A 115,343-nucleotide genomic window follows, 5' to 3' on the forward strand; every position below is an offset into this window, starting at 1 on the left:
GCGAATGGGGGAGCGGCCGGGGTCGACGGCGAGTCGATCGAGCAGTTCGAGGCTGACCTGCAGGGCAACCTCCACAAACTGTGGAATCGGATGTCATCGGGCAGCTACTTCCCGCCGCCGGTGCGGATGGTGGAGATCCCCAAGCCCGGGGGAGCGGGCAAGATCAGGGTTCTCGGAGTGCCGACGGTCGCGGACAGAATCGCGCAGACAGCGGCGGCCATGGTCCTGGAACCGGAGGTGGAACCGCTGTTCCACCCTGATTCCTATGGATACCGGCCCCGCCGAAGCGCGCTGGACGCGGTCGCGGCCTGCCGGGAACGGTGCTGGAGGACCGACTGGACGGTCGACATCGATATCCAGGGATTCTTCGACAACCTCGATCATGACCTGGTCCTCAAGGCGGTGGCCCATCACACCGACCAGCGGTGGATTCTGCTGTATGTGGAGCGCTGGCTGAAGGCCCCGCTGCAGCACAGGAGTGGCGAGTTGGCCGTGAGAGAGCGCGGGAGTCCCCAAGGCTCCGCGATCTCGCCCCCGTTGGCGAACCTGTTCATGCACTACGCGTTCGACATCTGGATGGACCGGGTCTTCCCGGGCACCGGGTTCGAGCGCTCCTGCGATGACATGGTGGTTCACTGCCGCTCCGAGGCCGAGGCGCACCAGGTGCGTCAGGCGATCGGCCAGCGGCTGGCCGAGTGCGGGGCTTGCGGCTGCACCCCGACAAGACCCGCATCGTGTACTGCAAGGACGGCAAGAGGCGTGGTTCGTACGAGCACGTCTCGTTCACCTTCCTCGGATACACGTTCCGCTCGCGGAAAGTCCGGTCGAAGACGGGGAGCTACTTCTTCGGCTTCAACCCGGCGATCAGCGACGAGGCGGCCAAGCGCAGCCGGGCGCAGATCCGCCGATGGCGGCTGCACCAGCGCAGTGGATCGTCCCTGGCAGACCTCGCACGGGAGATCAGTCCCATCGTGCGGGGATATCGGCCGCACTTGAGCCATGGCACAAGCCGCGGGCGGTGCATGATCCGGGCAAGATCCTGCTGGATGTGGCGATCGCGGTAGCGCTCGGCGGCGACTGCCTCACAGACGTGGGCATGCTGCGGGCCGAGCTGGCGGTGTTCGGGCCGGTGGCCTCCGACCCGACGGTGTCCCGGCTGATCGGCGTACTGGCAGCGGGCGGGATGCGTGCGCTGACCGCACTGCGGCAGGGCCGCGCTCACGTCCGTGAACATGTATGGAGGTTGGCCGGTGACGCGGCACCGGACGCGGCCGGCCAGGTGGTTGTGGCCTGGACGGGGTGCTGGTAATAGCGCATTCCGAGAAACGGGACGCGGCCGCGACCTGGAAGAAGACCTACGGGCACCATCCGCTGATGGGGTTTGTCGACCACGGCCGGGGCGGTTCCGGGGAGCCGGTGGCCGGGCTGCTGCGGCCCGGGAACGCGGGCAGCAACATCGCCGCCGACCACATCGAAGCCGCCCGGTTCGCGTTGGCGCAGCTGCCGAAGAAGTACCGGCGCGGACGGCAGACGCTGATCCGCACCGACTCGGGCGGCGGCACCCACGAGTTCATCGACTGGCCTTCCGCCCGCGGCCGGTGGTTGTCCTACTCGGTCGGCATGACCATCGCCGATGCGATCCACCAGGCAGTCCTGAAGGTCCCGGCATCGGCCTGGACACTGGCCGTCGAGCCCGGCGGCGAGATCCGCGACGGCGCCCGGGCCGCCGAGCTCGACGGCGACTGCCTCAAGGGCTGGCCCAAGGGAATGCGGCTGATCGTACGGAAGGAACGCCCGTACCCCGGCACGCAGTTGCGCTTCACCGACGCCGACGCCGACGGCCTGCGCCTGACCTAATCCGGTATTAGCGGTGCTCGGTGGCCGGGCAACGTCGGGTTAAGACACCTGTCCCCAACACGGTCCTACAGGCCTTCTGTGAGAGCGGTGCTTCACGGCACATCCTGGTCACCGCAGTGCCGCCGAGCGTTGGCGGTCACGTGGGCGCCGGGCGGATGCCTTCGTCTGACCAGGCGTTGATGCCTCGAAGCAGATCGGTGGCGTTCTGCGTCCTCGTGACCGTCAACACTGCCGCCTTGATCACTCGTTGGTGTTGGTGGTGCGAGCCCGTCGCACGGTGACCTCTCGATACGCCCGAGCTGTCTGAGTTCTCGCATAGACCGAGGCCCGTGGGACGAGCTGGTGCCACGAACGGCTACTGAGGTGGCGGACCGGCCTTCGTGCCGAGTCCTGGGATTAGGTCGCTGCGTGGCCCACATGTGCTCGTGACCAGCACGAACATCTGCGCCATGGGGAGAAATATCTTGATTCACTGCGGTATCGACTGGGCGGAACGCACACATGACGTCGCTCTGGTCGACGACAGCGGCCAGTTACTGGCCAAGCGCCACATCACCGATGACGCGGCCGGCTACAAGATCCTGCTGGACCTGCTCGCCGAGTATGGCGACACCGACGAGACCCCGATCCCGGTCGCGATCGAGACCTCCCGCGGCCTGCTGGTCGCGGTGCTCAGGACGGGCAAGCGCAAGGTGTTCGCGATCAATCCGACGGCCGCCGCCCGCTACCGCGACCGGCACAGCGTCTCGCGCAAGAAATCCGACCCCGGCGACGCCCTCGTGCTGGCGAACATCCTGCGCACCGACATGCACGCCCACCGGCCGCTGCCACAGGACAGCGACCTGGCCCGCGCCATCACCGTCCTGGCCCGCGCCCAGCAGGACGCCACCTGGAACCGCCAGCAGATCTCCAACCAGCTCAGGTCTCTGCTGCGCGAGTACTACCCGGCCGCGCCGGCGGCCTTCGAGCCCTGGAAGAACGGCCTCTGCCGCCCGGAGGCCCTTGAGGTCCTCAAAGCGGCTCCGACACCATCCCGCGCCGCTTCCCTGACGCGCACGCAGCTGCAGGCCGCGCTCAAGCGAGCCGGCCGCCAACGCGGCATCGCAACCGAAGCCGACCGGCTTCGCGACGTGTTCCGCGCTGAGTGGGCCCACCAGCCACCCACAGTCGAAGACGCGCTCGGCCAGCAGATGCTCGCCCTCGTGATCCAGCTTGAAGCCGCCTGCACAGCCACCGACAACCTGGCCAAGGCGGTGGAGGAGACGTTCCCTCAGCACCCGGATGCTGAGATCATCCTCAGTTTCCCCGGCCTCGGCGTCCAGCTCGGCGCCCGGGTGCTGGCCGAGATCGGCGACGACCGCACCCGGTTCGCCGACTCCCGCGGTCTCAAGGCATACGCTGGCTCCTCGCCCATCACCAGGGCCTCCGGCAAGAAGTCGAGCATCACTCGGCGATGGGTGAAGAACGACCGGCTCAACCACGCCGGCTACCTCTGGGCCTTCTCCGCCATCACCGCCTCACTCGGTGCCAAAGCCCACTACCGAAGACGTCGCGACGACCACGGAGACTGGCACGCTGCCGCCCAGAGAAACCTCTTCAACCGCATGCTCGGCCAGCTCTACCACTGCCTCCAGCACCGCAAGCTGTTCGACGAACAAACCGCCTTCCTCGTCGAACTCGCCGCCGCTTGACGAGTTAGAACCCTGAGGTGTCTGCTTCGCCACCAGCACCCAGCACACCCCGATCGCCGAGCTGGAGCTGCGGCACCGCAGCGGGCCCGCGCCGAGGACCGCATCCGCGCCGCCCGCTCCACCGGCCTGCGCAACCTCCCCCTGTCACGAAGCCGCACAGAACGAGGTCTGGCTGGAGATCATCCAGATCGCCCTCGACGTGCTGGCCTGGATGCCCCTGCTCGCCCTCGCCGGCCAAGTCCGCCTGTGGGAGCCCCGCCGCCCGCAACTTCACCTTTTCTCCGCCGCCGCGCAACTCGTCACCACCGGACGACGCCGCATCCTCCGCTTCGCGAAGCACTGGCCCGGACCCTCACGCAAGATCGAGGCTAAATAGTTCCCAAAATGGGGCTTCACCCATGTCTACAAATGAGGGGGTCGTAGCAGGCTGGACGGCCTGTCATCATGATGTCCAAGATCAGCTCTCATGCTAAGGAGATGCAAGTGAGCGCGGTTTATGAGCGGCTCGTTGTTCTGCTTACCACAAAGTTGGGTGTGTCTCCTGACGATGTGAGTCCGGATGCCACGTTCGAGAACCTTGACATAGACTCGCTCGCCCTGGTGGAGCTGACAGATATCCTCGACTCCGAGTATGGCATATCCATCGAAGAAGGCGCTGTGCGCAAGGAGTCCGCCCTCGCCGATGTAGCCAAGGTCCTCGAACGCTATCTGGTGTCCTGAACCTAAAATTCGCCAGGCAAATTGGCCCCTGTGGCGGGGATGGGTCGGCCGAAGGCCTGATAGTGACCGACGATGAGCGGACGACGCCGACCGGGTGGCGCGTCGGGTGAAGTCATCACAGGCTCTGGCGTTGCGGTGCAAGATCGCGCCGGTGTGCGCCGACGGCAAGTCAAACGCCGCTGCTGCCGGGTGGCTGGGATGCTCTGGACACCTCGAGCTCTCCATCGTCCCGTTGTTCGTCGAGAAGGTCGTGGATGTCGTCGACCTGCCATCACCCGCCTGAGAAGGCGGTGGTCCTCTGTGTCACTGAGAGGTCCCGGGTCCAGGCGCTGGATCGGTCGTAGCCGGTTCTGCCGATGATGCCCGGGATGCCCGAGCGGCGCATCCACGACTACGTCCGGCACGGCACCCGCACCTTGTTTGCCGCCTTCAACATCGCCGACAGGGGGCGAGGCGGACCGCCGGCACCGCGCCACGGAGTTCAAGAAGTTCCTGGCCGCCGTCGTCACTACCGTGCCCGAATGCCTCGACGTCCATGTGGTCTGCTACAACCACGGCACCCACGAGACACCGGCGATCAAGGCATGGCTCGCCAGGCACCCCGGGTTCCACCTGCGCTTCACCCCGGCCGGCAGCTCAAGGATCAACCAAGTATGGCGGTCGTTCGGCTTCCTGACCGACCAGCGGCGGCAGCTGGTCCTTCGCGCCTCCCCGCTTCCTCTCCATCAGGCCCTCAGACCGTGCTTGTTGTACCGGACTTGGTCCGGCACACCGTCCGCGGGGACACCCCGGCCAGTTCCGCGATGTCCTTACGGAGACAGCCCTTGCCAGCCCACAACACGATCCAGGCCCGCAAGGCCGCATCCGAGGCACATGCCGTTCTGTCGTCAACGCCTGTAATTCCGCTACCGGTTCCCAAGAGAGGTTCACGCACCACCCAACAAGTCGAGGAGCTACGGGTGACACCAACTGAATCCCGAGACACCATCAGTCCCAGAGCGAGCCGCACAGTTGCGGTCACGGGCCAGGGGCTCGTGACCCCAGCCGGTATTGGGACCGGTGTGAACTGGGAACGTATCTGCAACGGCGGCGGAACAGCGGCAAAGGACACTGAACTCGCGGGCGGGCCTGTTGAGTACTCCTGCCGCGTGCCCTACTTCGACCCGGCAGAGGCTGTGGGCGCCCGCGACGCATGGCGCACCGACCGCTTCGTCCAGCTCGCCCTGATGGCGGCGAGGGAGGCGGTCGCCGATGCGGGGCTGGATCCCGCCTGCTGGGACGGGGACCGGGTGGCCATCGTCATTGGTTCGGCCGCCGGTGGGGTCTCCACGTCGGAAGCCCAACATGAACGCTTCCTGGACAAGGGAAGCAAAGGTGTCTCCGCCCTCTTCCACCCGATGGCACTGGGCAATATGGTGGCAGGGCGTCTCGCAATCGACTACGGGGCCACCGGGCCCAACCTGGTGACCTCCACAGCCTGCGCTTCGGGCGCGACGGCTATCGGGGTCGCAAGAGACCTCCTGCTCTCCGGCGCGTGTGACATCGCCATCGCCGGCGGTACGGAGGCGGCGATCACTCCCACCTTTGTGGCGGGCTTCGCCCGAATGGGCGCGCTGTACACCGGAGATCTCCCGCCCGAGCAGGCGTCCCGTCCCTTCGACAGGGCGCGGGGCGGCTTTGTGATAGGCGAAGGCGCAGGCATCTTGATCCTCGAACGCCTGGAGGACGCTCGAGCGCGCCGCGCACGGGTCCACGCCCGACTGCTGGGCTACGGAGCATCATCCGATGCCAACCACGTCACTGCTCCTCACCCCGACGGGCGTGGAATCGAGCAAGCCATGCGCCGCGCCTGTGATGATGCCCGGATACCTCCGCAGCGGATACAGCTTGTGAACGCCCATGGCACCTCCACCCCGCTCAATGATCTGACCGAAGCGCGCGCCATCGCCCGCCTCGGCTCGGAGGCGGTTGCGGTCACGTCGACGAAGGGTGTCACGGGGCACACCTTGGGCGCAGCCGGAGCGATCGAAGCCGCGTACACGGTACTGAGCCTTGCTCACCAGAGGATTCCCCCCACCGTGAACCTCGTCGAGCTGGATCCGCAGATCCGGCTCGACGTCGTCGCCGGATCCCCGCGACAAGTGGAGCTCACCTATGCGCTCAGCAACAGCGCTGGTTTCGGCGGCCACAACGTCAGCCTGCTGTTCGCCACCTGACGTCCGCGTGCGGACATCTGAAAGGACCCATGAGATGGAACGACATCTCGAACAGAGTCTTGCCCTTCCTTTCGGTGAGAAAGAGCTCGAGGAAATCGTCAACCTGGTGTTCGACGGCGACTTCGACACTGTCCATCGCCCGATCCGCGAGACGGTCGCCGACCCACTCTTCGACCGGCGCGACGGCCTGACGATGACAGAGCAGGGCCGCCTCGCCTATGAGCGCATACGGCTGATACACCAGCACGCCGGATGCGCCCAGGAAGTCATCCGCGACGCGCGACGGCTGTTCGCGCTGAGCGAATGGCCGGCACTCATGGACACAACCACGTTGCCGCTGCTGACGGTGCACTACAACCTCTGCCTGGCCACCATCCTTGAGCATGGCCGAGGACGGGACGACCTTCAGGACTACATTGACGAACTGTCCTCGATGCGAACAATCGGCATGTTCATGGTCACCGAGTTGGGCTGGGGCAACAACGCGGCAGCACTGCAGACGCGAGCCGAGTACGACCGCGCCACCGATGAGTTCGTTATAAACACGCCTCACCCCCAAGCGCAGAAGTTCATGCCGTTCACAGGTATTCCAAACATCCCCAAGCTGGCCGTGGTGATGGCCCGCCTCATGATCGATGGCACCGATCAGGGGATCTTCCCTTTTATCATTCGCATCAGCGACGAACACGGACTGCTCCCTCAGGTGCGGGCGTCCGCCCTGCCAGAGAAGTCTGGTCTCGCGTTGGACAACGGCGTCACCTGGTTCGACCACGTCCGAGTGCCCAGGCGCAACTTCCTCGGTGGAACCATGGGCCACCTCACCCCCAAGGGGGAGTTCGTCAGCAGCATGCGCGGGCGGCGCCGACGGCTCTTCGCGGCCCTCGAACGCGTGCACGCCGGCCGCCTGTGCCTGTCCAGTGCTCTGGTCGCGGCTGGCCGGGCGAGCGTGTACACAGCCGTGGAGCACGGCTTCCGCCGGCACACCTTCGCCCCCGCCCGGGACGATGTGCCTGTCCTGGCCTACCGCAGCCAGCAGACCGCGCTCTTTCGCGCGCTCGCCCACGTCTACGCCATGACGTTCCTCATCAACCACACGAAGCGTGCCTTCTTGCGGTCGCCGGAAGACGAGCAGACCAAACAACTCATCGCGATCGCAAAAGCGGTCACCAGTTGGACCATCACCGATGTCCTCACCACATGCCGCGAGCGCATCGGCGCGCAGGGCATGTTCGCCGCCAATCACATCGCCGAGTACATCGCCATGGCTCAGGGCGTGGTCACCGCCGAGGGCGACAACCTTCCCCTGCTCGCCAAGGCGGGCGGCAAACTCATGGCCGATCCGGGGCCTCATCCCCGTCCCGCACCACCCACTGGTCACTCCGGCCTGACCGACCCGTATTACCACCTCGCGCTGCTGCGCCACCGAGACGCCGTGGTCGGCCAACGCGCCACCCACTCCATGCGCCGCGAGATACGCAACGGGGCCACCGTCTTCTCAGCCTGGAACGCGCATATCAACGTCGCGGTGGACCTGGCGCATGATCACGGCAAATCGGTTGCACTCCAGTCCTTCGCCGAGGTCCTCCCGCACATCCGCGCTCCCCGTGTGAGGTGGGCGCTGCGACTGCTCGCGTCGATCTACGCGCTCGATGTCACCCGTCAGCATGCGGCCTGGTACCTCACCCACGGCCTGATCACTCCTGACCAGGCCGACCGCATCCCTGCACTGATCGAGCGCCTGTGCAGCCTGCTCCTCCCCGACGCGCAACTCCTCGTCAGCGGATTCGGCCTCACGGATGAATTCCTCCGCGCACCAGTACTCAGCCCTGCGCTCTCAGCATTCCGCGCGACCCCGCGAGTAGACCATGAATGATCGCATCCAACACATCGCCCCGGCGGTCCTGCAGCGGCACGTGACTGTGCAGCCGGGAATGTGCGGTCCCACCCAGGCGATTATCGGACGCATCGGCGACTGGACCTGGCAGAGCGTGAGCGACGCCTGTGGGCTCGATGTATCCAACGCACGCGATGCCAAGGGGAGGCCAGCGTATCTCTCCTTCTACTACTTCCGGCTGACCTCGAGCGGCGACTTCCACCCCAAGCAGCTCACCTTCGGTGACCGACTCGAGGTCCAGACCCGGGTCTTCGGTGCCGGCCGCCGATCCGTCCTGACCATCCACCGCCTGCGGCGCGTCGCCGACTTCTCGGAGCCTCTTGCCACCGAGCCCTTCGACCTGGAGGAGGCGTACACGCGGCCCAGAGACGACTCCATCTATGTCGAGAACCTCAATCTCTGGGTCACCCGCGGTGGCGACCATACCAACGTTGGTCTCATGCGTTCCGTGCCGCTGGGTTTCGACCACACCCTGCTCCCTCCTTTCCCTGAGGCCCATTCGCCGCGCATGCTGTGCAAGGGAGCGCGCCAGGACGAGGAATTCTTCGACCCGGACACCGGCTACTGGCCACTCCTCGCCCCCGAGCTCGTCGTCGACCACACTGTCGACGTCACGCATGATGTGAACGGCGTCGGCTTGCTCTACTTTGCGTCGTTCTTCTCCATCGCGGAACGTGCGATGCTGAAGCAGTGGTCTTCGCTGGGACGCAGTGGGAAGTCCTTCATCAAGCGGACCATCCGGGACGCCCGCATCTGCTACCTCGGCAACGCCGATCTCGATGCGAGACTCCGCGTTCGCCTGCGCACCGTGCATAATCCTGACGATCCGATGGAGGAGAAAACAAATCTGGTCATCCGCGACATCACCACCGACCGCACCATCGCTGTCGGATCCTTCCGCCACAGATATGCCCATGAGCGCGACCTCAACGGGCGTCAACGCCACAGCGGCGTAGCTGCTGGGACTGTACGGTCATCGGGTCTTACAAGATTTTCGTAGCAGGTGATCGCGCTGGGCTCTGGGTCGGCTGAGGAGAATGCGCTGGCGTAGGAGGCGGTGTCCGGCGCGACCGTAGGTCTGCCGCTTGAGCAGCTTGATCTTGTTGTTGGCGCCCTCGGTGCGACCGTGGGGCCAGGGCAGGGTGAGAGCCGCGTCGACGCCGGTGCGGTCGCGCTCGAGTCCGGTGGCGTAGGCGGGTGGGAACGGCAGGTCAGCTGCCCCGACCCTGGTAATCCAGTCGGCCAGCGCCTCGGCGTTGGCCGGTGCCGGGGTGAGCAGAGCGGCGAAGTCGCCCACCGCGTCTGCCAGGGTCGTCATCTCCGGGCAGGGTCCGGCGAGCTGGTCACGCAGCACTTGCTGGTCCTTGCGCAAGCGGGCGGGATCGATCAGTAGAAGGCGGGCGGCCTTGCGCGGGGAGAGGCTGACGTGGTCGGCCTCGGCCCGGCCCTGGTTGATGTACCGGACCAGGAGGTTCGCGCTGCCGGCGTAGCCCATTTCCTTGATCTCGCGCAGGAGATGGGTGACGGGCACCGCGGGGTCCTCGGCCCGGCGTTGGCGCAGATGGTCGCGACAGGGGTCGACCAGGGTGGGCCGGCAGAGGGGTGCCCTCACCATGTGCTCGGGCTCGGTGGGGCGGGCGCAGCGCTTGACGGTATTCAATGCGAGACCCAGGCGGCGGGAGCGTTCCAGCAGGCCGACACCGGCATCGAGGAGCTGGTGGACCTGTTGCCAGCGCTCCGGGCGGCGAGCTTCGAGGCGGCCTGTTCGACACGCCTGCGCTGGTCACAGGGGGAAGCAGCGGGGACAGGTCCCTTCGGACCAGCCGCTGCGCGGTGCGGAAGGAGATCCGGTCGGGATCCAGGGGAGGCGTGGTGCCGGTCGCGGCGTGATGCATCAGATCCGCGGGTCAGGTCATGCACTGTCGGCGACGGCTGAAAAGTGGACCGGTAGCGGGCGCTTGGGTTCTAAGAGCGTGGTGGTGAACCGGTCTGCAGCTCGATGACCAGCGGCTTTCGGGTGGTCGCGGTGTCGGGGTGGCCGACTGCGGGCAGCCAGCCTGCGGTGAGTCGCCGCGCCTGCCCGATGGCGGGTCAGGCGCCGGTGGCTGGCAGTCGAACTTCGAGCAGGGCGCCGCCGGCGGGGCCCGGGTCGGCGGCGGCGACGGTGCCGCCGTGGGCGGTGGCGATGTCGCGGACCAGGGACAGTCCGAGCCCCGCGCCGGAGTCCTGACCGGTGCGGGTCCGGGATGCCTGGAGCCGGACGAATCGGTCGAAGACGCGTTCGCGGTCCGCGGGCGGGATGCCGGGGCCGTCGTCGCGGACCTGCACCAGCGCGGTCGTCTGCTCTGCGCGCCTGATCGTGACCTCGACGCGGCCGACGGCGTAGCGGGTGGCGTTGTCGATGAGGTTGCCCAGCAGGCGCGCGAGCTGGTCCGGATCACCGGTCACCACGACGGGCTCGGCGCCGTGGACGTCCACCGGGACGCGCCCGTCGAATGTGGCGGCGAGCCCCAGGGCGAGGGTGGCCAGGTCAACCTGCTCCTGACGGGCGACGAGGGTGTTCGCGTCGGAGCGGGCCAGGAGCAGAAGCTGCTCGACCAGGCGTTGCATGCGCGTGGTCTCGGTGACGGCGCGCGCTGCCAGCTCCGGCCACGGGGCCCGGTCGGGATGGGCCAGGCCCACTTCGAGGGAGGTGCGCACCGCGGTCAGCGGGGTGCGCAGTTCATGGGAGGCGTCGGCGACGAACCGGCGTTGCCGGTCGGCGGAGGCCTCCAGCCGGTCGAGCATCGTGTTCAGGGTGCGCGCGAGGCGCGCGATCTCGTCGTCACTCTCCGGTTCGGGGATGCGTCGGTGCAGGTCGCTGCCGGTGATCTCGGCGGCTTCGGCGCGCATGCGCTCGACCGGTCGCAGGGTGCGGCCGATCACGAGCCAGGAGACGCCGACGGCGGCGATCAGGACCAGCGGGAGGACGTAGAGCAGGTGCCCTTGGATGTCGCTGGTGAGCAGGGACAGCAGTTCGGTGGAGCCGCCGACGTAGATGACGACGGGAGTGGCGCCCTCGACGTAGCGCTGCGCGATGACGCGTTCGTCTGCGGCCGGCAGGCCGGGGGAGGGCACAGGGGTGGTGCTGCCGGCGGGGAGGGTGTAGCGGGCGCCTTGACCTGCCACGTTGGCGGTGGAGGCGATCACGTGCCCGTGCTGGTCCACGACCTGGGCCCAGGCGTTGAAGCCGCCGGGGGGCGGTGGCAACGGCGTGGGCCAGATGCCGCTGACGTCGCTGCGGGCGACGGTGTCGGCGTAGGCGGACAGGGTCGTCTGCACGTTGGTGCGCACGGCCTGCACGACCGTGGCGGCCAGGACGGCCACGGCCAGCGCCACGGTGATGGTGATCGCCGCTGCGGCCAGCGCGGTCAGCCGAAGTCGCAGCGAGGAGCGCTCAGCTCTGAACCGGTTCAATGCGGTACCCCGCCCCTCTGACGGTTGCGATGGTGCGGGTGCCGAACGGCTGGTCGATCTTGCGGCGCAGGTGGTGGATCCGGACCTCGACGACGCCCGGGTCGGTCTTGCCGAAGTCGTCCCAGCAGTGTTGCAGCAGTTCGGTCTTGGACACCGCTCGGCCGTCGGCGCGCAGCAGGTACTCCAGCACGGCGGCCTCGCCGGCGGTGAGGGCGATGTCCGTGTCCGCGCGTCGGACGCGGCGGGTGGCCGGGTCCATCACCAGGTCGCCCGCGCGCAGTTCGGCGGGGCGCTGCTGGGCGCGGCCGCGCAGCAGGGCCCGCATGTTGGCGAGCAGGACCGGGTACTCGAACGGCTTGGTGAGGTAGACATCCGCGCCGAGGTCGAGGCCCTCGGCCTGGTCGAGGGCGGCGTCCATGGCGGTGAGCATGAGGATCGGCGTCCAGTTGCCCGCCTCACGCAAACGGGTGGTGATCTGGTAGCCGTCCAGGCCGGGAAGCATGACGTCGAGGATGATCAGGTCGAAAGGGTGCTCGGTGGCCTGCCACAGGCCTTCGTTCCCGTCGGCGACCAGCACGACCGTGTAGCCCTCGGCCTGCAGCCCCCAGGTCAGGGACGCGCCGATGGTTTTGTCGTCTTCGACCACGAGGATCCGCATGGCTACACCTTCGCACTAGCGGCGCAGCCCGGGCCGGACGCACCGCTTCGGCTCTTACCGGAGCCTTGTCCGCTGACGCCGGTGAGGTGGCCGGTCGCGGGGATGGCGAGTTGGAGGGCCAGGCCTGTCTGGTCGGGGTGGGCCGTCGTCAGCTGAGCTCCGGCCGGCAGACCGGGCAGATGCACGGTGTAGGGCTTGAGGCTGCCGGCCAGGCCGGAGCCGCCGGGCATCGAGGTGAGGGCGCTGACGGGGAGCTGCTGTCCGAGGACGGTCACGGAGGTGGGGGTGATGGTGATCGTGTCGCCGGTGGTGGTGACGGTGGTGGCGACGTTCACGGGCAGTCCGAGGCCTCCGAGGGTGCCGGCCAGGACCAGGTCGGTTCCGTCGGTGCCGAAGGTGACGAACGTGGAGGCGCTGCCCAGGTGTTGGCGCAGCGCCGGGTAGGGGATCGTGGCGGTCGCGGTGCCGCCGGTGGTGGCGCCGCCGGTGGTGACACCGTGCAGGACCGCGTCGATGTTCATGTCGGTGCCGGCCTTGCGGACCCCGTTGGCGGTGACGTGGACGGTGCCGAGGGTACCGCTCAGGGTGTCCAGGCCGGCGAAGGTGTCGCTCAGCTGGGCGGTGACGGGCCCGGTGGGGTTGAGGCCACACTGGATGGCGCGGCTGATGCGCTGCTCGGCGGTGTGGGCGACGACGGCGTCGGTCGCGAAGGCGGCGGCGAGGCCGGCGAGGGTGACGCCGACGGCGGTGAGTTGCAGGGTGCGGCGCAGGTTCATCTCACGTTCTTGGCCTTGGGGAGCGGCGCTGAGCTGGGCGGACCGCTGGCTGGAGCTGCAGGGAGCGGCGGGGCGGGCCCCCAGGGGGGTGCCGGGGGGTTCGGCGCCTGGGGGCCCTGCCTGATCTGTCAGGGGCGCACGGCCCGCAGGGAGGCGGTGGTGAGCTGCTCGTCGGTGCCGTCGCCGTCCTCGCCGTCGGTGTCGCGGTGGTCGGCGGCGGTGGAGGGCTGGACCCGTAGCAGGCGGGCGGCCCAGGTGGGCAGGTACCAGTTGGCCTTGCCGAACAGGACCACCAGTGCCGGGGTGAGCAGGGTGCGTACGACCAGGGCGTCGATCAGCACGCCGGCGGCCATGCCGGTGGCCATCATCTTGATCGTGACGTCGGGCGCGGAGGACAGGGACGCCAGGGCCAGGAAGAGGATGAGAGCCGCGCTGGTGACCAGGCGTCCGGTGCGGGCGATCCCCTCGACGACGGCGCCGTTGGTGTCGCCGGTGCGGTCGAAGGCCTCGCGGACGCGGGCGAGGATGAACACCTCGTAGTCCATGGAGACCCCGAAGAGGAAGCCGAACAGGAGCATCGGGACGAGTGGGTTGATCGATCCGGTGGCGGGGATTCCCCACAGGCTCTTGGAGCCGTAGCCGAGCTGCCAGATCAGCACCAGGACGCCGTAGGCGGCACCGACGGAGAGGATGTTGAGGGCGACGGCCTTGGCGGGCAGCAGCAGCGAGCGCATGCCGCGGGCCAGCAGCAGGAAGGTGACCAGCGCGACCACGACGAACAGCAGCGGGAACCACTGCATGAGGATGTGGGTCAGGTCGGTGTTCTGGGTCTGCTCGCCGCCGATGAGGGCGTTGTGCGGGGCCGCGGCGCGCAGGTCGGCCACCGTGGTTCCGGCGTGGGCGGTGCCGACCTGGGCGTTGGGCAACCCCATGATCACCGAGGTGCCGCCCCGGTTCCACTGCGGGGAACCTGAGGCCAGGACGCCGTGCATGGTGGGCAGCGAACGCAGAGTGGCGGCGGTCGCGGCCGGGTCGGTGCCGGCGGGAAGCTCGATCGGCACCGAGGTGAGGACCCCGGTCGGGAAGCCGTCGTGCTGGAGCTGGACCAGGGCCTGTTCGGCGGGTCCGTTGGGAGCGAGCGATGTGACGGCGGGCTGGTTCATGTTGATGGTGGCGCCGAAGGCGCAGAGCACGCCGAGGATGGCGGCACCGACGGCGGCGGCGGTCTTGGGCCGCTTGACGATCTGCTGCGCACTGCGGGTCCACCTGCGGCTGGGGGCGCCGACGTTCTTGCGCTTGCGCAGTCGGATCTTGTCCAGGCGGGGGCCGATGGCGGAGAGCAGGAGCGGGACGGTGGTGAGGGCGACGAGGGCGGCGATGGAGGGGATGAACAGCCCGGACAGGCCGACGCCCTGGATGAAGGAGACGGGGATGACGGTGAGGGCGAACAGGCCGAGGGAGGCGATCAGGGCGCTGAAGGCGACGGAGTGGCCGGCCTTCTTCAGCGAGGCGATGACGGCGTCCTTGTTGTCGGCGCCGTTGTCGCGTTCCTCGCGCCAGCGGTTGACCAGCAGGAGGGCGTAGTCGACGGACAGGCCCAGGCCCAGCAGGGCGACGATGAACTGGACCGAGGGGTTGATCGCGATGCTGGTGGCGTAGGTGAGGCCGTAGATCGCGAGCTGCATGGTGAGCACGGAGACGATCGCGGAGATGAGCGGCAGGATCGCGAGCGCGGAGCCGAAGACCCAGGCGAGCACGATGAGGGCGAGGCCGATGCCGACGAGGATCTCGCTCAGTACGCTGCCGCTGGAGCTGGTGCCGCCGTTGCCGAGCTGTTCGATGCCCGTGGTCTGGGTGTGCGCGCCGGGCACCGCCTTGGTGATGGCCGCGCCCATGGCGTCCGTGACCTGCTGCGGGACGGGGTTGCCCATGGCGGGCGGGTAGACCATGACCAGGGTCGAGGTGCCGCCCGTGCCAACTAGGGCCTTGTCGCCGGTGTTGGCGTAGGACAGGTCGCTCACGCCCGGAACGCTCGCGGCGACTTTGTCGGCGGCGGCGAGACCGGCCCTGGCCGCCGGGCTGTCGACGGTGGTGCCGGCGGGCAGGTCCACCACTAGGACGCTCGGATTGGCCGCGACGCCGCCGTAGTGCTGCGCCAGGGACTTGTTGGCGGTGTAGCTGGCCGCGCTGATGGTCGTGCCGCTCTTGAGCCGGCCGGACACCTGCGGCGCCATCAGGACGCCGACGACCGTGATGGCGACCCAGACGAGCGCCACCCAGATGCGGTGCCGCATCACGAATGCGGCGAAGCGTTCCATGACTTCCTACCTCCAAGGCGGCGGGGGTCCGCGACCGCAGACCACTCACGGTGCCGAAGCTAGGAGGCCGTACCTTTCGATCTGCTTAACCTGCCCCCCTCGCGCAATCGCCCACATTTCGAGAACGTTGGTGGACGGTGACGGGCAGGTTTCCCCAGCCTTGACACTCCAGAACCACCGATGCTGAGATTTGCCATAGCAACCACCTCCCCCTCCCATCTCGCACTTCTTGCCATGTCACCCATATTGCTATAGCAAATAGAATCCACGAGAGGTTGTCGTCATGCGCACCAAGCCCAACCGCTCCACCGCCAGAGCGGCGCTCGCCGCACTCGCCGTGGGAACCGTCCTGGCCGGCTGCTCCTCCACGGGCTCTACCACCACGGGAAGCGCCACCGCTCCCGCCGCGTCCGCGACTGCCGCCCCGGCCGCGGTGGCCGACCTGGTGACCAAGTCCCACAGCGAGCAGGGGCTGACGATCTACGGCAACACTCCGACCGCGGTGATGCAGCCGCTGCTGGACACGTTCACCAAGGCCTATCCGTGGATCAAGCCGGCCTACTCGCAGCTGTCGGACAACCAGGTGTACAGCAAGTACACCTCCGAGCACGCCCAGGGCGCCCGCAGCGCCGACCTGCTGATCTCCGACTCGATCCCGCAGGTGCTGCAGGGCGAGCAGAACGGCCTGTTCGCCAACGTCACCCCGCAGGGCCTCGCCCAGTTCCCGTCCTTCACCAACCAAGGCCACGGCGTCTACGTGATGTCCCCGGACCCGGTGCTGGTCACCTGGAACACCAAGCTGGTCCCGGACGCGAAGGCCCCCACCAGCTACGCCTCGCTCGACGCGGCGGTCAAGGCCGACCCCACCCACTACCCGCTGGTCAGCTACTCACCCAACAACCCGCTCGGCTACGAGGCCGTCTACGGACTCGTCCACGTCCTCGGCGCCAACACCGCCTACGGGCACCTGAACACATTCAGCCCGCACACCAAAACCCTCGACGAGGGCCTGGACGGCCTGAACTACCTGGTCCAGGGCGGCGCATCGGTCGGCTGGCTGTCCAGCGGCCTGATCCAGGGCATCGCCCCGCAGTACAAGGGCCTGCTCAAGTACGGATACATGACCGACGCCACCGTGCTCACCCCGCGTCTGATCTCCCAGACCGCCGGCGCGGCCTCTCCCGCCTCCGCGCAGCTGTTCATGGACTTCCTGTTCTCCAACCCCGGCCAGCAGGTGATGTGCGCGGCCGGCATCGAGGCCTCCATGAACAACTTCCAGCCCGCGACCGGCTGCACCGCCGACCTGACCGACCTGGCCAAGCACGTCCCCGCGGCCGCCACCTACCTGGTGCCGGTCGCCCAGGACGTCGTCGACCAGCAGCCAGCCATCACCGGCCACTGGAACAAGGCCCTCGGCCACTGATCCGCGATGACTCCCGACACCATCGACAGGCCGGTCGCGTCCCCGCGGCGCGACCGGCGCCGGGCCTTCCCGGCAGCGCCCGGTCAGTACCTGGTCTGGCTGCTGGTCGCGGTCCTGGCGCTCGCGCCGCTGGCCCCGCTGCTCTACACGTCGTTCCTGTCCAAGCCCTACTACCTGCCCGGCGGGGTGTTCTCCACCGACGCCTACCGGCAGCTCTTCGCCGACCCGGCCTTCCGTACCGCGGCCCTGAACACCGTGGTCTTCGCCGCCACCGCGACCGTCACCGCGGTCGTCCTGGGCGCGGCGTTCGCGGTGCTGGTCACCCGCACCGACCTGCCCGGTCGCCGCCTGCTCGGCCCCGCCCTGCTCGCGCCGCTGCTCATCCCGCCGCTCGGTCTGATCGTCGGCTGGGAGTCGCTGTACGGGCCGTCCGGCTACCTGACCCAGCTGTGGCACAAGAACCTGCACCTGCCCGCCTGGAATCTCACCTCCCTGCCGGGCATGACCGCGCTCGGGGCCGTCACCACCCTCCCGATCGCCTACCTGACCTGCAAAGCCGTCCTGGAGGGCGCCGACGGCAGCCTTGAGGACGCCGTCCGGGCTTCTGGCGGAGGCACCTGGCGGACGCTCACCACCGTCACCGTCCCCATGCTGCGCACCGCCCTGCTGGACAGCGCCATGCTGATCTTCACGCTCTGCCTGGAGGTGCTGGGCATCCCGCTGTTCCTGGGCCGGCCCGCGAACATCCAGTTCGTCGCCAGCTACCTCTACGACACCTGGTCCAACAGCATGGTCCCGGACCCGCCGACCGTATCCGCGGGCGCGATGCTGCTGCTGGTCGTCGCCTCCGCGACCCTGCTGCTGCGCTCCCGACTGCTGCGCAACGGCAACCGCTACACCGCCGGCACCCGCGCCACACCGCCGGCGAAACCCATCGCGCTGGCCCGCTGGCGCTGGCCCGTCACCACCGGCACCGCCGCCTTCGTGGCCCTCACCTCCGTCATCCCGCTGCTCGGCCTGGCGCTGATGTCGTCGGTGACCGCGCTGACCACCCTGGTCGCCCCCTGGCACCTGTTCACCGCCGACAACTGGCGGCAGATCTGGAACGACCCCAGCCTGCACCGCGCCATCACCGACAGCCTCACCGTCGCCGCCATCGGCTCGGTCGCCACCGTCGCTCTCGTCGCGCTCGCCACCGTCATCGCCGAGCGCTCCGGGTTCCGCCTGCGCCGAACCCTCCCGGCACTGCTCGTCTACCCGAGGGCCACCCCCGGCATCGTGTTCGGCGTCGGCTTCTTCTGGCTCTTCCTCATCGTCGACTGGCCAGGCGCCATGCTCCGCAACAGCCTGTGGGGCGAACTGATCGCCCTGTGCGTCCGCAACATGACGCTCGCCTACATCATTCTTGCCCCCGCCCTGTCCCGGCTCAGCCCGGAGCTGGCCAAGGCCGCGGCCAGCGTCGGCGCGGGCTGGTGGACCACCACCCGACGCATCACTCTGCCGCTGCTGCGCCCCGCACTGATCAGCGCCGTGGTGCTGATGTTCGTGACCCTGGTCAGCGACTACGACCCCGTGGTGTTCCTGACAAAGCCCGGCACCGAACTGCTCGGCACCTCCATGCTCCAGACCTGGTCCAAGGGACTGCCCGGGCCCGTCGCCGCCCTCGCCCTGGTCCAGGTCCTCCTCGTCGCCCTCGCCCTGGGACTCGGACTGGGCTGGACACTGCGCAAGAAGGACCGCCGCCATGCCTGAGATCACCGTCCGCCAGCTCTCCCAGACCTTCGGCGCCAACAAGGTCCTCGACCAGGTCGACTTCACCGTCCCCCAGGGAGCGTTCGTCACGCTGCTCGGCCCCAGCGGCTGCGGCAAGACCACCACGCTCATGTCGATCGCCGGATTCCAGACCCCCGACCACGGCGCCATCGCCCATGGAGACCGCACCCTGTTCGAGTCCACCAGCCGCACCAACCTGCCGGCCGAGCACCGCGGGCTCGGCGTCGTCTTCCAGTCCTACGCCCTGTGGCCGCACCTAACGGTCGCTCAGAACGTCGGCTTCCCCCTCAAGATCCGCAAGGCCGACAAGAAGCAGATCGCCGGCCGGGTCCGCGCCGTCCTCGAACTGGTCGAACTCGCCCACCGCGCCGACGCCTACCCGCACGAACTGTCCGGCGGCCAGCAGCAGCGCGTCGCCCTCGCCCGGGCGCTGGCCCACGGCCCCAGCGCCCTGCTGCTGGACGAACCCTTCTCCAACCTGGACGCGAAACTGCGCGACCGCGCCCGCGAGTGGCTCCGGGACCTGCAGCGCGCCCTCGGCATCACCACCGTCTTCGTCACCCACGACCAGAACGAGGCACTCGCCATGAGCGACCGCATCCTGGTCATGAACGGCGGACGGATCATCCGCGCCGGTACCCCCGAGGACGTCTACCAGCGCCCCGGCAGCCGTTTCGTCGCCGAGTTCCTCGGCCGCTGCAACTTCGTCCAGGGCGCCACCCGCCACCTGGAGGGCTCCACCTGGCTCCTGGAAGCCCCCCACCTGCCAGGCGGCATCCCCTTCCGTCACGAAGGAGACCCGGGCCCCGATCCGGTCACCCTCTCCCTGCGGCCCGAGCACCTCCTCCTCGCCGATTCCGACGAAGCCGGCCCGGCGACGATTGCGGCGGGCTGGCACGCCGAGGTCACCCACACCACCTTCCTCGGCGACCACTACCTCTACAACCTCCGGCTGGGCCCACACGACCTGCAGGCACTCAGCCCCCGTCGCCTGCACGCCGCCACCGTGCGCGTGACCGTTGTTCCCGGCACCGCCACCCCGGTCACCGACGAGCCCCTGCCCGACCACCTCGAATCCGCGTCCACGCCCGAAGCCGACACGCTGTTTGACAATGTGCTGTAGCAGATATCGAATACGACCATGACGCTCCCCTCGCTCAGCTCCCAGTCCCTGTCCGACCAGGCCTACAAGGCCTTGCGGACAGCGATCATCCAGGGCGACCTCCGGTGGGGCGAGAAGATCACCGAGCGCGGCCTGGCCGAGCGCCTCGGCGTCAGCCCCACCCCGGTTCGCGAAGCCCTGAGGCGACTGGAGCAGGAACAACTGGTCGAACGCACCGGGCTGCGCTCGCTGCGTGTCGCCAGCGTCTCCCCGCTCGCTCGCAGCGAGTCCGGCGCCATCGAGGCCGCACTGGAAGGCGTCGCCGCCCGCTTCGCCGCCCAGAAGGCCACCACCGACCAACTGACCGCCTTGGAAGAACTCCTGGACGCGGCCGACCAGGCCGCCACGCGTCTGCGCGGCGACCGCGACGCCGGCCGCCCCCTGGATCCGCAGGACGTCGAGTACGTCTTCGACGCCCTGCGCGAGTTCCACCTCCGGGTCGAGGCCGCGGCCGACAACGCCCAGCTGACCCGAACTCTCGACCAGGTCCGCGCCTTCAGCCGCTCCGAACGCCTCAGGGTCGCCTCCGCCCAACTGGGCGTCGGGGAGGTCTCCAGGCCAGAACAGCGCTACCCCCAGCACCGCGAACTGCTCGACGCGCTGCGCGAGCACGACGCAGATCGGGCCGAGGACATCGCCCGCCGTCACGCCGTGTCCTCCCTCGGCGAGCTTGCCGGCTGGGACCGCACCTAGGCAGGAACCCGGCCGCTCTCCCCGGCTGGCCCATCCCTCTATTGCTATAGCAAATAGATTCTACTTCAGTAGAGAGGAGCACCCGTCATGGAGATCAGGATCCTGGCGCCGACCGGCGCACTCGGGGCCGGCTTCCCGGCCCAGTCCCTCGAACGCGGCGTCGCCCTGAAGCCCCACGTCATCGCCTGCGACGCGGGCTCGACCGACTCCGGCCCCTTCCATCTGGGCACCGGCGAGCCGAAGCTGTCCCGTCAGGCGGTACGCCGCGACCTCAGACTGCTGCTCAAGGCGCGCGACGCCCTCGGCGTCCCCCTCGTCATCGGGTCGTGCGGGACGAGCGGCCGCGACGAAGGCGTCGACCTCGTCGCGGAGCTCGCGCGCGAGATCGCAGCAGAGGAGCAACTGACGTTCAAGCTCGCCAGGATCTACTCCGACCAGAACCAGGCCACCCTCGTACAGCGGTACACCAGCGGCGCCATCCGCCCCCTGGACCCGGCGCCGCCGATCGACCTGGAGACGCTGACCAGCAGTCACGTGGTCGGCATGATGGGCGTCGAGCCCATCCAGCAGGCCATCGCCGACGGGGCCGACGTCGTGCTCGCCGGACGCGCCAGCGACACCGCACTGTTCGCCGCACTGCCGCACATGCTCGGCGCGCACCCCGGGCTGACCTGGCACATGGCCAAGACCGTCGAGTGCGGCGCCGCGTGCGCGATCCCCCCGGCCGCGGACGGCCTGTTCGTGTGGATGCGCGACGACCACTTCGACATAGAACCGCTGAACCCGACGTCCCGACTCACCCCGCACTCGGTCGCCGCGCACACCCTGTACGAGAACGCGAACCCCTACCTGATCACCGAGCCGTCCGGCGTCCTCGACACCACCCGCTCGACCTACACCGCACTCGACGAGCGCCGCGTGCGGGTGGCGGGCGCCGAATACCACGAGACGGACACCTACACGATCAAGCTGGAGGGCTCACGCCTGGTCGGCTACCAGACCATCGCGGTCGGCGGGATCCGCGACCGCGTCGTCATCGAGCACCTGCCCAAGCTCCTGCCAATGGCGAAGGGGTTCTTCCGAGCCAAGATCCTCGACGTCTTCGAGGGCGCGGTGAACCCCGACGACGTGGACATCGACTACCGCCTCTACGGCCAGGACGCGGTCCTCGGCCCGCTCGACCCGCAGCGCTTCGACGACGTCCACGAACTCGGGATCCTCATCACCGTCACCGCCCCCACCCAGGAGATAGCGCACGCCGTTTCGACGTTCGTCGCGCACGTCTCCTCCCACCTGCCCATCCCCGGCTACGACGGGCTCGCCAGCACCATCGCCTACCCGTTCTCGCCACCCGAGACCGACCGGGGCCCCGTCTACCAGTTCACGCTCAACCACGTCGCCGTGCCCGCCGACCCGTTCGAGATGTTCCGCGCCGTCCACGAGGAGGTGGCGCCGTGACCCGGCTGCTCGACCTGTGCTCCCTGATCCGCTCCAAGAACGCCGGCCCGTTCACCTTGACCTTCGACTTCATGTGCCACGACCGGGCCGCATACGAGCAGGTGTGCGCCTCTGGCGTGCTGAATCCGCAGCTCTTCGCCGAGCTGTACGGCGCCGAACCGGAAAGCGTTCTGATCGTTCACCACGACCTGGCACAGGCCGTGAAGGTGTCCTTCCCCCGCCCGATCCGCCAGGGCGACGTCCACGACCGCGACTGCTACGGCGGCCAGCAGTACGCGCCACTGATCGACCTACCCGTTCAGGCCATCGGCGACTGAGCTCCAGCGCGCCCCAAATCGGTCCGAGTGCGAACTCCTCTGTCGTGGAGTCAGTCGGGTGGCTTCCTCGCGGTGGTGTTCGGTGGGGTCGGGCTGGATGCCTCGAACATTCATGCTGGCCGCTGGCTGGGGATAGACGAACGGGCCTCTTGGTAGGAGTGCGGTTGTCGAGACCAACCCTCCGGCCCAGGAGACCCGTTGCCGCATGAGTTCACCACCGCGGAGGCCTGCGGTGCCACTTCGGCCACTCCGGCGTGTGACTGCTACGTTCACCAGTACGGGGCGATCGCGGCGGGGCGGCGTGCACCGCGCTACCCGTCCGACATGACGGACGCGGAATGGGTCCAGGTCAGGGCCTCGATGCCGGTGCCGGCCTGGCTGGAGGGGCGAGGCGGGCGCCCCGAGGCCTATTGTCATCGTGAGATGTTCGATGCGGTGCGCTACCTCGTCGACAACGGCGCGAAGTGGCGGGCGATGCCCGTCGACCTGCCTGCCCCACGCAAGGTGTACGACTTCTTCCGCCGCTGGTCACGTCACGGGTATGCACGTGAGCTCTACCAGCGCCTGCGGCGCCTGCAGCGTCGGCGGGAGGGGCGGGCGGCCGAGCCGAGCGCGGGGGTGATGGACTCGCAGTCGGTGGACGGCTCGGAGACCTGCCCTGCCGCGACCCGCGGGATGGACGGCAACAAGCTCCGTGACGGGCGCAAGCGCCACATCCTGACCGACACCGGCGGTCTGCTGCTGGAGGTCACCGTCACGTCGGCGAACGTGCACGACTCGGTCGCCGCACCGGAACTGCTCGACGCGTTCATGGCCGAACCCGGACGTCTGCTGAAACTGGTCTGGGCCGACACCGCCTACCAGGGCCCGGCGCTGGCGACCGCGTTCGCCGCCCACGGCGTCACGGTCGAGGTCGTCAAACGCCCGGACGGGGCCAGGGGATTCGTGGTCCTGGCACGCAGGTGGACGGTTGAACGCACGCTGGGGTGGCTTGCCCGGGCCCGACGGCTGAACCGCGACCACGAGCGCCGCCCCGACCACCACACGCAGATGGTGTGGTGGGCCGGCCTGATCACCCTGACGCGGAAACTGGCGAGAGAGCGCCTGCACTGGCCGGAGTTCCGCCCCGAGCGCCTGGACCCTCGGCCGGCCTGAACACGCCCCGCTCACGAACCAGCCAGCCACGTGCCTCCAGCGCGTAGGCACGGTGACGCACCTTCTCCACCTCGTTCAACCGCGAGGCGTCCCGCCCCAGTGCCCGGGTCAGCTCCTGCACCGTGACCGGCCCCGACGCGGCCAGCGCGGTCTCGAAGACCTGCCGGTAGGCCCCGCACAACGAGCCGGCGTCCAGACCGGCCCGCCATTGCGGCGGCCGGGCGTCATAGCCCTCCCGCAGGAGCGGACCGACGGGTGCCGCCTGGGCCCCGCGCGCGGGATCAGGTTCCCGCGGCGCAACCGACGCAGGTGACCGCTCGTCACCTTCATGGGCCGGCACCGGTCCCTCGGCGAACATGAGCGCCACCTCCGACCGGGCGATCCGCGCGTGCTCCAGACGCTGCCGGGCTGCTTCCGCCTGAACCTCGGCCTCGCGCAGCACCTCCAGCCAGGACTCCAGGTCCTCCTGGGCCCGCGCCTCCCGGACCTCCAGCAACGCGATCACCGACGGCATACCGCACCTCCACGACCAGGCCACTCCTCCGGGCTGGCTGCCCGCAGTCGGCCACCCCGACACCGCGACCACCCGAAAGCTGCAGGTCATCGAGCTGCAGACCGGTTCACCACCACGCTCTAACGCTTGTCGCAACACTCCTTGATCATTTCGGGGTGTGGTGATCAGCGTGGAGGATTGGGCGGAGATCCGTCGGCTTCACCGGGCCGAGTAGATGCCGGTGAGGGTGATCGCGAGGAAGCTGGGGATCTCGAGGAACACCGTCCGCAGGGCAATTGCGGACGACGCGGCGCCGAAGTATCAGCGGGCGCCGAAGGGCTCGATAGTGGACGCGGTCGACCGCAGATCCGCGAACTGCTCGAGCAGTGGCCCGCGATGCCGGCGACGGTGATCGCCGTCGGCGTACAAGTGGACGTGGCCCTGGCAAGATTTCCGAGCGGGGGTGTGCCACCGTGCGCCGGTGACGCTCCGTCACGGGTAGCGGCGTCGGAGCAGGGCCATGAGGATGACGCGGTGGCGGAGCAGCGGGACCCCCGCGCGTCCGGCCATGATCCGCTTCTGGAGCTTCAGATCGGTGATGCGGCCTTCATTGACGCCGAAGTTGAACGGGGTGGAGATGCCCTGCACGATTGCGGACTGATCCTCGCGGATGGCTTTGGCCAGGCTGGCCAGGGCCGGGAGGCACGCGGTCGTGAGTTGCTCGAGCCAGTCCGGCAGCGGGGCGGCCTCGCGGGCGTCGAGCATGGCAGCGAACTGACGCACCAGATCGTGGGCACGGTCCAGTTCCGGGCAGTGCTCAAACAGCCGCCTGAGTTGCTCGGCGGCGTGCAGGCCGTGCCGGGATGGCGCGGTGGTGATCCAACGGGCGACTTCCCGGGGAGAGGGCGGCCGCTCGCGCGGCGAGTTGATCGGTAGGCCGCGACGCAGCGGCGCGACGGCCATCTTGATCCGCTGGTAGTGGCCACGGTAGCCCTTGGCGACGAGTTCCTGGTGCAGCACCGTTGCCGCGTGCTCGCCTTCCTCCCAGCGTTGCCGCAGGTACTCCAGGTATGGATCGAGACTTGTGGGCCGGCAGGGCCGGGTGGTTCGTACACATTCCTGCCAGGTGGCTGCTCGGGCGTATTTGCGCACGGTGCGCCGGTTCAAGCCCAGCTCGCGGGCTGCGGCGTTGAGCGAGCGACCGGTGTCAGTCACCGCGTGCAGTGCCTCGAACAACCGCTTCGTGTGGTGGCGGGCGGGGGTGTCGGCCTGGTCGGACGGTCCCGCCGGGTTCGCTGGTGGAAGTGCCGGTTCGGGCTCGGTACTGCGGCGGGGAGGCGGCCGCGGTGGATGGCGGCGATATCCCGATCCGCTTCGACAGACCCTGCCACAAGTGGAAGCGGCTGCTGACCTGCACCGCGTCCGGGGCGCCGTCGGTGATGCCTTGACGGTAAACCAGCGAGCCGTCCCGGCGGACCACCTCAATACCGGGGTGCGTACGCAGCCAGGCGGCCAACTGCTCCGCGTCGCGCCCGGCCCACAGCTCGATCGGCAACCGGGTGTCGGCATCCACCAGCAGAGTTCCGTAAACGTCCGTGTACAGCGCGGAACCTGTCCGTACTCCACCTGGTACTTGGCGATCGTGGAGGACAGGAACTGCTCGGCCAGTTCTTGTTCTCCGAGGTGGCGAGCATCCAGCCGACGGTGTAGCGGCTGTAGATGTCGATGATCGTGTAGAGGCAGTAGTAGCTGCCCTTGACGGGGCCCTTCAGCTTGGTGATGTCCCACGACCACGCCCGGTTCTGGCCCTCGGCCACGAGTTTGGGCTTCTTGCACGGCGGTTGGGTGGCCTGCCGACGCCGCTCGCGGACCTCTCCGTGACGGCGCAGCAGCCGGTACATGGTCGACTCCGAACACAAGTGGCTGCCACGGTCCAGCAGGACCGCGTACAGGCCGGGCCTTGTCCCTGAGGAGTGGACACCCATTCGTACTCTTATGCGGCGAGTGTCAGGGTGGCTGATTGCTGTTCGTGGGGGATCGGTGCCTGCTGTCCGTTCGCTGAATGCCGTCGGCGGGTGTTGTAGCGCGTGGTCCAGCGGAAGACCGCCAGGCGGCTGGCGCGAGCTTCGTCGAAACCGCGGTCACCACGAAGCGTCTCGCGTTGGAGGCGGGCGTTGAACGACTCGGCGAGTGCGTTGTCCGCGCTCGTGCCGACCGATCCCATGGCTGCCGTACCCGCAACTCGGCGTGGATATAAGCGAATTCACGAGAGGTGTACTGCGCTCCGTGATCGCTGTGGAAGACGACTCCGGCCAGGCTGTCGCGGGTGGCGGCGGCTGCCCTCAGCGCGTCGGCGACCAGGGAGGTGCGCAGGTGGTCGGCGATCGACCAGCCCGCCAGACGACGCGAGAAACAGTTGATCACCGTCGCCAGATACAGGAACTCTCCGTCGCCCACCGGCAAGTACGTGATGTCCCCGACGTACTTGGTGTTCGGCGCGCTCGCGGTGAAGTCGCGCCGAAACAGGTCCGGCACGGGTGTGGCGGACGGTTCGGGCACGGTGGTGACCTGGCGCTTGCGCAGCCGCAGCCCGACGATGCCGAACTTCCGCATGACCCGTCCGACACGTTTGTGGTTCACGCGCTCGCCCTCGTCGTGCAGCTCGGCGGTGATCCGGGGGCGGCCATAGGTGCCGTCCCATGCGCTGTGCACGGCCCTGATCCGCTCGGTGAGAGCGGCATCGGCCCGCTCACGGGCAGCGCAGGCTGCGCGGCCGGCCCGCCATTTGTAGAAGCTGGAGCGGGCGACCTCCAGCGCAGCACACAACCGCTTCACGCCCCAGGCGCGGTGGTGGTCCTCGGTGAAGCGGCAGCGGTCCACCATTCATCTCGGCGGCGAAAAACTTCGTCGCCTTGCGCAGGATGTCCCGTTCGGTGGCCAGTATCTGGTTCTCCTTACGCACGGCCTTCAGCTCCGCGCGCAGGGCCGCTATCTCGGCCTCCAGATTCTGACTCGTGGCCTCGCTCACCGGGACGTCCTTCGTGTTCGTGCTCGTCGTGCCGCGCTCACCGCGGCGGCCCCGCTCGGCCCGCACCCAGTTGCGCAGGGTCTCCCGGCTGATCCCCAGATCCTTGCCGATGCCCTCGAAGGTGTGACTTGGATCCGACAGGTACAGCGCAACCGCATCCGCCTTGAACTCGGGCGAGTAGACCTTCATCACCATAAGAGATCCCTCCTCCCCGGCCCCTGGTGGGGCCGGGCTCAGAGGTGTCCACCACTCGGGGACAGGTTCCGACCACGTGATCATCAGCACCTACGGGTCGGAGGTACGCGGCATCGTCCAGTACTACCTGATGGCCGGCGATGTCTTCCGACTCGCCCGGCTGCAATGGGTCATGGAGACCTCGATGCTGATGACGCTCGCCAACAAGTACCGCTCGTCGGTGTCGAAGATGGTCCGCGCCTACGCGGCCACCATCGAGACGCCGCACGGGCTGCGCGCAAGTACTTCGAGGCTCGCGTCGAACGCACTGTCAGAAAGCCACTGGTCGGACGGTTCGGCAGGATCCCGCTGCGACGAGACGAAAGGACGGTCATCAACGACCGTCGGCTGGCTCCGGTCAACACCAAACGCAAGGAGCTGGTCACCCGGCTCCTGGCCGGACGGTGCGAGGCATGCAGGCGGATCGACGAGGTGGAAGTCCACCACGTCGCCAAGCTCGCCGACCTCGGGCGACCAGGTGATCGGCCGCCGTGGGCAGATCTCATGGCCGCGCGACACCGCAAAACCCTTGTGGTCTGCAGCACTTGTCATGCGGACATCCACGGCAGGAAACCTGTCGCAGCACTCACGGAGTGGTCACTGGAGAGCGACGTGCGGTAACAAGTCGCATGCGTCGTTCGGGCTGGGGGCTGTGGGAAAAGGGCCTGCTCAGCAGGCACCTCGCTGACGGCCCACCCGTACCCTCCGGCGCAACCTGCACAAAGTCCTGCTCGAGGTCCGCGCGCACGCCGGCAGCTGGGCCACCATCAACCCGCCTCGCCCCGGCGGAGTACGCGAGCAGACCACCCGCGAACGCTGGAACAAGATCCACGATCTCCTCGGCCAGGGCGTCGGCCTGCACCTCGGGCTCGGTTTCGGCCTGCACAGTTACTTGGGCATCAACCTTGTCCGGCTGGAGCTCGAAATCTGGCTGAACAGATGCCTGGACAAGTTTGGCGACTACACGGTCGTCGGCGAGCCCGAGTACGGAACGAACTGGATCCTCCGCGGAGCGGAAACCGTTCACATCACCTGCGGCGGATAGAGATCAATCGGCTGAGTCCGTCGGGACCCGAAGACCGTCCACCACGGCCGACTTCGCCGAAGCCCCCGGTGCCCATCGCCTCTGCCACGCCTTCAGACGCCGGCTGTCCGCAGCACAGCCCGCAAAATGGTCGGTCGAGGCGCACGCTGTCGCGGGCCATGCCAGAATGGCAGCGATCGACGTGGGGGTCCGAATGGTACCTGGACGAGTGACTATGAACAGCTCAGTCTCCTCGCCTGGCCGAACAGCCGGGCCGGGCGATGCGTGCTTTCTCGCCATGGCCGTGGTGGATGCCGATCGAGTTCTCACATACTGGTCGCCGGGGGCTGTACGGCTGCTGGGCTGTCGTCCGCATGAAGTGGTCGGCCGCAGTGCGGCCGACCTACTGGCGGTCGATCTGCCGAAAGCCGCACTGCGCAGCATCGGCCGGCAGCAGGAGTGGAGGGGCCGGGGGGCTTTGCGGCACCAGGACGGTCACACCGTTGAGGTCGGCTTTCACGCTTCCCCAGCCCTCGGCATGCGGCACGCATGGGCCGGGCTGGGTTGTCGCGGTCGTCGGGCCCAGCCCAGCAGAGGATCCGATGGCAGACCTGAAGGGAATGGCATATGACCAGTGGGCCCAGCCCAGCAGAGGATCTGATGGCAGACCTGAGGGGACTGGCATATGACCAGTTGCCGATCGCTCTCGGGTTCTACGACGAGAACATCCGCCTGGTCGGCGCCAACGCGGCTGGCGAGCGTTCGCAAGGCAGAACCAAGCAGGAGATGCGTGGCCTACGGCTGACCGACTTCTACGACAGTGCCGAAAGCCGCCAGATCGAACAGGCCATGGAGCAGGCACTGCTAACCAGCCGGCAGGTGACCGTCGAGACATTCGCTCAGACACCGGGAGAGAGCCTCCCCCATGCCTGGACGGTCGTGCTCTATCCGCTGAAGGACCAGAGTGAACGGGTGCAGGGGGTGGCTATGGCTGCCATGGACACCACCGTTCAGTTCCTGGCGAGACGGCGTCTGGCCAACGTCAACGCGGCCGGTGCCCGCATTGGGACCACGCTGGACACGGAGCAGACGGTCCAGACGCTGGCGGACTTCGCCACCGAGCAGTTCGCCGACTACGCCTCCGTCGACCTGCTCACCGGAGCTGGCCACATCGAGCTGGATGGGCGATGTGTGCATCTTGGCGCTTCGGGCGCTGGGCGGGCGGAGAGTATCACTTCGCGTACGCTGACCGGTGCACGCAGCATTCCTGCACGCTTGTCCGGCAGCCTGGGACCACACGCTTGGGGCGATGAGCACGCTGCTGTACGCAAAGCTATTGCAATCATGCAGGACCGCTTGGCCGAGACGCTCACCCTGGCCGACATCGCCGCTGAAGTGCACTTGAGCGTGTACCACTTCCTGCGCGTCTTCCGCCTCGCCACGGGCGAGACGCCGTATCGATATCTTACGCGCCTTCGCATCGCGCTGGCACAGCGACTGCTGTCAGGCACCACCCTCACCATGCAGCAAATCGCTGAACGATGCGGCTTCTCCGGACCCGGGCCCCTGTCTGCCGCATTTCTGCGTCAACTGGGTATCCGGCCATCAGTCTACCGAAGAAACTCGGCATCAAACAGGTGAGTTCAAGGGGCGCCGGTACGTGCTGGTCGGATTGTGCCCCGGAGGCTCCGGGTACCAGCGGCACGGCTCTCCCGCGACGTCACGCTGTGGAGCCTGCCACTATCCTGACAGAACTACGGAACACGTGGGTCGTCACTACGTTATCCGGTTGTTCCACTCGTCTTGTCTGAAGAATCATGAACTGTGGAGCTCAGTAAAGGCTGTACCCGCGTCTACCGCGTGAACTGATATTCCCAACGGGGCGACTCACTCACGTTCGGGCAGCTTCCTTTATGGGCTCGTCCCGGGATGAAGATCTGGAGCCGGAGCCGACGGCCCATATTGACAGCCATGATGAGTAGGTTATTTGCCTTTGGGATAGCGAGACCCCGAGATGTCTCTCCCTGAGGTACATCGAAACGGTGAGGCTGATCCTTTGGAGTGGACACCCTGACAATGGATCTTGATGGTCCGGGGAGGGCTGTCCAGGTGGGACGTAAGTCTCCGTATCCGGAGGAGTTCCGGAAGGACGCTGTCGCGCTCTACCACGCCGCGGCCGGGAAGCGGACGTACGCGGCGGGGGCCGCGGATCTCGGGATAACGGCGGGGTCGCTGCGGACGTGGGTCCGCAAGGACGACTTGCGTGCCGTGCCCGGACGTCGTGACGCGGGCGGGAGTGAGGCGGAGGAGCTGGCCCGGCTGCAGGCGGAGAATGCCCAGCTGCTTAAGGCGGAGAAAGAAGGGCAGCTGGGGCGCGAGATCCTGCGCCGGGCAGCCGCCTATTTCGCCCGGGAGGTGAAGTGGGCCCTCGCCGCCGGGACTTCACCTCCGACAACCGCGCCAGGTTCGGCGTCAAGCGGATCTGCCGCGTGCTCGGAGTCTCCCGCTCGGGCTACTACCGGCACCTGGCCACCGCGCAGGCCCGCGCCGAGCGCCAGGCCGAAGAGAAGCCGACCGTGAGCGAGATCCGTGCCATCCACGCCGAGCATCATGGCGCCTACGGCGCTGCGCGCGTCCATGCCGAGCCGCGTGCGAGGGGACGGAGGATCAATCGCAAACGCGTCACCCGACTGATGCGAACCAACCACATCGTCGGCCGGCACATGCGGAAGAAGAAGCGGACGACGATCGCGGACCACACAGCGCCGCCCGCGCCGGACCTGGTGATGCGGGACTTCACCGCAAACACGCCAGCTCCTGCAGCATGCGCTCGGCGACGTTGCGGACGAGCTCGATCCCGTCCGCCGTGCGTAGTGACTCCAGCAGGCGTTGTACGTCAGACCGGGACAAGGCCATCGGGCACATCCCGGGTTGAACTGGCCGTGCACCAGGGAGATTTGCACGGTGGCCTGCCTTGTGCGCAGGGAGCGGAGACCGTCACCGGATGCACGCCCCGGGCACCCGCCCACGCACCCCGCACGGTGATTGCCTACACCACACGCGGGACGCCATCGGCAGCAGAGACACCTCCGAGTCGTCCGGGGGACCTCATGCGTCGTCCGTGATCCGTCGTCCGTGATCCGGACCTGCATCCCGTCACCGGTCGTGCTGACCGCCCGTATGCCGTCGCGCGACAAGCGGTCAGCTCGCTTCGCGCCAGGCGGCCAACGGGTGGTACTCGACGGGAATCCGTCCGGTATGCATCCGCATGGCCACTTCCCTGACGATCTGGGGAGTCTTGGCGCTGCGGTTGAAGAAGTGATCCCCTGCCACCGCACGCAGGGTGAAGCCGGCCGGCGCGTAGTCCGCCCAGTGGCTGACAGCGTGCAGGGGAGCAATGGTGTCCCCGCGTGCGGCCAGGGCCAGCATCGGGGCCTGCAGCGCAGTGCGTTCGGCGGTGCAGAGTGCGTGAGCGAGCCGCAGATCGTCGCGGACCACGGGCAGGACCCACTCCTGCCACACCCGGCCGCCTTGGGCGGCTTGCGGCGGCAGGGTCCCATGGCAGACCAGCAGCTGCAGCAACTCCCGGTCCGGCAGCTCGATCCCGGCCGCAAGCGGTGAGTCCAGGTGGGGAGGCTGAGCGGCCCCTACCACGACGAGCTCGGGCCCGGGAAGGCCGGCCTTCTCCCGGGCACGCGCGTAGTTGTAAGCCACCAGACCGCCCAGGCTATGCCCGTACAGAATGTAGGGGTGATCATTGAGGGTGTCGCCGAGCTGTGCCTCGAGCTCGGTGATGAGTCGGTCAGGATTCGTGATTCTCTGTTCGTTGCTGCGTTCGTCGCGTCCTGGCAGGGTTACGGGGATCACGTCGGCGGAGTCACCGATGGTCTCCTGCCAGGCGGAGAAGGACGAGGAGCCTGCGCCGGCGTGGTGGAAACAGACCAGCTTGGGGCGCTGCACCGCGCCCCGCAGGAGCCGGACGGTGGCGAAGTCCGCCGTTTGTGTGTCGTTTGCCGGTCGCATGGCGTTCTCCCAGTGCTCGCAGTGTTGCGCACGAGTTCGTGCGGTTCCTCTAACAGAAACTACGGATGGAGCGACCACAAACCATCCGCAACGTGTCACAGCCCTGTGACAGGAGTCGGGAGTCGGGGCACGTCCCCCTGGGTGGGCTCGGCCGGGATCGAACAGCCGCCGGGCCCGCAGCCTGGGCGTCCGGGGCCGGCCTGGCGTGCCGCCGGTTCCGGGGGCGGGGACGTCCCTCGCCGGCGCGTCGACCATGCAACGACTCTGCCGCGCAATTCGCTGCGGGGGTGAGGGCGGGTCGGTGGTGATCGTTCCTGAGGCCGCTTCTTCTGTTGTGCGGTCATGGAAGCGGTGGACATGTCGATGCGGCCGGTGGGGCTGCCGGAGGTCCTGGAACAGACCGTGATGGTGGCCCGAGCGGCGTTCCCGAAGGGCAGCCTGGCGATGCGGGTGCGGGACCGTCTCGCGGAGGTCTTCGCCGATGAGCCGTTCGCGGAGGCGTTCGGGGTGCGCCGGGACTGTCTCCGGGGACGTTGTCGCTGGTGACGGTGTTGCAGTTGGCGGGGGACCCGACGGGCCGACAGGCAGCGGCGATGGCGGTGTGGGCGAACGACTGGAAGTACACGCTCGGGCTGGAACTGACGGACATCGGCTTTGACGCCAGCGTGCTGTGCCGGTTCCGGGCACGGCTCGCGAACAACGGCATGGAACGGGCGGTCTTCGACCGGCTCCTGGAGCACTGCAAGGACGCCGGCCTGGTGGCGGCCGGGGGCAAGCAGCGAACCGACTCCACCCATGTGATCAGCGCGGTGCGGGACTTGAACCGCCTGGAGTTGGCCGGCGAGAGTGTGCGGGCGGCTCTCGGTCGGCCGCAGAGCCGTGTGGTCGCGCACGGCCCGGTGTCCGATGGCTTCGCTGTGGGTGCCGTGGACCTTCGCTCGCCGAAGTGGCACCCAGGCGGCGAAGGCGGTGTTCATCTCTTCGATGGAGGAGAAGGCCCGGCCTGCCAGCACGTGGTCACGGACGATGCCGACCTGCCGCTCGACCCGGCCTTTGCCCTGGGGCCGGTAGGCGGCCAGCACGTCGATGTCGAAGTCGTAGTGCCCGGCGAAGGCGACGGCTTCCGGGTGCAGCGGGACCGCCTCGCCCGGAGCGACATGCCGGCGCACGACCGTCTTGGTCCGGACGTAGACGATGCTCTTCGGCACCGCCGGAGTGCGCGAATGCCTGCCGGTGGCAGTCGTAGAACGTCGCCAGGTCCTGACCGGTGGTGAAGCAGCGGAACGGGTCGCGCGAATACGACAGCGTCATGTGGAAGGAGTAGACCTTCGGGATGCCGACATGGGCGAGGACCTTGCCCTCATCACCCCAGTCCACCTGGGCCTGAGCCTCCGGGACGACCTCGAACCGCCGGTGCAGACCCGCCAGTTCGCGGGGGCTGATGCCCAGTTCCTCTGCGATGCGGGGGCGGGCTTCCTGAAGGTAGAGCTTCACTCGCTGGTAGTTGATCGCGACCCCGTAGTCCTGGACCAGGCGCTCGTGGATCACTTTTCCCTTGAGCAGGATCTCGGACCTGAGCATCGCGTCGATCAACGGAGTCACCTCGTCCGCCACCCGCCGAGGCCGCTGACCCGCCACTTCTCTCTTCGGCGGTGCGACCGAAGCGGGATCCTTGAGGTACTTGCTCACCGTCCGGCGATTCAGCCCAGTCTCCTTGGCGACCTCTAGCAGGCTCATCGCGCCGGACTCGTACAGCGAACGGAAACGCCTCTGCCCAGACCATCCGCACCTGGGCCACCCAGGACCGGGTGGACGCCGGGGAACGCCGGGGAACGCCGGGGGCTGACCCGCGACGAGAAGGAGGAACTCGCCCAGCTGCGCCGTGAGGTGAAGCAGTTGCGCGAGGAGAAGGAGACCCTCCGCAAGGCCACGGTTTCTTCGTCCGGGAGACCAGCCGGTGATCTGCTACCGGCTGATCGACGAGAACAGGGCACACCACGACGTCTCCCTCATGGCCCGGCTGCCGGGTGTGTCGCGGCAGGGCCACTACGCCTGGAAGGGCCGCTGCCCGTCCCGCCGGCAGCGGGAGGACGCCGAGCCGACCGAGAAGACCCGCGGGCACCACGAGCGGTCCCACGGGACCTACGGCGCCCCGCGCATCCTCGCGGACCTGCGCGTCTGCGGGGATGGGGACCCCAGGGCTCGTCCGTGGCATCCAGTGCCCGGCGCAGGGGCGATGGTTGGCGGGTGCGGCGATGCGAGCAGGCAGGCGGGGTGTGCCGTCCTCGCCCTGGACAACAACTGTGATCACTTATTGCTGTTGATAACGGCCTGCATTACTGCTTTGGCGATCGGTGCCGCCAAGCCGCCGCCGGAGATGTCGTTACGGTTGGCTGAGCCGTCCTCGACGACGACCGCCACAGCCACCGGGCTTGAATTGCTGACTTTCGCATAGCTCACGAACCAGGCGTACGGCAGACCGCTGTTGTTCTCGCCGTGCTGGGCCGTACCCGTCTTGCCGCCGACCGTCACACCCGAAATCTGGGCCATAGCCCCGGTGCCCTTCTGGACAACTGACTCCATCATCGACTGGAGCTCCTGCGCGTGCTCGGGGGTGAGCGGCTGGCTCATCTCCTTGGGCTGCGTCTTGTCGATGACGTCGAGGTTGGGGGCACGCAGCTCGTCGACCATGTACGGATGCATCAGCTTGCCGTCATTGGCGATGGCGGCCCCGACCATGGCCATCTGCAGTGGGGTCGCCGCCGTATCGAACTGGCCGATGGAGGACAGCGCCGTCTGGGAGGTATTGATGCCGGTCGGGAAGACCGACGCCACAGCCCGCACCGGAGTGTCGACGTAATTGTTGAAGCCGAACTTCTCGGCCTCGCTCGCCATGCTCTTCACACCCATGTCGGCGCCGAGCTTGCCGAAGACGCTGTTGCAGGAGACTTCGAGCGCCACCCGGAGTGTGGCGTTCTCGCAGGGCAAGTTCCCCTCGTTGTTCAGCGGCGTCGTGGTGCCCGGCATGATGTACGGTAGCGGCGAGTTGGTCGGCGCGTCGACGTCCGTGACCTTGCCGGACTCCAGCGCGGCGGACGCGGTGACGAGCTTGAACGTGGACCCAGGCGGATAGGTTTCCTTTAGCGCCCGGTTAAGCATGGGCCGATCCTTGCCATGCTTCAGCGCGTTGTAGGCCTTGCCATCCGCGTTGCTCATGCCGGCGAAGGAGCTCGGGTCGTAGCTCGGCGTGGAGGCAAGCGCCAGAATCTTGCCGGTCGTCGGGTCGATCGCGGCGACGGCGCCCTTCTTCTTGCCGAGGCCCTCGAAAGCGGCCTTTTGCGCGGCCGCATTCAGCGTGGTAACGATGCTGCCACCTTCCTGCTGCTCGCCCGTGAACATCGACAGCGTCCGGTCCCGGAAGAGCCGGTCGTCGCTGCCGGTGAGGATGTCGTCGTCGACGTTCTCCAGTCCGGTGCTGCCGAAAGCCTGGGAGGCGTAGCCCGTGACGGGCGCCCACTCGGCGCCGTCGGTCCACGTGGTCTTGTACTTGAGATCCAGGTCGTCCGTCTTCACCGAGCCGGTGATGGGTTTGCCGTTGACGATGATGTCGCCGCGCTTGTGACTGTAGCGCTCGATCGCCACCCGCCGGTTGAGGCTGCTGGAGTCGAGCTGGTCGGCCTTGACGTACTGCAGCCAGTTATCGCGCAGCAGTAGTGCGAGGAATAGGATTCCGCAGAATATTGATATATGGCGCAGCTGCCTGTTCACGATCGAACCACTTCGGTTATCTCTCCTCGGGTGAGGGGGCGGGCGCGCGAGTCGGGGACGGGCGGCGCACGGTTTCGCCAATCTTGATGAGGATTCCAGTCGGGGCCCAGTTGGCGAGGACGGACGAATCCCCGTACGCGGCGAAGAGTTGCCTCATGCTGGTCAGCGGTTATGTCACCCATCACGCCGCCAGCGACCGCGAAGACCTGGACCCCGAAGGGGCCGCTGTAACCAACAGCCAGCAGCCTGCAGAACACATCAAACGCGGCGAGTACTGCCGCGCTCCATGATCATCCCTTACAGCAGGAGGCCGTCCTGCCAGGCCGACAATGAATGGCAATCACATGGTCCAGGCAGGGCCGGAACCTGCGGCCTCCACCGGGAAGTGCAGCTTCCCAAGAGGCGCTTCGCGTCGTCACTTCGGTGGAGACCGCCAAAGGTCGGCGACTGGCCGTGTACCTGTATGTGCGAACCCCTGAAGCGTTCTTTCTCCCGCTCGTGGTCGAAGCACCAGAAGCGGGGCCCGGTTCCGGGGATCGTGTCCTTGAAACTGGGCGGACGGGACATCGACTCGCCGACGGCACCCTTACGGGTAGTTTGAGCGCTATCGTTGCTGGCCGCGATTCTTATACCTCAATCGCGGCGGCAACTTGTTGTAGAGTGGAATGGTGATCTCGGTGCAGCTCCTAGTCGTACTCCTGATCACCTACTGGATGTAGATGCCTTCCCACTTCACCCCGCCGGGATGGTTAGGAAATTGGAAGTAAGTGTATTTTGCGACGGGGCTGGCGGATTGCCAAGTGCCGTCCGACTTGAGCTGTACGCGGTTGTTCCCCGTCGAAAATGCATCAAGTCAATCGTTACTATCTCATTCGAACCTTCTGGCAGTGGCGTAGCGGCTCTCCTGAGTCTTGGAAGGAAAGCTGTAATGCGCCACCAGATCTGCAGGTAATCAATATGATTGCAGGGAACGCGGCTGATGTTCGTTGTGGCGGTTGCTGCTGACGCACTTTCGGCGGGAATGAGTATTGTCAGTCCGATGGTTGTCAGGGTGGCGACGAGGACGGTCGTGAATTTGTTCTTCGTGTATGCCGCAGCGTTCTTCTTCCAGTCCAGCTCGCGCGCATGGTAGCTGGGTGCGTCCGCATCGCAGTGGAATGTTGCATTGCTGGGCAGCTTATGCCGCCCGTATCGATGTGTGTAGTGGCGACCATGTGCCCAATATTGGCCGTCTAGCCTCCCTTTTTAGGGACGTGGCTGGGATATGGGTGGGGGTTTAGGGGTGGTTTATAGCTGATCGGCGTTGATGTCGCCGAGTCCTATCCTTAAATTTCTTCTTGTCAATAGGTCGGGAGTGCTCACTCGCGCTCTCACCATCCAGGGCCGCGCTCCAGGAGGCAGGGATGCGCTTGATGAATCGGGCGGCGACCGTGGGGGCTCGCGGAGCATGAGTGTCACGGCGAGTCGGAAACTGCGAATCGCCTATCGCCACGATGCGCCTGTCGGCGTTCCCTTACCGTGTCGTTGACTGGCATTTGGTCCACCGTAAGACCTCGTCGCTGCGCAGGCAATCTTGAGCGTGGCCTCGCGCAGGTGGGGGTCCTAGCCTCAATACCGGTAACTTAGCCTCCACTCTTCAGCGGTCGCGATTGCCTGCCGAGGTTGATGGTTCGCCCTTTTTGTCCCGCGTGATCGGGAGCTGGGCCTTCGCGTGTCGCCGCGGCTGCGCCACCGCCGCGTGCGAGCGGTGCGGGATATCCAGGAACTGGCTATGGCCCGAGCCGGCGATGCCCCACATGTGGCGAATGCTGGTCGCGGTGATGCAGTAGCGCCATCCGGTCTTCTGCTCGAACGCGGTCAGCTTCTTCAGATGCCGCCGGGGCGGGCGGACACGGCGCACGAGACGCGGACGGCCCCGGCAGTGGTGTTTACCGGCCGGGGCTCCGTCTCTGTCGCGGTGGACCCGGGCCGTTCAGCTCGCCTCGGGCGGTGTGAAGGTCACCTCCGCCGTGGCCACCGTGCCGCCGCGGCGGCCGGGGGCGGTCTGCCACTTCCAGTACAGGTTGGTGTGGGCGATCACCTGGGCCGGGGGCGGTGCGCCGTACGCGGTGAGGTCCTCCGTGGTGTGTGCGTCGGTCACGAGTGTCGCGTCGTACCCGCGCACGATGGCGCCGTGCAGGGTCGAGCGGACGCATGCGTCGGTCTGGGCTCCCGTGACGACGAGGCGGCCCACCCCGCGCTCGGCGAGCAGCGCCCCCAGATCGGTGTCCTCGAACGAGTCGCCGTACCGCTTGTGGACGAGCGGTTCCGAGTCGTGGCGCTCCAGCTCCGGCACGTACTGCCAGCTCGCACTGTCCGGCACGAGGTTGTCGTCGGAGTGCTGCACCCAGATCACCGGCACGTCCTCCGCGCGGGCCTTGCCGATCAGGGTGTTGATGTTCGCGATCACGCTGTCGCGGTGGTGAGCGGTGGCCACCACCCCGTTCTGGACGTCGATGACGAGCAGCGCGGTGTTCGGCCGGTTCGGCAGGGTTGTCATGGAGACTCCCGGGGTTCCTTGCGAGGGGCCAGGTCGCATCACACCGTAGCGACGGCCACTGACAACCGGGCGCGGGAGCCTCAGCGCAGCAGCTCGGCCAGGCGGCGCCAGGCGGCACGGGGGAGGGCGTCGCGCGGCCCGCCGTCGACCACCTGGACGGCCACATGGTCCGCGCCCGCCGCGTGGAAGGATTCGAGCCGTGCCCGTACGCGGTCGTCGTCGCCCCAGGCGAACAACGCGTCGACCAGCCGGTCGCTGCCTCCGTCGGCGAAGTCGTCCTCGGTGAAGCCGAACTGTTGCAGCGCCTTGGTGTAGTTCGGCAGTGCGAGATAGCGGGAGAGAGTGTCGCGCGCCGTCGCCCGGGCGCTGTCCGGGTCCGTGTCCAGCACGACCTTCGCCTCCGGTGCGAGGAGCGGCGCGTCCCCCAGGATCTCGCGGGCCCGGGCGGTGTGTTCGGGGGTCACCAGGTACGGGTGGGAGCCGGCCGCACGGTCGCGGGACAGCTCCAGCATCTTCGGACCGAGCGCGGCGAGGACGCGCCGCCCGGCGGGCACGCCCGCGGTGTCGAGGGCGTCCAGATAGCCGACCATCGCCGAGTACGGGCGGTGGTACCGCTCTGTCAGTCCGGCGTGACTGACGCCGAGTCCGAGGAGGAAGCGTCCCGGGTGGGCCTTCTCCAGGTGGGCGAAGTGCGCCGCGGTCTCCGTCGCCTCGTGCTGCCAGATGCTCTGGATGCCGGTCGCCACGATGATGTGCGAGCTCGCCTCGATCAGCGGCACCGCGTGACGCGTCTCGCTGCTGCCGCCCAGCCAGAGCGCCCCGAATCCGAGCTGCTCCAACTCGGCGGCGGAGTCGGCGAGTTCGCTGCGGTCGGCCGAGTCATCCGAACGCAGCCCCACACTCCAGATGCCGTACCGTCCGACGGCTTCCTTCGGGGAACCTGCCCGGTCCGTGTCCGTGACGTCGCTCATGGGTCCAATACCTCCGTACTCGGTGCCGCGTCATGTCCGGGGCCCTGCTGTGACCCACTGCGATCACAGCAGGGCCCAACCGCCCGGAAGTCCGGCGTATTCCACGGCGGGCGCACGCCCGGGAAGGCCCCGGACGGTCCCGCCCCGCATGCCCCTTGACTTCGAGGGACCCCGGCGTCACATTCCCTGACACTGCGTCAGATATGACTGTCCGTACGCCTCACCGTCCCTCGTCATCCCGGGAGCGATCTGCCATGGCCACCAGCGCGGACCCCGCGAGACCCACCGCATCCCCCGCGGCGGCCGGACCGTCGCGCCGACAGGTGCTCGGCGCGACCGGTGCCGGACTCGCCCTCGCGGCCGGGCTGCCGTGGGCCGCCGGCACGGCCCACGCGGCCGACCTGCCCTCGCTCGGCACGTACGACGTCGTCGTGATCGGTTCCGGCGCGGCGGGCATGACCGCCGCGCTGACGGCCGCCCACCAGGGGCTGAGCTGTGTGGTCGTGGAGAAGGCGGCCACCTTCGGCGGCTCGGCGGCGCGCTCCGGCGCCGGCGTCTGGATCCCGAACAACCCCGTCCTCCTCGCGGCGGGCGTCCCCGACACCCCGGCGAAGGCAGCCGCCTATCTCGCGGCGGTCGTCGGCCCGGACGTCCCCGAGGAGCGGCAGCGGGCCTTCCTCGACCACGGCCCCGCCATGATCTCCTTCGTCATGGCCCACAGCCCGCTGCGCTTCCGCTGGATGGAGGGCTACAGCGACTACTACCCCGAGCTGCCCGGCGGTCTGCCGAACGGCCGCTCCATCGAGCCCGACCAGCTCGACGGGAACATCCTCGGCGCCGAACTGGCCCGTCTGAACCCGCCGTACATGGCCGTGCCGGCCGGCATGGTCGTCTTCAGCGCCGACTACAAGTGGCTGACACTCGCCGCCGTCAGCCTCAAGGGAGCCGCCGTCGCCGCCGAATGCCTCGCCCGCGGCACCAAGGCGGCCCTCCTCGGCCAGAAGCCCCTGACCATGGGGCAGTCGCTGGCCGCCGGTCTGCGTGCCGGGCTGCTCGCCGCGGGCGTACCCGTATGGCTGAACACCCCGCTCACCGATCTGGGTGTGGAGGGCGGGACGGTCACGGGAGCCGTGGTGACGCGCGACGGTACGCCGGGGCTGCTGCGGGCCCGGCGCGGCGTCATCGTCGGTTCCGGCGGCTTCGAGCACAACGCGGCCATGCGCGCGCAGTACCAGCGAGCGCCCATCGGCACCGACTGGACCGTGGGCGCCCGGGAGAACACCGGCGACGGCATCCGGGCCGGCGAGCGGGCCGGCGCCGCCCTGGACCTGATGGACGACGCCTGGTGGGGGCCGGCCATCCCGCTGCCGGACGACCCGTACTTCTGTCTCGCCGAACGCACCCTGCCCGGCGGGCTGTTGGTGAACTCCGCCGGTGCCCGTTTCGTCAACGAGGCCGCCCCGTACAGCGACGTGGTGCACACGATGTACGACCGGAACACCAGCGACCCGGACATCCCGGCCTGGCTGATCGTCGACCAGAACTACCGCGACCGCTATCTCTTCAAGGACGTCGCGCCCCTCCTCGCCCTCCCCGGCGCCTGGTACGACTCGGGTGCCGCGCACAAGGCCTGGACGCTGGACGCGCTCGCCGGGCAGATCGGCGTGGCCGCCGCCGCGCTACGGGCCACCGTGAGCCGCTTCAACTCCCTCGCCCGGAGCGGCGAGGACCCCGACTTCCATCGTGGGGACAGCGCCTACGACCACTACTACACCGACCCCGCTGTCGCCCCCAACTCCTGTCTGGCGCCCCTGTGGCTGCCGCCGTACTACGCTTTCAAGATCGTTCCGGGTGATCTGGGCACCAAGGGCGGACTGCGCACCGACGCGCGGGCTCGGGTGTTGCGTGCGGACGGCTCCGTGATCCCGGGTCTGTACGCGGCGGGCAACGCCAGCGCCGCCGTCATGGGGCACAGCTACGCGGGCGCGGGCTCGACGATCGGCCCCGCCATGACCTTCGGGTACATCGCTGCGCTCGACCTCGCGGGCGGGGCGTGACCAGGTACGGCACGGCTCAAGGAGGGGGAGTGCGAGGAGCGGGGCGCAAACCCATGGCAACGGGTTCATATAGGCTGCTCGCTTCGGCCCCCACAGTCCGCGAGCACCCGGGAGAGTCCCAGTGACCGTAGCGATCCCTCCGTCCGACACGGCCGGTTCGCCCGACGACCGGCCCGTCCCCGCGACGCCGGCCGACGACGCTGCGGCTGCCGTACCGGCCCCCGTCGGCGAAGGGTTCTGGGTGGAGCCCGGGGCGGCCGACGACGCGGCCCCGGACCCGGCCGAGCCCGAGGTGGCCGAGACGGTCATCCGTGACGCCCGCGAGTTCGGGGTGTACGCCCGGACCGGCGGCTGGGCGTTCGCGCTGAAGGTGGCGCGCAGCGTACGGCCCGGCGGCGAGCCGGCGGGCGAGACGCCCAAGGTCTCCGCCAAGCGGTTCGCCGACCTGGCGGGGTGCTCGCCGGAGCGGATCATGCGCTACTACAAGGCGTGGGACAAGGCCGCCGACGACGGACTGGTGCCGCACTTCGAGATCCTGGTCCCCGGCCAGGACATCGAGCTGCCGGACTCCGATGCGTGGCTCTCGTACTACACCGCCCGCTCCAGCGCGACCTCCGAGCGGGGTACCGCGATCGCCGCGGCGGCCGAGGCCGAGGGCATCCGGCCGACCAAGGCGCTGGAGGTCGCCGAGAACCCCACCGCGCTGCGCGCTGCCATCCTCGCCGACCCCGCGACCGCCCGGACCGCGCGGGCCGCGCTGCTCGACCGGCTCCGGGAGGATCCGGTCCTGCAGACCGAGCTGGCCCGTGACGTCGCCCGCACCGACGAGCTGAAGAAGGCGGTCGCCACCGAGAGCCGGGCCGCGGACCGTATCGGCTATGTGCGGCAGATCGTGGAGAACGGGCAGGTCAGGACGCCCGCCGGGCAGACGATCGAGGCGCCCGCCGAACTCCGCGCGGAGGCCGAACGCCATCTGTCCCTCATCGACGAACTGGACGACGGGGAAGACACCGGACAGTGGGCCACGGAGGCCTACGACACGGTGAAGGAACTCGTGGTCCAGACCGTCGAGGCCGACCCGGAACTGCGCCGCGAGGAACGCCGTACGAAGTTCTACGGCAGCCTGCAGCGGGCGACGAAGGTCTTCGAGGAACTGACCCTGGACGACGCGGAGGATCTCGACGACCTGTACGAGGACGACATGCTCCAGCGTCTGGAGGAGCTGCAGACGGCCATCGGCACGTGCATCGCGGCCCTGCGCAGGGCCGCCCCGGAGCGGCCCTGACGCCGGCCTTGCCGGACGGCAGCCGGCTACGCGGGAACGACGGCCGGTCGCGGGCGCGGTTGCCCCTGCGGTCGCGGTACGACGGCGCTCAGCCGGTGGACCACGGCCGGCAGGAACGGTGAGACGGCCGTCGCCCCGGTCGCCGCGGACAGGGCGATGGCCCAGGCGGCCGGGCCGAGGGGGGTACAGCCGAAGAACTGGCTGAGCACCGGGGTCTGGACGACGGCCGCCAGCGCCGCGAGGGAGCCCACGGAGGAGACGACGATCGATCTGCTCCGGCCGCCGGCCAGCAGCGTCTGGCCGAGCTGGGAGCCCACCAGCGCGACCAGGGCGACGGTACGGGCACGGGCGCGGCGCCCGGTGAACCGCGCGGCGAGCCAACCGGCCGTCGCGCCGAGGGTGGTGGCCACGGCGCGGCACATGGTCTCCTCGGTCAGCGCCGTACCGAGCGAGACCTCGGGGCCTTCGTGGAGCATGCGGTCGGTGGCCTCGGGAGGGGGCGGGCGCAGCGCCACGGCCATGGCCGGCGCGAGGTCCGTGAACAGGTTGACCAACAGCAGTTGACGGGCGGTCAGCGGCGAGGTGCCGGTGGCGGCCGCACCGAGCAGGGTGAAGGCGATCTCCCCGAGGTTGCCGCCCACCAGGATCGCCAGCGCCTGGCGCACCGAGGCCCACATGGCGCGCCCCTCCACCAGGGCGGCGAGGACCGTCTCCAGCCGGTCGTCGGTGACCACCAGGTCGGCCGCCGCACGCGCGGCCGGGGTGGCTCGGGTGCCGAAGGCGATCCCGATATCGGCGAGCCGGATGGCGGGCGCGTCGTTGGCGCCGTCGCCGGTCATCGCGACCGTGCTGCCGAGGCGTTGGAACGCCTGCACGATACGGACCTTGTGCACGGGGGTGCCTCGCGCGACCACGCCGATCTCGGGCAGCAGCGCGTCGAGGGCGTGGTCGTCGAGGTCGTCGAGTTCGGCACCGGTCACCACGCGTCTGCCGTTCAGGACGCCCAGTTCGGCGGCGGTCGAGCCGGCGGTGGCCGGGTGGTCGCCGGTGATCATCACGATGTGCACGCCGGCCTCCGCGAGTTGGCGCACGGCGGCCGCCGCGGTCTTGCGCACGCGGTCGGCGAACGCCAGGAACCCGGCGAAGTCGAGCCCCCGCACGGTCTCGTCCGTGAGGTCGCCCTCGGACGCGTCGCGGAGTTCGGCGACGGCGAGGACGCGGTGGCCCTCGGCCGCGAGCCTCTCCCCGGCGGCGAGGATGTCCGCGCGGCCCGCCGCGTCCAGCGGCCGGCCGCCGCGGGTGGCACAGCGTCCGACGACCTCCTCGGGAGCTCCCTTCACCGACAGGATGCGGCGGCCCTCGGACCGGCACAGGGTGGCGTGGAAGCCGCGGCTCGGCTCGAACGGCAGTCCGGACAGGCGCTGCCAGCCGGGCGCGCCCGTCGTCCGGCGCACCCCTGCCTCCTGCGCCCCCGCGGTGACCGCGCCGTCGGTGGCGTGTGCGAGCCCGCCCTCGCCGTGCGGGCGCGGTGTGGCCCGCAGCGCGACGGCGAGTACGGAGCGCTGTGCCTCGCCGAGTGACTCAAGGCGCCGGCTGTCGCCGTCCGCCGCGACGGAGACGAGGGAGATACGTCCGTGGGTGAGGGTTCCGGTCTTGTCGAAGCACAGCACGTCGGTGCGGCCGGCCGCCTCAATGGTACGAGGATCCCGGACCAGGGCGCCCCGGGTGGAGAGCCTTCTGGCGGAGGCGAGTTGGGCCGCCGACACCAGAAAAGGCAGCCCCTCGGGAACGCTGGCCACGGCGAGCCCCACGCCGGCGCCGACGGTGTCCCGGGCCGGGCGTCCGCGCAGGGTGCCGGCCGCCATCACCGCCGCGGCCGAACCGAGCGCCACCGGCAGGGTGCCGCGGGTGATCCGGGCGAGCCTGCGCTCCACCCCGACGGCGGGGGCGGCGCCCCGGCCGACCGCCGCGGCCCGGCTCGCCTCGGTCGCCGGGCCGGTCGCGACCACGACCGCGCGGCCACGGCCCGCCGCGACCGTGGTGCCCTCGTAGACCATCGACGTACGGTCCCCGAGGCCCGAGGCCAGGACCGGCGCGACGTCCTTGGCCACCGGGAGCGACTCCCCGGTGAGCGCCGACTCGTCGGTCTCCAGGTGGTGTGCCTCCAGCAGGCGGGCGTCGGCCGGTACGACGTCACCGGCGTCCAGCCGCACCACATCGCCCACGGTCAGGTTCCGCGCGGGGACGGTGGTGTCCGTGCCGTTGCGCACCGCCTTCGCCATGACGGCCGACTCGCGCCGCAGCCGGGCCACCGCCCGGTCGGTCCGATGGCGCTGGAAACCGCCGAAGAGCCCGGACAGCGCGGTGACGGCCACGATGACGACGGCGTCGAGGACGGCTCCCACGGATGCGGACATGGCCGCGCCGGCCCCCAGCACGGGCGTGAGGGGATTGGCCATCTCGGTCACGTAGGCCCGGCCGAGCGAGGTCGTTCGCACCTCTTCGCCCCGGGCGATGCCCCGCTCCCGTACCTCTTCCGTGGTCAGCCCGGCGTCCCTGCTCCCGGTCCGGGCGAGCACGGTGGCCGGGTCCATCGCGTGCCAGGGGTGCCGGGACACATCGGTCAGCGGCAGAGGCTGCCGCAGCAGCCGCGCCGCCGACCAGACACCGGCGGCCGTGCCCAGGGCGGCCGCCGCGTTGAACGCCGTCGTGCTGTGGGTCGTGGCCCGCCGCGCCTGCCCGGCCACCGCCGCCGTCGCGCCGACCGCGGCGGAGGCCTGCGCGAGCCGTACTCCGCGATGCGCGCTGTCCCGTGCGCCGCGACACGCGTGCACGAGGACGACGGCCGCGGTCGGATCGCCGTCCACGTACAGGTCCGCGCCCCAGGGCGGTCCGCTGTCGGGGCCGGCCACGCCGACCCCCACGTCGGCGGCCCGCAGCGCGGTCCGGTCGCGGGAGACCAGCAGCACGCCGGTGCCGTCGCGCTGGAGGTCCCGTACGACGTCGAGCACCTGCTCGCCCGCGCCCCGCACCGCGTCTGCCTCCCGCACGGCCGGTTCCTGGGTGTACCCGCCCGTGACCACGATGCTCAGCCCGGCGGCGTGGGCGGCGGGCACGAAGGCCCCGGCGGCGTCGTGCAGCCTCGGCACCACGCTGACCACGGCGTGCAGGCGCCGTCCCCGCGCCAGGCCGAGCACGAGCCGCGCGCCGTCGCGTGCCAGCCGTTCCCGGGCCTCCGCGCCCGAGTCCGTGTCTGTGTCCCCGTCCAGCGGGAGGTCCTCGACGGGCCCGAGCGTCCAGTCGTCGTCCACGGACAGCCGCTCGGGCGCGGATCCGTCGAAGAGCCGGTGGGCCCGCGCGGCGAGTTCTCCCGCGGGTGCGTCGTCGAGGGGCACCAGATCGGCCAGCACATGGGAGCCCGTGGCCAGCACATCCGTGTCGAGGAGCACCGTGCCGATCCGGTCCAGCCGGCGCAGCGCGCGGGGCTCGGCCACCAGCACCCCCTGGCGTGCCAGGCCCCGGCCCAGGGTGCAGGCGAATCCTTCACGGGCGAGCAGCGGAGCCTTGGGGATCGCGGCCAGCGCGCCGCCGGCGGCCTTCGAGGGGCGCCGGGTGACGAGGAGGGAGCCGGCGAAGGACGCCGCAGCCACGAGAGGCACCTGATCGGCGTAACGCTCGACGGGGCCGTGCCGGAGCGGGGTCTCGCGGGGGAGCGGGGGCGCCGCGCGGTCGGCTCCGGCCTCGGCGCTGCCCGTGAGGCGCGGCTCGGCCGCGGCCCAGGCCGCGCACTCGGCGTTCGCCTCCAGGATCCGCAGGGCGTGCCGGAGAGTGTCCACACCGGTGCCGAGGAGCCCCCCGGAGCCGGCCTGGCCCAGGGCCGTGAGTCCGGCCATGAGCAGTCCGACGGACTCGGTGCCGACTGCCCGCTCCACCAGGGACCGCAGCCGGGGCATCGTGTCGACGAGCGGGGCGAGCGCGGCCATCGAGGACGGCAGGGGAGCCCTGCGCACCAGGACCGCCGCCGCGGCCAGCGGCGCCGCGACCAGGTGCAGTGCCATGGCGGAACCCGCGCGCCGGGCCGGCCGGCCGGAGAGCGGGTGGTCGGGCAGGGGGAGGTCGATGTCGTGGGCCTCTTCGACCGTCTCGACCGCCTCGGTCAGGGCCTCGACGATGTCCTCGGCGTCGTACCCGCTCACAGTGGCGAGGACGACATGCCCGAGCACCGTGTTGGCCACCGCCCAGGCCACCCCCGGCACCTCGGCGAGCCGCCGTTCGACCTCCTCGGCGAGCTCCTTGGTCCTGGCGGGGGGCAGCTGGCCCTGCCGCAGACCTCGCACGGCCACGTGGGCGCGCCCGTCGAAGTGCCGTATGCGTCGGCAGGTGTCGCCCTGCAGCACGGCGGCGGCACAGGACACGACGGTCCGCAGCAGCGTGCCTCCCGGCAGTGCCACCACGCATCACCTGCTCCCGGGCCCGGTGGGTTGACTCCGGTTGCACGAGTAGCCACCGGACGTAGGTTTCAATCCGGCGAAAGCCCCAGACTGCCCCAAGCGGGTCAAAATGGAATCAAGGGATGTAACGCTCTGAGAGGAGGGCAGTGGGATGGCCAAGACAGTAGGCACCGCACCGCAGCGGGAGACGTCCCAGAGACAGCCCGTGGAGACACACGCCCATGAAGGTGCCGGACTGCACCTGCATACGCTCACGCTGCACCCGTCGCTGAAGCTTCCCTACATCACCAGGGACGACGTGACGAGTACGGCGAGGGCGGCGACGTCACGGGTCCCGGGCATGCCGACGACCAAGGACATCGTGTTCTACGGGGGTCTCGGTGCGATGGCCGTAGCGGGGGCTCTGGAATGGCCGATCGCGCTGGCCGTCGGCGGAGCCACCTGGCTGCTGCGCGGCGGCAGGAAGCAGCGCGGGGGCGGCGAACCGCAGGCCGAGCACTACCACGGGGGCGCGATGTGACCGGGAGCGGTCTCTGAGGCCGTAGACGGTCACCCGACGGCGCGCGGCGTCGACGGCGCCGCGCCGGGCGCGCGTACGTGCCTCACGCCCGTATGTTCGCGGCCGGTGCGGCGGGGTGTTCGCTGTCGAGGCCGGCGCGGTGGGGGTGTCCGGTGTCGCGGCCGTGCGTCAGGCGGCGGCCGGGGCGGCGGCCGTGTGCACATGACGCCTGTACGCGGCCCACATCTCCCACGCGAGACGCAGAAGGATCGTCTCGGCCAGCGCGAGACCGATCTTCGCGGCCACGGCTACAAGAATCTCGCCCATGTCGACTGACTTTCTGTACTCGGTTACGGATGTCCGATATCCGAAAGTGCGCCTGTTTCCTCCGCGACGGGTGCCGTAGGGGCGTACATGTGATGTCGCTTCGGTGAACAGATGGGGCCGCGCCCGCCGTCGGGACGGCAACGCGTCGATGGCTTCCTCCCGGTCCGGGAAAGGCGGCCACCGGTTCTCCGGATTTATCGGACGACCGAACAGATCAGGCCTATCTCCGCCTGTACGGCAGTGAACGGATATGTGCTGACTGTCTGCCTCGTGGCGGTGCCGATCAAATAGGAGGTGAGCATCCGGGCGCGCCTCGGAGCGTCTTCGACATTCATTGCGGACAGCAAATCGAGGAAAATGGACGTTACTTCTCCGAACATTCCGTCGATCGCGGTGAGCCGCCCCTGCCGCACGCAGTGCATCCAGTACTCGTGCCACAGCATGATGGCCCGGGGCTCGCCCTGGAACAGGGAAAGATACGACTCGGTGGCCGCCCAGAACCGCTGGAGCGGGTCCGTCTCCTCGGTCGCCGCGTCACGGACGGTGCGGACGAATGCGGCGATGTGCGCGGTCATGGCCGTGTCCACCAGGTCGTTCATGTCCTGAAAGTAGTAGTGGATCGCGCTTTTCGTCAGCGGGCTCGCCGCCGCGACCGCCCGCACCGTGCACCCTTCGAGCCCGTGCTCCAGCAGGACCTGCTTGGCTGCTTCGATGATTTGTGTCCGCTTCTCCGCCCGATTCGGCGAGAATGCGCATTCAAGTCCCGCTTGGCGATCGTGCATGCGCGCAGCATACCTCATCGTGTCGTCGGCGAGCGGCCGAGCGAGGTCCTCCCATTACGCTTTCTCCATGATGGAGTGACGGTCAAGGGAATTTCCGACGACGCTTTCTCCTTTTCTTTTCCTCGGCATTCGGACGGGCTTCGTGGAGGGTGCCGGACATTTCGCTGCTCACTTGACGGCTCCGTTGGTGGCGCCGGCGGCGACGTGGCGCTGGGCGACGACGAGCAGCACGGCCGCCGGGAGGGATGCCAGTACGGCGGTGGCCATGGTGGCGTTCCACTGGTGGGTGTGCGCGCCGATGTACTGATAGAGGCCCAGGGTGATCGGCCGCACGGTCTGTGTGGTGGTCAACGTGAGGGCGAAGAGGAAGTCGCTCCAGGCGAAGAGAAAGGTGAACACGGCGGCGGTGATCAGTGCGTTGCGGCTCACCGGGAGCACCACGGAGAAGAAGATGCGCAGCCGCCCGGCGCCGTCGACCCACGCGGCCTCGATGATCTCCCGGGGAATGCCCTGCATGGACGAGCGGAGGATGAGGAGCGAGAAGGGAACACCGGCGGTGGAGTCGGCGAGGATCAGCCCCGCACGGGAGTTGAGGAGTCCCAGGTCGTTGTAGGCGCCGTAGAGCGCGTCGGCCACGACGATGTCCGGCACCATCTGGGTGACGAGGACGGCGAAGAGCACCGGGTTGACTCCCCGGAGGGGGAACCGGGCCAGTGCGTAGGCCGCCGGTGCCGCGAGTCCGAGGCTGAGCACCACGCTGCCGAGGGCCACGACGAGGCTGGTGACGAGGTTGCCTCCTTGGTCGCGCAGCGCGGTGGCGTAACCGCCGAAGTCCGGGTGCACGGGGAACCAGCCTGCCCCGAGCGCGGTGCCCGTCGGCTGGAGTGAGGCGTTCACCATCCAGTAGACGGGGAACAGCATCAGCGTGAGCAGGACGATCCCGGCGAGCGTGGACGGCAGGCCACGGCGGGGTGCGCGTTTCACGGCGGCGCCTCTCAGAGGTTCCGGGCGCGGCGCTGGGCGCGCAGATGGACCAGGGCGAAGACGAGCGAGGCGGTGACGAGGACATTGCTCGTCGCGGCACCGCGCCCGAACTCGAACTGCTGGAAGGACAGTTCATAGGCCCGGGTGGCGAGGGTCTCCGTGGCGTCGGCCGGTCCTCCGCCCGTCACGACGAGGATGATGTCCAGCACCTTGACCGTGTAGACCAGGTCCAGCAGCAGTACGACGCCGGCCACGGGCCGCAGCATCGGCCAGGTGACATGCCGGAACGCGGCCACCGCACCGGCGCCGTCCAGCTTCGCCGCCTCGTACAGATGCACCGGGATGTCCTGCAGGCCGCCGTACAGGATCGCGGTGTTGAAGGGAACGCCGACCCAGATGTTGACGAGGATCACCGATATGAGCGCCTGTGAGGTGCCGGTGAGCCAGGGGATGCCGGACGACACCAGGTGGAGGTGGCGCAGTACGTCGTTGACGACCCCCGAGTCGGTGTCGAGCATCCACCTCCATGTCGTCCCGGAGGCGACCAGCGGCAGCAGCCACGGCAGCAGCAGAAGCGATCGCAGCACGCCGCCGAGGGGGAATCTGCGCTGGAAGAACACGGCGAAGGCCAGACCGAGCACGAACTGCCCGCAGAGCGAACCGGCGGTGAACACAGCCGTGGTCAGCAGGGTTGCGGGGAACTCGTCCGACGTCAGGATGTCCGCGTAGTTCGCCAGCCCCACGAACGGCGCGGCGCCGGTGTAGAACGTCGTGGTCGTGTACTGCTGCAAGCTCATCACGATGTTCTTGACGACGGGGCCGCCGAAGAACAGCAGCAGATAGGTCAGGGCGGGCACGACGAACATCCAGCGGGCGAACGACTCCCGGAAGCGGGCCCGGGTCTCGTTCCGGTCCTCGACGGGCGCGTCCTTCTCCTCGGCGTCGTCCGGGGAGGCCTCAGGAGCGGGTCGCGATCTGCTGCGCACGCTTGAGTGCCTCCTCCGCAGTCTGTTCGCCGGTCAGCGCGGACTGGATCGCGGTGTAGATGCCGGTCGCCGCCGCGGGCCACTTGACGCCGAGCCGGGCGGTGCGGGACCGGGCGCTCTCGACGCTTCGGACGAACGCGGCCATCGACGGGACCTGCTCGGCATACCGGGCGGCCACCGCGGAGCGGGAGGGCACGGTGAGGTACTGCTGGGCCAGGGTGAGCATGTTCGCGGGGTCGTTGAGGCAGGCGAGCACCCGGGCGGCCTTCTCCTGCCGGTCCTTGGAAGTACTCTGCGGTACGGTCCACACCTCACCGCCGAGCGGAGTGACGGGGGTCTGCCCCGCCCGGGGGACGGGAAGCGGCGCCACCCCCCAGTGCAGGCTCTTGACCTGCTCCATGGCGTGGATCCGCCAGGGGCCGTTGACCATCATGGCCGTCTTGCCGGCGACGAACTGATCGTGGAGGTCGGACTGGTTCCAGTTCAGTACCGACCTCGACATGGATCCGCTCTTCACCAGGTCGACCCAGAGCTGAAGCGCCCGCGCGGCCTGCGGGCTGTCCAGCCGCCGCTCGTCCCCGCCGTCGGACCACAGGAACGGCATGAACTGCCATGTGCCCTCGAAGGTGGGGTTCGCGTCGAGCGCCATGCCGTAGCGCCCCGGGCGGGTGAGCTTCTGTGCCGCCGTCCTCAGCTCGTCCCAGGTCCTCGGCACGGCGACCCCGGCCTCGGCGAGCATGTCCTTGTTGTAGAAGAGGGCGACCGTGCTGACGGTGGGGGCCAGCCCGTACACCTTCCCCTGGTAGGTGCCCGCCGACAGGATGCCCTTGGTGAATCCGCCGGTGTCGACGCCGTACCGGTCGAGCGGGGTGAGCGCGCCGGTCCGGGCGATCTGCTGGAGGTCCGGGTTGTCCAGCATCAACAGATCGGGAAGGCTGCGCGACGACGCCTGCTGCAACACCTTGGGTATGAGGGAGGCTCCCGGCACGCTGGTGTGCTCGACCTTGACGCCGACGGTCTTGCCGCAGGCGGTGAGCCGCTCGCTCCACTGGGCGTGCTCGGCGTCGTCGGTGTAGTAGTCGAGGGCGGTGATGGAGGTGACCTTGCCCGTGGCCGAGCCGGCTCCGGTGGTGGCACCGCACCCGGTGGCGGCCAGGGTCAGTGCGAGGGTTCCCAAGAAGGCGGCGAACCGCCGCGTGGACGGTCTGGCCGGTGAGATCATGCTGGTGCCTTTGCCGAGCGACGTCTGGGGACGGGGTGTCGGTCGGGAGAGGCGGGATCACGGACGTCCCATGCCGACGCGATCAGCATGTGCCTACGAGCGAAGGCCAGGCTTCCGGGTCGCCGACAAGGCGGCCCATACCGGCTTCTTCCGATTCGAACGCAGGATAGCGGACCTGGTCGGCTCGCCGACCGGTCGCCCGGGCATCGCGGTGCGGGGTCCGGGGTTGTCTCCCGCGTCGCGGTGCGGGGTCCGGGGCTGTCTCCCGCGTCGCGGTGCGGGGTCCGGGGCTGTCTCCCGCGCGCGGTGCGGGGTCCGGGGCCGTCTCCCGCGTCGGCTCAGAAGGCCTGACCCGGTCCCTCGCCGTCCTCGCGGCCACTGCCCTGTGCGGCGGCCTCCCGGATCATCGCCGCCACGGCCTCGGGCCGTGACAGCATCACCGCGTGTGAGGTGTCCAGGAAGTGCTCTGTGGCGGCCATGCGCTGCGCCATGAAGCGCTGAGCGGTGGGGTTGAGCATCCGGTCGGCGGTTGCGATGGCGTACCAGGACGGCTTGCCGGCCCAGGCCGGCGGGCCCGCTCTGCCGGTCAGCGCCCGCCGGGCGATCGGGCGCTGCACCACCGACCGCACCCGAGTGACACAGGACGGCAGATCGGCCGCGTACACCTGCGAGAACTGTTCCTCACGGAGGGACAACTCGCCCTCCCCGCCGACGACGTACCCGGTCTCGACCATCGCGTCGGACCCCGGCATCAGAGGAAAGCGGCTCGTGATGTCGAGGACGCGCTCCCCGGCGTCCGGAGCGAACGCCGCTATGTAGCACAGCGCCACGACGTTGTCGGCGTCGGTGGCGGCCTCCGTGATCACCGCGCCGCCGTAGCCGTGGCCGACCAGGACGACCGGGACGCCGAGGTGGCCCACCACACTTCTGAGGTAGGCCGCGTCCTGGGGCAGACCGCGCAGCGGGTTCGCGGGAGCGCGGACCGGTAACCCGGCGGCGTGCAGGACACCGATCACCCCGGCCCAGCATGAGGCGTCTGTGAACGCCCCGTGCACGAGCACGACGGCCGGCGGTTGGGGGGTGGACTGGTGCATGGCCGGTGACCTCCGACTGAGTGCGACGCCCCAGCCAAGCGCACCCGCCTCGGGCGGGCATCGCGTGAACGTACCAACCGGTCCGCTCAGTCGTCGGGCAAGGCCCTGACCAGGTTGGCGAGCTGAACCCGGGAGCTCACCGACAGCTTGCGGAAGACGGAGGTCAGATGAGTGTTGACGGTGTGCGGGGAGACGACGAGCAGGTCGGCGGCCGACCGGTTGGTGTGGCCCTCGGCGATGATGCGCGCGACCTTCCTCTCCGAAGCCGTGAGGGCCTCCCAGCCCTGGACCGGGCGCTCCACCGCCGCCGCCCTTCGGCCCTTCGCGCCCGCGGCCTCCAGGTCGCGCTGCACGCGTGCCGCTGCGGCATGCGCGCCGGACTCGGTGAATGTGCCTTGGGCCTCGGTCAGGGCGGTCACCGCCTGGGGCTTTCGGCCCGCCGCCAGGAGCGCCTGTCCGAGGTCGGCGTGGGCGGCGGCCCGGACCAGCGGACGAGGACTCGCCCGGAGCAGTGTCACGGCGCGGTCCAGCAGGGCGAGATCGTTGCGTACGAGCCCGAGGGACTGGGCGGCGATGCCCGTGGTGGTGGGCACGGCCGGGTTGCGTGCGGCGTGGGCCTCGGCCTGCGCGGCGAGGTCCGCGGCGAGAGCGTGGTCCGCGCCGCGCAGCGCCATGCGTATCGCCGAGTCGACCCAGTCGCGCAACAGTCGCCAGCGCAGGAAGGGGCCTTCGTCCTGGACGCGCCGGATCCTGTCGACGGCGAGCTCCGTGTCGCCGTCGGCCTCGGCGTGGACCGCCTCCAGGAAGCGCACCGCGGCCGTGTTGCCCGGGTTCGTTTTGACCGTCAGCCGTTCGCGCGCCGCGGTCAGATGCCGCCGCGCCGCCTCGCGATCGCCGCGCAGCAGCGCGATCCGGGAACGGATCACCCGCGCGTTCACCTGCTGGACGGGCACCTGTACGTCGTCCTCCAGGCGCTCCATCGTCACGAAGTCGGCCTCGGCGTCGTCGAGTCTGCCCAGGCCCAGATGCTGCTGCCCCTGTCCCCACAACAGCATGGCCTGACGGAACGTGCCGGCCTTGTCCGCGGCCCGCAGAAGCAGTCGTTCGCCCGCCTCGAAGTCGTCCAGATGCTGGTGCGCGACGATCTCCTCGGGGAGGAACACGGGATCGACGGCGCTGAGCGCGGCGAAGTGTTCCAGCGCCAGGGCGTTCTCACCCGCGTTGAGCGCGGTCTCGCCGAGCCCGCACAGGGCCACCACATGCGCCTCCCGGTCACCGATCGCGGTTGCGGCACTCAGCGCGGTCTCGCCGGCCTCACGCGCCACGGCCAGATCCTGGCCCCGGGACAGGGCGAGCGCACGCAGGGCGGCCAGCCGCGCCTCGATCTCCGGGGCGGCACCCCCGGTGGCGAGGGCCGTCTCGGCCCGGCGGCGCAACTGGTCGGCGAGATCCATGCTCCACAGCGTCCCGCCGAGGGCGGCCTGCAGCCGGCTGAACGCCTCCAGCGAGGGGCGGTCGGCCAGCAGCCGGTCGGCGGTCGACAGCGCCTCCCGGTTCCGGCCGGCCCGGGTCAGACAGACGATCGCCTGCTCACCCACCGTGAACCTCAACGGCCGTGCGGGCAGCACCAGTTCCAGGGCGCGTGTCATCAGGTCGGCCGCGAGGTCCGGCGTGACCGGCAGTACGTCGTCGGCGGCCTGCCGCAGCAGCGTCACGGCCTCCTCGTCCCCGGGCAGGGCACTCCTGAGGATGTGCGGTACGGCGTCGACCGGCCGGCGGCCCGCGGCGGCGAGTTGGCGGGCGGCCTCGCGGTGCAGCGCCTTGCGGGCCGACGGGGGGATGTCGACGTAGACGGCCTGACGCAGCAGATCGTGCCGGAAGACCAGACGATCGCCGTCGTCGTCGAGGAGGCCGGCGCGTACCGCCTCCTCGAGCGCCGGGATCAGCGTGGCGGGCGGGCGGCCACAGAGCGCGGCGGCGTCGTGGAAGCAGAACCCGCTTCCCAGCACCGCTCCCATCTGGAGGAAGCGCAGGGTGTCGGGCTGCAACGACCTGAGTCTGCCGCGCACCCCGACTATGAGGCCCGGAGGCACCGGATCGTCCGAGGCCTCGGCGGTCCGCAGTCCCCCGAGCATCTCGACCGCCAGGAACGGGTTGCCGCCGGCTCCGTCGAGCAGGTCCCGTACCCGCTCCTCGACGGCCGCCCCCAGGGTGTCGCCGGCCAACTGCCCGATGGCCGCGCCGGACAGCGGCCCCAAGGGCACGGTGAGCGTCGCGAGGTCGCCCGTCGCGGCGGCGACGATCTCCTCCGCCGGACCGGAGGGGCTCTGCCGGGCGGTGATCATCCACAGCACCGGTGAGGTCCGCAGGCGCGCCGGAAGCTGCTTCAGGGCCAGCCGGCTCAGCGGGTCGGCCCACTGCACATCGTCCAGCGCGATCAGCACCGGTATCTGCCCCGCCCTGGCCTCGATCGCCTCCGCCAGACGTTCCACCAGCCAGATCCGCTGATCGTGATGGCGGGCGAGAGCGACGAAGGCGTCGTCGGACAGCAGCGGCCGGTCACCGTGCAGGACGCAGGCCGCCAACGACGACAGCGGCACGATGTGATGCAGCTCATCGGCCTTGCCGAGACCCACCGAGTATCCCGCTGCCCCGGCCCGGTCCGCGGCCTCGGTGAGCAGCGTGGTCTTGCCGATGCCGGGTTCCCCCCGGATCAGGGCCAGCGCGCCGCTTCCGGTGCGGGCCACCGAGGTGATCAGTGCCTGGAGCTCCGCGAGTTCGGCCTCCCGCCCGCGCAGACCGCGCCGCGACAGCGATCCACCCGACCCCGCCACTTGCCTACGTCCTTTCCTGCCCGCGCCCGCGGCGGCTTCCGCACGCAGGGACGATGCATCGGGGGTCACTATCTCAAGAACCGCTGCGCAGTGCACACCCGTGGTCGGGACGGGGGACGGCGGCGGAAACCCGGCAGGGCCCGACGGAGAGGTGGCAGGAGGGTCCCTACTTGGCCGGTGAGGCCATGCGGTCGAGGGCGTGGGGGCCGGGCACCTTCTCACAGCATCCGGCCGCTGCCCCGGCCTCGCCGACGAGGTGAGCCCGGCGCCGGACGGCGGGCGGCCCGGCATGCCGGCAGCGCGGCGCCCCCGCCTCCGGCTCAGCGGGCGCACCCTTGGGCAGCGGATGCGTACGGGACCCCGACGTCGCCGCGGAGTTCCGCCACTCGGTGGGGGACATCCCGTAGACCGCCCGGAACGCCCGGCTGAAGTGGGCGGCGCTGGTGAAACCCCATCGGCGGGCCACCGCGGCGACGGTCCGGCCCTCCACCTGCCGGCGGGCCAGCTCACGTCGGCACTCCTGCAGCCGACGGCGCTGGATCCACCGGCTGACGGTGGTGTCCTCCGCCTGGAAGAGCTTGTGCAGATAGCGCACGGAGATCTGGTGGGCGCGGGCTATGGCCGCCGGCGTCAGATGCGGTTCGGCGAGGTGCCGGTCGATGAACGCCTGGATCCGCAGGACCAGCACCCCGGTGCCGCTCGGGCTCTCGCCCACGTCCTGGCGGAGTTGCTCCTCGGCCAGGGCGGTGAGGAAGTCGACGACGTTGTGGGCCAGCGCCTCACCGGTGCGCGGCGGGTACGTCGCCGCCGAGTCCACGACCTTGGTCAGAAAGGGCGACAGCAGGGAGCCCAGCGTGGTGTCGGGGCGGATGGGTGTCGCGGTGATCCGCTGGAGGTCGGAGTCGCGCAGACCGAGGAGGCGGCGGGGCAGGACGATGGACTTCGTCTGGAACGGCCTGGAGAACTCCATCCGTATCGGGCGCGCCATGTCGCAGAAGACGATCTCCCCGCCGTCCAGGACGGCCACGCGGCCGTCCTGCTCGACCCGGGCGGCACCCCGGGCCAGGAGTTTGACGACAAGGGGGGCGTCACCACCTCGGGCGATCAGCCGCGAAGTCCGCCAGACCCGCAGAGGACCGCTCTCCACGGTGGCGACCCGCAGTCGGCCCAGCGGGGCCGTCCGGACGGCCCCCGAGCAGAGGTGGTCCGGGACGGCGATGTCGACGGCGCCGAACGTCCGGGACAGCGTCTCGCGCCAGCACGCCGTTCTTCGGTCGGTGGGCTCGGAGTCGGTGGTGCAGTACGTGCTCGAGAGCCGCCCGGTCTTCGGTGTCGATGGATCCAGCGACATGATCTCCGCCCTTCGGCCGGTGTGCTTTCCGCCAGTACCGTGCCAGCGGGCCCAGGGGCGGCACATCGCGTGAATCCGCTATATATGACGTGCCTCCGTCGGCCCGTACGGCTTCCGGTACGCCTCCGGCGGGGCCGCGCCCGTCTCACCTGGAGGGCGTGGACCGTGTGGGCAGGCCCTTGGTCCGCAGTACGGCGTAGCCGATGCCGATGCCCACTGCCAGCGGCCACTCGACGGCGCCCATGACCGCCAGCGCGCCGAGACCGGCGTACAGGGGCAGTCCGCGTCGGGCGGTCAGTGCGCGTCCGGCGGTGACCATGGGGCCCGCGGTGACGCTGACCGCCCGCGTGGCCGCCTCACCGAGCCCGGGGAGAGCGAGGGTGATCGTGCGCCCGCCGGCCCCGGCACTGCTCTTCTGCTCCGGCGCCTCCCCGGTCCCCTCGGCCTCAGGCCGCCGCGTCTTCCGCGGAGCCGAGGGCTTGTTCGTCTCCGACGGCTTCCGCGCCACGGACTGCTTCTGTGTCACGGGCTGCTTCTGGGTCGGGCGTGACGGCTTCGGTGCGGTCGCGGTCTTCGGGTCCTTCTCGGCGGTCCTCGGCGTGGTCACGGCTCACATCCGTTCGTGGGGTCCGGAACGTCGCCCCCCGGCCAGGCACAAGCTACCGCCGGCCTCAGGGCCCTGCGAGCCGGGCAGCCGTTCGGAGCAGCACTTCGGGCGGCGGCGCCCGGGGTCACTCATGCTGATCGGGAAGTGACGAGCAACCGGCCTGCCTGCTGCGGAGGGACGCGGATGTCGCTGTTGTCCGGGGTGATTCCGCCGCTGCCGGCGCCGTTGACCCGAAGCCTGAAAGGCGGCATGGCCGCCGGTGTGCGTGAGGCATTGGGCGGGGCCGCCCTGCTGCTCGGCGTGGACAAGCGGGATGTGTGGTCCCGCCCGGGGCGCTGCCACATCGATGTGCGGGGGGTGCGGGGTCCGCGCGGCATGTGGGTGGGCCGGCTCGTGGAGCGCGCGCTCGAGGAGCATCCCGGAGTGCTGTGGGCGCGGGTGAACGCCCCCGCGGAGCGGGTGGTCGTGGAGCTGGGCTCGCCGCCGCCGTCCCGGCAGGAACTGATCGGGATCATCGCCCATGCGGAGGCCCACGGGGCGGCCGGCACCGCGGACGAGGGCGGGTTCGACGGGTGGTGCCCCGAGCCGCACCATCCGTGCGAGGCACCGCGCGCCCGGCCCACCCTTCCGGTCCTCGCGGCGGACATCGCGGGGCTGCTGCTCGCGGTGGCCACCCGCCTGTCGCCGTGGACCCCGCTGCCCGCCGAGGTGGGGGCGCTCGCCACGGTCGTCCAGTGCCACCCCCTGCTGCGTCGGCTGGCGGCGTCGGTCCTCGGCGAGCGAGAAAGCCCGGAATCAGCGCTTCCGGCACTCAACGCTCTCGTCCAGGGTGTGGCCACCCGCGGCGGCGGCCTCGTCCTGGACGCCGCGCAGCGGCTGGCCCAGTGGCGGGAGGCGAACGCGGCTCTTCAGGCGTGGGCGGAGGCGGAGCCGCGACTCGTACGGGGACCGGAGGACGCGCGGGCCGAACCGACCCTCACCCAACGACCCCAGGTGCACCAGGATGTGACGGCGCGCTATGCCGCACGGGCCATGGGGGCGGGCGTGGCCGTCGGCGCCCTGACGACCCCCGGCGTGGGGCCGAGGCGAGCGCTCGCGGTGGCGTTGTCCAGCATGCCGAAGGCGCCGGAGGCCGGGCGGGAGGGCTTCGCCACCAGTCTGGGCCGATTTCTCGCGCTGCGGGGTGTCGTGGCCATGGACCGCGGCGCGCTGCGCCGACTGGGCCAGGTGGACACCGTGCTCCTGGACGTGGACGCGCTGCGCAGCGGCCGCCATGAACTGACCGATCTGGAACTGCTCGACGGCGCCGAGCCCACCGAGATCTCCGACCGGCTGTTCGCCCTGTTCGACCCGGCCGTACCCGGTCGCGTCCACCACGACGGCGACGGCTGGACGCTCGGCCCCCTGGCGGACCTGGAGCTGACGGACGGCACCGGCCGGGGGGTCGCGGACCGGCTGCGGCACCGGGGCAGCGAACAGGTGCTGGGCCTGGTCCACGGGCGCCGGCTGGTGGCCGTGGCGGGGGTCGCGACCCAGACGCTGCCCGGCGCGCAGGCCCTGGCGGCCGCGGCCCGCCGTTCCGGGATCCGTGTGGTCCTCGCCGGCGACCAGCCGTATCCCGAACTCGGCTTCGTCGACGCGATGGTGCCGACGGGGAGCCGACTGGTGGCGTCCGTACGAGGGTTGCAGGCGGACGGTCGCGTGGTGCTGCTGGTCTCGGGGAACCGCCGCGCGCTCGGAGCGTCCGACTGTGGCCTCGGCGTGCACCGGGAGGGAGAGCCCCCGGCCTGGGGCGCACATCTGCTGGTCGGCACCGACCTGGACTCGGTCGCGCTGATCCTCACGGGAGTCGGCGTGGCTCGCCAGGTCGACCGGGACAGCGCGGTGCTGGCCGCGAGCGGCAGCGGCATCGGCGCCGTCGCGGCGCTGCGGGCATCGGCCGCCGAGGCGTGCTCGCGCGGACAGGCGGCGTGCAACACCGCCGGGGGGATCGCCTTCGGCCTGGGGGTCTGGCGGGCCCGGCAGCTGTGCTCGCGCCCGGTCACCCCGTCCGTGGAGACCGTGCCCTGGCACCTGATGACGCCCGCGCGGGCCCTGGAGCGGTTGCGTACGGGCATCGACGGGCTCTCCGCGGAGGAGGCCGAGGCACGGGCCAAGGGCCCGGCACGGACGGGCGGGCCGCCGCAGGCCACCCTGCCGTCGGCGTTCGTGGACGAGCTGGCCAACCCGCTCACCCCCGTGCTGGCCGGCGGCGCGGCTCTGGCCGCCTCCGTGGGTTCCCGGGCGGACGCCCTGCTGGTCGCCCTGATCACCGCAACATCGGCCCTGGTGGGCGGCGTGCAGCGGGTGAGGACCGAACGAGCCCTCGCCGAGCTGACCGCCCGCTCCGCCGTGGGCGCCCGGGTGCGCCGCGGCGGCGCCGAGCTGCTGGTCACCGCGGAGGACCTGGTGCCGGGAGACGTGGTGCTGCTCCGGCCGGAGGACGTGGTGCCCGCCGACTGCCGTCTGCTGCGGGCCCAGGGCCTGGAGGTCGACGAGTCGTCACTGACGGGAGAGTCCCTGCCCGTGGCCAAGGACCCCGCTCCGGTGGTCGCCGCACACCTCACCGACCGTTTCTCCATGCTCTACGAAGGCACCACCGTCTCCGCCGGAGAGGCGGTGGCCGTGGTCGTGGCCACCGGGCCCGCCACCGAGGTCGGGCGCACCATGGCCACCGCCCGGGAGGCCGCACCCGTCACCGGCGTCGAGGCCCGGCTGTCGTCCCTCACCAAGGCCAGCCTGCCCGTGGCGACGATCTCCGCGGCGGCGGTGGCCGGCGCCGGTCTGCTGCACGGACGCCCCCTCTCCGAGAGCCTGGCCTCGGCGGTGAACCTGGCCGTCGCCTCGGTCCCCGAGGGGCTGCCGTTCCTCGTCAACGCGGCCCAACTGGCCTCCGCGCGCCGCCTGGCCGAACACGGTGCTCTCGTACGCAACCCCCGCACCATCGAGGCGCTCGGCCGGGCCGATGTGCTGTGCTTCGACAAGACCGGCACCCTCACCGAGGGCAATCTCCAGCTGGCCGCCGTCAGCGACGGAGACCGCACGCTCCCCGTCGACCGGCTCGCCCCACGGCACAGAAGCGTCCTGGCGACCGCCCTCCGCGCCACCCCCGCCGCCCGCCAGTCCGAGCCGATGGCGCACCAGACCGACCGGGCGGTGGACGCGGGAGCGCGCCGGGCGCGGGTGTCGGTCGGCCGTGGCGCGCCCCGCTGGCGGCGCACCGGCACCCTGTCCTTCGACCCGTCCCGCGCCTACCACGCCACCACGGGCAGTACCACCGACCGCACCCTGCTCAGCATCAAGGGCGCCCCCGAGACCGTGCTGGACCGCTGCCGGTACCGCCGTCTGAACGGGGTACGGACCGCGCTCGACGACGCCGGGCACAAGGCACTCACCCGGGCCACCGAGCAGCTGGCCGGAGCCGGCCGCCGCGTCCTCGCCGTCGCCGAACGCACCATGCGGCCGGGGGAGGAGCTCACCGACGCGGTGGTGTGCGATCTGGACTTCGTGGGATTCGTCGTACTGGCCGACCCGGTGCGCCCCGGGGCGGCGCCGGCCACCACCCGGCTGCGGGCGGCCGGGGTGCACACGGTCCTGCTCACCGGGGACCACGCCGCGACCGCAGAGGCCATCGCCGCCTCCGTCACCGGCGACCCGAACCAGATCGTGTGCACCGGACCGGAGCTGGACCAGCTCGACGACGACGCGCTGGACGCGCTGCTGCCGACGGTGGATGTGATCGCCCGGTGCACCCCGCACCACAAGGTGCGTATCGTCGAGGCGTTCCAGCGTCTGGGCCGGGTCGTGGCGATGACCGGCGACGGGGCCAACGACGCCCCCGCCATCCGGCTCGCTGACGTCGGCATCGCGCTGGGCCGACGGGGCACCCCCGCCGCCACGGCCGCCGCCGATCTGGTCATCGGTGACGACCGCCTGGAGACGATCGTCACCGCCCTGACCGAGGGCCGGGCGATGTGGACCTCGGTCAGGACCGCGCTGGCCATTCTGATCGGCGGCAACCTCGGCGAGGTCACCTTCAGCGTGCTCGCCTCCGCACTGTCCGGCAGCTCACCGCTGAGCGCCCGTCAGATCATGCTGGTCAACCTGCTCACCGACCTCGCCCCCGCCCTCGCCATCGCGGTCCGCACCCCCGCCGAGGGCACCGGGGAAGCGCTGCTTCAGGAGGGCCCCCACCAGTCGCTGGGCACCGCGCTCACCCAGGAGATGCTGCAGCGCGGGCTCACCACCGCCCTCGGTTCCGGGCTGGCCTGGACGGCCGCCCGCTTCACCGGCACCCGACGCCGAGCCGGAACCGTGGCGCTGGCCGCGGTCGTCGGCACCCAGCTCGCCCAGACCCTCGCCAGCGGCGGTGCCGACCGTCAGGTGCTCGCCGCCACCATCGGCTCGGCGGCGGTGCTCGTCGGCATCATCCAGACCCCGGTCGTCAGCCAGTTCTTCGGATCCACTCCGCTGGGCCCCGTCGGCTGGGGTATCGCCTTGGCGGCCATCACCGCGGCCACGCTCCTGCACGGACCACTGGAACCCGTCGCCGGTTTCCTGACCCGCATGGGCCGAGGGCCCATCGCGGCGGACCCGGACGGTGAGGCGCAGGACTCGGTGCTGCCGTCATCGGCCGCGGCCGCTCTCGCCGCGGCCCCGATGGCGTGGCTGAGCGGGGCGCTGTCCCGCTTCGGCCTGCCCACACTTGGCTTCGGCCCGCCGGCTCCTCAGTGAGGGTCCGCGGCCACCGAGCAGACCGGCCGGCCGTTCAGCCCGCTGCCGAGTCCCCGGGCGGCACCGTCTCCAACTCCCGGGTGAGATGGCCCGTGTCCAGGCGCAGCCGCCAGGCGTTCCGGCGGTGGGCGGTCGTGAGCGCGGCCTCGAGCGGGGAGGGGGGCACCGCCAGGACGGGGCAGGAGGCGTGCGCGAGGCAGTAGCGGCTGACCGACGGCCACAGCGCGCGGTGCCATCGGGAGCGGTGCCCGGCACCGACGATCAGCACATCGTCCTCACGGGCCGCGATCTCCACCAGCGCCGGGCCCGGGGCGCCCCGGGCGATGAGCGCCCGCATCGGCAGCCTCGGGCCCGCGGCGCCGAACACGCCGCCGAGCGCCTCGACCAGCCGTTCCCGCGCCAGGCGCTCCCACTCGCCGACCAAGACGCACGCCGCCGGGGACCGCCGGGCGGCCAGATCCCCGCCGGGCGGCTCCCATGCCAGTACCGGCCACAGCTCCGCGCCACGGCGCCGGGCTTCGTCGGCGGCCCGGCGCAGGGCGGCGACGCTGTTCGGCGAACCGCTCACACCGACCACGACACGGGTGGCTGAGTGGGTGTCGTCGGACTCGGACTCGGACATCACACACCGTTCCTCACGCGCCGAAGAGGCGGTCCCCGGGCGGTCCCCGGGCGGCTCCCGCCGTCGGCGATGGACGTCGATACCGTGTCCATCTCACGCCCGACGCGGGCCGCGGAACAGTCCTCGCGCCCTTTTCCTGACACCCCCCTGACGGCCTTTTCAAGGCCCCTGGCCAGCGGTGTCAGCAACGCGTCAGCGTCGTCCCGGTCGCCGTCAGCATCCCGTCAGGAGGGGTCCGGCATGCGGGGTGGCCGGGCATAGCGTCATCGGCGAGCCGCGGTCCGCCCCGCCGGATGAGGGGCGCCTCGCACACCCCGGCAGGACCACCCGGCTCATCCCTGAAGAACCACCCGCTCGTCCTTGAAAGACCGCGGATCCCCCGGGAGGCATCCCATGGCAGAAACCCTGTACGCCGAAGACCCCGAACCCTGCGATCGGTTCCCGGCCGGACCTCTGTACGTCCCGGTCCGGTCGGGCCCGTCACGGTGCACCGCTCGGCTCTTCCGTACCCCCCTAGGCGAACGTACGGCCGTCGGCTTCACCTCCGAGCGCAGACTGACCGCCACGCTCGGGCCTTCCCAGGAGTGGATCAGGCTCGCCGAACCCGCGCTCCGCGCGATGACCGCCCCGCTCGGGGTCACCACCGTCACGGTCGACCCCCAGTTCACCGCCCCCGCGCCCAGCCGCGGCGAGACCCTGCCCCGCATCCGACAGCACTCCGGCACCCGCCGTGAGCGCACGCACACCTGGGATCCGCAGGCCGTGGGCGTGCTCCGGGTGACCGGCGCCGCGGCCCTCGTCTCGGCGCTGTCGCTCTGGCTCGGCTGAGAGGGAGGACACGATGACCACCGTCCACGAACCCGCGATCACCACGACCGCCGACGAGCTGTCGGTATGGCCGGCCTCGACCGCCGAGCCCCACCCCGGTGACCTCGCCGTCGGCGGCGTACCGCTCGCCGAGATCGCCGAGCGCTTCGGCACTCCCGTCTACGTCCTCGACGAGGCCGAGGTCCGCGACCGCTGCCGTACCTACCGGGACGCCTTTCCCGACGCCGAGGTCCTCTACGCGGCCAAGGCGTTCCTGTGCCGCGCCATGGTCCACTGGATGGAGGAGGAGGGCCTGGGCCTCGACGTCTGCTCGGCCGGCGAGTTGGAACTCGCGGTCACCACCGGTTTCCCGCCGGAGAAGATCGTGCTCCACGGCAACGCCAAGTCCCCGCGCGACCTGGAGACCGCCCTGCGTCTCGGCGTCGGCCGGATCGTCATCGACAGCCCGTCGGAGATCGCGCGGCTGGCCGCCGCGGTCGGGCCCGACGGCCATCAGAAGGTCATGGTCCGGGTGGTGCCCGGGATCCACGCGGGCGGCCACGAGAAGATCCGCACCGGCACCGAGGACCAGAAGTTCGGACTGTCGATCTCCGACGGCTACGCCCAGCACGCCATCGCCCGGATCCTGGACCAGCCGCAGCTCGAACTCACCGGCCTGCACTGCCACCTGGGCTCGCAGATCACCAGCGTGAAGCCGTATCTCCAGGCGGTACGCCGACTGGTGGGCCTCATGGCCCGGCTGCACGAGCAGCACGGACTCGTCCTGCCCGAACTCGATCTCGGCGGCGGCCACGGCATCGCCTACCGCCCCGGCGAGCAGGCCCTTGACCTGACCACGCTGGCCCGCAAGGTCCGTGCGGAGCTGGTCGAGGCATGTGCGTCGGCCGGGATCGCGGCGCCCCGCCTGATCATCGAACCGGGACGGGCCATCGCGGGACCCGCGGGTGTCGCCCTGTACCACGTCCTCGCGGTCAAGCGCACCGGCAGCCACACGTTCGTCGCCGTCGACGGCGGGATGAGCGACAACCCGCGGCCCGCCCTGTACGGGGTCCGGTACGCGCCCCGGCTGGTGGGCCGGCGCGGCAGCTCCACCCTGCACCCGGTCACCGTCGTGGGCCGGCACTGCGAGGCCGGGGACGTGCTGGCCACGGATGTGGACCTCCCCGACGACATCCGCCCCGGGGACCTGCTCGCCGTGCCCGTCGCCGGTGCCTACCACCTGTCGATGGCCTCCGGCTACAACCTGGTCGGCCGCCCGCCGGTGACCGCCGTGAAGCAGGGCCACGTCCGGCTCCTGGTCCGCCGCGAGTCCCTGGACGACATCCGCAGGCGCGACGTCGGCCTGTAGGAGCGCGGCCTTCCCCACGTCACCTCCGGGCGGGACCCGGTCCGGCCCTCGCCCGGAGGTGACCCGGCCCCGCGCCGCACGCGCGGGAGACCTCAGACCGCGCCGGGCAGCGCGAAGACGGCGCAGGTCGCCGTGGTGTGCGCGTACAGCCTGCCGTCGTCCGCCCCCGGTGATCCGCGCCTCGGCGGTCGCCGTCGTCCGGCCGACATGGACGGCTCGTCCCGTGCACCGCAGGGTCGGAGTCGCGGCCAGCACCGGCCTCACATCTCCTGCGGACCACGCGACTGCCCCTGGAGGTCATCGCTCGCAAGGTCCGCTACGAGCACGCCAACACCCTCCGCATCCTGCTGTGCGAGCGCACCGGAACGACCGCGGGCTCACTGCGCAGACGATGACCTCGCTCCGACGGGCCGGCGAGGTCGGTCCGGGCCGCCGGCTCCGGTGATCACGTCCGGGGCGAGTCGGCGACGAGCGGCGAACCGGTCGAGGCCGGGCTCAGCTCTCCTGCCCCCCGAAGGCGTACAGGATCTGTTCGGCGGCCCGCGTGGCCGTCAACTCGCCATTCCTGACCTGCTGTTCCAGGGTGGGCGCGAGGGTCCGGACCGCCGGGTCGGCGTGCAGACGGCCCAGGAGCTCGTCGCGGACCATGGTCCAGGTCCAGTCGACCTGCTGATCCCGGCGCCGGGCGGCGAGGCGCCCGGTGGAGTCCAGCAGCGTGCGGTGCTGCTCCAGCCGCTCCCAGACGGTGTCGAGGCCCGTCGACTCGCGTGCGCTGCAACTGAGCACGGGCGGCGTCCAGAAGGCGCCCCTGCCGTGCATCAGCCGCAGCGCGCCCGCCAGTTCACGTGCGGCGGCGTGCGCGTCGCGTGCGTGCGGGCCGTCCGCCTTGTTGACGGCGATCACGTCGGCCAGCTCCAGGACGCCTTTCTTGATGCCCTGCAACTGGTCCCCGGTGCGGGCGAGAGTGAGCAGCAGGAAGGAGTCGACCATGTTCGCGACGGCCGTCTCGGACTGGCCGACGCCGACCGTCTCCACCAGGACCACGTCGTAGCCGGCGGCCTCCATCACCACGATCGACTCGCGGGTCGCCTTGGCGACCCCGCCGAGCGTGCCGGCGGTGGGGGAGGGGCGCACAAAGGCCGCCGGGTCGACGGCCAGCCGCTCCATCCGGGTCTTGTCGCCGAGGATCGAGCCGCCGGTCCGGCTGGAGGACGGGTCGACGGCGAGCACGGCCACCCGATGCCCGAGGCCGGTCAGCATGGTGCCGAACGCGTCGATGAACGTCGACTTGCCCACCCCGGGCACTCCGCTGACACCGATCCGCCGGGCCTTCCCGCTGTGCGGCAGCAGCTCGGTCAGCAACTCCTGGGCCAGTGCGCGGTGCTGGGGACGGGTCGACTCGACGAGGGTGATCGCACGGGCGATCACCGCCCGTTTGCCGTCGAGAACTCCCTTGACGTACGTGTCGAGGTCGATGGCCATCGGCTCATGGCCTCACAGGTCGCCGTGTCCGAGGTCGGCCGCCAGCCGCGAGATCAGGTCGTGGGCGGCGTCCGGGATCACCGTGCCGGGCGGGAAGACCGCCGCCGCGCCCATCTCCAGCAGGGTCGGCACGTCCTGGGGCGGGATCACCCCGCCGACCACGATCATGATGTCCTCGCGTCCCTCCTCGGCGAGCTGCTCGCGCAGCGCCGGAACGAGGGTGAGATGCCCGGCGGCGAGCGAGTTCACCCCGACGATGTGCACGTCCGCCTCAACGGCCTGACGGGCCACTTCGGCCGGGGTCTGGAACAGCGGGCCGACGTCGACGTCGAAACCGAGGTCGGCGAAGGCCGTCGCGATCACCTTCTGTCCGCGGTCATGGCCGTCCTGGCCCATCTTCGCGACGAGGATGCGCGGGCGACGCCCCTCGGCCTCGGCGAAGGCGTCGACCAGGGCGCGGGTGCGGTCCACGGACGGGGACTCGCCTGCTTCGTTGCGGTACACGCCGGAGATCGTACGGATCTGGGCCGCGTGCCGTCCGTACACCTTTTCCAGGGCGTACGAGATCTCTCCGACGGTCGCCTTCGCACGGGCCGCGTTCACCGCGAGCTCCAGCAGGTTTCCCTCGCCGCCGGCCGCCCGGGTGAGCGCGTCCAGCGCGTCCTGGCAGGCGGTGTCGTCCCGCTCCTCGCGCAGCCGCCGCAGCTTGTCGATCTGCTGGGCGCGCACCGAGGAGTTGTCGACCTTGAGCACCTCGATCTGCTCGTCGGAGTTCACCAGGTACTTGTTCACACCGATCACCGGCTGCCGCCCGGAGTCGATACGGGCCTGCGTGCGGGCCGCGGCCTCCTCCACGCGCAGCTTCGGGATACCCGCGTCGATGGCCTGCGCCATGCCGCCCGCCTGCTCGACCTCCTGGATGTGCTGCCAGGCGCGGCGGGCGAGGTCGTAGGTCAGCCGCTCCACATACGCGCTGCCGCCCCACGGGTCGATCACGCGCGTGGTGCCGGACTCCTGCTGGATCAGCAGCTGGGTGTTGCGGGCGATACGGGCCGAGAAGTCCGTCGGCAGCGCGAGCGCCTCGTCCAGGGCGTTGGTGTGCAGCGACTGGGTGTGGCCCTGGGTGGCCGCCATCGCCTCCACACAGGTGCGGGTGACGTTGTTGAACACGTCCTGCGCGGTCAGCGACCAGCCCGACGTCTGCGAATGCGTGCGCAGGGACAGGGACTTGGTGTTCTTCGGGTCGAACTGCTTGACCAGCTTGGCCCACAGCAGTCGGGCCGCGCGCAGCTTGGCGACTTCCATGAAGAAGTTCATGCCGATCGCCCAGAAGAAGGAGAGCCGGGGCGCGAAGGCGTCCACGTCCAGGCCCGCGTCCCGGCCGGCCCGGATGTACTCCACACCGTCCGCGAGGGTGTACGCCAGCTCCAGGTCGGCCGTCGCACCCGCCTCCTGGATGTGGTAGCCGGAGATGGAGATGGAGTTGTAGCGGGGCATCCGCTGCGAGGTGAAGGCGAAGATGTCGGAGATGATCCGCATCGACGGCTTCGGCGGATAGATGTAGGTGTTGCGGACCATGAACTCCTTGAGGATGTCGTTCTGGATGGTCCCGGCCAGCTTTTCGGGCGGCACGCCCTGTTCCTCCGCCGCCACGATGTACAGCGCGAGCACGGGCAGCACGGCGCCGTTCATCGTCATCGACACCGTCATCCGGTCCAGCGGGATGCCGTCGAACAGCTGCCGCATGTCGTAGATCGAGTCGATCGCCACGCCCGCCATGCCGACGTCACCGGTCACCCGCGGGTGGTCGCTGTCGTAGCCGCGGTGCGTGGGCAGGTCGAAGGCGACCGACAGGCCCTTCTGGCCGGCCGTCAGATTGCGGCGGTAGAAGGCGTTGGACTCCTCGGCCGTGGAGAAACCCGCGTACTGCCGGATCGTCCAGGGCTGGTTGACGTACATCGTCGGATACGGGCCCCGAAGGTACGGGGCGATGCCCGGGAAGGTGTCCAGGAAGTCCAGGCCCTCCAGGTCCTGCCCGGTGTAGAGCGGCTTGACCGTGATGCCCTCAGGGGTCTCCCAGGCCAGTCCGGCACCGTCGGTGGCCTTCTTGACGGCCGTACGCCACTCGTCGGAGCTGTGGCCGGCGACCGGGGTCCCCAGCTCGATCGCCGAGAAGTCGGGGATGGACATCAGGACACTCCCATGCGGTCGAGCGTGGCGGAGAGCACGGCCACGGCGTCGCAGCCGGCGAAGACATACGTGTCGACACCCGCGTACGAGCCCGGACGGCCGGCGAGGAACACCTGCCGGGCGCCCGCGGCCCGCAGTTCCTCCGCGGTGGCCTCGGCCCGCTCCTCATACACCGTGTCACTGGAGCACAGGCACGCCTCTCGCGCCCCGCTCTCCTCGAAGGTGCCCTCGGTCACGGGTTCGATGCCCCCCGCCTGGAAGAGGTTGGCGGCGAAGGCGAGCCGGGCGGTGTGGGCGGCGGCCGGACCGAGCGCGGCCAGGAAGACACGCGGCCGGGCGCCGGTCGCGGCGAGGTGGGCGTCGGAGCGGGCGCGCAACGCCTCGAACGCCTCGTCCCGCCGTACCCGGGGCAGGCCCCCGGACGGCGGCTCGGGCGCGGCGGCGCGGACGACCGGCTTCTCGGCCAGGTGCGGGAACTCACTGACACCGGTCACCGGCTCACGCCGCTCGGCGAGCTTCGCGCTGCGCACGGACCAGGTCTCGGCCAGCCGCTCGCGGATCAGACCGGAGCGCAGGGCCGCCGCCTGTCCGCCGGCCCGCTCGATCTCCTGGAAGAACTCCCAGGCCGCGTGTGCGAGGTCGGCCGTGAGCCGCTCCACGTACCAGGAGCCGCCCGCCGGGTCGATCACCCGGGACAGATGCGACTCCTCGATGAGGATGGCGGAGGTGTTGCGGGCGATACGGCGCGCGAAGGCGTCCGGGAGCCCGAGCGCGTGGTCGAAGGGCAGCACGGTCACGGCGTCGGCGCCCCCCACCCCGGCGGCCAGGGTCGCGACCGTCGTGCGCAGCATGTTCACCCAGGGGTCACGGCGCGTCATCATCACCGGCGAGGTCACCGCGTGCTGGAGCTGTGCCCCCGCCTGCGGCGCCCCGCAGACCTCGGCCACCCGCGCGAACAGCCGCCGCGCCGCGCGCAGCTTGGCGATCGTCAGGAACTGGTCGGCGGTCGCCGCGTACCGGAACTCCAGCTGGGCACAGGCCTGTTCGACGGTCAGTCCCGCCCCGGTCAGCTCGCGCAGACAGGCGACGGCCGTCGCCAGGGAGCAGCCCAGCTCCTGGGCCGCCGAGCCCCCCGCCTCGTGGTACGGCAGGGCGTCCACGGTCAGCGCCCGCAGCCCCGGATACCGGTCGGCACACAGCCGGGCCAGCCCGGCCACGGGCGCGATGTCGTACGACTGTCCGGTGCGGGCCTCGTGGCCCAGCGGGTCGGCGCCGAGGTTCCCGCGGGCCGCGTCCGCGGCGACGCCCCGTTCCTCGTAGAGCCGCAGCAGCCGCCGCGCGGCGGCCTCGGTCTCGGCGCCCGCGTCCAGGACGACGGGTGCCAGGTCGAGGTACACGCCGTCGAGGGCGCGGTCGAGCGACGGGACGGGGATGCCGGAGGACTCGCCGACGGCCAGCCACAGCGAGGTGGCGCCGTTCTCCAGGTCGTTCAGGATCGCGCCGCCGTCGGCGACGGTGTGCTGCTGGCGTACGTCCCAGCCGCCCACCGTGTTCCCCTCGGCCCGGCCGCCGCGCACGAAGGGCGCGAAACCGGGCAGACCGGGATCGGGTGCGTGGTCGCGCCCGGTGTACAGAGGGCGGGTGCGCAGCCCGCCCTCCAGAACGGTGGACAGGGCGTGCTCTGCCTCGGCGTCCGGGACTTCCTTGCCCGACTTGCGCAGCACGCCGGCCACCAGGTGCTGCCACTGCTCATGTGTCGCGTCAGGGAACTCGGCCGCCAAGGAGAGCTCTTCGTCAGGCAGGACGGTCATGCTCGGATGTTAGGGCAGGTCAGCAGAGGAGCAGCAGAGGGCACGGTTGTGACCTTGTTCTCGTTGGGCGTGCGAGGGGGCTCTCGTCCGGCGCGTGATGGGGTTCTTGTCCGGTGTGTGCAGGTGTTTCCCGCCGGACGTGTGACGTGGTTCTCGTGCGAGGACAGACACCGCAAACGACTCTCCGGCGCCCATGTGGGGCGTGCGGGGTGCGGGCGGACCGGCCGCACCCCGCCATGGCTAGCGGAGATCGACCACCGTGCGCAGTTTGCCGCTGGTCGCCGTGCGGTCGAATGTCTCCCTCCGCACGGTCTCCACCGCGAACGCGAGCAGGCCCTCCGCCTCGGCCGAGGCCAGCTCCGCCACCTCGGCGGCGAGCGCGTCCCGCGCGGCGACCGGGTCGGACGCGTACCCCTCGTCGAGGCGGACCGTCAGCAGCTCGCGGCCGGATCCGGGGGCGATCAGCAACTGCATCTCGCCGTGGTAGCCCAGCCGCTCCTGCGTCGCCCGCAGGATGCGCCGGTAGTTGAAGAAGTACGTGCCGACCCGCACGACATCGCCGTAGCGCCCGAGCAGTTCCAGACGCGGTACATGGCTGCCGCAGGGGCACGCGCCCTCGACCGCGCGTCCGAGGTCGCCGATCTCGTAGCGGTCCAGCCGCTGCCCGGCGCGCGCCCGCGAGGTGAACACCAGCCGCCCCGGCTCGCCCGGCGGCACGGGCCGGTCCGCGTGCGGGTCGAGGATCTCCAGTGTGTGCAGATCGGTCAGCACATGGTGGACCGATCCCCCGGATTCCGCGCACTGGTAGCCCAGCGGCCCCAGATCGGTGCTGCCGTACGCGGCCGAGCGGATCACCTCGACGCCGAACTCCTCGGTGAGCACCCGGCGTTGCTCCGCGGTGAAGTGCTCGCCGCCGTAGAACACCGTCCGGATGCCGCCGTAGGCACGGAGCCGGTCCGCCTCGGCGTGGAACAGCTGCCACAGATAGGAGGGCATGCCGAAGAGGGTGTCCGCCCGATGGGCGACCAGCGCCTCGGTGACCACGGCGTGATCGGGTCCCGCGGCCATCGGGATCTGGGTGGCGTTGAGCCGTTCGAGGATGGAGAAGAAGCTGATGAAGCTTCCGTACATGCCGCCGCAGTAGAAGAGGTTGGCCGCCCGGTCGCGGGCCGGGTCGAACCCCGCCGCGAGCAGCCCGTCCGCCGCGGCGCGCATCTGGTTGTCGTAGTCCTCGCAGGTGAACACCGACAGCGCGGGCGCGCCCGTGGAACCGCCGCTGCGGAAGTGCAGATGCGCGTGCTCCGGCGCCAGGGACGTCAGCGCGCGCTGTACGTCCTCCTTGCCGAGCAGCGGCCCGTCGGGCGCCGGAGGCAGCACCGGCGCCGCCACCAGATCGTCCAGGCAGGCCACCGTGCGGAACGCCGCGTCGGACGCGCGGACGCTCACGCGCCGGCTGTACCGCTGCAACGCGTAGACCCCGTCGTGCGGTTCGCCCTCGTAGCCCTCCAGCATGGAGCCGACCGGAGTGACCCGGGTGACGCCCGCGGCGAAGGCCGTCCGCGCCAACTCGGCCACGTCCGCCCTGCCGCCGCCGATCGCCATGGTCTGCAGATAGCGGCGCATCGGCCGCAGTGTCGCGGTGACCGCGTGCCGCGGCAGCGGCTTCACCAGGACGCTGCGGTGCAGAGGGGAGGCCTCCAGCGCCGGACGGGTGTCGGCCAGTACTCGCCAGGAGCCGTCGGCGGCGGCGATCACCCGGGTCAGACCCAGGTGCTGTTCCAGCCGGGCGAGCTGTTCCACGGTCGTGATCTCGGCCTGCTCGGCCGTGCTCGGCCGCGGCGCCGGCCGTGTGCCGGAGACCTGGGCGAGGTGCTCGGCGAACCGCTCGGCGAACGCCAGAACCTCTTCGGCGTCCTCGGAGTCCAGGTAGACCACCTGCGGACTGGAGCACGCCTGCTGGTCGAAGCGGCAGACGTCCTCGGCGAGCGCGTCGAGGGTGCCGGCGTCGGCTGCCGCCTGGCGGGTCAGATAGGCGAAGGAGATCCGGTGGCCCCACTCGACGATCCGGCAGCCGGGCGGCGCCAGGTCGCTCACCGCGCCTACGGCGTCCTCGCCGCCCCACACGGCGATCGCGTCCGCCTGACCGCACAGCGCCCGCAGCCACTCCCGGCGCGAGGACGGGAAACGCAGGGCCACGACGCGTTCGGTGATCAGCCCGGTCGGGTCGGCGGCGCCGAGCGCGGCGAGCAGATCGAGGGCGAGCGGAGTGTCCGCGCTGCTGGTCTTGAGCACGTTGAGGTTCCCGGCCAGCAGCCCTTCGACCACGCTCAGCGGCGCCACGGTGGCGGCGTTCCCGGGGGCGATGTGCACCAGCAGGCCGACCGGGGCCCAGGCCTCGTACACCGTCTCGCGGGCGTCCGGCCGCGTCAGCCGCTCCGGCCGGAGCCCGCCGAGCTCCCGGCGGAGCTTGCGTTCCAGGGCGTTCCGGGTCAGCGCCGAGGCCAGCTCGGCGAGAGCGGCGCCGGCCTCGTCGGCGGGCAGGTGCGCCGCCAGCCGGGTGTGCAGGGCGGAGGCGGGATCGGCCAGTTCGGAACTCACCGCGGCGCAGGCGCCGAGCACCACGTCGGTGGGCAGCGGTCGCGCCAGGACCCGGCCGGTCAGCTCGTGCAGTGTGGCGAGCCGGCGGGCGGCCTCGGCGTCGTCGACGAACTCGCCCTGCCAGAGGTGAGGTGCGGAAGCGGTCACGACATTCCCTTCAGGAGTTCGGCTGCCGCGACCGCGCAACTGCGGTTGCGGCTCACCCCGGCACGGCCGTGCACGGTGAACCAGTCGGTGGACAACGGGCAGCCGCACTCCTCGCCGGGGTGCAGCGACGCCAGGTCGCCCATCACGACGCTGTGCGCCGGTACGGCGGTGATGTACGGGCTGACCAGGTGCAGAAAGCCACGCTCCCCGTACGGCAGCGGGCGCAGCGTCGCCGGGTCGCGCACGGCGGCGCGCGACCATACGGGCACATGCAGCCGGTGCTGCGCGCACTCGATGTACGGCACGCAGTGCTCGACCGACCCGAACGTGTCGCGGACCCGGTCACCCGGCACACCGAGCCGCTCGGAGATCTCGGCGTAGAACTCCTCCTTGCCGATCTGCCGGTCGGCGTGGCCCTTCCAGCCGCCGCCCAGCACCACCAACGACCCCTCGGGCAGCCGCAGCGGCGGCAGTCCCATGGCGCACATCCGCTCCAGGGTGAAGTGCAGGAAGGCGGGGAAGCCCAGGATGCGGACCGGAACGTCGTCCTCGGCGTACCGCTGGAGCGCCGCGATACAGCCGTGCACATCGAACTCATGGCCGGAACCGGTGTGCCGCAGTGCGTGCGTGGTGTGCCGGGCCGGTGCGAAGTCGCACAGATAGTTGTCGGTGAACGAGGTGCCCAGTTTCAGCGACGGCGCGGGCTCGTAGCTGTAGAGAAGGTAGTTGACCGGCTGATCGGGGGTGATCCAGCCGTAGTGGTCGAAGATCCGGGCCACCATGCGCTGCGCCGAGCGGATGGTCCACTCGTCGAAGAACATCTGCGACTTCTGGCCCGTGGTGCCCGAGGAGGTCAGATGCAGGAAGACCTCGTCGCGCGGGATCGACAGCACCTCGTGGCGTTTGAAGAACGCGGCGGGCACCAGCGGGGTGCGCACCCCCTCGCCCACGGTCGGCGCGGGGATCTCCGGCGGATCCTGGAGCAGGGAGCCGAAGAACGGGGAGCGCCGCGCGTGCCAGTCGTTGGCCTCGGCCATGGCGGCGGCGAACAGCGCGTCGGCCTCGGGGCCCGTGTCGTACGGCGACGCCAGGTCGCACAATTGCTGCACATGGCCGAGTGCCGCCGGGTCGGGGACCTCGACAGGAGCGAGATGGGGGTTCATCGGGACACCTCGTGAAGGGGCAGATAAGTGGCGGTCCAGGCGCTCAGATAGGCGCTCAGATACGGCTGGAGCAGCGGGCTGACCGCCGTCGTCCTGAAGTCGATCTGACGGCTGGTCCGGGACAGCACGACGTAGTCGTGGAAGCGCTCGTCCATACGGCGCATCGCCGGGTACACCGCGCTCGGCACGAAACCCGAGGCCAGGAAGACCTCAAGTGCCTTGGTGTCGGCGAGCGGCAGGAGCGTCTCGGCGTAGTCCGCGCCGGCCCGGGTGACCACGGAGATCAGGGCCTCCGACGCGCCGGTCACGGCCGAGGGACGCGGATGCACCGCGATCAGGGCGCAACTGCCCGCGACCGGGTCCAGATCGGCGTACGCCTCGAAGCTGCCGTCGGCCGCGACCAGCAACGCGTTCGGCGTGTGCAGGGGGAAGAAGCGGTCGCTCGCGTCGGGGAAGCGTTCCAGGAAGCGACGGCGGACGAAGGCCGAGGCGGCGATCAGCTCGATCGGCTCGGCGCCGGTGAGGGCCGGCCGCGCGGGGCGGGTGGGGATATGTCCCGTGCCCGCGTAGTCGACGCCGATGCCCGAGGACGCCGCGGACAGCAGGGCCGCGAGGCGTTCCGGTACGCGCTCCACGGGGGCGCGGCGCTCCAGTACGCCGTCGGCGTAGCGGGCGAACAGGGCCAGGCTCTCGCAGCCGTCGACCTCGACCGCGTTGGGCATCAGGCCGAGCGGCCGGAAGCCGTTGCGTACGACGACATGCTGGGGGCCCTCGGTGACGACGCGGACGGTGGCGTACACCGAGTCGAGGCGGCCGGTGCCGAACGCCTCGTCGCACACTGCACCGGTCAGCACGGAGGCCAGGCCCCCGCCCCGGTGTCCGGGGTGCACGGCGAGGCCGACGAGCTTGCCGATGCGGCTGCCCGGGTCGGTCTGCACGACGGCGGAGCCGACCAGGGCGCCCCTCTCCGTGCGGGCGGTGAGCCAGTGCGCGGTGCCGTCCACGATCAGCCGGTGCATGACGGCCGGGTCGCTGCCGAGCGGCACGGGGTAGCCGTGCCCGTAGACGTCGAAGTACAACTGCCGCAGTTCCGCGATGTCCTGGACCGCGGCGGGAGCGAGGACGACGCTCATGACACGTCTCCCGACACCGCGACCTGATGCCCGGCGGTGGTGGACGGCTCATGCTCCGGAACGTCCACGCGGCCAGCCAGCCACCACAGCGCCAGAGCCACCGGGACGAGACCGGCGCCCTGCACCAGGCACAGTGCGCGAGCGGTCAGATGGTCGCCGAGCGCGCCGAAGACGAGTGAGGAGACGGGGAACGTGGCGCCGAGCAGCGCCTGCATCGCCGTGAAGAAGACCGCCTTGTCGTCGGTGGGCACCAGCCGCTGGAACAGCGCGACGAAGCGGACGCCGATCACTCCCACGCACCAGCCGGCGACGACCATCGAGCCGGCCGCCACCGCGTGCCCGGTGAGCAGGCCCGGCAGACCGAGGCAGGCGGCCATCACCGCCAGACAGATGCTGCCCAGGGCGACCGGGCGTCCTGGAAGGCGCCCGCCGGTGAACGACCCGACGAGCGTGCCCGCACCGAGTGCCACCTCCAGTGAGGCGACGGTCGAGCCGGTGGAGTGCAGCACCCCCCGGGTGTACAGCGGCATGACGACGTAGACGGCCGTGGTGAAGACATTGGCGGCGGCGAAGCAGACCAGGACGCGGCGGACGAACGGCAGTCCGGCCAGGACGCGGCGCAGTGTGCGCCGCTCGGGCGCGGCCCCGCTCGCGGGCCCCTGCGGGGCGGTGGCGCGCGGGAAGCGGACGGAGCCGATCAGCAGGGCCGCCGACAGATACGCGCCCGCGCACCCGGCGGCGACGTCCGCGAGGCCGCCCGCGTCGACCACCAGAGGGCCGAGGAGCCCCCCGGCGAGCCCGGCCAGCGACTGGGTGGACAGCTCGAACCCGGTGGCCGCCTCGATGTCCGCGTCATCGACCAGCTCGGGCACCGAGGTCGTCAGGCACGGATCGAACACCGCCTGGCAGGTCGCCAGCGCCAGTCCGGCCGCGTAGACGGCGGCCACGGGCAGCGTCCCGGCGTACGTCCAGACCGCCGCGGCCGTGGCGAGGACGCCCGCTGCCCCCGCCGCCACGGCCAGCACTGTACGGCGCGCGTGCCGCGCGATGACGCGGGCCACCATGGGGGCGAGCGCGACCGCGGGCAGGGTGCTCACCATGAGGAACAGACCCGAGTCGAGCCCGCGGTGGTCGCCGCCGGCGAAGCCCACCAGCCACCAGACCGCACCGACCTGGAACATCCTGCTCGCCATCTGGGTGAGCAGCTGACCGACCCAGACCGTGCCGAACGACCGGTTGCGCAGTACGACGGGCAGACGCCGCGCACCGGGTACGGGTGTGCTCATGAGTGCGGCCGTTCGTCGACCACACGGATCAGCTTTCCGGAGCGAAGGTTGACCGCCAGCTCCCGGTGCCGCACCCACTCGACGGTGAGCGGGTCGACATGCCCGGCGGCGATCGCGCTCGCGTAGGCCGGACGCTGCTCCAGGACCGCCTGGACGACGGTCTCGCCCAAGGCGGTGTGCCGGCCGCCGGGTTCGCCCGTCGCCAGCCGCAGCACCAGACCGTCCCGGCCGTTCTGGCGGCGCGTCACGAGCTGCAGCCCGGTCACCTCGCCCGCCGCGTCGGCGGCCGTGACGACGTCGTGCACGTCCTGCGAGTACAGCGAGACGGGCCCGACCCGCACGCCCTCCTCGGCGCGACCGAGGATGCGGAAGACACCCGCGTCCCGTGCCACCCATGCGGCCCGGTCACCCGCCGGATAGCGCAGAATCGGCATCAGCCGGCGGCGCAGGTCGGTGACGACCAGCCGGCCCGGCAGGCCCTCCTTCTCGATCGGCAGGCCGGTCTCGTCGTCGAGTATCTCGACCACCGTGTAGGGGGCGAACACGCGGTGCACCCGCGGATCGTCGCCGGGCACCGCCTCGCCGAGCAGTCCCGCGTCCACGCTCGCGTATCCCAGGGAACGCGCCTGAGCGTGCGGGAACGCGGTCTTCAGCAGGGGGAGTTGATCGCCGAACAGGCACTCCCCGCCGAAAAGAAGCAACTCCACGTCCGGCAGGGTGCGACCGGCCGAGGCGAGACGCTCGGCGAGCGAGCACAGCGTGGTCGGCGTTGCGGCGACGACCTGGACCCGGAATTCGTGCAGGGTGGCCGCGGTGGATTCCCAGGGTGTCGCCCCGCCGATGGGCAGCCGCACATTGGCCACCGGGGATCGGTGCAGCGAGTCGAGAACGAAGCTGAAACTGGCGTACAGATCACCCGCGTAGAACAGGTCGGCCACCCGGTTGCCGGGCCGCAGCCCGGCCGCGACGAGGCCGGCGCCGAATGCCGTGGTGAACTCACGCCATTCCGTACGGGTGTAGTAGGAGAACTTCGGGGACCCTGTCGTGCCGCCGCTGCGGAAGACGACCGCCTCGTCCAGGGGCGCGGTGAGCAGTCTGTTGTCGCGCGGTGAGTTGGCCCGCCAGAATTCCTCCTGGGGTACCACCGGAAGATCGGTGAGATGGGCCACCTGATCGGGAAGATCAGCGTAAAGCTCCCGATAGAAAGGCGAGTTGCGGCGCGCGAAGCGTATCAGCTCCACGAATGGTTGAACTGGCATCAATTCCTGCTCGGAGGCATGCTCGGTGAACCGTCGGCAAAGGGAAGGGCCGACGGCAGCGCGATGGATGGTGTTCGCCAGGAAACGGCGAAGAGGCGTGTGCCACTGACGATGTGATGGATTGACGCACCCGGAAAAGCCGGGACGCCCACACCCGAAGGATATCTCATCATTCGGAACACTCTTGCGCCAACTGGCCGCCTGTGCATCGAACTTCGGCCATGCGCGGACGGGCGGTGACGGTATGGGTTCCCTCTCCTTCAGGAGACGGTCGTCACAAAGGGGGCTGGTTTCATAAGCAATTGTTGAGGCTTCTTCAAGAAGCCTTTATGGGAATGGTGATGACGCCGGCTTCCGGCCTTCACCGACTGCGCCCTCGCGATCTCCCGCACACCCGGACGGCGGGAGATCGCGGTGCGACTCGTCACTCCTGGGCGGCTTGGGGCCGGGGCAGGTCGATCAGGATGAGCGCGCGATGTCGTGCGGTAGTCGGATCCACGTCCGACGCGCTGTCGCCGGCCGGCACATTGCCGGCGGACCGCGTCGTGATCTCGATGTCCTCGGGGTCCATCACGGTCTCCGCGTCGGCCTGCAGACGGGCGAGATGGACTGCCAGCGCCGAGCGGAACAGGCCGGCCACGCCGTCCGCGCGCGCCTGTCCGCGCCGTAGCGCCTCGCCGAAGTGCGGGAGCCCGCCCCGCATCCCGTTGGCGTGCCCGACCACCTCGACGCGGGGCGGCGGGAAGCCCGCCCTGACGTTCGCCAGGGAGGCCCACGCCACCTCGGCGGCCAGCCGGTGCACCGTCTCCCGCTGCGGCCCCGTCAGCTCGGCCGACCCGTCCTCGAACTCGAACCCTGCGATGGTCAACCGCTCGCTGCGGTAGGACGGTTGCGACACGCTCTCATGTGGCACGCTCTCATGTGGTGCGGCCCCATGGGGCGCGGCCTCATGGGCTGCGGCCTGCGGTTGTGGCTGTGCCGTGTGCTGCTGCTCCTGCGGGGACCGGGGTGCCCGGGGCAGCACGTCCGTGTCGGCCAACCCCCTGCGGGAGCGGGTCGGCGGGGCCGTGGGGGCGTCGCCCTGCCGGGGATCGTGCACTGTCACCGTCGTCCGGCGCCCGTGCTCGGGGTCGCCGGACGGAGGGGTGCGCTCGGTGGTGACCGTGACCGGGAAGTCGGCCGCGGTCAGATGCGGCTGCGCCGAACCGTGCTGGTAGTTGATGAGGTGGCGGTCCAGCCGGTCCCGGAGTTCCCGGTGGACGGCGTCGGCCCTGCCCTGGGCGCCGTCGGGGAAGACCCAGGCCAGCGTGGGACGGCGGTTGTTGCTGCGCCCGGTCACGGTGATCCGGGGCAACGGCAGCCCGTTGTGGTGGTTCCACAGCCCGGCGCGCACCGCATGCTCGGCCACATAGGTCAGCTTGCGGGCCTCGACCTTGCTGATCTGCTGGGAGCCCTGGTCGAACCCGATGTCCACGTGCGGGAGCCGGTGACCGTGCACGATCACGGACGTCAGCGGGTTGGCCTTCTTCGAGGGAGCGGAGCTGAGTAGGTCCGCGCTCACCTCGTGCATGGTCTCGCCGGGGCGCTGGGAGTACATCCGGAAGTGCCACAGATCGCTGCCCTTGGGAAGGTCCGCCGCCTGCTTCATGCGCGCCGCGGCGACCTTGACCGTGCGCTCGTACTCCGCCATCGCGGTCGCTTCCTGCGGGCTCCCCGGAGTCGTCGTACCGACCGTCCGTCGCGCGTCCGCGGCCTTGGTGAGCGCGTCGACCAGGTCCAGATGGCGGCCCAGTTTCTTGAGCGTGGCCCCGTCGGCACCGCCCGCCCGCTGACGGTCCAGCTCGTCGCTGATGGCGGCGTGCAGCCTCCGGAAGCCGTTCGGCGAGGTACTGGTGAGGTTCTCCGCCACGACCGATCGCATGGCGTAGGCGATCCGGGCGCGCCGGGCCAAGTTTTCCAGCGTGATCTGGTGCTTGCCGTCCTCGCTGGAGAGCACGACGGCGGCGAAGTGGTAGCCGAAGTAGCGTTTGTCCGGCGCGCTCGGCTTGGCGTAGTTGTGCGCCAGGCTCGGGAAGCCGTTCTCGTCCAGCGCGTTGATCGAGTGCACGAGGTAGGTCTCGCCGACCTCCGCCCAGGCGTGCTCGTTGATGCCGATCCAGCGCGCCGCATCGGAGAGCACGTCGCGCCGCGGGTTGTCCAGCGGGTCGTAGCTCAGCGCGCTGCCGTAGGACTTGCCCGGTGCGGGGCCGTCGCTCTCGGCGATGAGCCGGTCGTCCCGCAGCACCTGGCGCGCGGCCCACGACGGATCCACGGGCCCGGTCGGTTCCCGGCCGTCGGCCACCTGGCTGAGCGCCTCCGCGAGGTAGTGGATGCCGGTGACCTCGGTGCGTCCCAGAGCGTTGATCGGGGCCTTGACCGCACCGGTGCCGTCAGGATCCCGGAAGACGACGTGCGACGCGGGCACGCCGCCCGACACCATCTGGGCGAAGTCACGGCAGACCTCCTCCTCCGACTTGCCGGAGCGGGTGAGGAACTGCGGGGTGACACGCACCAGTTCGCGGTGGCCGCCCTTGCCGTCGGCGACGTGCAGTGTGAGGCCGTCCGCCTTCAGCCTCACCAGGCTGCCCGCGAGCGACAACTGGCGGTTGGCCGCCTCGACGGCCTTGGCGGTGGCGAAGACCTGCTGACCGTAGCCGTACTGGCGGTGGGCCAGCGACAGGTCCCCCGAGACATGCAACGGCGGGTGCTCGTCGACCAGTGTCTGCCTCATGACCTCCGCGGGCACCCTCAACAGCGGGACGTTGTCGGAGCTTGTCCGACGGTAGTCGAGAGCCGCGTGGTAGATGCCGCTCGGTTCTTCGAACAGCACAGTATCGGGGGTGGTTGCGATCACCTGGTAGTCGGTGGTCGTCAGCGGGCGGGCCCGCAGGCGGTCCACCAGGTCCACCGGGGACAGCGCCGACTCGTCGGCGTCCCGCGGCGGGTGCAGGTAGCTCGCGTAGCCGGAGCCGCCGGGATCGTGGGCCGGTGCGACGGGGCTGTGGTCCGCCGCTACGGCGCTGCGGTCCGGTGCCACGACGTCATGGTCCGTCGTGGCGGAGTCGTGGCCGAGACCGAGGCCGTCGAACAGGTCCAGCAGGCCGCGCTCGGCGCCCAGGTGCCGCGCCCAGGTGCCGCTGCCCCCGTGCAGGTCGAGGTGTTCGGTTCCGGTCTGCCAGTCGATCGGGGTGCGCACATGGGAGTCGGTCGACCACACCGCCGTCCCGGCCCGGCTCGCGATGAGCTGAGCGAGCCCGTGGTCCTGCCCCTGGGACACGACCAGCAGGATGTCCTGGCCCTCGCCGCGCAGCGGGTCACGGGCGACGAGGGCGGCGAACTCCTCCGGGTCGGTCACGTGGATTGCGCGGCCACCCGCCATCAGGACGATATGGTCCGGGGTCCCCTGTGCGGTGACCACATACGGGTCGTGCCAGGGTGCCGGATGCTCCGTCGGCTGCCCGTCCGGGCCGGTCACCGTGTACTTCGTCAGATCGGGCAGGTCCACCCTCGAACCCGTCCAGTAGCGCCCGGTCGCGTGTCCCGACCCGTCGAAGAGCGCGGTGTGGTCGTCCAGCGCGCCGCGCCCTGTCACCAGGAAGTGCGCGGCGAGCGCGGAGGCGTCCGTGACCGACTCGGGTCCGGTCTGCGCGGTGAGGGAGAGCAGGTACCGGTAGTCGTCCTCGGTCGGCGCGGAGTCGAGATGGAGCACCTGCCGGGCCAGCGCCTCCAGGTGCGGGCGGTTGGCGGTGTCCGGCGTCGCACGGGGCAGATCCATCGCCCGCAGCGTGAGCAGGGCGCCGCGGGCGCTCGCGTACGCCTCCTGGTCGAGTGAGTCGCCGTAGAGGCGGTCCAGCCACTCGTACTCGCGCGCCCGTTCCTCCGAGTACTCCTCCAGGACCCGTGACCAGTCCTGTTCCTCGTCCCGGTACGTCTGGGGAGCGTCGTGCTCGTTCCCTGGCATGTGCGGGTCGTGGACCGCGGTGTCGTTCTGCGGGGTCGCGCCGCGGTTCGGGTCGGTCACCGGGTCGACCCAGGCATGGCGCCGGGTCACGGGCGGGGCGGCCGAGCGGGCGTCGTGCCAGCGGGGATCCTGCGACAGCGGGGGGTGGTCCGCGTCCCGGCGGACCTCCGGCCCGGAAACCCCGTCGGGGGAGCCCGACGTCCTCCGCGGCTCCTGGGCCTCGGGGTGCCCCACACCGTGGTCCGTGGCGGACTCCGGTACGTCCCCGACGAGGGCACCGAACAGCTGGAGGTGACGGCCGCGCAACCCGCCCTGGGCGAGACCGTACGGCGCCGGCTGGTGGAAGTCGCCCAGCAGGCTGCCCGGCACCTGCGCGCGGCCGGGTCCCTCGTCGTCCTTGCGGTACTCGTCACGAAGACCGAGCTGGTGGCCCAGCTCATGGGCGTACGCGACGGGATCCGCGTCCGGCCACCAGGTGCGCTGGTCCATGGGGCGATCGCGGTCGGCGACGTCGACGACAAGGTGGGGATCGGCGTCCTCGGCCACGCGTTCCACCGTCACGTGCAGCACACTGCCGTCGGGGAGGCGGCGCTCCGGGCGGTTGTAGTACTCCTCGGCGCCCTGTTGCAGCCGCTGCCACGGGGTCTCGGTGTCGTGCCCCGAGCCGCTCCGGAAGGCGACGCGCACGGTCAGGTCGGTGACGGTGGTGTCGCCGACGCGGAAGGTGCGCGCGTCGAAGGCGGACCGCACCACGAAGCGGGGTGCGTGGTTGAGGGCGCGACGGGGGGCGACGGTGGCGGGGGTATGGCGGTTTTCGTGCGTCCGCGGGTTGTCGTCGTGGGTGTGCCGGTTGTCGCCTTGAGCCTGCCGGCTGTCGTCGTGTGTCTGGCGGGGCGGCGTGTTGTCGGTGGCCGGGCCGTGTGCGGCGCTCGTGGCCGGAGCGGACTGGGGTGCCCTCGGCGCCTTGGGGGCGACCTCCTCGGTCACGGTGGGCGGGTGCTGCGGCGGCGCCTGGCTGGCGTCGTAGTGGTTGCGCCCGTCGTAGTACACGTCGGTCGAACGGCCGGTGTCCTCCGGTCCGACCGTCCGCAGATGCGCCGTGCCGCCGCCGGTCGACTGGAACGTACGCAGCTGGACGCCGAGGGTGTGGGCGACCAGGGCGGGGAACATCTCGCCCTCGTTGGTGTTCCAGGCGTCGTTGCCCGGCACCCAGTTCTCCAGGGCCCTGACGAGTGCGCGGTGCTCCGCCTGTGTCAACGGCCGGTGCAGCGCCGAGTCGACGACGGCGCCGACCAGGCGGTCATGGCTGTCGATGTAGTCCAGGGTCAGGGGACCGAGCCGCCCGGTGACGTAGGCGAACTGGGCGCGCGGTGCCAGGGCGGTGTTCCCCAGGGTCCAGTTGCCCTGGTGGTCCGTCGTCTCCGGCACCTCGTTGGCGGCGCGCTCGGCCGCTTCCTGCGCGGAGAGGTGGTGTGGTGCGCCCATCAGCTCCTGGGTCCGCGCGTCCACGTAGAGACTGCGCAGAGCCTCCGGGCGGAGCCAGTCCGGCGTCATGACGTGGTCGACGCCGTTGGCGTCCAGCCGCGTGTGGAGCGCGTCGAAGTTCTCGGTCTGCACGTGCTGCCGGAGCTGGTTCTCCTGGCTGCGGCGGTACAACTCGGTGACGTCGAACGGAAGGTCCTCCGGCCGCGTCGTCCGTACGTTGCGCAGCACCATCTGGCGGAGGGCCTCCGCGGCGCGGCCCAGGGCGCTGTCGGAGCGGACGGGGCCTTGCTGGATGCGGATCTGCCGCAGGACCGCTTCGTGCTGGGTGTGGGCGTTCCCCGGGGAGCCCTCGTGCAGGGCGGCGGGCCAGTGCGCGGGCGGGGTGCTCGCGACCACGGAGTACAGCAGACACCGGCCGTCGCCCGGCACTTGGACGCGGGGCGTCGGCTGTTGGACGACCGTGGTCTCCGCCGCATCGTGCTTCGTCTGCTGGACGTCGGCGGTGACGTGGTGCGTGGTCGTGGATGTGGATGTGGATGTGGATGTGGATGTGGATGTCGATGTGGTCGCGTCGTGCGTGGCGACCGGAGCGGGGGCTTCCGGAGCCTTCACCAGAGGCTTGACGGTTTCCGACGTCTCCTCGGAGGGCTTGACCGCCTTGTGCGTCTTTTCCGGTTGTTTGATGTCCTCCGGGGTCTTCGCCGGTGATTCGACGTCGTGCGGAGCCTTGGCCTGCTGCTTGGTGTCTTCCGGAGCCTTGGCCTGCTGCTTGTCGTTCTCGGGGGCCTTGACCTGCTGCTTGGTGTCCTCCGCGTCCTTCACCTGCTGTGTGGTGTCGTCCGCGGACTTCGCCGGGTCGGGTGTCGTCGGGGTGTGGTCGGTGGCCGTGGACGGTGTGGTGGTTTCCTCGGTCTTCTTGGCCGTCCAGTAGTAGACGTGGCCGTCCGTCTGCGCGGTGTTCCCGTACGTGCCGTTCTCGTCGTACTTCTGTGTGGTCAGGCGCACGGGCTGCCGCATCAGTACCTGCGGGCCCTTCAGGGTGGCCTTGCCGGGCTCGGCGGCCTCCTTGCCGTGCGGCAGGGCGGGCGGTGTGAGGGTGCGGGTCGGGACGCCGGGCTTGCGGGTCACCGGCGAGCTGCTCTCGAACGTCTGGTCGCGGTCCACCTTCAAGGCGCTGTTCGGGAGGGGGACGACGACGGCCGGGTTCTTGGTGATCACAGGAATGGCCAGGGGCGTCAGGTTCGCGTTGAGGCCGTTGCTCGCGGTCGCGGACGACTCGTGCTCGGTGGAGACGGTGATCTCGTCGTTGCCGCTGTCCCGCGTGGAGATCTCCTGTGCCTCCCCGGTGGGGTGCAGATGGACTTCCAGGCCGGTCTTGCCGTCGACGCCGAGCGGGACCGTGCGGTAGCCGTTCCCGGGATCCATGAGGTGGTGGAAGACCGTGGGCAGGGTTGCCGAAGAGAGCGCCTGGCGCAGCGACACCTGCTGCTCCAGCGGCAGGCGTTGCTCCCTGACCAGCGGGTTGTCGGTCCCGCCCAGCCGGGGGTCGGAGATGAAGGAGCTGACCAGCTTGTGTGCGGCGTAAGGGGTCATGGCTCCGACCCAGCGGCCGACCGTCGAGGCGGCCGAGCCCAGTCCCCAGGAGATGGCCGAGCCCGCCTTGCCCAGTGTGCTGTCGGACCAGGGGCGGGGCGCGGTGAGCACCGTCTGCGCGTGGTCGAGCAACGCGTCGGGGTTGTCGAAGCCCACGAGGTCGTGGGCGGAGTCCAGCGACGCCTGCCAGCGGTCCCGGTCGGCCTGGGAACCAGTGACGGGCTGCATCTCGATGGTGTTGCCGCCGTCGTGGACCTGGTGCGGCTGCGGCGGCTGCTGGGACGCCTGCTGCTGGCGTGCGGCGGCCTGTTCGGCGGTTTCGGTGAGCGACTTGGGTACATATACGTGGACCGGCCAGGACGGGTCGACGGGCCGGGGTTTGGCGAGGTTGACGAAGCGTCCGTACTCGGTGCGCTGGGTGACGGTGACCTCGAAGCGCATACGGTTGGAGAACTTCGCCGTGTCGCCGAACTCCGACGTCTTGTGCACCACCGTGGTGGTGACACCGCTGTCGGCACTCTTGGTCCGGCTGCCCTCGCCGCCGCCGGACGGGGCCCAAGCGATGCTGCCCAGGCCGGACTTCTTCTCCTCGGCCCTGACCTCGGCCGGGTCCTGGCCCGGCTTGGGCTTGACCACCGGGGCGTAGGACAGACGGAAGTTGCCGTCGGCGCCCTGCGACCAGTTGTGCCCCGCGCCGCCCTTGACGGTCTGCGCGATGCTGACCTTGCGGGTGGTGTCCCCGGTGGAGTGGTCGCCGTCGTCGGTCCACTTGTCCCGCGGGATGCCCCGCACCAGCACCTCGGTGATCACACGCTGGGTGCGGGACTCGTGGACGTGGTAGTCGAGGATGCCCCGGCCGACCAGGTCCTCGTAGTTGGCCGACAGGTTCTCCGGCGAGAACGTCCCGGCGAACGGCAGCGCCGTCTCCGGCACGTCGGCGGGCGTGTCCAGCTTGCGGATCTGCCGATCGATCTCGCCCAGGATCTCGTCGGACCTCGGGATGTCGGCGGTGGCGCCGCCCAGCAGCCCGGAGGTCAGCAGCGGCGCCTGACGTGTGCCGGAGGGGGCCGGGGCGGTGGTGTTGCTGGTCCCGTCGGCGCCGAGCTTGCGGACGTCGTCGTCGGACAGCAGCACCACCACCCGGTGCATGCTGGTGCCCGGGTATCCGAGGGTGACGTTGCCCTTCGCGTCGGTGATGCGGCCCTGGACGGTGATGTCCGCGTCCGCCTCGTAGACGTGCCAGGTGCCCTTGTACTCCGCCTTCCGCGACGTGGTCATCTTCTGCTTGACGTTTTCGCTGCTGTTGTAGTCGGCGCCGCCGTTGCCCTTGAAACCGCCGCGCACCTGAAGGGACGCGTCGGGGCAGTTCTTGGATGGGAAACGTCCGGCGTCGAAGCCGAGTCCGGCGTTGAAGGCCCGGGAGGTCTTGTCCGCCACGGCGGTGGACCCGCTGGACTTGGTCTCGATCTCCAGCTTGCCTTCGCCGGGCAGCGTCTCGTGGAACCGGAAGTTGCTCAGACGCGTCCGCGTCGACAGCCCGACGGTGTCACGGTTGCGGCCCGAACCGACCTGCTCGTCACCGCTGTTGGCCCACCCGCCGTGCGACGCGGCGACCAGGGACCGCAGATGGTCCTCATCGGTCATCCCGTCCAGCGCCTCCTTCAGGTCAGGGCTCGACGCCTCACTCTTCTTCTCGAAGGCGCTGGTCAGCGACCGCTTCGCCTGGTCTCGGAAGTCGTCGGAGCCGGTGACGTGGCGGATCGCGTGGCGCTGCGGCAGCACATCCAGCTTGGGGATGGCCGGCGGCGTGGTGTCGGTGGTCTCCGGTTTCCGCGCGACCTCGACCGTGAGGCGGCCGTCCGGCTTCACCTGCTGGATGTGCTGCATCTGCGGCGAGGGCGCGTCGGTGGACAGATGTGTGGTGGGCTGTTTCGGGTCCTCGACGCCGACCATGACGTGGTACGTGACCGGGTGGGCGTAGACGTCGGTGTCCGCCTCCAGAGAGAACTGCCGCTTGACCTCGGTCTCGGTACCGATGGTCAGCCCGTGCGAGGGGTTGTGGGCGGTCACGTCGAGGCTGCCGATGCCGAAGCCGCGGGTCACGTCCGGGTGGTCCAGTGAACTGCGTACGTTGCCCGCCGGGTTGACGACGTGCTTGGCGCTGCGCGTGACGGATTTGTCGGCCCCGGTCGTCCGGGTGGTCACGTCCTTCGTCGTCAACTTGCCCGAGCGCACGTAATCGCCCTTGGACGGCTCGGCCTTGATCAGGATCTCGTGGGTCCTGCCGTCGACCAGCGGCAGATGAGAGCCCTTCAGTGTGATCCGGTAGGTGCCGTCGAGCAGCTTCGGAGCGGCGTCGCGCAGCCGTGAGGGGGCGAGCTGCCGGCGCAGCGAACGCAGGTTCTCCCAGGCCTCGGGGGTCATCCGGAGACGGTTCGCGGCGCCCGTACCGTCGTGTGCCGTGGTGGTGCTGGGGTGGATCGCCTCGGGCGGCGGCAGCACACCGGGCGAGCTCTTCCCCATCTCGCGCACGATGTGGGCCTCCAGCTCCGACGAACCGGGGAAGTCCAGGAACGTCATGCGCTGGGCCGTGACCGGGCCGGTGAGCCGGCCGGCGTCGAGCGGTGGATGGTCGCCGGTCGTGGCGGGCGCGGTCCCGTCGTGCGGGACGGCGCGCAGCACCTCGCCGTTCTGCGGGTCGATGGTGATGGCGAGGTGGTCGGCGGCGCCCGTCGGACGCTGCTCGGAGGGTGGCGGGGTGTGGTCCCCGATGTTCGTGGTGCTGGTGCCGTGCAGGCCGTCGAGCTCGGGCTGCAACTGGTGCCGTATCAGCTGGACATGGAGGCGCACATGGGTCGCGACCAGGTCGGCCTTGCCGGAGTGCTCATGGCTGGACTCGGTGCCGATGGCGTTCTTGCCCTTGGCGCCGTGGGTGAGGTTGCTGGAACCCGTGTAGCCGGCGGTGCCGGTCAGCCAGGTCGACTCGGAGCTGTCCTTCGCCTTCCATACCTGGCCGCTGGCGTCGGCGCTGGGCCCCAGCGACCAGGAGCTGTTCTCCGTACGGTTCTGGCCGTGCTCGTCGGACGACTTGGACCCCAGAGTGGCCTTGTCGTCCACGGTGTGCAGGGCCTGGGAGCCGTCCGGCTCCACCGTCAGATGCAGATGGGCCTTGCTGCCGTCGCTGAGCGTCAGCGGCTTCGACAGCAGACCCCAACCCGAGGCGTGCTCGAACTCGTTGATGACGTTGGACGGCTCGAAGAAGTCCTCGATGTCCCGGTGCGCGGTGCCGTCCGGGCGCGCCTCACGCGGCAGCGCCTCGTAGACCGCGTTCCGTGCCGTGTCGAGTCCGGTGATCGACACCGGGTGGCCGGAGGCGGGCCCGGGCGCCCGGGAGGCCGGTGCGGCGGGGGTGTCCGGCCGGTCCGTGCGGGCGGGGTCCCAGCCCTGCCAGGCGCGCGGCCGGCCGTCGGCCAGGCCCTCCGGCCGGGGCACGTTGGCGCGAACCGTGCCGGTGAGGGGGGCGTGGGGGCCCTTGGCACCGAGCTGGGTGCCCTGATGGTCTGTGACCTTCACCTGGTAGGTGAAGTCGGAGGTGTAGCTGTCGGTCTTGCCGGTGAAGGCGATCTGGTTCGCCGTCTGGGACGACGACTTGACCGTGGTCTCACGGCCGTGGGTGGCGCCGCCCAGTTTTCCGGAGGGGGTGACGAGGACCGACAGCTCGCTGTTGACCGGACGGACGATGGTCGGCCCGAACTCCAGTCCCGCCTCGGAGGAGGTCATCTCCGTCTTGCGCGGGTCGGATTCGCGCGTCGACTCCGACGGTACGCCGAAGCCGTCACCGTCGTTGTCCTTGGCGGCATCGGTCGTGGCATCGAGACGCCAGGGGGAGGCGGCGGCCCTCACCTCGACCTCGTAGGGCCTGCCGTCCACGTGCACGGTGAAGCGCCAGCCGCCGTTGACCATCACCCCGTGCTGCTTGCGGAAGTTGGCGGGATCGAAGGCGGCGTCCAGGCGCCGCACGACAGAGGTGTCCTTGCCGTGGCCGCCGAGCAGCGTCTCGATACGCGTGCGCACGCCGTCCGGACCCGGGGCCTCGGTGATCTTCTTGCCGGCGAGGGACTCCGTGTGCCGTCCGGCGAGGACCGGGGCGGGATCCTTCTGTGGGGGCGCGGGCGGCTTCTCCTGCTGCTCGTCGCCGGGGGTGCTGTCGCCCTTGGCGGGGGTGTGATCCTCGGCGGGTGTGTGGTCCTTCGTGGGTGTGTGGTCTTTGGCGGACGTGTGTTCCTCGCCGGAGGTGTGGTCCTTGGCCGACGTGTGGTCCTCGGCCGGGGTGTGGTTCTTCTCCGGCTCGGACTTGGGGGCTTCCTCGGCGGGGTCCTCGGTCTCGTCCAGGGCGTGCGCCTTGGACGGCTCCTGTTCGAGGGGCTGCTGCGGCTTCTCCCGGGGCTCTTGCCCGGTTTCGGTGCGCTCAGCCGGTTCGTTCGACGTGTCCCGGCGCGTGGACTCGTCGCCCTCCTTCGCCTCCTGGCGTCGGTCGGACGACTCATGGTCCCCGTGGTCCTGGTGACCCTGGTCCCCGTCCCTGCGCTCGTCCCCCCGGTCCTGGTGGTCCTCGTGATCCTTGGGGTCCTGCTGGTCCCGCCCGCCGCCGGACTGCTTGTCCGTGCCGCCGTCCGACGGGGTCTCGTCCTGATGCGACTCCTCCGGACGCCGGATCCAGGTGAGTTCGGCGTGCTCGTTCCCGGGGCTGAAGCGCAGCAGTGGTTCGCCGTCGGGGCCCTCGTGGGAGCCGACGATCTTGTCGAAGACGGACTTGCTGAAGGCGGAGGGCGGGTTCCAGAACATATGGGCGCCGTGCATGACGGCGATGTCCTTGGCCTGCATCTCCTTGATCAGCGCGTCGTGCTGGGGATGCGGAATCCGCGTGCCGCCCGGGGTGGAGATGTCGAACAGGTCGTGGTCGCCGGTGATGGGGCGCTGGGTACCGCCCTCGTCGATGCCGTACACCACGCCGTCCTTGACGGCGAACTTGTTGTCCGCCTCGTACGCCCTCATCTTGGCTGCGAGTTCGCGGTACTCGGTGGAGCGCTGGTTGTAGCGGGAGACGACCTTGTCCCAGTCGCCGTGGGGGACGGTGGCCTGGTCGGGTGTCTTGGGCTTGAAGTAGCCGACGAGTCCGATGTTCTTGGGGTCGGCGCCGAGGTGGACGTCGGCGTCGTTGATGGTCTTGGCCTTGATGGCCTGCGGTTTGGCCATGGCTCCGGCGTCGAGCCATTTGGGTGCGGTGGGGTTGGTCGGACGGACGTCGATGACCAGGCCCTTGTCCCGCGCGATCTCGCGGAAGCCCTTGAAGTTCTTCTCCGGGATCCCGTAGTCCTGGCGCGCGGTGTACGAGTTGACCTGACCGGTCTTGAGCGGTTCGGTCCAGGTGAGTTCGGCGTGCTCGTTCTCGGGGCTGAAGCGCAGCAGTGGTTCGCCGTCGGGGCCCTCGTGGGAGCCGACGATCTTGTCGAAGACGGACTTGCTGAAGGCGGAGGGCGGGTTCCAGAACATATGGGCGCCGTGCATGACGGCGATGTCCTTGGCCTGCATCTCCTTGATCAGCGCGTCGTGCTGGGGATGCGGAATCCGCGTGCCGCCCGGGGTGGAGATGTCGAACAGGTCGTGGTCGCCGGTGATGGGGCGCTGGGTACCGCCCTCGTCGATGCCGTACACCACGCCGTCCTTGACGGCGAACTTGTTGTCCGCCTCGTACGCCCTCATCTTGGCTGCGAGTTCGCGGTACTCGGTGGAGCGCTGGTTGTAGCGGGAGACGACCTTGTCCCAGTCGCCGTGGGGGACGGTGGCCTGGTCGGGTGTCTTGGGCTTGAAGTAGCCGACGAGTCCGATGTTCTTGGGGTCGGCGCCGAGGTGGACGTCGGCGTCGTTGATGGTCTTGGCCTTGATGGCCTGCGGTTTGGCCATGGCTCCGGCGTCGAGCCATTTGGGTGCGGTGGGGTTGGTCGGACGGACGTCGATGACCAGGCCCTTGTCCCGCGCGATCTCGCGGAAGCCCTTGAAGTTCTTCTCCGGCATGCCGTAGGTCTGACGCGCCGTGTGCGCGTCGACCTCGCCCGGCTTCGGCGCATGGGACGGCGCCTGGTCGTCGTGCGGCGTCACGTGGTCCTCGTGCGAGGTGGCCCGGTCCTCGTGCGGTGTGCTCGGCGGTTCGTGCTGCCGTGTGGGGTCGGAGACCGGGTCCACCCAGGTGTGCTGCAGTGGGACCGCGGGCTCCTGGTCACGCGAGTGCTGCCAGGCGGGGTCGTCCGCCGGGTCGTCATGCTGCTGGTGCTGTCCGTGGCCCTGGTCGTCGGACACCAGCGGAGGCAGGTGCTGGGTGCCGTCGTGCGCGCCGGTGTCATCGGCGGAGGGGCCGGGGAGCTTCGGCGCGACCTGGTCCGAGGGGCCCTGGTCGCCGGACAGATGCGGCCGGCCGGTGTCCAGAGCGCCGTTGGGCATCAGGGATTCAACCATCTCGTTCACCGAGCGGCCGCCTTGGACCAGGCTGTACATGTCGTCCGGCACGATCGGCCGGTAGCCCTGCTCCGCGGAGTACTCGTTGAGCCTGCTGTCGAGCAGGTCCGGGTCGTCGGAGCGCGGTGCCTCCTCGACCGAGTCGACCTTGCTCTGCCACTCCTCCTTGGGGCCGGTGAGGTTGGTCAGACGGTAGGAGCCGCCCTGCGCGTGCGCGTGGAACGCCTCGTAGCGCTGGTTGGTGGTGCGCGTCTCGACATGGGCGCGGAAGTCGGCGAGGTGCTGTCCGGCGCGATCCCAGTCACCGGACGCGGCGGCTTCCTGGACGGCGCGGTTGTACGCGTCGCGGTCGTCCTTGGGCATCCCGGCGGCGCGTGCGGCGCGGTCGAGATCGGCGGTGCGCCGCCTGATCCCGGCGTCGGGCGAGACTGGCCGGGTCGTCGGCGGGGACGGGGCCTGGTGCAGCGGGTCCGGGTCGTGCGTGGGTACGACAAGGGTGTCGAGCCGACGCAGCTGCTCGTCCGTGGTATTTGGGGAGTGGTCGCCGGGGGTGCTGTCCTGGTGGTCCTGCGGGTGCGGCGGCGTACCGGGCTCGTGCTGCGGGACGTCCGGCAGCGCGGGCGGGTGTCCCTCGCCGGTGGACTGCCGCACCGGAGGCGTCGACGGCTGGTACTGCGGGGTGGTCGTCCCGTTCTCGGTGTCCGGGCGCGGACGGGGCGCCCGGGGCGCGACCTCGTCCTGGCCCTCGCGCGTGCCGTGGTTCGTGGCGAGGGAGTGGCTGGTGCCGTCGCTGGTGGCGGGCGACGGACGCGGCGGTGCGGACTCCGTCCCGGGACGGGGGGCGGACGGCGACTCCACGCTCACAGTCGGGCGCGGGGCACCCCCGGACTCGGTGGACGGACGGTTCGTCCCGGTCTGCGGGGCCTGCGGCTGGTTGGTGCCGGTGGTCGGAGTCTGCGACTGGTTGACCACGGGGGCCGGAGACTGCGACTGGTCGACCACGGGGGCCGGAGTCTGCTGACGATCCGTCACGACCGCCGGGCCCTGGTGTCCTTCGGTCACGGGGTCGGGCGTCGGCGTGCGGTGTGTCGCGTTGCCCGGGGCCAGGAGCTCGTGCCGGCCGGCGCCCGGCTCCTGCGGGCGGTTCGGCTCGGAGGTGTGCGGGATCTGCGGCTGGTTCGTCGCGGTGGAGGACGGGTCGCGGGAGGTGGTGGGCGGCGTGGCGCGGAAGGTGTCAGCGGGGCCGGTTCCCTCCGCGGTCGTGCCCGGGTGCTGGGCGGGCGCGCTCGGGTGCTGCGTGAGCGTGTTCGCGTTTTGTGCGGGCGTGTTCTCGTGCGGTACGGGCGTCACGGTGACGGGCCGGCCGCCGTGGACGGGTGCGGGAGCCCCCTCGCCGGGCGCCGTGACGGTGTGGTCGGCACCGCCGTGGCCGTTGAGCGTGGTCTCGAAGCCGGGCAGCCCGCCGGAGTGCCCTGTCTGCTTCGGGACGCCCGAGGACGTGTGCGGTGCGGGCGCGGACTCGGTGGGGGTGTGCGGCGTCGAGATGATCTCCCCGCTGCCGCCGGTGACGGGACCCTCGGACTCGGTGGCGGGGATGCGCGGGGTGGTGTCGCGCGTCCCGCGCGTGGCGCCGTCCGTCGTGCCGGGGCCCTTCGACTCGGTCGTCGGCCGAGTGGTCCGGCGTTCGGTCGTCCCGCCGCGGTTGCCGCCGGTGGTGTCGGTCGTGCTGTCGGTCGTGACGGTGGTCCCGCGCGGCGAGCCGTTGCTCCCGGACCTGCCCCGGCCCGAACCGGCCCTGGTGTCCCCGCGGGCTCCTCCGGTACGCGTACCGCCCGTACCCGTACCGCCCGTACCCGTGTCGACGATGCCCGTGCCACCGGTGTCGGCTCCTCGCGTACCGCCCGTGCCCGGACTGTGGGGGCCGTCGGCACTCAGGCCCTGGTCGAGGCCGGTCGTGCCGAGACCGTCGCCCTTGCCCAGGCCGCCGGTGTCGAAGTTCTCCGCCCCCGGGAACCCGGAGCCGCCCTCGAAGGGGATCTTCGGGAGGTGGATGTCGGGCGTGGACGGCAGATGGATGTCGAGGGTGTGGATCTCGTTGTGCTCGCCGCCGCCGAACCTTCGACGGCCTCCGCCGCCGCCCATCGCGCCGATGATGCCCGAGGTCACGGCGGCGTCCATGTCGTTCTCGCCGCCGAAGATCTGTTCCATCACCTCGGTGGTGACGATGCTGGAGGCGCCGCCGATGAGGCCCTTGCCGATCAGCGAGGCCGCGAACTTCGGTGCGAACGCCGAGCCGGCACCGGAGAAGACGCCGCCGATCGCACCGCCGATCGCGCCGCCCTCCACGGCCTGCAGGGTGGCGGCGGTGTCCCACTTGGTGCGGTCGCCCTTGAGGAACTGGATCCCCTGGATCACCGCGTCCATGCCGACCATGAACCCGACACCGGTGGCGGTCGAGATCAGCAGCCGCCTCAGCAGCATCTTGACGATCGCCCGCACACCGGTGACCAGGGCCGGGATCATCTCGGGCGCCCAGAAGGCGAGTTCGGCGATCTCGACCGCCAGCCAGATCAGCTGCGCCAGGATCATGTACTTCGCATACTCAACCTGCAGCCCGGTGTTCTTGCCCAGCTGGCCCAGCTGACCGGCCGCCTCGGCCATGTCGGGGAGATTGGACTTCAGCTGCCGCGTGAAGCTGGAGAACTCGTCGCCGACCTTTCCGCCGATGCTGTGCAGCACACCACTGGTCATGGGGTCGATCTCGCGACTCATGGCGGTCAGCTGCCGGGCAGCGTCCTCCCACGCCTCACCGAGGCTGCGCAGCTTGTCCTCGTCGCCCTTGGGCCAGTCCTGGCCGACGGCCAGCTTGGCGACCCAGTCGAGTTCCGGGGGCAGGTTGATGCTCATGACTTGGTGTTCTTCACCCTGGGCTCGGCAGGGTGGACCTCGGAGGTGCCCAGTCGCTTGGTCGCCTCGATGTTCTGGTCCTCCATGCGTTCGAAGTTGACGGCCATCGTCCGGATGCCGTCGTGCATGCTGTCGACCAGTTGGCCCATCAGCTCGGTGCTGTCGATGATCTGCTTCCTGGGCGTGGCGTACTGCTCGTAGAACTGCCGTCCGATGGCGTCGTCGCCCCAGCACTCGCCCAGCTCGCCGAGCCTGCCTTCCAGGCTCTTGCCGATGTCACGGAACCGCGCCGCCAGCTGCTGCACATACGGCAGCTGCCGGCGCAGCCCGTCGGTGTCGACGTAGAACTCGCCGTCAGCCATGTGTTCCTCCCAAGGTCGTGTGGTCGTGCCGGGGTGTGGCGCCCGGGGTCACCGGGCGCCGTCGCGCCGTACGTCCGGACGCCCGCCCGCGATGTACTCGCGCACCGACTCGGGCATACCCGCGCCGGATTGTGGGGGTTCACTCGCCGGCCGCCGGATCACACGTAAGAACCGTGTGTCACAGCGGTGGCGGACGTTTCTCATGTCCGCACCAGAGACTCCGATTGCTGATGCGGTGGTTCCGCCTGCTCCGGTGCCGGTTTCGCCGCTTCCGGGGCGGAGGCATGCGGCGCCGGGGCGGCGGGCGCCTGGCCGGGCGCCGCGTCGGGCGCGGCCGGAGGCTGGGGGAGGTCGGAGACGGAGACGGTACGGGTGCGGGCGGACGCCGCGAGCCGCTCCGCCAGGCGGTGAGCCTCCCAGGCGCCCCCGCGCGGCGGCGAGGCCTCGAAGGAGGCGGCCAGCACCTTGGCCGCCTCGTCGGACAGCTTGAACCCGTACCCGTGCAACTGACGCCTCGTCAATGCGATGGCCTGGTCGGCGGTGTAGGGATCCAGCCGGAGGTACTCGGCGTACTCGTAGACGATCTCGCCGCGTTCGCGTATCAGCTCCCGCAGCTCTGCCGGCGAGCCGCACAGCGCCAGCACCGTGCCGCCCGGGGTGGCGGCCAGCCGGGACAGGCCGTCGAGCACCGCCGCGCGCTCGGCCTGTGGGCGGCGGCCGAAGGCGTCGTCGAGGTTCAGCACCAGCAGTCCGCCCTCCGCCTCCTCCAGCGCCGTCGCCAGCCGATAGGCGGGCTGCTCCGGCCAGCGCACCGGGAGAGCCGACAGCCGCACCTCGTGGACGGTGCCCGTGGTCAGCAGCCCGGCCTCCGTGAGGCATCGCCCGTAGACCCGGGCCAGCGCCCGTCGTCCGCTGCCCAGCGGGCCCTCCAGCACCACATTGGCCTGGGCCGAGATCGGCCGGCCCGGCTGCGTCTGCGCCTCGACGAGCGCCTCCAGCCGGGTGCGCAGCGCGGCCCGGGCTGTGTCCAGACCGGTCATCGCGGCCAGCTTCCGCAGTCCCACGGACGGCCCGGACGGGCCGGCGGGGCCCGGCTGCCGGGCCGGGGCGGCGGCGTCCCCGGTACGTGGGGACGAGGCTCCCGCGCCGCCCTTCGCGTCGGCCTGGTCGGCGGGCACCGTGATCACATCGGCGCCGGTCAGCCTGGACAACTCGCTGTCGTCCTCGGGCGGTTCGGCGGCGAGGCGGGACGCCTGCTTGCTGATCATCTCCTCGAAGACCTGCCGGGCGACACGCCCGTTGCCGAAGGTGTCGCTCTTCGGCACGTCCTCGAAGTAGCAGTCGAGCGCGTCCAGCGCCGATTCCGACAGTTCGTAGTAGTGCTTGGCGCACAGCCCCCGGACGATGGTGACCAGTTCCTCGGGGCTGTAGTTGGGGAACTCCACGGTGCGCGCGAACCGGGAGGCCATACCGGGGTTCGAGGCGAGGAACTGGTCCATCTGGGCGGAGTACCCGGCGACGATCACGACGACCTCGTCGCGGTGGTCCTCCATCAGCTTCATCAGCGTCTCGACGGCCTCCTGGCCGAAGTCCGGGCCGGTGCCACGGGACTGGTTGGTCAGCGTGTACGCCTCGTCGATGAACAGCACTCCGCCGAGCGCCTTGTTGAAGACCTCGGTCGTCTTGATGGCGGTACCGCCGATGATCTGCGCCACCAGGTCGGCACGGGCCACCTCCACGATGTGGCCCTGGCTGAGGATGCCCAGCTCCGCGAGGACCGCACCGTAGAGACGCGCCACGGTCGTCTTGCCGGTGCCGGGCGGCCCCGCGAAGACCAGATGCCGGCTCATGGGCGGCATCGGCAGGCCCATCTCCTGGCGGCGCTGCGTCATCTTGTTGAGGTTGATCAGGCCGGTGACCTCGCGCTTGACGCTCTCCAGGCCGACCAGCGCCTCCAGTTCCGCCAGCGGGCCCGTTCCGGTGTGACGGGGCCCCTGCGGCTGCGGACCGCCCTCCGGGCCGCTCGCACCGCCGACGGCGTCCGCGCTGGTGACCGTACGGCCGGACGGGGCGCCGCCGGTGTCCACCCGCTGCACCGACACCCGCCCGGACTTGAGCTGGTGCACCGGCACGCCGCCGTTGTCGCGCACCTCGCAGTCGTGCATCCGTACCGGTTCGTCGGTGTTGCAGCGCACACCGTCGCCGCCGTTGTCGAAGACGGCACAGTTGGTCAACTCGGCCCGTGAGGACGCCTGGACATGGACGCCATGGCCACGCGCCCCGTTGATGCGGCAGCCCACCGCCGTGGCCGCGCCGCCCCCGGTGACGCGGATGCCGTCGCTGTCGGAGCCGGTGAACTCGCTGTCCCGGGCGATCAGTTCGGACTCGGCGCCGACGACCGTGGTGCAGCCGGAGAACGCCGAGCCGTCCACCTCGGCGCGCGCGCCCGAGGCGAGGGCGAGCCCCGTGCCGCCGCCGGAGCGAAGCCGTACCGCCGACAGCGTCGCGGAAGCGCTCTCCTCCAGTTCTACGGCGACCGGTCCGCCGACGGCCAGGTCGGCGTCCCGTACGGTCAGCCGGGCCTTGGGGCCGGCGGCCCGCAGCGCGGGACCGCTGCCGCCCTCGGTCTTCAGGCGCTCCAGCACCACTTCACCGCCCTGCGCGTGCACGGCAACCGTCCCGGCGCCCTCGACGGTCAGGTCGGCGCATTCGGCGCGCCCGTCGGCCTCCACCAGCAGACCGGTCGGCGTGCCGCTGATCCGGCAGCCCTCCAGCCGGGGACGGCCGCCGGGTGCCACATGGACGCCTTCGCGCCCGGCGCCGGAGATCAGACAGGCGCGCAGCACCGGTGCACTGCCGCCGCCGACGTGCACCGCCTGGCCCCCCGAACCGGAGAACGAGCAGCGCGTGAGCACCACTTCGGCCGTACTCGTCAGATACGCGTCCAGTGCGGCGCTGCCGGTGAACTCGACCTCGGTCAGATCGGCACGGGCGTTCTGCTCCACGGCCAGCGCGGGCTTGCCGCTGCCGGAGATCCGGGTGGACTCCACCACCGCCGTGGCCTGTCCGTTCACACAGACGCCGTTGCCGCGGGCCCGGTCCAACTGGCACTCACGCAGCGTGAGACGGCCGTGCTCCGCCACCACGACCGCCGACGAGCCGACCTCCTGGATGCGCGTGCGCTCCACGGCGGTGCCTCCGCCGGAGGTGACCACGATGCCGGCGCCCTGGGTGTTGGTGATGTGGCAGTCGCGCAGGGCGACCACGCCGTCCTGCCAGGCCAGCACGGCCGCCCACGCCTCGCCGGAGATCCGGCACCCGTCGAGCGCGGCCTGGCCGCGCCGCACGTCGAGGACCGGGGCCTCCCGGTCGGTGCCGGACAGCTTCAGACCGGTGAGCTGCACGGCTTCCGCTTCCAGCACCACGGTGCTGCCCGAGGCCGAGGCGATCTCCACCGTGCCGCCCGTGCCCTCGGCGGCCAGCGTCACCACGCGGGTGATGTAGAGCGCCTCGTCGTACCGGCCGGGGGCGACGGTGATGAGCGCGCCGTCGGTGGCGTCCGCCAGGGCTTCGGCGATGGCGCGGTAGGCCCCAGGACGGTCCGGGGACACCAGTAGCACGGGCCGGGTCACAGCTTCGCTCCCTTGTCAGATGCACTCATGTCGCCGCCATTGCCGCGCGGACGCTGCCGCCGGGCCCCACTGATCAGGCCCGGGGGCGTTCCGAAGCGCTCCTCCGGCCGGGTACCGCCCTGATCGCCGCCTGCGGCCGATGCGGAGTCGTTCGCACGCAGCGCGCCCGCCGCGCGTTCCAGCCCGTCCATGGCGATCTCGTCCAGCGGGACGCGCTGGACGTCCACCTTGCCGTCGGAGGCGATCTCCGACGGCGACAACTCCCGCATGAGGACCGGCCCTTCGCCGTCCGAGGGACGCAGCACCTTGAACGTGGTGCCCGGCAGGAACACCACCCGGTTCGGTTCGGAGGGGTCGATCAGGCTGGTACGGCGGGCCGTCATCGACCAGATGAGGAAGTCCGTGCCGTTCTCGGGACCGGGGTGCGGCGCGGCGTACGCGGTGCAGAACGCCCACTCGGTCGTCAGCCGGCCCTCCCGGTACCACTCGCGCTCCATGGCCGTGGCGGGCGCCCGCAGCATCGCGGCGCCGCGGTAGGACGGCAGCCTGCGCAGCCCGGCCGCCACACAGCGGGCCAGGGGGATGTGCGGGCCGACCTGCGCGGACCGCACCGCTTCGTCGACCTGCCGGCTCTCTCCGGACAGGTAGAGCCGTACGGCCACCAGATCGGTGAGGGCGTCCCCCGCCTCGCCGCGGCTGCCGCCGCGCAGCCCGGGGGACTCCGACATCACCCGCGAGACCGTGCCCGCGGCCGCGTTGTACTGCGTGCTGAAGGTGCGCCGCACCCAGTCACGTTCCTTGCTCGTGCCGCGTTCCGGCAGCACCGCGCAGGCCGAGCCCTTGGGTACCGGCTGGACCCGTACCCCTGCTGCTGCCGCCGGGGCAGCGGGGGTCGCGGCGCTCCCGGGGGCGTCGGAACCGGCCGGTGCGACGGACGGCGTGACCGGACCGTCGGAGCCGTCGGGCACCGGCGCGGGACCGGGACCGGTGGGCTTCGCGGGAGCGGCGGCCGGGGAGTCGGACTCCAGCCGGACCATCTGTGCCGGGGACGGGACGGCCCTGGTCGCCGGCTCGGCTGCGGCGGGCGCGGACGCCTCCGAGGCCCGAGGGGCCGAGGGCGCCTGGGTATGCGGTTGCGTCTGCGGCGCCTCCGGGGCCTGCGGCGGGGCGACCGCTGCCCCCTCCGGGGCCGACGGCGGAGCCTGTCGGGCCTGCGTGTCGCGTGCGTCCGGTGCCTGGGGGGAGCCCTGCTCGGCGTCCGGCGCGGAGTCCGGGGTGTTCGCGGGGACGGAAGCCGGACCGGACTCGGGACCGGGCTCCGGGGCGGGAGCGGGCGGCTCCGGCGGGAAGTCGGGCGTCCGCCGCTCGCCGGAGGTGTCCGTGTCGGCACGATCGTGCGCGTCGGCGGGGCGCGGGTCGGTCCACGGCGGCTCGACCGAGACGCGCGGCTCACCTGTGGGCGTCGGCTCGGACACCGTGGGCAGGTCGGGCAGCTTGGGGCGGCCCGGCGTGACAGGACCGTTCGGCGCGGGCACAGGCGCAGGCACACGCGTGGTCGGTACCGGACCCCGCGCGGCGTCCGGCGCGGTCGGCGGTACCGGCAGCTGTTCGCCCGTGGGCTGCGGCTCGGGCGCGGCGTTCGGTCCGCCGTGCGGGATGCCCGGTCCGTCGTGCGGGGCGTCCGGACGCCGGACGGGTGCGATGCTCCCGTCCTCCGAGCTCACCGTCGCGACGTGGGGGGCCTCCCCCGCGGCCCCGGCGTTCTCGGCCGCGGACCGACCGGCGTCGGACTCCCTGCGGGGCAGCGCGGCTGACGGTACGTCGGATTCGGTACGGGCGGCCTGGGGCGTCGAGGCAGGCGCGAGCGCCGAGGCCGCGTTGTTGCTCGTGTCGACGCGAACGGCCGGTGACTCGTCCGGATCGAGCTGGTTCAGTGCGGACGTCGGCCCGGGGACGCCGGTCGGCACAGCGGCGCGCTCCCCTCCGTCCTGCGACCGGGCCACGGCCGCCGGGGCCCAGGGCGCGACATCGGCCGGGCGGCGCTGCCGGGTGAGGGGTGCCGCGACCGTCTGCGGTCCGTAGGCCGCGGGGTCCTGCGGCGACCACAGATAGGCGTCGTCCGGCACACCGGCCGCCACGCCCGGTTCGTCGGCGGGGACGACCGTGAAGCCCTCACGACGGTCGGGGTCGAGCTTCCACAGCATGTCCTCGGCGAGCGCGCGCATGCGTTCTTCCGCGCCCGGGGTGCTGCGGTCGTAGAGAATGGCCGCATAACCGGGCGCCGCCGGTATCCGCCGCACCGCGTCACTGCCCGCGGGTTCGACGGGCGGGCGCATCCACAGTCCGCTCTGCACGACCTCCAGCACCGCGTCGTGGGCGTACTCATAGACGCCCGCGGAGATCTCCGGCACCTCGACGAGGGGCCGGCGCAGACCGAAGAGGGCGGGCGGGGCAGGGATGTCGCCCGTGCGCGGGAAGTACATCAACTCGCTCACGAACGGCCGGTGGCCGAGCGTGCCGTCCGGCCGCAACGAGGCCACCTCGGGGGAGTCGAGGCCGACGCGCGCCTTGACGGGAACGCCCGTGTACAGCACCACCTGCTGGCCGAGGGTGTCGGCGAGTTCCTGGCCCAGCGCATCGGCACCCTCGGGCAGCGCGACCGGCCCGAGGTGCAGAAAACGCACCCAGGAGCGCACGGACGGCAGGACGGTGTCCCACAGCCGGGCCACGTCCGACAGCGTGACAGGGGGTCCGCCGGGGCTGCCGAGGACCACGGTGAGGATCTCGGGATGACTCGGCAGCCGGTCCACCAGCCGCTGCCCGCTCTCCGGGGAGTCGGGGAGGTGCGGGCTGCGTACCCACACCCCGCTGGGTACGGGTTCGACGAGGCCGTGGCCGCTGGTCGCCCAGGGGCGGTCGAAGGCGGAGAACTCCCAGCGGGGCTTGGGGAAACGCCGTGAGTCGCGCTCCGCCGCGCGACCCGGGCGGAAGCGCAGCCAGCCCGCGCCGTGCTCGCTGGGGATGAACAGGCCGCCGCCGTCGGTCGGCAGCACTTCGCCGTCCGGGGCCAGCACCAGCCGGTCCAGCCGGTCCGCGATCCGCTGGGCGGCGCGCTGCGACTCCTGCGGCGTGGCGCGACCGAAGACCAGGCGCAGACTGTGACCCCGATGGGCCAGCAGGCGTGCCACCGCGTCCGCCGAGTCCTCCAGCGCACCGAACGGCAGATCCACCACGGCCACGGTGTGCTGGGGGTCCGGCGCCAGCCCCGCGGCGAACGCGGCGGCCTGCGGATCGGGTTCGCCCTTGGGATGGATCAGCAGCGCGTGCCCCACGGCACGGCACTGCAGAGCTGCCCCTGCCGCCCGCACGGCGCCCAGTCGGATACGCATCCGCTCACCCCACCCGCGCCGAGTGGCCGGTGGGTGACGGGTCCGCGCTCACCGACGGAACAGGGGCGGTGCCCGTAACGTGTCCGGCGCCCTTCGGCTGCGAACCCTGCGCGCTGCCGGAACCGCCCGCGGACGACGGCGAGTACCTTGAACTCCCGTCCTGTGGCGCCTTCACCGTCGAGGCCGCCACCGTACGGCCCAGCACCGGCCCGCGCGGCAGCACCGCGAGCAGGGTCTCCGGCAGGGGGACCGGGGTCGCGCCGCCGACGCCGAGGTCCTGCGCCGCGGCGGAGTCGCCCAGCGGATAGGCGATGCCCCGGTCGGTGACGAGACAGGTCAGCGGATGCGGCGCCCGCGCCGCCAGCAGCTGCTGGTCGACCGCGTACACGCCGCGCGACGGCGGCACCAGCACCTGCCGGCTGCCGGTCGCCGCCGCGCCGCCCTCGACCACCACGGTGGAAGTCAGCTTGTTGCCCCGGGTCGACTCGCGCAGACACACCGCCTGTGCGGAGGTGTCGGCCGCCGGTGCGTTCAGGACGTCCGGCAGCGCGTTGGTGAGGGACTGGTCGGCGGACACATGGGCGGCGGCGATGTCGGTCGCCGTCACCTCACGCGGTGCGGGAGCGCCGTGCTGCGCCGCGAGCAGCGCGGCCTCCGTGGCGCTCACCGGGGCCACGCCGTCACCCGTCATCACGTACGACCGCTTGGCGCCCGCCGCGGACGTGGTGAACAACTGGCCTACGGCGGCGGGCTGCCCGGCGACCTTCCCGCCGGCCCCGCCCGTCCCGTCGATCTTCGCCGGGGCGAGTACGGCCCCGGTCGGCACGGCGGCCAACCAGGCGGCGGGCGTGGCGATGGGCCGGTCGCCGTCGAGTCCGAGCGCGATGAGCGTGGCGTCCGAGGGCACCGGGTACTTGGTGCCCCGCCGCAGCACATACCGCTTGCCGTCCGGCGCCTTCAGCAGCAGCTGACGGCCGGCGGGGAAGGCGGCGGCCCGGCCGCCCGGCGCGAAGTCGATGACCCGGCCGGACGTCAGATCCGGCCGCAGACAGTCGGTCCAGGCCGACGGCAGCAGGGTCGCCGGGGTGGGCAGTGAGTCCGAGGTGAACTCCTCCTCGCGCTTCTCCAGCAGTTGCGTCAGCTTTGCCACCGTCCGCAGGACGCGGTCGCGTTCCAGCCGCGTGGCGACCGAGCCGACGTGGGGCAGACCGGCCGTGGAGACCAGGACGCCGCCGCCGAAGTCGAGGCAGTAGAACTGCACTTCTTCCGGTGTGTGCATCAGCGCGAGGGACATCATCAGCGTGCGCAGCATGGTCGACTTGCCGGTCTGCGGGGCGCCGACCAGACCGATATGGCCGTCGGCGCCGGACAGATCGGCGACCGGCAGCTCGCGCAACTGCTCGAAAGGCCGGTCGACGATGCCCAGCGGCACACGCAGCGAGCCCAGCGACGGACAGTCCACCGCGCTCATGCCGCGCACCGGGTCGGGGACGATACTCGGCAGCAGCTGGTCGAGGCCGGGGGACTCGGTCAGCGGCGGCAGCCGCACCTGGCGCGCCGGCGGGCCGCTCTCCTCCAGCCGCTCGATCAGCACCTCCAGCAGGCTCTCCTCGCTCGGCTCGGTGCCCGAGGACGTCCCGGCGGGCTCCTCGCGCTCGGCGGCCCGGTGAGGCCGCAGCTCGGCGAGGTGCTCCTCGGTACGTTCCGACAGCAGTGTGCCCTGCTGCTCCAGACCGAACGCGGTGATCTCCTGGGCGGCCCTGGCCTGTTCGGCGGTCTGCTCCGCCTCGCTCACCGGCTCCGGCGCGGCGCCGGAGACATAGGCGGCCTTGAAGCGCACCAGATTGGTCGTGTCCACCTTGAGATAGCCGTTGCCCGGTGCCGACGGCAGTTCACAGGCGCTGGAGACACCGATGACGCTGCGCGACTCCATCGAGGAGAACGTACGCAGGGCGATCCGGTAGGACAGATGGCCCTCCACCTTGTGGATGCGGCTTTCGTCCAGGCGCCGGGAGGCGAGGAGCAGATGCACACCGAGGCTGCGTCCCAGGCGGCCGATGGAGACGAAGAGGTCGGCGAACTCCGGCTTGCTCGCCAGCAGTTCGGAGAACTCGTCCACGATGATGAGCAGCGACGGCAGCGGGGTGAGGTTCGCCCCGGCGCCCCGCGCCTTCTCGTAGTCGAACAGCGAGGAGTACCCGGAGTCACGCAGCAGCTCCTGGCGGCGGATCATCTCACCGTTGATGGAGTCACGCATCCGGTCCACGAGATGGATCTCGTCGGCGAGGTTGGTGATGACCGCCGAGGTGTGCGGCAGCCGGTCCATCCCCAGGAACGTCGCGCCGCCCTTGAAGTCGACCAGCTCCAGGTTGAGGACCTGGGAGGAGTGCGTGGCGACCAGACCCATCACCAGCGTTCGCAGCAGTTCGCTCTTGCCGGAACCGGTCGCGCCGATGAGCAGGCCGTGCAGGCCCATGCCGCCCTGCGCCGACTCCTTGATGTCCAGCTCGACGACCTCGCCCTCCTCCGTGACACCCAAGGGCACCAGCAGGCGTGCCGACTGGGCCTGCCGTGGGCGCCATTTGGCGGCCACGTCGAAGGTGCGCGGGTCGCGGATGCCGAGCAGAGCGGTCAGGTCGAAGTCCGAGTCCAGCGCCTGGTCCGTGAGGTCGACGCTGCCGCTGGTGCCCATCGGCGCCAGGGTGCGGGCGAGGGTGTCGGCCTCGGTACGGCTGAGCGCGTCGGCCTCGGTGATGACCGTGTCGTCACCGGACGGGAAGGCGACGCTCGTACCGTGCGTCGTGAGCCGCAGCACCTTCGGGCCGCCGCTTATGGCGCCGGTCGCGTCCAGCAGAACCACATTGCGCAGTCCGCCGTGCAGCAGCCGTGAAGTCTCCGGCAGCCGCACCCTCTGCGTCACGATCACCACGAACGGCGCGGCCACACTGGGGGAGGCGTCCGGGTCGTGGTCGGGACGGTCACGGACTTCCGTGCCGAGCAGGTCCATCAGCGTGTCGTGGTCCTCGGCCGCCAGCCGGACCGGGCCCGCGTCGTCCGCCTCGTTCGGATGGGCGTTGTGCGGAAGCCATGTGAGCCAGTCCCACTCGTCCCGCGCCGACTCGCCGCCCAGCACGGCGATCCGCACCTCGTCGGGGGAGTGGAACACGACAAGCTGCCCGATCATCGCGCGGAGCAGCGCGAGCGCGGGTTCCGGTTCACCCGCCAGCTCCACGCTGGTGAAGCGACGCAGCGCGACCGGGGTCGGCAGGCGTGGCCCCGTCTATGCGCCTTGGTGAATCGCCGCAGCGAGATGGCCGTGAGCGGCTCCAGATCCTCCACCGGTTTGGTCTGCGGCGGCAGGAAGTCGAGCGCCGCCCGCCGGATGCCCTGTCCGATGCGTATGCGGGCGAAGTCCTCATGGGCAGGGCGGCGATCCCACAGCCGGGCGCCCATCGCCAGCGCCCACAGCTGTCCCGGATCGGGGTTGTCCCACAGCCGTGCGGAACGCTGCTGAGCGGCGGCCTGACGAGCCTGACGACGCTTCTGCGCCGGATAGCGCAGATAGTCATGGCGTTCCGCGCGCATTCTGCGACGGCGCTCGGCACTGGACCGGCCGATCTGCGTCAGCGTCATGCTGATCATCGCGACGCCCATCATTCCGGACATCAGATACGTCGTCGGCCCGGCACTGCGCATGGAGAACATCAGGACCATGGCTCCCGTGCCCAGTCCCATCGGCAGATACATCAGCGCCGACCCGAAGTCGGCGCCGGTCGGTTCCCCCAGCACCGGCGGCTCCGCCAGCTCGACTTCCCCTTCGGGCAGTTGCGGGCCTCCGGCGCGCGGTGATCGCTTGGTCACCACGGTGCTCAATATGTGACCTCTCTGCGCGTGCAGGTCCGTCGGCCCGGTCAACCGGAGGCGTCCCGACGGGCGTTGGTCGGTTCAACAGATGGAGGTGGCGGCCCCCCGCTGGGCCGATCTTAAGCCCAAGAAGTTCTTGCCTGGTGAACGTCCCTTGATGCTTTAGACGCCTTCTGGGGAAATTTTGCTTCATCTTTTGATACTTTTTGGTTGCCAAGGGTTCGGGGTCTGGCCGGAATTCGATAGTTGAAACCTGCCCAACTCGGGCTGGGGGCCGGACAAGGGCACTCGGGGTCGCGACGGGGCGAGCGCTGTCTGCTCGGACGGGTGCGGCGAGGGCGCGTGCAGGGCGTCGCGGGGCAGGCGGGAGTTCGACGACAGGGCCTAGCCGACCAGGCGTCGGCGCCAGTCCAGGGGAGTCACGGTGATGGCCCGGCCGGGGTCGTGGTCCCACTCGGTGCCGAGGCCGACCACTTCGAGTGCCGCCACGACCTCTCGGCCGATGGCCGCGGTGGTCTCGGAGGAGTCGTCGAAGCCGCCGTAGAGGAGCATCAGCCCGTGGCCGGCCGCGGCGGAGTCGGTGCACTGGGAGTGGAAGCAGACGAAGCCACAGGCATCGGGCCCGCCTTCGCCGCCGATCTCGGCCTGGCCGCAGTTGCGGCAGCAGGCGAAGTTCTCACGGGCGGTGACACCGGCCTGCTGCAACGCGGTGAAGGCGCGGGTGAGTCGCTCGGGGTCGGTCTCGCCCTGCCATGCGGCCTGCTCCGCGACGCGCTCCAGCCACAGCCGGTCGGCCAGCGCCGCCGCCTGCTCGCGCGAGACGGGCTGGCGGTCAGCGGTGACAAGGTACTCCTCGGCGAGATCGGCCAGTTCGGCCCGCGAGGCATAGCCGCCGACCAGCACCTCGCGCACCTGCCGCTCCAGTTCCTCGCGGTCGTCCTCGTCCAGATCGAGCGGTGGCACCTCTTGGGTGGGGCCCATGTCGAGCAGCGACCAGGCGAGGCCGGCGTCCCACCCGTCCTCCTGACGCGCCCAGCCGGTCAGTGCGTCGATCACCGCCCCGGGACTGTCGGCCGTGGTCTGGAAATGCCGGTCGGCGGCACCGTCGCGGTGCTCCAGCGTGTAGTTCCCGCCGGCCTCGTGCCAGACCTGGGCGAAGTCGTCAGGCAGTCGGGCACCCGCTGGACCAGCAGGAACCGGTCACCCTCGCCGCCGATGCGCCGCACCATCCCGGCCAGTCGCTCGGCGGACACCCGCACGTGCCGCTGCCAGCTCTCCGTCTTCACCACGATCGCGAGCATGCTCCGACCCTCGCACACGCCACTGACAACAGATCCCACGGGCCGGAACACGACCGGACGATGCCCGCGGGCCGCTGTCGGCCGCCCGAAACCCGCCTTCTGGCCGGTGTACGACGACCGAGGCGCCGTCACGACGGCGCCTCCCGGCTCCGGTCCGCCGGCACGACGGCCGCAGACGCCCAGGGCCGCCGAGGAGTGCCGCGCTGTCAGGCCGTGAAGTAGTGGCCCTCGTCGAGGTCCGCAATCAGACCGGGGTGGCGGGGGCGCCAGTCCAGCAGCTTCTGCGTCAGGGCGCTGGACGCGGGGACGTCGAGGCCGACGAACGGGCTGAGCCAGCCGAAGTGGGCGGCGGCCTCGTCGCCGGAGAGGCCGGTGACCGGGAGGCCGAGGTGGCGGCCGATGACGGCGGCGATGTCGCGGAAGGGGACGCCCTCGTCGGCGACGGCGTGCAGACGGGTACCGGCGGGCGCGGACTCCAGAGCCAGCCGGAACAAGGGGGCGGCGTCCAGCCGGTGCACGGCGGGCCAGCGGTGGGAGCCGTCGCCGGCATAGGCCGACACGCCATGGGTGCGGGCGAAGCCGATGACGGCCGGGACGAAGGCGCGGTCGCCCCGGCCGTGCACGGTAGGGGGAAGGCGGACGACACTGGCGCGGATTCCGTGCTCGGCCAGGGCGATCACCGCATTCTCCGCCGGACTGCGGTGAGTCTCCTCGGCAGGCGCGTCCTCCTCCGTGGTCGGGCGGCCGTCGAGCCGGACGAGCCCCGTGCCGGAGGCGTAGACGAGGGGCTTGCCGGAGCCGTCCAGAGCGGCGGCGAGGGTCTCGATGGCGCGCAGATCGACCGCGCCCGCGGTGGTGAGGTCCCCGCTGTAGAGAAGGTCGTGCCGGTACGCGAGGTGGATGACGCCGTCCGACGCGGCAGCCGGGCCGTGCAGGCTGTCCGGGTCGTCGAGATCGCCGCGGTGCACCTCGGCCCCTGCTGCCTTCAGGGCCGTGGCGCCCTGTTCCGAGCGGGCGAGCCCGACGACCTGGTGTCCGGCGTCGAGGAGGTCCCGGACGACGGCGGAGCCGACGAATCCGGTGGCGCCGGTGACGAAGACATGCATGGTGACTCCAGCCTTGAGAAGAGCCGAGAGGAAACAGACGACTCCGGTGCCCGCGCCGACGCCGCACGAAGCGGGGCGGTGCCGGGAGCCCGGGCCGGTGTTCCCATCCTCCGAACGAGAGGCGGGGCAGGTCCAGAGCCTGTTTCGTATGGAGCGATGCGATTGAGGCATCACCGCAGGTGAAGTGGGATATCCGGCTGTACCGCCGGTCTGCCGGAGGTACGCTTCAGGCATGGCCGAACTCACCACGGCACCGGACCTCGACCTGCGGCTGGTCCGGTACTTCGCCGCTGTGGCGGAGCACCGGCACTTCGGCCGGGCCGCCGAGGCGCTGCACATCACCCAGCCGTCACTGAGCCGTCAGATCCGGCGCCTGGAGCAGCAGTTGGGCGCGCAGCTGCTGGACCGTACCCCGCAGGGCACCCGGCTGACCGGCGCCGGGGAGGTCTTTCTCCCGCTCGCCAGGTCGCTGCTGCGATCCGTCGCGCAGGCGGCGGCGCGCACACGGGCCGCCGCCGAGCCCAGCCGGATCACCGTCGGCTACCTCACGCACCTGATCGTCACCCCGGCGGTCCGCGAGCTGCGGCGCCGCCACCGGGAGGCGGACGTACAGACCCTGCACCTGGAGTGGAACGACGCGCGCGCCGCGCTGCTCGACCACCGTGTGGACGCGGTGGTGGCCCGGCTGCCGTTCTCGACGGACGGGCTGCACATCACGGTCCTGTACTCCGAGCCCCGGGTGCTCGTGGTGCCGCACGACCACCGCCTGGCGGGCAAGGAGTCGGTGACCCTGGACGACGTCGCCGACGAACCCCTGCCCCAGGTGCGGGGTTCCGACCAGGCGTGGAGCGCGTACTGGCGCATCGATCCCCGGCCGGACGGCCGCCCGGCGCCCGGCGGCCCGTTCATCGAGGCCATGGAGGACAAGTTCGAGGTCGTCGCGGCCGGGGAGGCCGTGGCCATCTCGGCCGGCGGTGGCATCAACCGCCTGCGCCCCGATCTCATCGAGATCCCGCTGGAGGGCGTCGAGCCGAGCCATGTGGTGCTGGCGACCCGCGCGGACGAGCGCAGCCGCCTGGTCGCGGACTTCGGCACCTGCGCCCGAGCACTGCTCACCGGCCCGGTCCCGGCCGGGGTGCCGGACAGCGCCCAGGGCTGAGGTGCCGGTCTGCGCTCGGCCACCCGCCGCCTGGTCTTCGGCCCCGAGGCCGACTACCTGCACTCGGTCGGCACCTCTGTCCGCCCTCACAAGACAGAACCCTGCGTTTCGCGGCTTCTGCGTGCAATTCTCCCATAGTGGATCTCAACAGCCCGTACCCGGCGGGTGTGGAGGAGGGCCGGCTGATGGCTTTCGGCGACTACCAGAACGAGATCTACCTCGACGGGCTGCGCGGTGTGGTGCCGCGCTTCCCGATGACCTACGACGAGCTGGAGCCGCCGGCTCAGGCGGCGATGTCCGCCTCGCTCCGCTCCTATGTCGCGGGCGGCGCCGGCGACGAGCACACCCAGCGGGCCAACGTCACCGCGTTCGCACGCTGGGGTCTTGTCCCGCGTATGTTCGTGGGGGCCACGGACCGGGATCTGTCCGTCGACCTGTTCGGGATGCGCCTGCCCTCGCCGCTGTTCATGGCCCCGGTCGGTGTGATCGGGCTGTGCGCGCAGGACGGCCACGGCGATCTCGCCACCGCCCGCGCAGCCGCCCGCACCGGGGTGCCGATGATCGCCTCCACGCTGACCGTCGATCCGCTGGAGCGGGTCGCCGGGGAGTTCGGGGACACCCCGGGCTTCTTCCAGCTCTACACCCCTGCTGACCGAGAGCTGGCCGAGAGCCTGGTCCACCGTGCCGAGCAGGCCGGGTTCAAGGGCATCGTGGTCACCCTGGACACCTGGATCACCGGCTGGCGCCCCCGCGACCTGAGCATCAGCAACTTCCCCCAGCTGCGCGGGAACTGCCTGGCCAACTACACCAGTGACCCCGTCTTCCGCTCCCGCCTCGACCGTAGTCCGGAGGACGACCCCAGGGCCGCGGTCGCCCTGTGGGCGCGGATCTTCGGCAACCCGCTCACCTGGGACGACCTGCCCTGGCTGCGCTCGATCACCGACCTGCCGCTGATCGTCAAGGGCATCTGCCATCCCGACGATGTCCGTCGCGCCAAAGACGCCGGTGTGGACGGCATCTACTGCTCCAACCACGGCGGACGCCAGGCCAACGGAGGCATGCCCGCCCTCGACGCGCTGCCCGGCGTGGTCGAGGCGGCGGACGGCCTGCCCGTCCTGTTCGACTCAGGTGTCCGCACAGGAGCCGACATCGTCAAGGCCGTCGCTCTGGGCGCCACCGCCGTCGGTGTCGGCCGCCCCTACGCCTACGGCCTCGCCCTCGGCGGCGAAGACGGCATCGTCCATGTCCTGCGGGCCCTGCTCGCCGAAGCCGACCTGATCATGGCGGTCGACGGCTACCCGGCCCTCGCCGACCTCACCCCTCAGACCCTCCGGCGCGTCGCCTGACCACCGCACGGGCGCGACCGCACCGAGTCGCCCGCGTTCGGGAAACATCGACGCACCGGTCCGGGCGCGCGGATCGGTCCGTTTCCCGTCCGTACGGTGAAATGGGATCTGTACTCCCCATCCCGGCTTTTCACATGCCTACCACGGAAACACGCCCCTGATCGTCACCTCGGGACAGCAGCATCGGGAACTGGTGATCGGGGAGCCGTATCCCGGTAACCGTGAGGCCACCACACTGCCGAAGCCGTGGGTGAAATGGTCCTACGAGCCGGCGCGTGCCGAAGACGTTCCCGAGGCGTTCATGCGGGCTTACGCGCAGGCGTTGCAGCCGCCGACGGGACCTGTCCATCTGTCGATTCCCATGGACGACTGGAAGCGGCCCCTGTCCGGCTTCACCCGGGTGCGGACGGTGAGCGACCGCGTCGCCCCTGACACGGAGCGGCTGCGCGGTTTCGCCGAGCGTATCTCCGCGAGCCGTCGTCCCGCGCTGGTCTTCGGGCCGGAGGCCGACCGCAGCGGCGGCTGGGACGCGGCCGTCGCGCTGGCGGAGAAGCTGCGCGCTTCCGTCTACGGCGCCCCGCTGCTGGATCGCGCCTCCTTCCCCGAGGACCACCCCTCTTCTGCGGTCCGCTCGGTATGTCCGTGAAGACCGTCAGCGACCGGCTGGCCGGACACGACCTGGTGGTGGTGATCGGTGCGGAGGTGTTCCGGTACTACCCCTACGTGCCGGGCGACTACCTCCCCGAAGGCACGGACCTCCTGCAGATCACCGGCGATCCGGAGGTCGCCGCGGCGGCACGTGTCGGCGACAGCCTCCTGGGTGATCCCCGGACGGCGATCGAACTGCTCGTGGACATGGTCGGTGAGGGTTCGACGCGGACCGCTCCGGAGCCGATGGCGCGCCCGCGCGAGCTGCCGCAGGAGCCGAACAGTCCGCTCACCCCACCGGAGGTCTATGGCTCCCTGAGCAGGGTCCGGCCGCCGGACGCGGTCATCGTCAACGAGCCGACCTCCACGATGGCCCAGCAGTTCGAGTCGCTTCCCACGGTCAGGACCGGATCGTTCTTCGCCACGGCCAGCGGAGGGATCGGCTGGGCGGTCCCCGCCGCGGTGGGCGGAGCGCTCGGCGACCGGGACAGGGGTGTCGAGCGGCCGGTGGTCGGTCTGATCGGCGACGGCTCCTTCCAGTACTCCGTGCAGGCCATCTGGACGGCGGCCCAGCACGACCTGCCGATCGTGTACGTGGTCATGCGCAACCAGGAGTACTCCATCCTCAAGTCCTTCGCGGAACTGGAGGACACACCGGGGGTCCCGGGGCTGGACCTGCCGGGGATCGACATTGCCTCCGTGGCCCGCGGCTTCGGATGCCGCGCGGTCGACGTGGAGACCACCGAGGACCTGGAGCGGGAGTTCACGGCGGCCGTGACCGCCGGCACCACCACCGTCATCGTGGTGTCCACGCAACCCCAGAAGGCGATGCTGTAGTCGATCCGGCCCGCCGAGGGGACCCGGCTATACGGCGACGGCGGCGTGCATCTCCCATACGAGGATCTCGGCGGACTCGGTGGCGCTGACCCGGTGGCCGCCCGTAGCGGTGAAACGCACGGCGTCGCCCTCGCCGAGTTCCCCGGTGCCCTCCAGGTCCGCCGAGCCGCGAGCGACGAACAGGTGCAGATACGGTGCCTCGGGCAGGATCACACTCTGTCCTGGCCGCAGCCGGGCCGCGTGCAGCGCGGCATGCCGGTTCTGGATCCGGATGGCGGTGGCGTCTTTGTGCTGGTCCATGCCGGACGCCACCGGGACCAGCCCTCCGGAGAGCAACTCGCCGTCGACCTCCAGCTGTTCGTATCCCGGCGTGATACCGGCCTCGTCCGGCAGCACCCACATCTGGATGAAGTGCACCGGGTCGGCGGGACGTTCGCCGCTCGACCGGTGGGAGTCGTTCTTCTCCGAGTGCAGGATGCCGGTGCCGGCGCTCATCCGCTGGGCCAGACCGGGATAGATCACCCCGGAGTGGCCGGTCGAGTCCTGGTGCACCAGCGAGCCCTGAAGGACCCAGGTGACGATCTCCATGTCCTGGTGCGGGTGCGTGTCGAACCCCCTGCCCGGCTGCACCAGGTCCTCATTGTTGACCAGCAGCAGACCGTGGTGCGTGTTGGCGGGATCCGGCCGGCGGGTGCCGAGGGAGAACGAGTGCCTGGAGTCGAGCCAGGACAACCGGCTCGCCGCCCGTCGGTCGGCACGTCGCACGTCCACCTTGGGTACCAGCAGTGTGTTCATGGTTTATGCTACGCCTAAAGCACATGAACATTCAAGTAACCGGAAAGGTTCGACCGGGGGCGCCGCCATCGGGCGATCCTCGGTATCCGGGCGTGACGGCGCTGCTGATACGCTCGCAAAATGACCATCCCCGACAAGTCGCCGCAGGCGGACACGCATGCCGACTTGTGGCTCACGCCGGCCGAACAGGCGTCATGGCTGTCGGTGGTCCGCCTCGTCACCCGGCTTCCCTGGGCCATCGACGCTCAGCTCCGGCGCGACGCCGAGCTGAGCATGATCGAGTACATGGCCATGGCCATGCTGGCCGAGGTTCCCGAGTGGACCTTGCGCATGAGTGAGCTGGCCGAGCGCACCAGTTCGTCGCTGTCTCGACTGTCGCACCTGGTGAAACGCCTCGAAAGCCGTGGCTACGTCCGGCGCGAACCGGACCCGGGTGACGGGCGTTTCACCAACGCCATCCTCCTGCCCTGCGGCATGCGGAAGCTGGAGTCGGCCGCGCCGAGCCATGTGGCCTACGTCCGTCACCTCATGGTGGACAACCTGTCCGGTGAGCGTCTGCGCCGCCTGGGCCAGGACGCCGAGCGCATCCTGCGGCGCATCGACTCGCCCGTGCGCTGAGCGCACCAGGATGCGCGTCTCGTAAGGAACCCAAGCCGACCGACTGCTCCTCGTCGGTGGTCTTGCGTCGCGCAGTAGCTTGAATGTTAAAGTTATTGTGCATGGTCGGCCGATGCCACGTCACGACCTCGCGTGTGCCGGCTCGCCCCGCCACCGGCAGGTGGCGCCGACCGCACGAACCGGGAGAACCGATATGTCACTGGGCAACGGTCCGGGCGAGCGGGGGAAGACGGTTGAGGTCTAGGCGAAGACGTTCCCCGACATGCACCGCGAGCTGGAGCGGTTCTATGTCGTCGGGGACGTGGTGATCGTGCAGCTGCGTCTGCAGGGTACGCATCTGGGTCCGCTGGAGCTGCCCTCGGGCACGTCCCTCCGGCCGGTGGGCGGATGGATGCCCCGTGCTGCGATGTGTTCGAACTGGTCGACGGCAAGATCAAGCGCTTCGACTGCTACGCCGAGGGCTCCGTCATCGCCAGGCAGCTGGGCCTGGCCTGAGCGGGTTCACGGTCGGCGGGCCTGCCCGGTCGACGGAGGCCCTGATCGGGTGAGTGCGGTGCGGTCGGCGCAGGGGGGGGCAGGAGCTGTCCGGGTCCTTTGCCGCGCCGCCATCGCACTGCCGCGTCTCCCGTCCGCCGAGCCGCTATGCGTCCGCGGTCTTCGGCTCGCTGATCCGGCGCGCGGCCTCGACGACCGCCGAGCGGTGCAGGGCCGGCCGCTGCGGCGACCAGGACCGGCCGACGTCCTCCGCGTCGGCACCTTCGGCGGCCCAGAACCATGCCTGGGTCACGGCGAGCATCATGGTCAGGAGGTCGGCGGACTCCATCTCCTGAGCAACACCGCCACGCTGCTGCGCGCCTTGGCCACTTCGGAGGCCTTGCGCCGGAAGGCGTCCGGTTCGAGTCCGGTGGCGGAGGGGCGCTCCAGCAGCTTCCACGGCCGTAGCCGCATCAGATCCGGCCGGGTGACCAGGTGGTCGAAGATCGCGCCGGCGTATCCGGGCAGGTCCTCGACGTCGAACGGCA

72 protein-coding genes and 13 pseudogenes (1 of these 85 running past the window's edge) are annotated in these 115,343 nt (G+C 70.6%); 37 read left to right on the forward strand and 48 right to left on the reverse strand.

Features of this window, described 5'->3' with window-relative positions:
- Positions 1-126: 126 nt before the first annotated feature.
- From AB0L95_RS16235 to AB0L95_RS16275, 9 genes and pseudogenes are all read left to right on the forward strand, one after another.
- Positions 127-642 (forward strand): annotated as a pseudogene (locus AB0L95_RS16235) (reverse transcriptase domain-containing protein); the annotation flags it as partial.
- Between the two features lie 92 nt (positions 643-734).
- Positions 735-1,064: a group II intron maturase-specific domain-containing protein gene (locus tag AB0L95_RS16240; RefSeq protein WP_365162492.1), complete on the forward strand. Its 330-nt coding sequence runs from the start codon at positions 735-737 to the stop codon at positions 1,062-1,064.
- Positions 980-1,854: pseudogene (locus AB0L95_RS16245) on the forward strand (transposase); the annotation flags it as partial. The gene AB0L95_RS16240 and the pseudogene AB0L95_RS16245, both read left to right, overlap by 85 nt.
- Before the next feature lie 452 nt (positions 1,855-2,306).
- Positions 2,307-3,548: an IS110 family transposase gene (locus tag AB0L95_RS16250; protein WP_365162493.1), complete on the forward strand. Its 1,242-nt coding sequence runs from the start codon at positions 2,307-2,309 to the stop codon at positions 3,546-3,548.
- A gap of 22 nt (positions 3,549-3,570) precedes the next feature.
- Positions 3,571-3,924, forward strand: a pseudogene (locus AB0L95_RS16255) (transposase); the annotation flags it as partial.
- Between the two features lie 107 nt (positions 3,925-4,031).
- Positions 4,032-4,268: an acyl carrier protein gene (locus AB0L95_RS16260; protein ID WP_365162276.1), complete on the forward strand. Its 237-nt coding sequence runs from the start codon at positions 4,032-4,034 to the stop codon at positions 4,266-4,268.
- Between the two features lie 986 nt (positions 4,269-5,254).
- Positions 5,255-6,484 (forward strand): beta-ketoacyl-[acyl-carrier-protein] synthase family protein, encoded by a 1,230-nt coding sequence (locus tag AB0L95_RS16265; protein WP_365162494.1) that lies wholly within the window; start codon positions 5,255-5,257, stop codon positions 6,482-6,484.
- Between the two features lie 34 nt (positions 6,485-6,518).
- Positions 6,519-8,357 (forward strand): acyl-CoA dehydrogenase, encoded by a 1,839-nt coding sequence (locus tag AB0L95_RS16270; RefSeq protein ID WP_365162278.1) that lies wholly within the window; start codon positions 6,519-6,521, stop codon positions 8,355-8,357.
- The gene (locus tag AB0L95_RS16275; RefSeq protein WP_365162280.1) at positions 8,350-9,378 is read left to right on the forward strand and encodes an LnmK family bifunctional acyltransferase/decarboxylase; all 1,029 of its coding nucleotides are present in this window, start codon (positions 8,350-8,352) and stop codon (positions 9,376-9,378) included. The genes AB0L95_RS16270 and AB0L95_RS16275 overlap by 8 nt, the downstream gene beginning before the upstream one ends.
- Here AB0L95_RS16275 and AB0L95_RS16280 read toward each other — a convergent pair.
- The 5 genes from AB0L95_RS16280 to AB0L95_RS16300 all read right to left on the reverse strand — a co-directional run bounded on the left by AB0L95_RS16280 (position 9,352) and on the right by AB0L95_RS16300 (position 15,586).
- Positions 9,352-10,038, reverse strand: coding sequence for a transposase (locus tag AB0L95_RS16280; RefSeq protein ID WP_365162282.1), 687 nt, complete (start codon positions 10,036-10,038; stop codon positions 9,352-9,354). The two genes, AB0L95_RS16275 and AB0L95_RS16280, sit on opposite strands and share 27 nt — an antisense overlap.
- Before the next feature lie 431 nt (positions 10,039-10,469).
- On the reverse strand, positions 10,470-11,834 hold the full coding sequence (locus tag AB0L95_RS16285; RefSeq protein WP_365162284.1) for a HAMP domain-containing sensor histidine kinase: 1,365 nt from the start codon (positions 11,832-11,834) through the stop codon (positions 10,470-10,472).
- The gene (locus AB0L95_RS16290) at positions 11,815-12,492 is read right to left on the reverse strand and encodes a response regulator transcription factor (protein ID WP_365162286.1); all 678 of its coding nucleotides are present in this window, start codon (positions 12,490-12,492) and stop codon (positions 11,815-11,817) included. The genes AB0L95_RS16285 and AB0L95_RS16290 overlap by 20 nt, the downstream gene beginning before the upstream one ends.
- A gap of 2 nt (positions 12,493-12,494) precedes the next feature.
- Complete coding sequence (locus AB0L95_RS16295; RefSeq protein ID WP_365162288.1) at positions 12,495-13,268, reverse strand: LmeA family phospholipid-binding protein; 774 nt, start codon at positions 13,266-13,268, stop codon at positions 12,495-12,497.
- Positions 13,269-13,396: 128 nt separating this feature from the next.
- Positions 13,397-15,586: an MMPL family transporter gene (locus tag AB0L95_RS16300; RefSeq protein ID WP_365162290.1), complete on the reverse strand. Its 2,190-nt coding sequence runs from the start codon at positions 15,584-15,586 to the stop codon at positions 13,397-13,399.
- Between the two features lie 283 nt (positions 15,587-15,869).
- Here AB0L95_RS16300 and AB0L95_RS16305 point away from each other — a divergent pair, with 283 nt between their 5' ends.
- The 7 genes from AB0L95_RS16305 to AB0L95_RS16335 all read left to right on the forward strand — a co-directional run bounded on the left by AB0L95_RS16305 (position 15,870) and on the right by AB0L95_RS16335 (position 23,567).
- The gene (locus AB0L95_RS16305; RefSeq protein ID WP_365162292.1) at positions 15,870-17,009 is read left to right on the forward strand and encodes an extracellular solute-binding protein; all 1,140 of its coding nucleotides are present in this window, start codon (positions 15,870-15,872) and stop codon (positions 17,007-17,009) included.
- A gap of 6 nt (positions 17,010-17,015) precedes the next feature.
- Positions 17,016-18,761 carry an iron ABC transporter permease gene (locus AB0L95_RS16310; RefSeq protein ID WP_365162294.1) on the forward strand — a complete coding sequence of 582 codons (1,746 nt, stop codon included), beginning with the start codon at positions 17,016-17,018 and terminating at the stop codon, positions 18,759-18,761.
- Positions 18,754-19,905: an ABC transporter ATP-binding protein gene (locus AB0L95_RS16315; RefSeq protein WP_365162296.1), complete on the forward strand. Its 1,152-nt coding sequence runs from the start codon at positions 18,754-18,756 to the stop codon at positions 19,903-19,905. Before AB0L95_RS16310 ends, AB0L95_RS16315 begins: the two co-directional genes overlap by 8 nt.
- 18 nt (positions 19,906-19,923) lie before the next feature.
- Positions 19,924-20,637, forward strand: coding sequence for a GntR family transcriptional regulator (locus AB0L95_RS16320; RefSeq protein WP_365162298.1), 714 nt, complete (start codon positions 19,924-19,926; stop codon positions 20,635-20,637).
- A gap of 87 nt (positions 20,638-20,724) precedes the next feature.
- The gene (locus AB0L95_RS16325; RefSeq protein WP_365162300.1) at positions 20,725-22,095 is read left to right on the forward strand and encodes an acyclic terpene utilization AtuA family protein; all 1,371 of its coding nucleotides are present in this window, start codon (positions 20,725-20,727) and stop codon (positions 22,093-22,095) included.
- On the forward strand, positions 22,092-22,412 hold the full coding sequence (locus AB0L95_RS16330; protein ID WP_365162302.1) for a DUF4387 domain-containing protein: 321 nt from the start codon (positions 22,092-22,094) through the stop codon (positions 22,410-22,412). The genes AB0L95_RS16325 and AB0L95_RS16330 overlap by 4 nt, the downstream gene beginning before the upstream one ends.
- 324 nt (positions 22,413-22,736) lie before the next feature.
- Positions 22,737-23,567 carry an IS5 family transposase gene (locus AB0L95_RS16335; protein WP_365162304.1) on the forward strand — a complete coding sequence of 277 codons (831 nt, stop codon included), beginning with the start codon at positions 22,737-22,739 and terminating at the stop codon, positions 23,565-23,567.
- Here AB0L95_RS16335 and AB0L95_RS16340 read toward each other — a convergent pair.
- Complete coding sequence (locus AB0L95_RS16340; protein WP_365162306.1) at positions 23,485-24,081, reverse strand: hypothetical protein; 597 nt, start codon at positions 24,079-24,081, stop codon at positions 23,485-23,487. The two genes, AB0L95_RS16335 and AB0L95_RS16340, sit on opposite strands and share 83 nt — an antisense overlap.
- Positions 24,082-24,295: 214 nt before the next feature.
- Here AB0L95_RS16340 and AB0L95_RS16345 point away from each other — a divergent pair.
- A pseudogene (locus tag AB0L95_RS16345) lies at positions 24,296-24,477 on the forward strand (IS21 family transposase); the annotation flags it as partial.
- Between the two features lie 75 nt (positions 24,478-24,552).
- Here the strand turns inward: AB0L95_RS16345 and AB0L95_RS16350 are convergent.
- The 4 genes and pseudogenes from AB0L95_RS16350 to AB0L95_RS16365 all read right to left on the reverse strand — a co-directional run bounded on the left by AB0L95_RS16350 (position 24,553) and on the right by AB0L95_RS16365 (position 27,283).
- The gene (locus AB0L95_RS16350) at positions 24,553-25,296 is read right to left on the reverse strand and encodes a transposase (protein ID WP_365162502.1); all 744 of its coding nucleotides are present in this window, start codon (positions 25,294-25,296) and stop codon (positions 24,553-24,555) included.
- Entirely contained in the window at positions 25,268-25,633 is a 366-nt protein-coding gene (locus AB0L95_RS16355) for a hypothetical protein (protein ID WP_365162307.1), read from the reverse strand. The genes AB0L95_RS16350 and AB0L95_RS16355 overlap by 29 nt, the downstream gene beginning before the upstream one ends.
- Before the next feature lie 100 nt (positions 25,634-25,733).
- Positions 25,734-26,012: pseudogene (locus AB0L95_RS16360) on the reverse strand (DDE-type integrase/transposase/recombinase); the annotation flags it as partial.
- Between the two features lie 41 nt (positions 26,013-26,053).
- Positions 26,054-27,283: pseudogene (locus AB0L95_RS16365) on the reverse strand (IS3 family transposase).
- A 130-nt stretch (positions 27,284-27,413) separates the two neighbouring features.
- On the opposite strand from AB0L95_RS16365, the pseudogene AB0L95_RS16370 reads away from it, so the two are divergent.
- The 6 genes and pseudogenes from AB0L95_RS16370 to AB0L95_RS16395 all read left to right on the forward strand — a co-directional run.
- Positions 27,414-27,464: pseudogene (locus tag AB0L95_RS16370) on the forward strand (hypothetical protein); the annotation flags it as partial.
- Positions 27,449-27,943: a hypothetical protein gene (locus AB0L95_RS16375; protein WP_365162495.1), complete on the forward strand. Its 495-nt coding sequence runs from the start codon at positions 27,449-27,451 to the stop codon at positions 27,941-27,943. The pseudogene AB0L95_RS16370 and the gene AB0L95_RS16375, both read left to right, overlap by 16 nt.
- A gap of 82 nt (positions 27,944-28,025) precedes the next feature.
- A pseudogene (locus AB0L95_RS16380) lies at positions 28,026-28,181 on the forward strand (ISL3 family transposase); the annotation flags it as partial.
- Positions 28,182-28,644: 463 nt separating this feature from the next.
- Positions 28,645-28,977 (forward strand): PAS domain-containing protein, encoded by a 333-nt coding sequence (locus AB0L95_RS16385; protein WP_365162496.1) that lies wholly within the window; start codon positions 28,645-28,647, stop codon positions 28,975-28,977.
- 29 nt (positions 28,978-29,006) lie between these two features.
- Positions 29,007-29,987, forward strand: coding sequence for a helix-turn-helix domain-containing protein (locus AB0L95_RS16390; protein WP_365162309.1), 981 nt, complete (start codon positions 29,007-29,009; stop codon positions 29,985-29,987).
- A gap of 468 nt (positions 29,988-30,455) precedes the next feature.
- Positions 30,456-31,150, forward strand: a pseudogene (locus tag AB0L95_RS16395) (IS3 family transposase); the annotation flags it as partial.
- A 397-nt stretch (positions 31,151-31,547) separates the two neighbouring features.
- On the opposite strand, the gene AB0L95_RS16400 reads toward AB0L95_RS16395, so the two are convergent.
- Entirely contained in the window at positions 31,548-32,369 is an 822-nt protein-coding gene (locus AB0L95_RS16400; protein WP_365162311.1) for an alpha/beta fold hydrolase, read from the reverse strand.
- Between the two features lie 342 nt (positions 32,370-32,711).
- Between AB0L95_RS16400 and AB0L95_RS16405 the strand changes: the two genes are divergently transcribed.
- Together AB0L95_RS16405 and AB0L95_RS16410 are read left to right on the forward strand one after the other, a co-directional pair.
- On the forward strand, positions 32,712-32,915 hold the full coding sequence (locus AB0L95_RS16405) for a hypothetical protein (RefSeq protein ID WP_365162312.1): 204 nt from the start codon (positions 32,712-32,714) through the stop codon (positions 32,913-32,915).
- 2 nt (positions 32,916-32,917) lie between these two features.
- A pseudogene (locus AB0L95_RS16410) lies at positions 32,918-33,037 on the forward strand (hypothetical protein); the annotation flags it as partial.
- Between the two features lie 198 nt (positions 33,038-33,235).
- On the opposite strand, the pseudogene istA reads toward AB0L95_RS16410, so the two are convergent.
- The 6 genes and pseudogenes from istA to AB0L95_RS16440 form a co-directional block, all read right to left on the reverse strand.
- Positions 33,236-34,124, reverse strand: a pseudogene (gene istA / locus AB0L95_RS16415) (IS21 family transposase); the annotation flags it as partial.
- Between the two features lie 552 nt (positions 34,125-34,676).
- A complete protein-coding gene (locus AB0L95_RS16420) occupies positions 34,677-36,137 on the reverse strand; it encodes a penicillin-binding transpeptidase domain-containing protein (RefSeq protein WP_365162314.1) in 1,461 nt (486 codons plus the stop codon).
- A pseudogene (locus AB0L95_RS16425) lies at positions 36,134-36,446 on the reverse strand (FtsW/RodA/SpoVE family cell cycle protein); the annotation flags it as partial. The pseudogene AB0L95_RS16425 and the gene AB0L95_RS16420, both read right to left, overlap by 4 nt.
- Positions 36,447-37,773: 1,327 nt before the next feature.
- On the reverse strand, positions 37,774-38,037 hold the full coding sequence (locus AB0L95_RS16430) for a hypothetical protein (RefSeq protein WP_365162316.1): 264 nt from the start codon (positions 38,035-38,037) through the stop codon (positions 37,774-37,776).
- A 72-nt stretch (positions 38,038-38,109) separates the two neighbouring features.
- Entirely contained in the window at positions 38,110-38,676 is a 567-nt protein-coding gene (locus AB0L95_RS16435) for a cysteine hydrolase family protein (RefSeq protein WP_365162317.1), read from the reverse strand.
- Positions 38,677-38,756: 80 nt separating this feature from the next.
- A complete protein-coding gene (locus AB0L95_RS16440; RefSeq protein ID WP_365162319.1) occupies positions 38,757-39,647 on the reverse strand; it encodes an LLM class F420-dependent oxidoreductase in 891 nt (296 codons plus the stop codon).
- Positions 39,648-39,901: 254 nt separating this feature from the next.
- Between AB0L95_RS16440 and kstD the strand changes: the two genes are divergently transcribed.
- The gene (kstD, locus tag AB0L95_RS16445; RefSeq protein ID WP_365162321.1) at positions 39,902-41,704 is read left to right on the forward strand and encodes a 3-oxosteroid 1-dehydrogenase; all 1,803 of its coding nucleotides are present in this window, start codon (positions 39,902-39,904) and stop codon (positions 41,702-41,704) included.
- A 121-nt stretch (positions 41,705-41,825) separates the two neighbouring features.
- A complete protein-coding gene (locus AB0L95_RS16450; protein WP_365162323.1) occupies positions 41,826-42,989 on the forward strand; it encodes a hypothetical protein in 1,164 nt (387 codons plus the stop codon).
- A 26-nt stretch (positions 42,990-43,015) separates the two neighbouring features.
- On the opposite strand, the gene AB0L95_RS16455 is transcribed toward AB0L95_RS16450, so the two are convergent.
- Complete coding sequence (locus AB0L95_RS16455; RefSeq protein WP_365162325.1) at positions 43,016-47,440, reverse strand: HAD-IC family P-type ATPase; 4,425 nt, start codon at positions 47,438-47,440, stop codon at positions 43,016-43,018.
- A 151-nt stretch (positions 47,441-47,591) separates the two neighbouring features.
- Here AB0L95_RS16455 and AB0L95_RS16460 point away from each other — a divergent pair, with 151 nt between their 5' ends.
- Complete coding sequence (locus AB0L95_RS16460; RefSeq protein ID WP_365162327.1) at positions 47,592-47,960, forward strand: hypothetical protein; 369 nt, start codon at positions 47,592-47,594, stop codon at positions 47,958-47,960.
- 168 nt (positions 47,961-48,128) lie between these two features.
- Here the strand turns inward: AB0L95_RS16460 and AB0L95_RS16465 are convergent, their stop codons facing one another.
- From AB0L95_RS16465 to AB0L95_RS16505, 9 genes are all read right to left on the reverse strand, one after another.
- Entirely contained in the window at positions 48,129-48,266 is a 138-nt protein-coding gene (locus AB0L95_RS16465; RefSeq protein ID WP_365162329.1) for a hypothetical protein, read from the reverse strand.
- 194 nt (positions 48,267-48,460) lie between these two features.
- Complete coding sequence (locus AB0L95_RS16470; RefSeq protein WP_365162331.1) at positions 48,461-49,048, reverse strand: TetR/AcrR family transcriptional regulator; 588 nt, start codon at positions 49,046-49,048, stop codon at positions 48,461-48,463.
- 168 nt (positions 49,049-49,216) lie between these two features.
- Positions 49,217-50,032, reverse strand: coding sequence for a carbohydrate ABC transporter permease (locus AB0L95_RS16475; protein ID WP_365162333.1), 816 nt, complete (start codon positions 50,030-50,032; stop codon positions 49,217-49,219).
- Positions 50,033-50,043: 11 nt separating this feature from the next.
- Complete coding sequence (locus tag AB0L95_RS16480) at positions 50,044-51,018, reverse strand: sugar ABC transporter permease (RefSeq protein ID WP_365162335.1); 975 nt, start codon at positions 51,016-51,018, stop codon at positions 50,044-50,046.
- Positions 50,990-52,240, reverse strand: a complete 1,251-nt coding sequence (locus AB0L95_RS16485) for a sugar ABC transporter substrate-binding protein (protein WP_365162337.1) — start codon at positions 52,238-52,240, stop codon at positions 50,990-50,992. The genes AB0L95_RS16480 and AB0L95_RS16485 overlap by 29 nt, the downstream gene beginning before the upstream one ends.
- A gap of 338 nt (positions 52,241-52,578) precedes the next feature.
- The gene (locus AB0L95_RS16490) at positions 52,579-53,334 is read right to left on the reverse strand and encodes an alpha/beta hydrolase (RefSeq protein WP_365162339.1); all 756 of its coding nucleotides are present in this window, start codon (positions 53,332-53,334) and stop codon (positions 52,579-52,581) included.
- 86 nt (positions 53,335-53,420) lie between these two features.
- The gene (locus tag AB0L95_RS16495) at positions 53,421-56,168 is read right to left on the reverse strand and encodes an AAA family ATPase (protein WP_365162341.1); all 2,748 of its coding nucleotides are present in this window, start codon (positions 56,166-56,168) and stop codon (positions 53,421-53,423) included.
- Positions 56,169-56,334: 166 nt separating this feature from the next.
- Positions 56,335-57,519, reverse strand: coding sequence for a helix-turn-helix domain-containing protein (locus AB0L95_RS16500; protein ID WP_365162343.1), 1,185 nt, complete (start codon positions 57,517-57,519; stop codon positions 56,335-56,337).
- A 145-nt stretch (positions 57,520-57,664) separates the two neighbouring features.
- The gene (locus AB0L95_RS16505; RefSeq protein ID WP_365162345.1) at positions 57,665-58,126 is read right to left on the reverse strand and encodes a hypothetical protein; all 462 of its coding nucleotides are present in this window, start codon (positions 58,124-58,126) and stop codon (positions 57,665-57,667) included.
- A gap of 183 nt (positions 58,127-58,309) precedes the next feature.
- Here AB0L95_RS16505 and AB0L95_RS16510 point away from each other — a divergent pair, with 183 nt between their 5' ends.
- Complete coding sequence (locus AB0L95_RS16510) at positions 58,310-62,899, forward strand: cation-translocating P-type ATPase (RefSeq protein ID WP_365162346.1); 4,590 nt, start codon at positions 58,310-58,312, stop codon at positions 62,897-62,899.
- 34 nt (positions 62,900-62,933) lie between these two features.
- On the opposite strand, the gene AB0L95_RS16515 is transcribed toward AB0L95_RS16510, so the two are convergent.
- Complete coding sequence (locus AB0L95_RS16515) at positions 62,934-63,521, reverse strand: universal stress protein (protein ID WP_365162348.1); 588 nt, start codon at positions 63,519-63,521, stop codon at positions 62,934-62,936.
- Positions 63,522-63,914: 393 nt separating this feature from the next.
- Between AB0L95_RS16515 and AB0L95_RS16520 the strand changes: the two genes are divergently transcribed.
- Positions 63,915-64,349 carry an SAV_915 family protein gene (locus AB0L95_RS16520; protein WP_365162349.1) on the forward strand — a complete coding sequence of 145 codons (435 nt, stop codon included), beginning with the start codon at positions 63,915-63,917 and terminating at the stop codon, positions 64,347-64,349.
- A 13-nt stretch (positions 64,350-64,362) separates the two neighbouring features.
- Positions 64,363-65,697 (forward strand): diaminopimelate decarboxylase, encoded by a 1,335-nt coding sequence (gene lysA, locus AB0L95_RS16525; RefSeq protein ID WP_365162351.1) that lies wholly within the window; start codon positions 64,363-64,365, stop codon positions 65,695-65,697.
- Between the two features lie 495 nt (positions 65,698-66,192).
- Here the strand turns inward: lysA and meaB are convergent, their stop codons facing one another.
- The 8 genes from meaB to AB0L95_RS16565 all read right to left on the reverse strand — a co-directional run bounded on the left by meaB (position 66,193) and on the right by AB0L95_RS16565 (position 78,766).
- Entirely contained in the window at positions 66,193-67,179 is a 987-nt protein-coding gene (meaB, locus tag AB0L95_RS16530; protein WP_365162352.1) for a methylmalonyl Co-A mutase-associated GTPase MeaB, read from the reverse strand.
- A 12-nt stretch (positions 67,180-67,191) separates the two neighbouring features.
- A complete protein-coding gene (gene scpA / locus AB0L95_RS16535) occupies positions 67,192-69,369 on the reverse strand; it encodes a methylmalonyl-CoA mutase (RefSeq protein ID WP_365162354.1) in 2,178 nt (725 codons plus the stop codon).
- Positions 69,369-71,180: a methylmalonyl-CoA mutase family protein gene (locus AB0L95_RS16540; RefSeq protein WP_365162356.1), complete on the reverse strand. Its 1,812-nt coding sequence runs from the start codon at positions 71,178-71,180 to the stop codon at positions 69,369-69,371. Before AB0L95_RS16540 ends, scpA begins: the two co-directional genes overlap by 1 nt.
- A gap of 240 nt (positions 71,181-71,420) precedes the next feature.
- Positions 71,421-73,925, reverse strand: a complete 2,505-nt coding sequence (locus AB0L95_RS16545) for an acyl-CoA reductase (RefSeq protein ID WP_365162358.1) — start codon at positions 73,923-73,925, stop codon at positions 71,421-71,423.
- Complete coding sequence (locus AB0L95_RS16550) at positions 73,922-75,088, reverse strand: acyl-protein synthase (protein WP_365162360.1); 1,167 nt, start codon at positions 75,086-75,088, stop codon at positions 73,922-73,924. The genes AB0L95_RS16545 and AB0L95_RS16550 overlap by 4 nt, the downstream gene beginning before the upstream one ends.
- Positions 75,085-76,221: a GNAT family N-acetyltransferase gene (locus AB0L95_RS16555; protein WP_365162362.1), complete on the reverse strand. Its 1,137-nt coding sequence runs from the start codon at positions 76,219-76,221 to the stop codon at positions 75,085-75,087. Before AB0L95_RS16555 ends, AB0L95_RS16550 begins: the two co-directional genes overlap by 4 nt.
- Positions 76,218-77,507, reverse strand: coding sequence for an MFS transporter (locus AB0L95_RS16560; protein ID WP_365162363.1), 1,290 nt, complete (start codon positions 77,505-77,507; stop codon positions 76,218-76,220). The genes AB0L95_RS16555 and AB0L95_RS16560 overlap by 4 nt, the downstream gene beginning before the upstream one ends.
- Positions 77,504-78,766, reverse strand: a complete 1,263-nt coding sequence (locus tag AB0L95_RS16565; protein ID WP_365162365.1) for a phenylacetate--CoA ligase family protein — start codon at positions 78,764-78,766, stop codon at positions 77,504-77,506. Before AB0L95_RS16565 ends, AB0L95_RS16560 begins: the two co-directional genes overlap by 4 nt.
- Here AB0L95_RS16565 and AB0L95_RS16570 point away from each other — a divergent pair.
- Complete coding sequence (locus tag AB0L95_RS16570; protein WP_365162503.1) at positions 78,668-78,883, forward strand: hypothetical protein; 216 nt, start codon at positions 78,668-78,670, stop codon at positions 78,881-78,883. The genes AB0L95_RS16565 and AB0L95_RS16570 overlap by 99 nt on opposite strands.
- 307 nt (positions 78,884-79,190) lie before the next feature.
- Here AB0L95_RS16570 and AB0L95_RS16575 read toward each other — a convergent pair whose 3' ends face one another.
- From AB0L95_RS16575 to AB0L95_RS16610, 8 genes and pseudogenes are all read right to left on the reverse strand, one after another.
- The gene (locus AB0L95_RS16575) at positions 79,191-95,264 is read right to left on the reverse strand and encodes a hypothetical protein (protein ID WP_365162367.1); all 16,074 of its coding nucleotides are present in this window, start codon (positions 95,262-95,264) and stop codon (positions 79,191-79,193) included.
- Positions 95,261-95,626 carry a hypothetical protein gene (locus tag AB0L95_RS16580; protein WP_365162369.1) on the reverse strand — a complete coding sequence of 122 codons (366 nt, stop codon included), beginning with the start codon at positions 95,624-95,626 and terminating at the stop codon, positions 95,261-95,263. The genes AB0L95_RS16575 and AB0L95_RS16580 overlap by 4 nt, the downstream gene beginning before the upstream one ends.
- Before the next feature lie 200 nt (positions 95,627-95,826).
- Positions 95,827-99,258, reverse strand: a complete 3,432-nt coding sequence (locus tag AB0L95_RS16585) for a right-handed parallel beta-helix repeat-containing protein (RefSeq protein ID WP_365162371.1) — start codon at positions 99,256-99,258, stop codon at positions 95,827-95,829.
- Positions 99,255-102,647, reverse strand: a complete 3,393-nt coding sequence (locus tag AB0L95_RS16590; protein ID WP_365162373.1) for a hypothetical protein — start codon at positions 102,645-102,647, stop codon at positions 99,255-99,257. Before AB0L95_RS16590 ends, AB0L95_RS16585 begins: the two co-directional genes overlap by 4 nt.
- A 4-nt stretch (positions 102,648-102,651) precedes the next feature.
- Entirely contained in the window at positions 102,652-105,879 is a 3,228-nt protein-coding gene (gene eccCa / locus AB0L95_RS16595) for a type VII secretion protein EccCa (protein WP_365162375.1), read from the reverse strand.
- The gene (locus AB0L95_RS16600; RefSeq protein ID WP_365162377.1) at positions 105,828-106,511 is read right to left on the reverse strand and encodes a hypothetical protein; all 684 of its coding nucleotides are present in this window, start codon (positions 106,509-106,511) and stop codon (positions 105,828-105,830) included. Before AB0L95_RS16600 ends, eccCa begins: the two co-directional genes overlap by 52 nt.
- Positions 106,512-106,895: 384 nt before the next feature.
- Positions 106,896-107,812: pseudogene (locus AB0L95_RS16605) on the reverse strand (hypothetical protein).
- A 206-nt stretch (positions 107,813-108,018) separates the two neighbouring features.
- Entirely contained in the window at positions 108,019-108,918 is a 900-nt protein-coding gene (locus tag AB0L95_RS16610; RefSeq protein WP_365162379.1) for an SDR family oxidoreductase, read from the reverse strand.
- Between the two features lie 232 nt (positions 108,919-109,150).
- Here AB0L95_RS16610 and AB0L95_RS16615 point away from each other — a divergent pair, with 232 nt between their 5' ends.
- The 4 genes from AB0L95_RS16615 (at position 109,151) to AB0L95_RS16630 (ending at position 112,908) form a co-directional block, all read left to right on the forward strand.
- Entirely contained in the window at positions 109,151-110,077 is a 927-nt protein-coding gene (locus AB0L95_RS16615; protein ID WP_365162381.1) for a LysR substrate-binding domain-containing protein, read from the forward strand.
- A gap of 185 nt (positions 110,078-110,262) precedes the next feature.
- Entirely contained in the window at positions 110,263-111,423 is a 1,161-nt protein-coding gene (locus tag AB0L95_RS16620) for an alpha-hydroxy-acid oxidizing protein (protein ID WP_365162497.1), read from the forward strand.
- A 250-nt stretch (positions 111,424-111,673) separates the two neighbouring features.
- Positions 111,674-112,069: a hypothetical protein gene (locus AB0L95_RS16625; protein ID WP_365162382.1), complete on the forward strand. Its 396-nt coding sequence runs from the start codon at positions 111,674-111,676 to the stop codon at positions 112,067-112,069.
- Positions 112,066-112,908: a thiamine pyrophosphate-dependent enzyme gene (locus AB0L95_RS16630; protein WP_365162383.1), complete on the forward strand. Its 843-nt coding sequence runs from the start codon at positions 112,066-112,068 to the stop codon at positions 112,906-112,908. The genes AB0L95_RS16625 and AB0L95_RS16630 overlap by 4 nt, the downstream gene beginning before the upstream one ends.
- A 27-nt stretch (positions 112,909-112,935) precedes the next feature.
- On the opposite strand, the gene AB0L95_RS16635 is transcribed toward AB0L95_RS16630, so the two are convergent.
- Positions 112,936-113,703: a pirin family protein gene (locus tag AB0L95_RS16635; protein ID WP_365162384.1), complete on the reverse strand. Its 768-nt coding sequence runs from the start codon at positions 113,701-113,703 to the stop codon at positions 112,936-112,938.
- Between the two features lie 120 nt (positions 113,704-113,823).
- On the opposite strand from AB0L95_RS16635, the gene AB0L95_RS16640 reads away from it, so the two are divergent.
- On the forward strand, positions 113,824-114,321 hold the full coding sequence (locus tag AB0L95_RS16640) for a MarR family winged helix-turn-helix transcriptional regulator (protein WP_365162385.1): 498 nt from the start codon (positions 113,824-113,826) through the stop codon (positions 114,319-114,321).
- Between the two features lie 196 nt (positions 114,322-114,517).
- On the opposite strand, the gene AB0L95_RS16645 is transcribed toward AB0L95_RS16640, so the two are convergent.
- From AB0L95_RS16645 to AB0L95_RS16655, 3 genes are all read right to left on the reverse strand, one after another.
- A complete protein-coding gene (locus tag AB0L95_RS16645) occupies positions 114,518-114,658 on the reverse strand; it encodes a hypothetical protein (protein ID WP_365162386.1) in 141 nt (46 codons plus the stop codon).
- A 303-nt stretch (positions 114,659-114,961) separates the two neighbouring features.
- Positions 114,962-115,144 carry a hypothetical protein gene (locus AB0L95_RS16650; protein WP_365162387.1) on the reverse strand — a complete coding sequence of 61 codons (183 nt, stop codon included), beginning with the start codon at positions 115,142-115,144 and terminating at the stop codon, positions 114,962-114,964.
- Positions 115,123-115,343: the 3' portion of a TetR family transcriptional regulator gene (locus tag AB0L95_RS16655; RefSeq protein WP_365162388.1), read on the reverse strand. Its footprint extends 208 nt past the window's final position; only the last 221 of its 429 coding nucleotides appear in the window; its start codon lies beyond the right edge, outside the window — the gene reads right to left on this strand; it ends in the stop codon at positions 115,123-115,125. Before AB0L95_RS16655 ends, AB0L95_RS16650 begins: the two co-directional genes overlap by 22 nt.

The organism is Streptomyces sp. NPDC052036 (assembly GCF_040680495.1).
Classification (GTDB): domain Bacteria; phylum Actinomycetota; class Actinomycetes; order Streptomycetales; family Streptomycetaceae; genus Streptomyces.

Bases quoted from the DNA above. Each gene is read 5' to 3' on its own strand.
- AB0L95_RS16250 (WP_365162493.1), top strand. From the start codon at position 2,307: ATGGGGAGAAATATCTTGATTCACTGCGGTATCGACTGGGCGGAACGC.
- AB0L95_RS16270 (WP_365162278.1), top strand. From the start codon at position 6,519: ATGGAACGACATCTCGAACAGAGTCTTGCCCTTCCTTTCGGTGAGAAA.
- AB0L95_RS16275 (WP_365162280.1), top strand. From the start codon at position 8,350: ATGAATGATCGCATCCAACACATCGCCCCGGCGGTCCTGCAGCGGCAC.
- AB0L95_RS16290 (WP_365162286.1), bottom strand. From the start codon at position 12,492: ATGCGGATCCTCGTGGTCGAAGACGACAAAACCATCGGCGCGTCCCTG.
- AB0L95_RS16295 (WP_365162288.1), bottom strand. From the start codon at position 13,268: ATGAACCTGCGCCGCACCCTGCAACTCACCGCCGTCGGCGTCACCCTC.
- AB0L95_RS16300 (WP_365162290.1), bottom strand. From the start codon at position 15,586: ATGGAACGCTTCGCCGCATTCGTGATGCGGCACCGCATCTGGGTGGCG.
- AB0L95_RS16305 (WP_365162292.1), top strand. From the start codon at position 15,870: ATGCGCACCAAGCCCAACCGCTCCACCGCCAGAGCGGCGCTCGCCGCA.
- AB0L95_RS16310 (WP_365162294.1), top strand. From the start codon at position 17,016: ATGACTCCCGACACCATCGACAGGCCGGTCGCGTCCCCGCGGCGCGAC.
- AB0L95_RS16315 (WP_365162296.1), top strand. From the start codon at position 18,754: ATGCCTGAGATCACCGTCCGCCAGCTCTCCCAGACCTTCGGCGCCAAC.
- AB0L95_RS16320 (WP_365162298.1), top strand. From the start codon at position 19,924: ATGACGCTCCCCTCGCTCAGCTCCCAGTCCCTGTCCGACCAGGCCTAC.
- AB0L95_RS16325 (WP_365162300.1), top strand. From the start codon at position 20,725: ATGGAGATCAGGATCCTGGCGCCGACCGGCGCACTCGGGGCCGGCTTC.
- AB0L95_RS16335 (WP_365162304.1), top strand. From the start codon at position 22,737: ATGACGGACGCGGAATGGGTCCAGGTCAGGGCCTCGATGCCGGTGCCG.
- AB0L95_RS16340 (WP_365162306.1), bottom strand. From the start codon at position 24,081: ATGCCGTCGGTGATCGCGTTGCTGGAGGTCCGGGAGGCGCGGGCCCAG.
- AB0L95_RS16375 (WP_365162495.1), top strand. From the start codon at position 27,449: ATGGGTCATGGAGACCTCGATGCTGATGACGCTCGCCAACAAGTACCG.
- AB0L95_RS16385 (WP_365162496.1), top strand. From the start codon at position 28,645: ATGGCCGTGGTGGATGCCGATCGAGTTCTCACATACTGGTCGCCGGGG.
- AB0L95_RS16390 (WP_365162309.1), top strand. From the start codon at position 29,007: ATGGCAGACCTGAGGGGACTGGCATATGACCAGTTGCCGATCGCTCTC.
- AB0L95_RS16400 (WP_365162311.1), bottom strand. From the start codon at position 32,369: ATGCGACCGGCAAACGACACACAAACGGCGGACTTCGCCACCGTCCGG.
- AB0L95_RS16405 (WP_365162312.1), top strand. From the start codon at position 32,712: ATGGAAGCGGTGGACATGTCGATGCGGCCGGTGGGGCTGCCGGAGGTC.
- AB0L95_RS16435 (WP_365162317.1), bottom strand. From the start codon at position 38,676: ATGACAACCCTGCCGAACCGGCCGAACACCGCGCTGCTCGTCATCGAC.
- AB0L95_RS16440 (WP_365162319.1), bottom strand. From the start codon at position 39,647: ATGAGCGACGTCACGGACACGGACCGGGCAGGTTCCCCGAAGGAAGCC.
- kstD (WP_365162321.1), top strand. From the start codon at position 39,902: ATGGCCACCAGCGCGGACCCCGCGAGACCCACCGCATCCCCCGCGGCG.
- AB0L95_RS16460 (WP_365162327.1), top strand. From the start codon at position 47,592: ATGGCCAAGACAGTAGGCACCGCACCGCAGCGGGAGACGTCCCAGAGA.
- AB0L95_RS16465 (WP_365162329.1), bottom strand. From the start codon at position 48,266: ATGGGCGAGATTCTTGTAGCCGTGGCCGCGAAGATCGGTCTCGCGCTG.
- AB0L95_RS16470 (WP_365162331.1), bottom strand. From the start codon at position 49,048: ATGCACGATCGCCAAGCGGGACTTGAATGCGCATTCTCGCCGAATCGG.
- AB0L95_RS16485 (WP_365162337.1), bottom strand. From the start codon at position 52,240: ATGATCTCACCGGCCAGACCGTCCACGCGGCGGTTCGCCGCCTTCTTG.
- AB0L95_RS16490 (WP_365162339.1), bottom strand. From the start codon at position 53,334: ATGCACCAGTCCACCCCCCAACCGCCGGCCGTCGTGCTCGTGCACGGG.
- AB0L95_RS16500 (WP_365162343.1), bottom strand. From the start codon at position 57,519: ATGTCGCTGGATCCATCGACACCGAAGACCGGGCGGCTCTCGAGCACG.
- AB0L95_RS16510 (WP_365162346.1), top strand. From the start codon at position 58,310: ATGTCGCTGTTGTCCGGGGTGATTCCGCCGCTGCCGGCGCCGTTGACC.
- AB0L95_RS16515 (WP_365162348.1), bottom strand. From the start codon at position 63,521: ATGTCCGAGTCCGAGTCCGACGACACCCACTCAGCCACCCGTGTCGTG.
- AB0L95_RS16520 (WP_365162349.1), top strand. From the start codon at position 63,915: ATGGCAGAAACCCTGTACGCCGAAGACCCCGAACCCTGCGATCGGTTC.
- lysA (WP_365162351.1), top strand. From the start codon at position 64,363: ATGACCACCGTCCACGAACCCGCGATCACCACGACCGCCGACGAGCTG.
- meaB (WP_365162352.1), bottom strand. From the start codon at position 67,179: ATGGCCATCGACCTCGACACGTACGTCAAGGGAGTTCTCGACGGCAAA.
- scpA (WP_365162354.1), bottom strand. From the start codon at position 69,369: ATGTCCATCCCCGACTTCTCGGCGATCGAGCTGGGGACCCCGGTCGCC.
- AB0L95_RS16540 (WP_365162356.1), bottom strand. From the start codon at position 71,180: ATGACCGTCCTGCCTGACGAAGAGCTCTCCTTGGCGGCCGAGTTCCCT.
- AB0L95_RS16550 (WP_365162360.1), bottom strand. From the start codon at position 75,088: ATGAACCCCCATCTCGCTCCTGTCGAGGTCCCCGACCCGGCGGCACTC.
- AB0L95_RS16555 (WP_365162362.1), bottom strand. From the start codon at position 76,221: ATGAGCGTCGTCCTCGCTCCCGCCGCGGTCCAGGACATCGCGGAACTG.
- AB0L95_RS16560 (WP_365162363.1), bottom strand. From the start codon at position 77,507: ATGAGCACACCCGTACCCGGTGCGCGGCGTCTGCCCGTCGTACTGCGC.
- AB0L95_RS16570 (WP_365162503.1), top strand. From the start codon at position 78,668: ATGGGCCACCTGATCGGGAAGATCAGCGTAAAGCTCCCGATAGAAAGG.
- AB0L95_RS16565 (WP_365162365.1), bottom strand. From the start codon at position 78,766: ATGCCAGTTCAACCATTCGTGGAGCTGATACGCTTCGCGCGCCGCAAC.
- AB0L95_RS16575 (WP_365162367.1), bottom strand. From the start codon at position 95,264: ATGAGCATCAACCTGCCCCCGGAACTCGACTGGGTCGCCAAGCTGGCC.
- AB0L95_RS16580 (WP_365162369.1), bottom strand. From the start codon at position 95,626: ATGGCTGACGGCGAGTTCTACGTCGACACCGACGGGCTGCGCCGGCAG.
- AB0L95_RS16590 (WP_365162373.1), bottom strand. From the start codon at position 102,647: ATGCGTATCCGACTGGGCGCCGTGCGGGCGGCAGGGGCAGCTCTGCAG.
- AB0L95_RS16610 (WP_365162379.1), bottom strand. From the start codon at position 108,918: ATGCATGTCTTCGTCACCGGCGCCACCGGATTCGTCGGCTCCGCCGTC.
- AB0L95_RS16615 (WP_365162381.1), top strand. From the start codon at position 109,151: ATGGCCGAACTCACCACGGCACCGGACCTCGACCTGCGGCTGGTCCGG.
- AB0L95_RS16620 (WP_365162497.1), top strand. From the start codon at position 110,263: ATGGCTTTCGGCGACTACCAGAACGAGATCTACCTCGACGGGCTGCGC.
- AB0L95_RS16635 (WP_365162384.1), bottom strand. From the start codon at position 113,703: ATGAACACACTGCTGGTACCCAAGGTGGACGTGCGACGTGCCGACCGA.
- AB0L95_RS16640 (WP_365162385.1), top strand. From the start codon at position 113,824: ATGACCATCCCCGACAAGTCGCCGCAGGCGGACACGCATGCCGACTTG.
- AB0L95_RS16645 (WP_365162386.1), bottom strand. From the start codon at position 114,658: ATGCGTACCCTGCAGACGCAGCTGCACGATCACCACGTCCCCGACGAC.
- AB0L95_RS16650 (WP_365162387.1), bottom strand. From the start codon at position 115,144: ATGGAGTCCGCCGACCTCCTGACCATGATGCTCGCCGTGACCCAGGCA.